General features: G+C 66.4%; 92 protein-coding genes, 2 tRNA genes and 1 pseudogene (2 of these 95 cut by a window edge). 53 read left to right on the forward strand and 42 right to left on the reverse strand.

Features of this window, described 5'->3' with window-relative positions; genetic code table 11:
* The 7 genes from hisF to tatC all read left to right on the forward strand — a co-directional run.
* Window positions 1-673, forward strand: the 3' portion of a protein-coding gene (gene hisF, locus NX774_RS20720; protein WP_258824183.1) for an imidazole glycerol phosphate synthase subunit HisF. It extends 89 nt beyond the left edge of the window; 673 of the gene's 762 nt are visible here — the last part of the coding sequence; the start codon falls outside the window, past its left edge; the stop codon is at window positions 671-673.
* A 10-nt stretch (window positions 674-683) separates the two neighbouring features.
* A complete protein-coding gene (hisI, locus tag NX774_RS20725) occupies window positions 684-1,103 on the forward strand; it encodes a phosphoribosyl-AMP cyclohydrolase (RefSeq protein WP_258824184.1) in 420 nt (139 codons plus the stop codon).
* Window position 1,104: 1 nt separating this feature from the next.
* Entirely contained in the window at window positions 1,105-1,443 is a 339-nt protein-coding gene (locus NX774_RS20730) for a phosphoribosyl-ATP diphosphatase (protein WP_258824185.1), read from the forward strand.
* A gap of 129 nt (window positions 1,444-1,572) precedes the next feature.
* Window positions 1,573-1,947 carry a histidine triad nucleotide-binding protein gene (locus tag NX774_RS20735; protein WP_258824186.1) on the forward strand — a complete coding sequence of 125 codons (375 nt, stop codon included), beginning with the start codon at window positions 1,573-1,575 and terminating at the stop codon, window positions 1,945-1,947.
* A gap of 84 nt (window positions 1,948-2,031) precedes the next feature.
* Window positions 2,032-2,277: a Sec-independent protein translocase subunit TatA gene (gene tatA, locus NX774_RS20740; protein ID WP_258824187.1), complete on the forward strand. Its 246-nt coding sequence runs from the start codon at window positions 2,032-2,034 to the stop codon at window positions 2,275-2,277.
* Between the two features lie 16 nt (window positions 2,278-2,293).
* Window positions 2,294-2,785 carry a Sec-independent protein translocase protein TatB gene (gene tatB / locus NX774_RS20745; RefSeq protein WP_258824188.1) on the forward strand — a complete coding sequence of 164 codons (492 nt, stop codon included), beginning with the start codon at window positions 2,294-2,296 and terminating at the stop codon, window positions 2,783-2,785.
* A complete protein-coding gene (tatC, locus tag NX774_RS20750) occupies window positions 2,786-3,541 on the forward strand; it encodes a twin-arginine translocase subunit TatC (RefSeq protein ID WP_258824189.1) in 756 nt (251 codons plus the stop codon). It abuts the gene before it with no gap.
* Window positions 3,542-3,595: 54 nt separating this feature from the next.
* Here tatC and NX774_RS20755 read toward each other — a convergent pair whose 3' ends face one another.
* From NX774_RS20755 to NX774_RS20770, 4 genes are all read right to left on the reverse strand, one after another.
* On the reverse strand, window positions 3,596-4,393 hold the full coding sequence (locus NX774_RS20755; protein WP_258824190.1) for a CsgG/HfaB family protein: 798 nt from the start codon (window positions 4,391-4,393) through the stop codon (window positions 3,596-3,598).
* A gap of 210 nt (window positions 4,394-4,603) precedes the next feature.
* Complete coding sequence (locus NX774_RS20760; protein ID WP_258824191.1) at window positions 4,604-6,511, reverse strand: DUF885 domain-containing protein; 1,908 nt, start codon at window positions 6,509-6,511, stop codon at window positions 4,604-4,606.
* 104 nt (window positions 6,512-6,615) lie between these two features.
* Window positions 6,616-10,740 carry a DEAD/DEAH box helicase gene (locus NX774_RS20765; protein WP_258824192.1) on the reverse strand — a complete coding sequence of 1,375 codons (4,125 nt, stop codon included), beginning with the start codon at window positions 10,738-10,740 and terminating at the stop codon, window positions 6,616-6,618.
* Window positions 10,737-12,668, reverse strand: a complete 1,932-nt coding sequence (locus tag NX774_RS20770) for a dipeptidyl-peptidase 5 (protein WP_258824193.1) — start codon at window positions 12,666-12,668, stop codon at window positions 10,737-10,739. The genes NX774_RS20765 and NX774_RS20770 overlap by 4 nt, the downstream gene beginning before the upstream one ends.
* Window positions 12,669-12,763: 95 nt before the next feature.
* Here NX774_RS20770 and hemE point away from each other — a divergent pair, with 95 nt between their 5' ends.
* From hemE to NX774_RS20785, 3 genes are all read left to right on the forward strand, one after another.
* On the forward strand, window positions 12,764-13,846 hold the full coding sequence (gene hemE, locus NX774_RS20775) for a uroporphyrinogen decarboxylase (protein WP_258824194.1): 1,083 nt from the start codon (window positions 12,764-12,766) through the stop codon (window positions 13,844-13,846).
* Window positions 13,847-14,377: 531 nt separating this feature from the next.
* Window positions 14,378-16,399: a primosomal protein N' gene (locus NX774_RS20780; RefSeq protein ID WP_258824195.1), complete on the forward strand. Its 2,022-nt coding sequence runs from the start codon at window positions 14,378-14,380 to the stop codon at window positions 16,397-16,399.
* A gap of 63 nt (window positions 16,400-16,462) precedes the next feature.
* Window positions 16,463-17,902 carry a dihydrolipoyl dehydrogenase gene (locus NX774_RS20785; protein ID WP_258824196.1) on the forward strand — a complete coding sequence of 480 codons (1,440 nt, stop codon included), beginning with the start codon at window positions 16,463-16,465 and terminating at the stop codon, window positions 17,900-17,902.
* A 123-nt stretch (window positions 17,903-18,025) separates the two neighbouring features.
* Here the strand turns inward: NX774_RS20785 and NX774_RS20790 are convergent, their stop codons facing one another.
* Complete coding sequence (locus tag NX774_RS20790) at window positions 18,026-18,511, reverse strand: SRPBCC family protein (protein WP_258824197.1); 486 nt, start codon at window positions 18,509-18,511, stop codon at window positions 18,026-18,028.
* A 200-nt stretch (window positions 18,512-18,711) separates the two neighbouring features.
* Here NX774_RS20790 and NX774_RS20795 point away from each other — a divergent pair, with 200 nt between their 5' ends.
* Window positions 18,712-19,557 (forward strand): hypothetical protein, encoded by an 846-nt coding sequence (locus NX774_RS20795; RefSeq protein WP_258824198.1) that lies wholly within the window; start codon window positions 18,712-18,714, stop codon window positions 19,555-19,557.
* 9 nt (window positions 19,558-19,566) lie between these two features.
* On the opposite strand, the gene modC is transcribed toward NX774_RS20795, so the two are convergent.
* Genes modC through modA form a run of 3 tightly spaced genes read right to left on the reverse strand, consistent with a single transcriptional unit; the run spans window position 19,567 to window position 22,064 of the window.
* A complete protein-coding gene (gene modC, locus NX774_RS20800; RefSeq protein WP_258824199.1) occupies window positions 19,567-20,643 on the reverse strand; it encodes a molybdenum ABC transporter ATP-binding protein in 1,077 nt (358 codons plus the stop codon).
* Complete coding sequence (gene modB / locus NX774_RS20805; RefSeq protein ID WP_258824200.1) at window positions 20,640-21,323, reverse strand: molybdate ABC transporter permease subunit; 684 nt, start codon at window positions 21,321-21,323, stop codon at window positions 20,640-20,642. Before modB ends, modC begins: the two co-directional genes overlap by 4 nt.
* Window positions 21,324-22,064, reverse strand: coding sequence for a molybdate ABC transporter substrate-binding protein (gene modA, locus NX774_RS20810; protein WP_258824201.1), 741 nt, complete (start codon window positions 22,062-22,064; stop codon window positions 21,324-21,326).
* Between the two features lie 114 nt (window positions 22,065-22,178).
* Here modA and NX774_RS20815 point away from each other — a divergent pair, with 114 nt between their 5' ends.
* The 3 genes from NX774_RS20815 to NX774_RS20825 all read left to right on the forward strand — a co-directional run bounded on the left by NX774_RS20815 (window position 22,179) and on the right by NX774_RS20825 (window position 26,849).
* Complete coding sequence (locus NX774_RS20815; RefSeq protein ID WP_258824202.1) at window positions 22,179-24,251, forward strand: UvrD-helicase domain-containing protein; 2,073 nt, start codon at window positions 22,179-22,181, stop codon at window positions 24,249-24,251.
* A gap of 189 nt (window positions 24,252-24,440) precedes the next feature.
* Window positions 24,441-26,600, forward strand: coding sequence for a DUF4214 domain-containing protein (locus NX774_RS20820; protein WP_258824203.1), 2,160 nt, complete (start codon window positions 24,441-24,443; stop codon window positions 26,598-26,600).
* Between the two features lie 45 nt (window positions 26,601-26,645).
* A complete protein-coding gene (locus tag NX774_RS20825) occupies window positions 26,646-26,849 on the forward strand; it encodes a SlyX family protein (RefSeq protein WP_258824204.1) in 204 nt (67 codons plus the stop codon).
* On the opposite strand, the gene NX774_RS20830 is transcribed toward NX774_RS20825, so the two are convergent.
* Both NX774_RS20830 and NX774_RS20835 read right to left on the reverse strand, forming a co-directional pair.
* Complete coding sequence (locus NX774_RS20830) at window positions 26,824-28,125, reverse strand: FAD-dependent oxidoreductase (protein WP_258824205.1); 1,302 nt, start codon at window positions 28,123-28,125, stop codon at window positions 26,824-26,826. The two genes, NX774_RS20825 and NX774_RS20830, sit on opposite strands and share 26 nt — an antisense overlap.
* Window positions 28,126-28,157: 32 nt before the next feature.
* The gene (locus tag NX774_RS20835) at window positions 28,158-29,168 is read right to left on the reverse strand and encodes a MerR family transcriptional regulator (RefSeq protein WP_258824206.1); all 1,011 of its coding nucleotides are present in this window, start codon (window positions 29,166-29,168) and stop codon (window positions 28,158-28,160) included.
* Between the two features lie 140 nt (window positions 29,169-29,308).
* Between NX774_RS20835 and NX774_RS20840 the strand changes: the two genes are divergently transcribed.
* From NX774_RS20840 to NX774_RS20855, 4 genes are all read left to right on the forward strand, one after another.
* A complete protein-coding gene (locus NX774_RS20840) occupies window positions 29,309-31,243 on the forward strand; it encodes an FG-GAP-like repeat-containing protein (protein ID WP_258824207.1) in 1,935 nt (644 codons plus the stop codon).
* Between the two features lie 6 nt (window positions 31,244-31,249).
* Complete coding sequence (locus NX774_RS20845; protein ID WP_258824208.1) at window positions 31,250-31,639, forward strand: hypothetical protein; 390 nt, start codon at window positions 31,250-31,252, stop codon at window positions 31,637-31,639.
* 143 nt (window positions 31,640-31,782) lie between these two features.
* Window positions 31,783-33,918, forward strand: coding sequence for a M3 family metallopeptidase (locus tag NX774_RS20850; protein ID WP_258824209.1), 2,136 nt, complete (start codon window positions 31,783-31,785; stop codon window positions 33,916-33,918).
* A gap of 47 nt (window positions 33,919-33,965) precedes the next feature.
* A complete protein-coding gene (locus NX774_RS20855) occupies window positions 33,966-36,092 on the forward strand; it encodes a M3 family metallopeptidase (protein WP_258824210.1) in 2,127 nt (708 codons plus the stop codon).
* Between the two features lie 55 nt (window positions 36,093-36,147).
* Here the strand turns inward: NX774_RS20855 and NX774_RS20860 are convergent, their stop codons facing one another.
* Complete coding sequence (locus tag NX774_RS20860; protein WP_258824211.1) at window positions 36,148-36,519, reverse strand: hypothetical protein; 372 nt, start codon at window positions 36,517-36,519, stop codon at window positions 36,148-36,150.
* 171 nt (window positions 36,520-36,690) lie between these two features.
* Window positions 36,691-37,497, reverse strand: coding sequence for a hypothetical protein (locus tag NX774_RS20865; protein WP_258824212.1), 807 nt, complete (start codon window positions 37,495-37,497; stop codon window positions 36,691-36,693).
* Window positions 37,498-37,860: 363 nt separating this feature from the next.
* Here NX774_RS20865 and NX774_RS20870 point away from each other — a divergent pair, with 363 nt between their 5' ends.
* Both NX774_RS20870 and NX774_RS20875 read left to right on the forward strand, forming a co-directional pair.
* The gene (locus tag NX774_RS20870) at window positions 37,861-38,142 is read left to right on the forward strand and encodes a DUF4404 family protein (RefSeq protein ID WP_258824213.1); all 282 of its coding nucleotides are present in this window, start codon (window positions 37,861-37,863) and stop codon (window positions 38,140-38,142) included.
* A gap of 83 nt (window positions 38,143-38,225) precedes the next feature.
* Complete coding sequence (locus NX774_RS20875) at window positions 38,226-40,484, forward strand: YgiQ family radical SAM protein (RefSeq protein ID WP_370660462.1); 2,259 nt, start codon at window positions 38,226-38,228, stop codon at window positions 40,482-40,484.
* A gap of 111 nt (window positions 40,485-40,595) precedes the next feature.
* Here NX774_RS20875 and NX774_RS20880 read toward each other — a convergent pair whose 3' ends face one another.
* The 3 genes from NX774_RS20880 to NX774_RS20890 form a co-directional block, all read right to left on the reverse strand.
* Window positions 40,596-41,711, reverse strand: a complete 1,116-nt coding sequence (locus NX774_RS20880; protein WP_258824214.1) for an AI-2E family transporter — start codon at window positions 41,709-41,711, stop codon at window positions 40,596-40,598.
* Window positions 41,708-42,769: an acyltransferase family protein gene (locus NX774_RS20885; RefSeq protein ID WP_258824215.1), complete on the reverse strand. Its 1,062-nt coding sequence runs from the start codon at window positions 42,767-42,769 to the stop codon at window positions 41,708-41,710. The genes NX774_RS20880 and NX774_RS20885 overlap by 4 nt, the downstream gene beginning before the upstream one ends.
* A gap of 70 nt (window positions 42,770-42,839) precedes the next feature.
* Window positions 42,840-43,322 carry a cyclic nucleotide-binding domain-containing protein gene (locus NX774_RS20890; RefSeq protein ID WP_258824216.1) on the reverse strand — a complete coding sequence of 161 codons (483 nt, stop codon included), beginning with the start codon at window positions 43,320-43,322 and terminating at the stop codon, window positions 42,840-42,842.
* Between the two features lie 252 nt (window positions 43,323-43,574).
* On the opposite strand from NX774_RS20890, the gene NX774_RS20895 reads away from it, so the two are divergent.
* Window positions 43,575-44,726, forward strand: coding sequence for a GGDEF domain-containing protein (locus tag NX774_RS20895; RefSeq protein ID WP_258824217.1), 1,152 nt, complete (start codon window positions 43,575-43,577; stop codon window positions 44,724-44,726).
* Between the two features lie 57 nt (window positions 44,727-44,783).
* On the opposite strand, the gene NX774_RS20900 is transcribed toward NX774_RS20895, so the two are convergent.
* Window positions 44,784-44,860 (reverse strand) — tRNA-Asp (locus tag NX774_RS20900).
* A 37-nt stretch (window positions 44,861-44,897) separates the two neighbouring features.
* Window positions 44,898-44,973, reverse strand: a tRNA-Val gene (locus NX774_RS20905).
* A gap of 183 nt (window positions 44,974-45,156) precedes the next feature.
* Here NX774_RS20905 and NX774_RS20910 point away from each other — a divergent pair.
* A complete protein-coding gene (locus NX774_RS20910; RefSeq protein WP_258824218.1) occupies window positions 45,157-46,419 on the forward strand; it encodes a glycerate kinase type-2 family protein in 1,263 nt (420 codons plus the stop codon).
* Between the two features lie 359 nt (window positions 46,420-46,778).
* Entirely contained in the window at window positions 46,779-48,980 is a 2,202-nt protein-coding gene (locus tag NX774_RS20915; RefSeq protein ID WP_258824219.1) for a TonB-dependent receptor, read from the forward strand.
* A gap of 226 nt (window positions 48,981-49,206) precedes the next feature.
* Here the strand turns inward: NX774_RS20915 and NX774_RS20920 are convergent, their stop codons facing one another.
* Entirely contained in the window at window positions 49,207-53,049 is a 3,843-nt protein-coding gene (locus NX774_RS20920; protein ID WP_258824220.1) for a cadherin-like domain-containing protein, read from the reverse strand.
* A 363-nt stretch (window positions 53,050-53,412) separates the two neighbouring features.
* Between NX774_RS20920 and NX774_RS20925 the strand changes: the two genes are divergently transcribed.
* Together NX774_RS20925 and NX774_RS20930 are read left to right on the forward strand one after the other, a co-directional pair.
* Entirely contained in the window at window positions 53,413-55,215 is a 1,803-nt protein-coding gene (locus NX774_RS20925; RefSeq protein ID WP_258824221.1) for a S8 family peptidase, read from the forward strand.
* Window positions 55,216-55,331: 116 nt separating this feature from the next.
* Window positions 55,332-55,838 (forward strand): GNAT family N-acetyltransferase, encoded by a 507-nt coding sequence (locus NX774_RS20930; RefSeq protein WP_258824222.1) that lies wholly within the window; start codon window positions 55,332-55,334, stop codon window positions 55,836-55,838.
* A 30-nt stretch (window positions 55,839-55,868) separates the two neighbouring features.
* On the opposite strand, the gene ccoG is transcribed toward NX774_RS20930, so the two are convergent.
* Both ccoG and NX774_RS20940 read right to left on the reverse strand, forming a co-directional pair.
* Window positions 55,869-57,311 carry a cytochrome c oxidase accessory protein CcoG gene (gene ccoG / locus NX774_RS20935; protein WP_258824223.1) on the reverse strand — a complete coding sequence of 481 codons (1,443 nt, stop codon included), beginning with the start codon at window positions 57,309-57,311 and terminating at the stop codon, window positions 55,869-55,871.
* Window positions 57,312-57,324: 13 nt separating this feature from the next.
* Window positions 57,325-57,465, reverse strand: a complete 141-nt coding sequence (locus NX774_RS20940) for a DUF3149 domain-containing protein (RefSeq protein WP_258824224.1) — start codon at window positions 57,463-57,465, stop codon at window positions 57,325-57,327.
* A 267-nt stretch (window positions 57,466-57,732) separates the two neighbouring features.
* Here NX774_RS20940 and dinB point away from each other — a divergent pair, with 267 nt between their 5' ends.
* The gene (gene dinB / locus NX774_RS20945; RefSeq protein WP_307731386.1) at window positions 57,733-58,830 is read left to right on the forward strand and encodes a DNA polymerase IV; all 1,098 of its coding nucleotides are present in this window, start codon (window positions 57,733-57,735) and stop codon (window positions 58,828-58,830) included.
* Between the two features lie 66 nt (window positions 58,831-58,896).
* On the forward strand, window positions 58,897-59,793 hold the full coding sequence (locus tag NX774_RS20950; protein ID WP_258824225.1) for a recombination-associated protein RdgC: 897 nt from the start codon (window positions 58,897-58,899) through the stop codon (window positions 59,791-59,793).
* 139 nt (window positions 59,794-59,932) lie between these two features.
* Here NX774_RS20950 and NX774_RS20955 read toward each other — a convergent pair whose 3' ends face one another.
* Window positions 59,933-61,525 carry a catalase gene (locus tag NX774_RS20955; RefSeq protein ID WP_258824226.1) on the reverse strand — a complete coding sequence of 531 codons (1,593 nt, stop codon included), beginning with the start codon at window positions 61,523-61,525 and terminating at the stop codon, window positions 59,933-59,935.
* A 78-nt stretch (window positions 61,526-61,603) separates the two neighbouring features.
* On the reverse strand, window positions 61,604-62,089 hold the full coding sequence (locus tag NX774_RS20960) for an asparaginase domain-containing protein (protein WP_258824227.1): 486 nt from the start codon (window positions 62,087-62,089) through the stop codon (window positions 61,604-61,606).
* A 135-nt stretch (window positions 62,090-62,224) separates the two neighbouring features.
* On the opposite strand from NX774_RS20960, the gene NX774_RS20965 reads away from it, so the two are divergent.
* Window positions 62,225-62,980, forward strand: a complete 756-nt coding sequence (locus NX774_RS20965; protein ID WP_258824228.1) for an L-asparaginase — start codon at window positions 62,225-62,227, stop codon at window positions 62,978-62,980.
* A 170-nt stretch (window positions 62,981-63,150) separates the two neighbouring features.
* On the opposite strand, the gene NX774_RS20970 is transcribed toward NX774_RS20965, so the two are convergent.
* Window positions 63,151-64,149, reverse strand: a complete 999-nt coding sequence (locus tag NX774_RS20970) for a D-2-hydroxyacid dehydrogenase family protein (RefSeq protein WP_258824229.1) — start codon at window positions 64,147-64,149, stop codon at window positions 63,151-63,153.
* A 365-nt stretch (window positions 64,150-64,514) separates the two neighbouring features.
* On the opposite strand from NX774_RS20970, the gene NX774_RS20975 reads away from it, so the two are divergent.
* Window positions 64,515-66,380 (forward strand): phosphoenolpyruvate carboxykinase (GTP), encoded by a 1,866-nt coding sequence (locus tag NX774_RS20975; RefSeq protein WP_258824230.1) that lies wholly within the window; start codon window positions 64,515-64,517, stop codon window positions 66,378-66,380.
* A 164-nt stretch (window positions 66,381-66,544) separates the two neighbouring features.
* Here NX774_RS20975 and NX774_RS20980 read toward each other — a convergent pair whose 3' ends face one another.
* On the reverse strand, window positions 66,545-67,927 hold the full coding sequence (locus NX774_RS20980) for a YfcC family protein (RefSeq protein ID WP_258824231.1): 1,383 nt from the start codon (window positions 67,925-67,927) through the stop codon (window positions 66,545-66,547).
* 2 nt (window positions 67,928-67,929) lie between these two features.
* Window positions 67,930-69,048, reverse strand: a complete 1,119-nt coding sequence (locus NX774_RS20985) for a succinylglutamate desuccinylase/aspartoacylase family protein (protein ID WP_258824232.1) — start codon at window positions 69,046-69,048, stop codon at window positions 67,930-67,932.
* A 191-nt stretch (window positions 69,049-69,239) separates the two neighbouring features.
* Between NX774_RS20985 and NX774_RS20990 the strand changes: the two genes are divergently transcribed.
* The 3 genes from NX774_RS20990 to NX774_RS21000 are packed head-to-tail and all read left to right on the forward strand — an operon-like array spanning window position 69,240 to window position 74,238.
* On the forward strand, window positions 69,240-70,208 hold the full coding sequence (locus tag NX774_RS20990; RefSeq protein ID WP_258824233.1) for a MurR/RpiR family transcriptional regulator: 969 nt from the start codon (window positions 69,240-69,242) through the stop codon (window positions 70,206-70,208).
* 24 nt (window positions 70,209-70,232) lie between these two features.
* On the forward strand, window positions 70,233-72,977 hold the full coding sequence (locus NX774_RS20995) for a TonB-dependent receptor (protein WP_258824234.1): 2,745 nt from the start codon (window positions 70,233-70,235) through the stop codon (window positions 72,975-72,977).
* 55 nt (window positions 72,978-73,032) lie between these two features.
* Window positions 73,033-74,238, forward strand: a complete 1,206-nt coding sequence (locus NX774_RS21000) for a cyanophycinase (RefSeq protein ID WP_258824235.1) — start codon at window positions 73,033-73,035, stop codon at window positions 74,236-74,238.
* 15 nt (window positions 74,239-74,253) lie between these two features.
* Here NX774_RS21000 and NX774_RS21005 read toward each other — a convergent pair whose 3' ends face one another.
* The 3 genes from NX774_RS21005 to uvrA all read right to left on the reverse strand — a co-directional run bounded on the left by NX774_RS21005 (window position 74,254) and on the right by uvrA (window position 79,836).
* Entirely contained in the window at window positions 74,254-75,192 is a 939-nt protein-coding gene (locus NX774_RS21005) for a XamI family restriction endonuclease (protein ID WP_258824236.1), read from the reverse strand.
* A gap of 9 nt (window positions 75,193-75,201) precedes the next feature.
* Window positions 75,202-76,839 carry an Eco57I restriction-modification methylase domain-containing protein gene (locus NX774_RS21010; RefSeq protein WP_258824237.1) on the reverse strand — a complete coding sequence of 546 codons (1,638 nt, stop codon included), beginning with the start codon at window positions 76,837-76,839 and terminating at the stop codon, window positions 75,202-75,204.
* Window positions 76,840-76,989: 150 nt separating this feature from the next.
* Window positions 76,990-79,836, reverse strand: a complete 2,847-nt coding sequence (gene uvrA / locus NX774_RS21015; protein WP_258824238.1) for an excinuclease ABC subunit UvrA — start codon at window positions 79,834-79,836, stop codon at window positions 76,990-76,992.
* 457 nt (window positions 79,837-80,293) lie between these two features.
* On the opposite strand from uvrA, the gene NX774_RS21020 reads away from it, so the two are divergent.
* The 6 genes from NX774_RS21020 to NX774_RS21045 all read left to right on the forward strand — a co-directional run bounded on the left by NX774_RS21020 (window position 80,294) and on the right by NX774_RS21045 (window position 85,757).
* The gene (locus tag NX774_RS21020; RefSeq protein ID WP_258824239.1) at window positions 80,294-82,498 is read left to right on the forward strand and encodes a hypothetical protein; all 2,205 of its coding nucleotides are present in this window, start codon (window positions 80,294-80,296) and stop codon (window positions 82,496-82,498) included.
* Between the two features lie 8 nt (window positions 82,499-82,506).
* A complete protein-coding gene (locus NX774_RS21025; RefSeq protein ID WP_258824240.1) occupies window positions 82,507-83,214 on the forward strand; it encodes a class I SAM-dependent methyltransferase in 708 nt (235 codons plus the stop codon).
* A 12-nt stretch (window positions 83,215-83,226) separates the two neighbouring features.
* The gene (locus NX774_RS21030; protein ID WP_258824241.1) at window positions 83,227-83,556 is read left to right on the forward strand and encodes an SMR family transporter; all 330 of its coding nucleotides are present in this window, start codon (window positions 83,227-83,229) and stop codon (window positions 83,554-83,556) included.
* A 13-nt stretch (window positions 83,557-83,569) separates the two neighbouring features.
* A complete protein-coding gene (locus tag NX774_RS21035; RefSeq protein WP_258824242.1) occupies window positions 83,570-84,583 on the forward strand; it encodes a glycosyltransferase family 2 protein in 1,014 nt (337 codons plus the stop codon).
* Window positions 84,584-84,718: 135 nt separating this feature from the next.
* Window positions 84,719-85,219 carry a single-stranded DNA-binding protein gene (gene ssb, locus NX774_RS21040; RefSeq protein ID WP_258824243.1) on the forward strand — a complete coding sequence of 167 codons (501 nt, stop codon included), beginning with the start codon at window positions 84,719-84,721 and terminating at the stop codon, window positions 85,217-85,219.
* Window positions 85,220-85,439: 220 nt separating this feature from the next.
* Entirely contained in the window at window positions 85,440-85,757 is a 318-nt protein-coding gene (locus NX774_RS21045; RefSeq protein ID WP_258824244.1) for a hypothetical protein, read from the forward strand.
* 6 nt (window positions 85,758-85,763) lie between these two features.
* On the opposite strand, the gene NX774_RS21050 is transcribed toward NX774_RS21045, so the two are convergent.
* From NX774_RS21050 to NX774_RS21065, 4 genes are read right to left on the reverse strand one after another with little or no spacing between them, the layout of a single operon-like run.
* Window positions 85,764-86,951, reverse strand: a complete 1,188-nt coding sequence (locus tag NX774_RS21050) for a hypothetical protein (protein ID WP_258824245.1) — start codon at window positions 86,949-86,951, stop codon at window positions 85,764-85,766.
* Window positions 86,948-87,721 (reverse strand): outer membrane lipoprotein-sorting protein, encoded by a 774-nt coding sequence (locus tag NX774_RS21055; protein ID WP_258824246.1) that lies wholly within the window; start codon window positions 87,719-87,721, stop codon window positions 86,948-86,950. The genes NX774_RS21050 and NX774_RS21055 overlap by 4 nt, the downstream gene beginning before the upstream one ends.
* An 11-nt stretch (window positions 87,722-87,732) precedes the next feature.
* Window positions 87,733-89,121, reverse strand: a complete 1,389-nt coding sequence (locus NX774_RS21060) for an ABC transporter permease (RefSeq protein WP_258824247.1) — start codon at window positions 89,119-89,121, stop codon at window positions 87,733-87,735.
* A complete protein-coding gene (locus NX774_RS21065; protein WP_307731387.1) occupies window positions 89,118-89,837 on the reverse strand; it encodes an ABC transporter ATP-binding protein in 720 nt (239 codons plus the stop codon). The genes NX774_RS21060 and NX774_RS21065 overlap by 4 nt, the downstream gene beginning before the upstream one ends.
* A gap of 86 nt (window positions 89,838-89,923) precedes the next feature.
* Here NX774_RS21065 and NX774_RS21070 point away from each other — a divergent pair, with 86 nt between their 5' ends.
* Window positions 89,924-90,859 carry a helix-turn-helix domain-containing protein gene (locus NX774_RS21070; RefSeq protein ID WP_258824249.1) on the forward strand — a complete coding sequence of 312 codons (936 nt, stop codon included), beginning with the start codon at window positions 89,924-89,926 and terminating at the stop codon, window positions 90,857-90,859.
* Window positions 90,860-90,869: 10 nt separating this feature from the next.
* Here NX774_RS21070 and NX774_RS21075 read toward each other — a convergent pair whose 3' ends face one another.
* A complete protein-coding gene (locus NX774_RS21075) occupies window positions 90,870-91,673 on the reverse strand; it encodes an isocitrate lyase/PEP mutase family protein (RefSeq protein ID WP_258824250.1) in 804 nt (267 codons plus the stop codon).
* A gap of 93 nt (window positions 91,674-91,766) precedes the next feature.
* Between NX774_RS21075 and NX774_RS21080 the strand changes: the two genes are divergently transcribed.
* Window positions 91,767-92,666 (forward strand): LysR family transcriptional regulator, encoded by a 900-nt coding sequence (locus NX774_RS21080; RefSeq protein ID WP_258824251.1) that lies wholly within the window; start codon window positions 91,767-91,769, stop codon window positions 92,664-92,666.
* On the opposite strand, the gene NX774_RS21085 is transcribed toward NX774_RS21080, so the two are convergent.
* A complete protein-coding gene (locus tag NX774_RS21085; protein ID WP_258824252.1) occupies window positions 92,663-93,691 on the reverse strand; it encodes a lysozyme inhibitor LprI family protein in 1,029 nt (342 codons plus the stop codon). The two genes, NX774_RS21080 and NX774_RS21085, sit on opposite strands and share 4 nt — an antisense overlap.
* A gap of 334 nt (window positions 93,692-94,025) precedes the next feature.
* Between NX774_RS21085 and NX774_RS21090 the strand changes: the two genes are divergently transcribed.
* Entirely contained in the window at window positions 94,026-95,183 is a 1,158-nt protein-coding gene (locus NX774_RS21090; RefSeq protein WP_258824253.1) for an MFS transporter, read from the forward strand.
* Between the two features lie 47 nt (window positions 95,184-95,230).
* Here NX774_RS21090 and NX774_RS21095 read toward each other — a convergent pair whose 3' ends face one another.
* Window positions 95,231-96,052 (reverse strand): AraC family transcriptional regulator, encoded by an 822-nt coding sequence (locus NX774_RS21095; RefSeq protein ID WP_258824254.1) that lies wholly within the window; start codon window positions 96,050-96,052, stop codon window positions 95,231-95,233.
* A 124-nt stretch (window positions 96,053-96,176) separates the two neighbouring features.
* On the opposite strand from NX774_RS21095, the gene NX774_RS23440 reads away from it, so the two are divergent.
* Window positions 96,177-97,853: a methyl-accepting chemotaxis protein gene (locus NX774_RS23440; RefSeq protein WP_307731389.1), complete on the forward strand. Its 1,677-nt coding sequence runs from the start codon at window positions 96,177-96,179 to the stop codon at window positions 97,851-97,853.
* Here NX774_RS23440 and NX774_RS21110 read toward each other — a convergent pair.
* Window positions 97,850-99,658, reverse strand: coding sequence for a glycoside hydrolase family 2 protein (locus NX774_RS21110; protein ID WP_258824255.1), 1,809 nt, complete (start codon window positions 99,656-99,658; stop codon window positions 97,850-97,852). The two genes, NX774_RS23440 and NX774_RS21110, sit on opposite strands and share 4 nt — an antisense overlap.
* A 112-nt stretch (window positions 99,659-99,770) precedes the next feature.
* Between NX774_RS21110 and NX774_RS21115 the strand changes: the two genes are divergently transcribed.
* From NX774_RS21115 to NX774_RS21125, 3 genes are read left to right on the forward strand one after another with little or no spacing between them, the layout of a single operon-like run.
* Window positions 99,771-100,403: a DUF4254 domain-containing protein gene (locus NX774_RS21115; RefSeq protein ID WP_258824256.1), complete on the forward strand. Its 633-nt coding sequence runs from the start codon at window positions 99,771-99,773 to the stop codon at window positions 100,401-100,403.
* The gene (locus tag NX774_RS21120; RefSeq protein ID WP_258824257.1) at window positions 100,400-101,245 is read left to right on the forward strand and encodes a glycosyltransferase family 2 protein; all 846 of its coding nucleotides are present in this window, start codon (window positions 100,400-100,402) and stop codon (window positions 101,243-101,245) included. Before NX774_RS21115 ends, NX774_RS21120 begins: the two co-directional genes overlap by 4 nt.
* Window positions 101,242-102,420 carry a glycosyltransferase family 9 protein gene (locus tag NX774_RS21125; protein ID WP_258824258.1) on the forward strand — a complete coding sequence of 393 codons (1,179 nt, stop codon included), beginning with the start codon at window positions 101,242-101,244 and terminating at the stop codon, window positions 102,418-102,420. Before NX774_RS21120 ends, NX774_RS21125 begins: the two co-directional genes overlap by 4 nt.
* 267 nt (window positions 102,421-102,687) lie before the next feature.
* On the opposite strand, the gene NX774_RS21130 is transcribed toward NX774_RS21125, so the two are convergent.
* Genes NX774_RS21130 through NX774_RS21145 form a run of 4 tightly spaced genes read right to left on the reverse strand, consistent with a single transcriptional unit; the run spans window position 102,688 to window position 107,808 of the window.
* A complete protein-coding gene (locus NX774_RS21130; protein WP_258824259.1) occupies window positions 102,688-103,740 on the reverse strand; it encodes a glycosyltransferase family 9 protein in 1,053 nt (350 codons plus the stop codon).
* An 11-nt stretch (window positions 103,741-103,751) separates the two neighbouring features.
* Window positions 103,752-104,768, reverse strand: a complete 1,017-nt coding sequence (locus tag NX774_RS21135) for a radical SAM protein (RefSeq protein WP_258824260.1) — start codon at window positions 104,766-104,768, stop codon at window positions 103,752-103,754.
* Between the two features lie 8 nt (window positions 104,769-104,776).
* Complete coding sequence (locus tag NX774_RS21140) at window positions 104,777-106,132, reverse strand: N,N-dimethylformamidase beta subunit family domain-containing protein (RefSeq protein WP_258824261.1); 1,356 nt, start codon at window positions 106,130-106,132, stop codon at window positions 104,777-104,779.
* Entirely contained in the window at window positions 106,129-107,808 is a 1,680-nt protein-coding gene (locus tag NX774_RS21145; RefSeq protein WP_258824262.1) for a carbamoyltransferase family protein, read from the reverse strand. Before NX774_RS21145 ends, NX774_RS21140 begins: the two co-directional genes overlap by 4 nt.
* A gap of 163 nt (window positions 107,809-107,971) precedes the next feature.
* Here NX774_RS21145 and NX774_RS23445 point away from each other — a divergent pair, with 163 nt between their 5' ends.
* Window positions 107,972-108,742 carry a DUF4142 domain-containing protein gene (locus NX774_RS23445; protein ID WP_307731391.1) on the forward strand — a complete coding sequence of 257 codons (771 nt, stop codon included), beginning with the start codon at window positions 107,972-107,974 and terminating at the stop codon, window positions 108,740-108,742.
* Window positions 108,743-108,803: 61 nt separating this feature from the next.
* A complete protein-coding gene (gene nudC, locus NX774_RS21160; RefSeq protein WP_258824263.1) occupies window positions 108,804-109,625 on the forward strand; it encodes an NAD(+) diphosphatase in 822 nt (273 codons plus the stop codon).
* On the opposite strand, the gene NX774_RS21165 is transcribed toward nudC, so the two are convergent.
* On the reverse strand, window positions 109,622-110,506 hold the full coding sequence (locus tag NX774_RS21165; RefSeq protein ID WP_258824264.1) for a hypothetical protein: 885 nt from the start codon (window positions 110,504-110,506) through the stop codon (window positions 109,622-109,624). The genes nudC and NX774_RS21165 overlap by 4 nt on opposite strands.
* A 146-nt stretch (window positions 110,507-110,652) precedes the next feature.
* On the opposite strand from NX774_RS21165, the gene folE reads away from it, so the two are divergent.
* The 3 genes and pseudogenes from folE to NX774_RS21180 all read left to right on the forward strand — a co-directional run bounded on the left by folE (window position 110,653) and on the right by NX774_RS21180 (window position 112,453).
* Window positions 110,653-111,219, forward strand: a complete 567-nt coding sequence (gene folE / locus NX774_RS21170; RefSeq protein ID WP_258824265.1) for a GTP cyclohydrolase I FolE — start codon at window positions 110,653-110,655, stop codon at window positions 111,217-111,219.
* Between the two features lie 69 nt (window positions 111,220-111,288).
* Window positions 111,289-111,564: pseudogene (locus NX774_RS21175) on the forward strand (transposase); the annotation flags it as partial.
* A gap of 280 nt (window positions 111,565-111,844) precedes the next feature.
* A complete protein-coding gene (locus NX774_RS21180; protein WP_258824266.1) occupies window positions 111,845-112,453 on the forward strand; it encodes a phosphatase PAP2 family protein in 609 nt (202 codons plus the stop codon).
* 14 nt (window positions 112,454-112,467) lie between these two features.
* Here NX774_RS21180 and NX774_RS21185 read toward each other — a convergent pair whose 3' ends face one another.
* Entirely contained in the window at window positions 112,468-112,881 is a 414-nt protein-coding gene (locus NX774_RS21185; RefSeq protein WP_258824267.1) for a hypothetical protein, read from the reverse strand.
* 203 nt (window positions 112,882-113,084) lie between these two features.
* Here NX774_RS21185 and NX774_RS21190 point away from each other — a divergent pair, with 203 nt between their 5' ends.
* The 3 genes in view from NX774_RS21190 to NX774_RS21200 are tightly spaced (at most 8 nt apart) and all read left to right on the forward strand, a layout consistent with a single transcriptional unit that may run on beyond the window.
* Window positions 113,085-113,672 (forward strand): 2Fe-2S iron-sulfur cluster-binding protein, encoded by a 588-nt coding sequence (locus NX774_RS21190; protein ID WP_258824268.1) that lies wholly within the window; start codon window positions 113,085-113,087, stop codon window positions 113,670-113,672.
* 8 nt (window positions 113,673-113,680) lie between these two features.
* A complete protein-coding gene (locus tag NX774_RS21195; protein WP_258824269.1) occupies window positions 113,681-114,664 on the forward strand; it encodes an FAD binding domain-containing protein in 984 nt (327 codons plus the stop codon).
* On the forward strand, window positions 114,661-115,343 hold the start of the coding sequence (locus NX774_RS21200) for a xanthine dehydrogenase family protein molybdopterin-binding subunit (protein WP_258824270.1). It continues 1,528 nt past the right edge of the window; the window shows 683 of its 2,211 coding nt (coding positions 1-683); it begins with the start codon at window positions 114,661-114,663; the stop codon falls past the right edge of the window. The genes NX774_RS21195 and NX774_RS21200 overlap by 4 nt, the downstream gene beginning before the upstream one ends.

The raw sequence follows: 115,343 nt of genomic DNA on the forward strand, positions 1-115,343 counted from the left end.
CGACCCGGTCGAGATCGCGCGCCGCTACGACGAGCAGGGCGCGGACGAAATCACCTTCCTCGACATTACCGCGTCTTCCGACGGCCGCGACCTGATCCTGCCGATCATCGAAGCGGTGGCATCGACCGTGTTCATCCCGCTTACCGTGGGCGGCGGCGTGCGCAAGGTCGAGGACGTGCGGCGCCTGCTCAACGCCGGCGCCGACAAGGTATCCATGAACACCTCGGCGGTGCAGAACCCGCAGCTGGTGTTCGACGCCTCGCAAAAGCACGGCGCCCAGTGCATCGTGGTGGCGATCGACGCCAAGCAGGTTGCGCCCGGCAAGTGGGAAGTGTTCACGCACGGCGGACGCAACCCGACGGGCCTGGACGCCGTGGAGTGGGCGCGCAAGATGGAAGAGCTGGGCGCGGGTGAACTGCTGCTCACCAGCATGGACCGCGACGGCACCCGCTCCGGTTTCGACCTGGGCCTGACGCGCGCCGTGTCCGACGCGGTCGGCATTCCCGTGATCGCTTCCGGCGGCGTGGGCGGCCTTGCCGACCTGGCCGACGGCATCACCAAGGGCCACGCCGACGCGGTGCTGGCCGCCAGCATCTTCCACTACGGGCAGCACACGGTGGGCGAGGCCAAGCGCTTCATGCGCGAGCGCGGCATCCCGGTGCGGCTGGACTGAAGGAACAACGATGGCACCGACAACCGCGGCGGCGAACGCCAAGTGGCTCAAGAAGATCAAGTGGGACGAGCACGGCCTGGTGCCGGTGATCGCCCAGGAAGCGGCGACTGGCGACGTGGTCATGTTCGCCTGGATGAACCGCGACGCGCTCGCCAAAACGGTGGAGCTGGGCGAGGCGGTGTACTGGAGCCGCTCGCGCAAGAAGCTGTGGCACAAGGGCGAGGAGTCCGGCCATGTGCAGAAGGTGCTCGAGATTCGCCTGGACTGCGACGACGACGTGGTGCTGCTCAAAATCGAGCAAGCCGGCGGCATCGCCTGCCATACCGGGCGCCATTCGTGCTTCTTCCAGAAGTTCGAGGGCGACGACTGGCACACCGTGGAGCCAGTGCTGCGCGATCCGGAAATGATTTATACCAACCCGAAGAAATAACATGAGCACAACCCTGGCGCGCATTGCGCAGGTGATCGAATCGCGCAAGATCGAGAACGGCGGCGATCCGGCCAAGTCGTATGTGGCCAAGCTGTTCGCCAAGGGCGACGACGCCATCCTCAAGAAGATTGGCGAGGAAGCCACCGAGACCGTGATGGCGGCCAAGGACGCGCGCGTGTCTGGCGACGCGTCCAAGGTGCTGTACGAATGCGCCGACCTCTGGTTCCACTCGATGGTGATGCTGGCCAACTTTGGCCTGACGCCGCAGCAGGTGCTGGACGAGCTGGCCCGGCGCGAAGGGCTGTCGGGCCTTGAAGAAAAAGCAGCGCGCAAGGAATGACGAAACATTAAACAACGTCATTCCCGCGCAGGCGGGAATCCATGCTGAGTTTGCGACCAAGTTGGCGCTTCCATACCGCACACTCAGCATGGGTCCCCGCCTTCGCGGGGACGACGCACGGAGGACAACATGGACAACTGCATCTTCTGCAAGATCGCCGCAAAACAAATTCCCTCCACCACCGTCTATGAGGACGACGACCTGCTCGCCTTCAAGGACATCAACCCGGCCGCCCCGGTGCACCTGCTGGTGATCCCAAAACAACACATCGCCACGTTGTCTGATTGCAATGACAGCCACGCCGCGCTGCTGGGCAAGATGCTGGCGCTGGCCCCGAAACTGGCCGCCGAGCACGGTATTGCAGTGCAGCAGGATGCCGACGGCAAGCTCAGCGGCGGTTTCAAGACCCTGATCAACAGCGGCCCGAACGGCGGCCAGGAGGTCTACCACCTGCACCTGCACGTCTACGGCGGCCCGCGTCCGTGGCGCGGACTCGGAACTTAACCCTGGTTCTGTCCACGGCAGCAGCGCATCGCTTATACTGTCGGTTGGTTCTTGGGCGGGATGCGCCCTTGCAAGGAGAAAACAATGGGTTCGTTAAGTATTGGCCACTGGCTGATCGTGCTGGTGGTGGTAGTGCTGATCTTCGGCACCAAGAAGCTGGGTAACGTCGGTTCCGACCTGGGCAAGGCGGTCAAGGGCTTCAAGGACGGCATGAAGAACGACGAGGAAAAGCAGCCGGCTGCCAGCCAGCAGGCCCAGCCGCAGCCGCCGCAGCAGGTAGCTGACCAGACGACCATCGACGTGGAAACGCGCGAAAAGACTCGTCACTGATACCTGACCGCGTTCCATGATCGATCTCGGTCTTTCCAAGCTCGCGCTGATTGGCGTGGTGGCGCTGGTGGTGATCGGCCCTGAAAAGCTGCCCAAGGTGGCGCGCATGGCCGGCACCTTGTACGGTCGCGCCCAGCGTTACCTGAACGAGGTCAAATCCGAAGTCAGCCGCGAAATCGAGCTGGAGGAGTTGCGCAACCTGCAAAAGGACGTCGAGCAGACCGCGCAGTCGTTCAAGGAAGAGGTTGAGAAAAGCGTCTCCAGCAGCATCGGCGAGGTCGAATCGGCCTGGCGTGGCGACGTTCCGGCGGCCCCGCCGGCGCCCTCGGCCACCGTCACCGACCTCGAGCGCAAGGCGCGCGACTTCCGCCGCAAGAAGCTGGTTCGCAGCTCCGCCATTCCGGCCTGGTACAAGAGCCGCAACGGCGTGCGTGGCCGGGTGATGTCGGGCGCCGCGCGCGTGCGCAAGTACCGCCCCGCCGCCAAATCCAACAGATCGTTTTTCTAGATGACCGACCAAGCCTCGGGCGAAGAGTCCTTCATTTCCCACCTGATCGAGCTGCGTGACCGCCTGGTCAAGGCGATGATCGGCGTTGCCCTCGTCTGCCTGGTGCTGCTCCTGTGGCCGGGGCCGGCGCAAATCTATGACTTTTTGGCCACGCCGATGATCGAGTCGCTGCCGGTCGGGTCCAAGATGATCGCCACCGGCGTGGTGGCGCCTTTTTTTGTGCCGTTCAAGCTCACGCTGCTGCTGGGCCTGATCATCGCGCTGCCGTGGGTGTTCTACCAGATCTGGGCGTTCGTCGCGCCGGGCCTGTACGCGCACGAAAAGCGGCTGGTACTGCCGCTGGTGATCTCGTCGTCGCTGCTGTTCGTGCTCGGCGTGGCGTTCTGCTACGTGTTCGTGTTCAAGCGCGTGTTCCACTTCATCAGCGAGTTCGCGCCCACCTCGATCGCCGTCACGCCGGACGTGGACAACTACCTCGACTTCGTCATGTCCATGTGCCTGGCCTTCGGCGCCACGTTCGAGGTGCCGGTGGTGGTGGTGATCCTGGTGCGCATGGGCATCGTCAGCCTGCAGAAGCTGCGTTCGATCCGCCCTTACGTGGTGGTCGGCGCCTTCGTGGTCGCGGCCATCGTCACGCCGCCGGACATCGTCAGCCAGCTGTCGCTGGCCATTCCGATGTGCCTGCTGTACGAGCTGGGTATGCTGGTCGCCCCGATTTTCGTGCGCGCCACGCGCTCGCCGGAAGAGACCGCCTGAGCACCGTAGGGTGGGCGGGTTTCCCGCCCACGCGTTCAACCGCCGTATGCAGGCTCAGTTCGTCTTGAGCATCCCACCATTGCCCAGCCCCCCGGCCACCGACTGCGCCCGGTAATTGCGCACGGCGCGCACCATCTGGTTGTACGAATCCATGAACGATGCCGCCAGCACCTTGCCCTGCGGCGTGTTCGAAAATCCGTTCGCGCCCGCCAGGCCCCGGTCGAAGAAGGTGCCCATCATCCCGATGTCCCAGTTGCGGGCGCTGCCCTCGGCGGCCGCCAGCTGGATGCCGGAGCGGTTATCGACCAGCAACAGCATGGTCGAGGCCTCGTTCGACTTCATCGACCCCGTCAGCAGCGAGGCCACCGAACCGATGCGCCCGCCCAACAGGCCGCCGACGCCACCGGTATTTTTCTGGCTGAAGGTGATCGACGGCGTCATCGTGTAGTCGGCCGCGACCATCTGCCCCTTGCCAAAGTTGCTGGTGCGGCGCAGTTCGCCGCCCTGCATCAGGGCGCGCTCGGTCTGCATGTTGGCCATCGCCTGGCCACGCTCGACGATCACGAAGCAGTTCGATTGCTGGACGATCATGCGCAGCAGCGGCACCGTGCTGCGCAGCCGGTAGTCGGCCGACATCTGCTGCAGCCAGGGCTGGCTGGCCTCTTCCACGATCGACATCGTGCCCAAGGATTGCGGACAGTGCTCGAGCTGGCTGTTGACGTTTTCGCCAGTCGCGCCTGCCGCCGCACCGGTGGCGACGGTCTTCGCGCCCGACGAGCCGATCGACGGGGTGGTGGCGCAGGCGGCCAGCAGCATGGGAAGGAACAAGCAGGCGATCCGGGGCGGCTTCATGAGATACCTTTCGGAAATGTTGGCGGGGGACTTTGGCTATCGTATCCACCAGAAAACATTTCCTGCTTGTTCGGACGCAAGCTGCTGCCTTGAGGCAAGCCGAGAACCGTCGTCCCGACGAGAGTCGGGACCCATGCTGAGTAAAACGGGGCAGCAGCGCGTGCCAGCTCAGCAAGGGTCCCGTCGTGCGACGGGACGACGGCGGTGGGGCTATTGTTGCTGCATCAGCTCGCCGATCACGCGCACCGGCGCGTTGCCGTAGCTGAGGAACTGCTCGTTGAACTGGCGCAGGTCGAAGCGTTCGCCCAGCGCCTGCTTGCGTTTCTCGCGCAGTTCCATGATGTCGCTGTAGCCGCTGAAGTAGCTGGTCAGCTGCACCGACGACAGCTGCACCCGGCGCCACTTCTCCTCGGCTTCCTGGCGCGTCTGGAAGGCCTGGCGCACCAGCAGGTCCAGCGCCTGCTCCTGCGTCATGCCCAGCACGTGCACGCTGTAGTCGAGGATGGTGTTGGTCACGCTGCGCAGGTTCCACTTGCACCACATGAGCCACATCTCCGGCGCATTGTCGCCATAGCCGGCGTCGAGCATCAGGCGCTCGCCGTACACCGCCCAGCCCTCGATCATGGCGCCGTTACCGAACAGCGACTTGACCAGCGACGGCGAGCGGTTCGCGTACACCAGCTGCGCGTAGTGGCCCGGAATCGCCTCGTGCATGTTCAGGATTTGCAGCATCCAGTCGTTGTACTCGCGCAGGCTGCTCTCGGCCTGGGCCGCGCTCATGCCGTCCATCGGCGTGACGTTGTACCAGGTCTTGTCACGCGGGCGATACGGCCCCGGCGCATCGATGCTGGCGCCAGCCACGCCACGCTGGTAGATCGGCGTTTCGCGCACTTCCAGCGGCTTCTTCGGGTCCAGCGCGAGCAGGTTGTGCGAGGTCACCCACTCCTGCAGCTGCGGGATCTGGCGGCGGATCTCGGGGAAGAAGTTCTCGCGCGTGGTGTGGTGCTCGGACAGCTTGTCGATCACCATACCGATCTTCTTGATGCGATCCTCGGGCTTGGCCGTGCTGCCCATGGTTTTGGTCCACAGCTGGTCGGCCAGCGTGTCCATGCGCGCCAGGAGCTCGTCGCGCGCGGCCAGCGCCTTGCGGTAGGTCTGCTCGGCGGTGGACGACGACTGGATCTCGAGCGCGAACTTCTGCTCATACAGCTGCTTGCCGATCCTGAACGAGCGCGCGTGCTGCATCTGCTGCTGCGACTTGTCCAGGTCCGCCAGGTACTCCACCCACGCCAGCAGCGCGCTGCCCGCGTTGGCCACGCGCTGCGCGAAGATCGCCTTTTCCTGCGGCGTGAGGCTGGTGTCGTCCTGCGCCGCCTTGCCCAGGTCGGCCAGCACCACCAGCGTGCCCGGCGCCTGCGACAGCGCCAGCAGCGTGTGCTCGTGGGTCGGGTTGACGATCGACGACTGCGCTGCGCGATAGTAGTCGGGCACGCGCGCCAGGCGCTTCAAGATCGTGCGCAGCCGCTGCGGCTTGGCCGCGTACTCGGTGTTCATGATCAGGTCGAGCGATTGGGCCACGTTGTACTGCGCCGGGTTCCACTCGAACTCCTTGAACGTGGCCAGGCGCCAGCGGTCGTTCTCCAGCTTGTTGATCAGGAGCGCCTGGTCGGTGCGCTGCTTGGCCGACAGCCGCTCCGATTTCAACGCGCGCAGCTTCTCCAGCCATTCTTCGGTAAAGGCCAGGCGCTTGGCGCGCGTCTCGCGGTCGGGAATGGTCACGCGTGCGGCGGTGTCGAACTTGCCCACTTCGATCGCGCCCTCGGGGTCGATGCGCCACAGCGCGGTCAGGAACTGCATGGACAGGTTGTCGAACTGCCGGTCGGGCCAGCGTTCGGCTGCCGGCTGCACTGCGGCGGCTTTCGCCGGTGCTGCCTTGGGGGCGCTCTCTTTCACCACGCTCGCTTTCGCGGCGGCGTGCTTCGTCGATTTGCCGGACGCCTTGGCTTTGACGACCTTCGCTGGTTTGGCCTTGCCTGCCTTGCCATGCTTGGCGGCGCTCGCTGGCGCCAGCGCAAAGGTGGACAGCAGCACTGCCACGGCGATCTTCGTTTTCATCATCTCTGCGGCCTTGTAGTTACGCGCGGAGCCCAGAACTGCCGGGTCCGCAAAAACCGCATGATCACATGGAACGCGCCGCCGCGCCAGCACCGGGGCCGGCCAGGTCAGCGTGCCAGGCCCTGGCCAAGCATCGCCAGCATGTCCTGCGGCGACATGCGCGCTGCCGCGTCGGTCCCTTCCAGCAGGCTGTCGGCCAGCTCGCGTTTGTGCTGGTGCAGTTCGACGATGCCTTCCTCGATCGTGCCGCGCGCGACCAGCCGGTAGATGGTGACGGGACGCTGCTGGCCCATGCGGTGCGCGCGGTCCGAGGCCTGGTCTTCGACCGCGGGGTTCCACCACGGGTCCATGTGGATCACATAATCGGCCGCGGTGAGGTTGATGCCCACGCCGCCGGCTTTCAAACTGATCAGGAACACGTCGCCATCGCCGGCCTGGAATGCGTCCACGCGCCGCTTGCGCTCCTGCATGGGCGTTGCGCCATCGAGGTACTGGTACGCGATGCCGCGCTCGTCCAGGTGCTTGCGGATCAGCGACAGGTGATCGACGAACTGGCTGAACACCAGCACCTTGTGATGGTTCTCGAGCAGGTCGTCGAGCAGGTGCGCGAATGCGGCCAGCTTGCTGCTGGCGATGCCAAGGCCGGGCGCGGCCAGCTCCGGATTGCAGCAGGCACGGCGCAGCTTCATCATCTCGGCCAGGATCGCGATCGCCTTCTGGCTTTGCGGCGCTTCAAGCGAAGCCAGCTTGTCCAGCGCCTCGCGCCGCAGCGATTCGTACAGCGCCCGCTCCTGCTCCGACAGCTCGACCGGCAGCACGATCTCGGTGCGCGGCGGCAGCTCGGCCAAGACCTGTGCCTTGGTGCGGCGCAGGATGAACGGCTGGGTCAGGCGCCGCAGGCGCGCGCGGGCGCTGCTTTCGGCCCGCTTATCCTGTGCTTTTTCGATGGGGCCGGCAAAGCGCAGCTGGAACTGGTCGGCCGTGCCCAGCAGGCCGGGGTTGATGAACCTGAACAGGTTCCACAGCTCGCCCAGGTGGTTTTCCAGCGGCGTGCCGGTGGCGACCATGCGAAAGTCACCCTGCAGCGCCATCACCGCTTTCGAGCGCTGCGTGTTCGCATTCTTGATGGCCTGTGCTTCGTCCAGCACGATGGTGTGCCAGTGCTTGTTCGCAAACAGCGGCGCTTCCAGCTGCAGCAGGCCGTAGCTGGCCACGATCAGGTCGAATGGGCCGGCGTCCTCCAGCATCGGCGCGCGCTCGCCCGGGCCGAACAGCTTCACGTTCAGCGTGGGCGCAAAGCGCGCCGCTTCGGCGATCCAGTTGGTGCACACCGAGGTGGGCGCAACCACCAGTACCGGGCCCTCCGGCGCGCGCGACAGGATCAGGGCCAGCGCCTGCAGCGTCTTGCCAAGTCCCATGTCGTCGGCCAGGCACGCGCCCACGCCCCAGTGCGCCAGCCGGGCGAGCCAGTTGAAGCCGTCGAGCTGGTAGTCGCGCAGCTCGGCCTGCAGCGTGCCCGGCAGCCTGGGCACGAAGGTCTCGATCTCCTGCATGCGCGACAGGTGCTCGCGCCATGCCTTGTCGGTCTTGACGCTGCCAGCCTCGCGCGCCAGTTCTTCCAGCGCAAAGCTGGCCAGCGCATGCACGCGCACGCCGTCGCCTTTCAGTTCGCCAAAGCCGGCCAGGTCCATCAGGCGCCGGTGCAGCTCGGCCGACAACGCCACGAACTCGTTCTCGCCCAAAGCGACAAAGCGGCCGTCGCCTTCGCGCAGGCGCTTGAGCAGGGCACGCAGGTCCAGCACCTTGTTCTCGTCCACCACCAGGCTGCCCTCGGCCGCGAACCAGTCCTTGTCGCGCTTGATGTTGATGCGCACCGACTTGGCCTCGACCCGCTTGCTGACCTTGAACGACTGGCCGTCCGGCCACGCCACCACGACCTTGCCGGCGTCCAGCTCCTGCAGCTCGGCCAGCAGTTCCAGGCAGCGCAGCGGCTGGGCCAGCAGCCATTCTCCGTGTTCGAATTCGGCATGTTCGAGCGCGTGGCAGCTGCCGACCAGCGCGCGTTCGGCGTCGCGCTCGCCGTTCAGGTCGCGCCGCGCTTCCAGGCGCACGCCGGATACGTCGGCGATCACGCTTTCGGCGCCTTCGCCCGGCCGGTAGTAGGGGCCGGCGTCGGGCAGCGGGCGCACCAGCACCTGCATGCGCAGGCCCTGCTGGTAGGGCAGCAGGTGCACGTGCAGGCGTGCGTCGGCCTCCACCTGTTCAATGTCCGCCGCGCTGCTGCCGATGTCGGACTGCACCGTCACGATGGACGACACCGCGCCGATGGCTTTCAGCACCTGCCGTTCGGCTTCCAGCGGCACCACCAGGCCATCGCCGACGATGGCTGCGATGCGCCGGTGCTCTTCCTTGATGCGCACGATGCGCAGGCGCGTGGGCGTCTCGCGCGTGATGACGACCTCGCCGCGCTGCTCGCGCAGCGGCGGCTGCAGCGTGATCGTGACCTTGCCGTGCCCGGCCTTGACCAGGAGCTCCGGTTCGCCCGGCAGCAGCTCCACCCGCGTGCCCGGCGCGTCCATCCAGAACAGCAGCGGGTGGCCGGCCAGCGCGGCCAGCGCCTTGTCCAGGTCGAACTCGTAGCGCACGCCGCTGCCGTAGTAGCGGTAACCGCCGATGGCGCTGGCTGCCTGCATGTCCTGCGCGGTCAAAAAGTCGAGCGTGGCCGCCTCTTCGACCAGGCGCTTCAGGCCCAGGGCGCGCCCGCGTGTCCAGTTGCCCTGTGCGTCGCGCTTCTGCTCGCGCGGTTCGATGTCGCGCACGCCCAGGTGTGAGTCGTAGGCGATCAGCCACACCAGCCGCGATTCCTGCTCCGCCGGGGCGGCCGGGGTCTCGGCCTGCAGGCTGATGAGCGCGTTGAGCTGGCGTTCCCACGGCTGCTCGCGCTCGAACCACAGCGCCATATCCGAAAAGCGGTGCCGCTGGCGCAGCTCGATCGCCTCGCGCTCGCGGCCCACCGCGCCAAGGCCGCCCAGCACCGATGCCAGTTGCGCCGCAACGAAGTCGAAGCCCGCCTGCCGCGCCAGTTCGATGTTCTGTTCGGCCTGCGCCCGTCGCTCGGCGGACAGCGGCACGCCAAGCCAGAAATGCAGCAGGGCGCGGAACATGAACGGCTGCAGCGCGCTTTCCCAGTTGCGCGAGGCGAGCACCTCGGCGTCGACCATGCCGCCGCGGATCTGGCGCAGCATCGACAGCTGCTGGTACACCGCCGTGTCGTGGCTTTGCACCGCGCGCGTGGCTGTGTCGAGGTAGGCGTCCAGCGCCTTCTGGTGTTTGGCCGCGCCGCTCCTCATCATGGCCGTCGCGTACAGGTGGCCGCCGATGCCTTCGAAGATGGCCTTGCGCTTGCCGGTCTCGCGGCGCAGCGCCTTGAGCGCCTTGTCCAGCGTGTCCAGCGCGGGGTCGAGCTCGTCGCGCAGCAGGAGTAGCAGGCCGCGAAAGAGCAGGTCGGCCGAATCGTCCAGGTCGTGCAGCAGGGCTTCCATCTCCGTGAGGCGAGCGCACAGCAGCAGCTGCTCGGCCAGCGCCACCCGCAGCGCCATGGAGGCGCCGCCCTGCGCCACGTAGTCGATGGCATGCTCGCGGATGGCCGGTGCGGCGGCCGGTTCGCGCTGGACGTTCTTGACGAGGACGGCCAGCACGTCGTCGCGCAGGACCGGGTTGATGCGGTCGAGCAGCGCCGGTTCGAACGGCCGGGCGCAGATCTCCACCAGCGGGTGCAGGTAGGCGGCCTCATGGCAGCGCAGGCACGCGGCCAGCAGCGGACCCACGATCTTTGGCCCCTCGCCGCCGACCAGCGCCAGGCGTAGCAAGGCCAGCCCTTGCCGGTAACTGCGCAGCATCGGCGTGCCCTGCCAGTCCAGCCGCAGCGGCATCATCTGGGCGTACACCTCGCGGAACTCGTCCAGCCTGCGCTCCCTGAGCACCTGTTCGATCGCCGGCCAGGTCGCGTCCGGCGCCGCGACCACGCCGCGGCCCGTCACCATGGTTGCAAGGCCCAGTTCCTGCAGCCGCGCCAGGTCCGCGGCAAGGTCTTCTTCCGAGGCGAAGGCGTCAAGCGAAGTGATGTGGCTGAACAGGCGGCTCCTGCCCATCGGCTCGCCGGACAGGGCGAGCAAGGCAAGGATGTTTTTCTGCCGCGCGCTGCAGGCCTCGAACGCCTCCCTTGTGCTCATGCAGCCAGGTTCTCGATCGCCACCGGCGCCAGGCCCTGCGGGATGGGAATGCCGAAGATGCGCAGGTAGAAGTACAGCTCGGCCTCGAGCGTGCGCACGATGCTGTCGGCCTTGCGGAAACCGTGTCCCTCGCCTTCGAGCGTGATGTACGCCACCGGCACGCCGCGTGTGCGCAGCGCCTGCACCATCACCTCCGACTGCTGCGGCGGCACCACCTTGTCGTCCAGGCCCTGGAAGAAGATCATCGGGCGCTTGAGCTTGTCGGTGTGGTGGATCGGCGAACGTTCGGCGTACACCGCATCGGCCCGTGCTTTGGGCGCGATCAGGTACTCGTTGTAGTGCGACTCGAACTTGTGCGAGTCCGCGTCCAGCCCCGCCAGGTCGGACACGCCGTAGTAGCTGGCGCCGGCCTTGAACACGTCGTGGAAGGTAAGCGCGCACAGCGTCGTGAGCCCGCCCGCGCTGCCGCCGCGAATGACCAGCCGTTCGCGGTCCACCAGTTGCTGGTCGGCCAGGTAACGCGCGCCGGCCACGCAATCCTCCACATCGATCACACCCCACTGGCCCTGCAGCGCATCGCGATAGGCACGGCCAAAGCCGGTGCTGCCGCCGTAGTTCACGTCCAGCACCGCGATGCCGCGGCTGGTCCAGAACTGGGTGGCCAGTTTCAGGGTGCTGGTGGCCATGCCGGTCGGGCCGCCGTGCCCGATCACGATCAGCGGCGGCCGTTCGCCGGCGGCCGGTTCAAAGTCGGCATTGGCCGGCGGGTAGAAGAATGCGTGCGCGGTGCGGCCGTTCGCGCTGGGGTAGCTGATGGTGCGCGGCACCGACAGGTAGCCTGCATCGGGCACGTTGGCGATGGAGCGCGCCAGCACCTCGCGCTTGCCGCCGGCAAGGTCGATGCGCGCAAGTTCCAGCGCAATGGTCGGCGCGCCGCCCAGGATCGCCAGCGTATCGCCGCAGACGCGCAGTTCGCGGATCTCCTGGTAGGGATTGTCGATCGGGGTCAGCTGGCCATTGGCCAGGCGCGCCAGCTTGCTCACGCCCTGTTCGATATAGGTGCAGATGATTTCGGACGCGGAGCGAAAGCCGTACATCGCGCCGCCGAAGGTCCAGTGCGGGCCGCCGAATTCGGCTTCGCGCGGGCACAGCGCGGCCACCACGCCATCGTCGAAGCGGTACAGGTTCCACCAGCCGGTGCGGTCCGACACGAAGTGCAGCACGCCGGACGGCGACCACTCCGGCTGGCAGATCGACTCGCTTGGTCCGCCCGCAACCAGCCGCCCGTTGAGCAGGCTGCCGTCGCCCGCGATGTCGGCCACCCACAGCTCGGTGCCCTGCCACGGCATGCGCGGGTGGTCCCAGCACAGCCAGGCCAGCTGCCGCCCGTCGGGCGAGATGCGCGGCGCGGCGTAGAAATCGTTGCCGTCCACGAGCACGGTCTCGCGGCCGTCAAAGCCGATCGCACAGATCGTATTGACCGGATAGGCGTGCCCGGGCGAGTGATCCTCGCGCACGCCGACCAGGCGCTTGCGGGCCGCGTCGGCCACGAAGTCGGCGTAGCGCAGCGTGCCGCCGGCGCAGATCGGTGCCGGCTCGCCGTCCTCGCCGATGCGGTACAGGCAGCTGTCGGCGTAATGCGAGAACCACACGCCACCGCCGGCGACGGCAAACGCGCCGCCGCCGTATTCGTGCACGCGGGTGCGCACGTTGAAGGGCGCGGGCGTGACCTCTTCCACGGTGCCTGCGCGCTGGCGCAGCAGCGTGTTGCGGCCGCCTTCGCTGGCGCGGCCCGCCAGCCAGTACACGTCGGCGCCGTCGAGCATGACCTGCGACAGTGGCGCGGCGCCGGCGGCAACGACATGGGCGGTGATCGGGGAACTCCAGGTGCCGCACGGCGCGGCCTGTTTGCGGTTCGGGGCGGTCATGGGAAGGGGCGAAATCGGTTGGCTGGAACTGCATTATAAGTGCGCGTCCGGGGATGCGATAATAGCTGCTTTCCCCACGCCTTTTATTGTCTGCCATGCCACAATTCGCCCCGCTCAAGAACGACACCTTCCTGCGCGCCCTGCTGCGCCAGCCGACCGACTACACCCCGGTGTGGCTGATGCGGCAGGCCGGGCGCTACCTGCCGGAGTACCGCGCAACGCGGGCCAAGGCCGGGTCGTTCATGGGGCTGGCCACCAATCCCGACTATGCCACCGAGGTGACGCTGCAGCCGATCGACCGCTATCCGCTGGATGCGGCGATCCTGTTCTCGGACATCCTGACCGTGCCCGATGCGATGGGCCTGGGCCTGTACTTCGCCGAGGGCGAAGGTCCCAAGTTCGAGCGCTCGGTGCGCACCGAAGAACAGGTGAACGCGCTCGCGGTGCCGGACATGGCCTCGCTCGACTACGTGTTCAAGGCCGTCACCCAGATCCGCACCGAACTGAATGGCCGCGTGCCGCTGATCGGCTTTTCCGGCAGCCCGTGGACGCTGGCCTGCTACATGGTCGAAGGCGGCGGCTCGCGCGAATTCCACACCATTAAAAAGATGCTGTATTCGCGCCCGGACCTGATGCACCGCGTCCTCGACATCAACGCCCAGGCCGTGGCCACTTACCTGAACGCCCAGATCGACGCCGGCGCGCAGGCCGTGATGATCTTCGACTCGTGGGGCGGGGCGCTGGCCGACGGGGCCTACCAGGAGTTCTCGCTGCGCTACATGCAGCAGGTGGTCAGCCAGCTGCAGCGCGAGAAGGACGGCGTGCGCATTCCGGCGATCGTGTTCACCAAGGGCGGCGGCCTGTGGCTGGACGAGATGGCGGGCATCGGCGCCGACGCGCTGGGGCTGGACTGGACCGTCAACCTGGGCCGCGCGCGCGCGCTGGTCGGCGACCGCGTCGCCCTGCAGGGCAACCTGGACCCCGCGATCCTGTTCGCGCAGCCGGAGCAGATCCGTGCCGAAGTGGAGCGCTCGCTCACCGCCTACGGCACCCCTTCGGCCGGGCACGGGCACGTGTTCAACCTGGGCCACGGCATTTCGCAGTTCACGCCGCCGGAGTCGGTGAGCGCCATGGTCGAGGCGGTCCACGACGTCAGCCGGCGCCAGCGCGCGGCCTGAACCGGCCTCATGTTCACAGTGTGAAACTCACACTTGTTCACACGTTGCACAAATGCAAGAAAAGTTGCTGTGGAAATGTCCAGTGATCGTTGGGTGCTGTAAGCGATTGAATCTGCAAGGGTTTTTTGTTTTAGAGGTTTTCCTCTAGCCAGATTTGCTTGCGGCATCCTCGGATCCGAAGAAGTTTTCGGTGTTTTGTTCACAAAGTTATCAACAGGGGCTTGTCGATTCGACCAAAAAGTCCTTCGTTTACCGGGGTTTACAGCGAAACTTGAAGTGTTGGATGAGCTTTCTGCTGCGTTGCGATATATTTTATGCACTGCCCGGGCTCACTTATGCACAACGATTGGGCGGCAAGCAGCAAATCGTGAGCCTGGCGCGGGGATGATGCCAACTCATTGATAACAAAGGAAAAATCGCTCTAGAATTTGCACGCGAGCAAATCCAATCTTGAGCTAACGTAAACTTCATCGCGGGTCAAGCCCCCATTGTCCACAAAGTTTTCCACAACCACCGCCAGCAAGGCCTAGATTGTCCTACTGCATCCTACAAGTCGCCCTGGATACGCCGCTCGACAGCTGGTTCGACTACCGCTGGCCATGCGCTCCCGGCGAGGAGCCGCAGGTCGGCCAGCTGGCACTGGTGGACTTCGGACGGCGCGAGGCGGTGGGCCTGATCGTCGCGGTCAAGCGCGAATCCGACGTGCCGCCCGAAAAACTGAAGGACGCGATCGCCGTGCGCACCCAGCTGGCGCCGCTGTCGCCAACCTGGCTGGCGCTGGCGCAGTTCGCCGCAGACTACTACCAGCGCCCGCTGGGCGAGGTGGCCTTGCCCGGCCTGCCCAAGAACCTGCGCGTGGGCACCACGGTGCCGCTCGACCGCGCCATCAAGAAGCTGGCGAAGCAGGAAGCCGTGCACGACCCCGCGCCCGCCGGCATGCCGGTGCTGAACCCGGCCCAGCAGCTTGCGGCCGATGCCATCGGCAGCGCCCAGGGCTTCGCGCCGATGCTGCTGTATGGCGTCACCGGCAGCGGCAAGACCGAGGTGTACCTGCAGGCCTGCGCCCAGGTGCTGGCGCGCGAACCCGACGCGCAGATCCTGGTCATGGTCCCCGAGATCAACCTCACGCCCCAGCTCGAAGGGAACATCCGCGCGCGTTTTCCGGGCGTGATGGTCGCCACGCTGCACAGCAGCCTGGCCGAAGGCGAGCGCATGCTGCACTGGCTCGCCGCGCACGAGGGCAGGGCGCGCATCGTGCTCGGCACGCGCCTTGCGATCCTGGCTTCGCTCCCCAGGCTCAGGCTCATCGTCATCGACGAAGAGCACGACCCGTCGTACAAGCAGCAGGAAGGGCTGCGCTATTCGGCGCGCGACCTTGCGGTGTGGCGCGCGCACCAGCTGGGCATCCCGATCGTGCTGGGCTCGGCCACGCCGTCGCTGGAGACCTGGCACCACGCGCAGTCGGGCCGCTACCGCAAGCTGGAGCTGCGCGAGCGCGCCGTCAAGGACGCGGTGCTGCCGCGCGTGCGCCTGGTGGACACCGAGCGTGACCGCCCGCGCGAGGGCCTTTCCAGCCAGCTGGTGGCGGCGCTGCGCCAGCGCATGGAGCGCGGCGAGCAGTCGCTGCTGTTCCTGAACCGGCGCGGCTACGCGCCCGTGATCACCTGCGAAGCCTGCGGCTGGATCAGCAACTGCACGCGCTGCAGCTCGTTCATGGTGCTGCACAAGCCCGAGCACCGGCTGCGCTGCCACCACTGCAGCCTGGAGCTGCGCATCCCGCGCGCCTGCCCGGACTGCGGAAACGTGGACCTGCAACCGCTCGGGCGCGGCACCCAGCGCGTGGAGGAAGGCCTGCAGGCCATGTTCCCGGAGGCGCGCATCCTGCGCATCGACGCCGACTCCACGCGCCGCAAGGGCAGCGCCCAGGCCGCGTTCGACAGCGTGCACCGCGGCGAGGTGGATATCCTGGTCGGCACGCAGATGGTCGCCAAGGGCCACGACTTCAAGAAGCTCACGCTGGTCGGCGTGCTCAATCCCGACACCGCGCTGTTCTCGCAGGACTACCGCGCCAGCGAGCGCCTGTTCGCGCAGCTGATGCAGGTGGCCGGCCGCGCCGGGCGCGCCGGCCGTGGCGAGGGCGCCAGCGAATCGGAAGTGCTGATCCAGACCCGCTACGCGACCGATCCCTTGTACGCGGCCGTGGTCAACCACGACTATGAGCGTTTCGCCGGGTCGCTGCTGGCCGAACGCAAGCAGGCGGCGCTGCCGCCCTTCATGTACCAGGCGCTGCTGCGCGCCGAAGCCCGCCAGCTGGCCGACGCCATCGGCTTCCTGGAATCGGCACGCGAACTGCTGGTGAGTGAAGCGGTCTTCATCAACGACCCGATCCCCATGACGATGACGCGCGTGCACAACATGGAGCGCGCCCAGCTGCTCGTGGAATCGAGCTCGCGCCCTGCGCTGCAGGCTTTTCTCAAGGCATGGATGGCCGACCTGCGCGCGATGAAGACGCGCGTGCGCTGGTCGCTCGAGGTCGATCCCCTCGATATCTGACCCTCTCCGGCAAGCCTGCGGAAAATGGCGTATCTTGGCCTTCGAGCAGAACGGGAGAACAACATGAACAAACTGAGCGTGGACGTGGCCGTGATCGGCTCCGGCACCGCGGGCCTGTCCGCCTACCGTGCCGCCAAGGCGCAGGGCGCAAGCACGGTGATGATCGAGAGCGGACCTTACGGCACCACCTGCGCGCGCGTGGGCTGCATGCCGAGCAAGCTGCTGATTGCGGCCAGCGAAGCGGCGCACATGCTGCAGGCCGCCAGCGGCTTTGGCGTGCATGCGGGCGAGCCCCGCATCGACGGCCGCGCCGTGATGGAGCGTGTGCGGCGCGAGCGCGACCGCTTCGTCGGCTTTGTGCTCGACAGCGTGGAGCACATGCCGGCCGAGGACAAGCTGCGTGGCCACGCGCGCTTCACCGGGCCCAACACGCTGGTGGTCGACGACCACACCGAGGTCGCTTGCCGCCGCGTCGTGATCGCGACCGGCTCCACCCCGGTGCGCCTGCCCCAGCTCGAAGGCGTCGGCCCCGGCATCATCACCAGCGACGACGTGTTCTACTGGGATGACCTGCCGGCCTCGGTGGCGGTGATCGGCAGCGGCGTGATCGGACTGGAACTGGGCCAGGCGCTGGCGCGGCTGGGCGTGCGCGTGGCCGTGTTTGCGCGCGGCGAGCGGGTGGCGCAGCTGACCGATCCGGCCGTGGTGCAGGCCGCCGCACGCGTCCTGCGCGAGGAAATCGACCTGCGCTTTCAAACCGAGGTGGTGGGCGCGGTACAGGACGGCGAGCAGGTGGCGCTGACGGTGCGCCACGCATCGGGCACGCAAACGACCGAGCGCTTCCAGTACGTGCTGATGGCCAGCGGCCGCACGCCCAACGTGCACGGCATCGGCCTGGAACACACGGGCCTGGCCCGCGGCACCGACGGCATTCCCGTGTTCGACCCGCTGACGATGCAGTGCGGCGCCAGCCATGTCTTCATTGCCGGCGACGCCAACAACGAGCGCCCGGTTCTGCCCGAGGCCGCCGACCACGGCAAGATCGCCGGCGACAACGCCGGCCGCTACCCGGACGTGCGTCCCGGCCTGCGGCGCACGCCGCTGGTCATCGCCTTCACCGAACCGAACATCGCTACGCTGGGCGCCAGCTGGCGCGCGCTGTCGGCGCCGGGCAAGCCCAAGTTCGCGGTGGGCCAGGTCTCGTTCGAGAACCAGGGCCGCAGCCGCGTCATGCTGCAAAACCGGGGGTTACTGCGAGTGTACGGCGAATACGGCACCGGCCGTTTTCTGGGGGCGGAAATGGCGGCGCCGCGCGGCGAGCACCTGGCGCACCTGCTGGCCTGGGCCTGCCAGTCGCGCATGACAGTGGGGCAGATGCTGGAGATGCCGTTCTACCACCCGGTGATCGAGGAAGGCGTACGCACGGCGTTGCGCGACCTGGCCGCGAACATCGAGCGCGGCGCCAGCGAGACCGACGCCGCCGACTCGGAACCGGGAACGTAACACGTAGGGTGGGCAGGTTCTCCTGCCCACGCGTTCAAGCAGCACATGCGGGCCGGGGCGAGCCGACGGGCTCATCCGGCTGGGTCTGAACGCGTGGGCAGGAAACCTGCCCACCCTACCGGGTCAGTTCAGCAAGCTGGTGTCCAGCTTCCCTTCCGCCGCCAGCTGGCGCACGATGCGCACCGTATCGAGGTCCGACTCCTGGTAGGCCGACTTCTTGAATTCGTCGTACATCTTGCTCACGTCGTCGCGCGCCTCGCCGAGCCCGTCGTCGTAACGGAAGCGCACGAACAGCACGCCTTCGGATGGCGCCTCGATCGTCATGCTCAGCGTGGACGCGGCGATCTCGCCCTGCGCCGGCACCTCCACCCGCACCTCTTGCAGCGGCGTGAGCAGCACGCGGTCGCGGATTTCCAGCTCGCCGTAGCGCAGGCGGCGCGCAAAGCTGCCCGCCTCGCGTTCGCTGATCGTGCATTCGTCCAGGTGCGGCACGAACATCTTGGGGGACTCGGCGCGCAGCACCAGCCCGCGCCACAGCTGCTCACGGGTGATGGTGTCGATCAGCGGATTGAGCGGATCGTTGATTACGATGAGGTGTTCAAATTTCATGGGGCAGGTCTCGCATGGCCGCCGCTGTGGCGGCGAAGAGACGATGGTAACCCATGGCACCGTCCCCGTGCCAGCGCGCCTGTAACACTTTTTTACAGTTAAAAACATTCCTTGCATAGCAAGTCACCGCCGCAACTGCCACACTCTGGGTGTCTAGGTCTCTTCCGTTGTCTAAGATGCAAATACAACGAGTCGTTCCCATGCTGCAAAGCGTGGCGCAGGTACGCAACTGGGTGGTTACGCATATTCCGCTGACCGCTTCGCTGGTTGGGTATGACCTGTTCCTCAAGCTTGGCAACGACATTGCCGCCGGCCTGCCGCTCGACGTGGACAGGATTGCCGCCGGCTTGCCGCATGCGCGCGAAGAGGTGCTGGCGCACCTGGAGCTGATGGCGCAGGCCCGGCTCGTCGGTTTTGGCGAACTGGGCGAGGTCTGCCCCACTCCCGATTTCCTGGCACTGCTGGACGAGTACGGCCGCACCTTCGACAGCCTGTTCATCGTGCGCGAAGACCTGCGCGGCCAGCAGCTGCTCATCGCCTCAGCCGACCCGCAGCTGGGCGCGTTCGGCCGCCTGCTGTACGACCGCATCTACGATCTTGGCTGGCTGTACCTGCACAATTTCGGCAGCGTGTGCTTCCTGATGGCCTCGCTGGTGCACCGTATCGCCGCCGCCCATGGCCACCAGGCCCGCATCGTGAGCTGTTATGCCGAAGTGGTGCAGGAGCGCGGCAATTACCTGCTCGGCGCGCCCGGCTACGCCAAACCGGGGCAGGTCGAGGGCCATGCGGCGTGCGTGATCGACGAGCGTGTGCTTGTCGATTTTGGTCTGGGCAACGCGCGCAAGGGATACCGCCGCGACTTCCCCTGGGGCGTCGTGTGCGACTACCGCCGCGACGGCGCCGCGATCGGCACGGCGCAGGTGGCCTCGCGCGAGACCATCACCTGGAAGGACGACTGGCAGTCGCCGGCCGCCCAGTCCGAACTGGCGCGCTACGCGCCGCACATCGAAGACCTGTTCGGCCAATACGCGGCGCGTTTTCTCTGACGCGCAGCGTCAGTTGAGCAGGGCCACGCCCTTCACCTGTGCCCAGACCTGCATGCCGGGGACGATGCCCAGCTCGCGGCGCGAACGCTCGGTAATGCGCGCCAGCAGCGGGGCCGAGCCGATGCGCATCTGCACCAGCGCGTGGCCCGGCGTGTCGGTGGCGGCGGTCGCGGTCACCAGCGCCGGCAGCACGTTGACGATGCTGGTCGCGCGCGGACGCTCCAGCGCCAGGCTGACGTCGCGCGCGTGGATGCGGCAGCGCAGGCGGCTGCCCAGCGCTTCGCGGCGGCGGGCCACGTACAGGCTGCCGCCGTCGAAGGTGAGGCGCGACAGCTCGTCTTCCTCGTGCGCGGCGAGCACCGTCTCGAACACCACGCCGGCGTCGTCGCCGAAAGCGCCCGGCAGGTCGGTGCGGGCCAGCGTCTCGGTCAGCGTGCCGCTGGCCACTACCCGCCCGGCCTGCAGCAGCACGATGTGGTCGGCCAGGCGCGCCACCTCGTCCGCCGAATGGCTCACGTAGATGATCGGGATCGACAGCGCATCGTGCATGCGTTCCAGGTAGGGCAGGATCTCGCGCTTGCGCTGCTGGTCCAGCGACGCCAGCGGTTCGTCCATCAGCAGCAGCCGCGGCGAGGCCAGCAGCGCCCTGGCGATCGCCGCGCGTTGCCGTTCGCCGCCGGACAGGTGCTGCGGGCGCCGCGCCAGGAGCTCGCTCAGCCCGAACAGCCCGGCCACCTGGGCCAGGTCGACGCGGCGTTCGCGCGCCGGCACCCGCTTCTGGCCGAACTCCAGGTTGGCGCGCACGGACAGGTGCGGGAACAGGCTCGCTTCCTGGAACACGTACCCGAGCGCGCGGCAATGCGGCGGCACGAACACGCCGCGCGCCTCGTCCTGCCAGGTCTCGTCGTCGAACGCGACGAAGCCGCCTGGCGCGCGCTCGAGCCCGGCGATGGCGCGCAGCACGGTCGTCTTGCCGGCGCCCGAGTGGCCGAACAGCGCCGTCACGCCCTGTCCCGGCAAGGCCAGATCGACCGCCAGCGAAAAGCCGTCGCGTTCGATGTTAAGCCGGGCGCGAATCGTGCTCATCGCGCGCCGCCCACCTGGTTTTTCGCGTTGAACGCGTACAGCGCCAGCAGCACCGCAAAGCTGAAGGCGAGCATGCCGGCGGCCAGCCAATGCGCTTGTGCGTACTCCATCGCTTCCACATGGTCGTAGATCTGCACCGACACCACGCGGGTCTTGCCCGGGATGTTCCCGCCGATCATGAGCACCATGCCGAACTCGCCGACCGTGTGCGCAAAGCCGAGGATGGCGGCGGTGAAAAAGCCGGGACGCGCGAGCGGCACCGCCACCGACCAGAACGTATCCCAGGGACTGGCGCGCAAGGTGGCTGCCACTTCCAGCGGCCGTTCGCCGATGGCCTCGAATGCGTTCTGCAAGGGCTGGACCACGAACGGCATCGAATAGAACAGCGAGCCCACCACCAGCCCGGCAAAGGTGAACGGCAGCACGCCCAGCCCGAGCGACTCGGTCAGGCGTCCCACGGGTCCGCTGGGGCCGAGGGCGAGCAGGAGATAGAAGCCGAGCACGGTCGGCGGCAGCACCAGCGGCAGGGCGACCACCGCGCCCACCACGCCTTTCATGCGCGAGCGCGTGCGCGCCAGCCACCACGCAATCGGCGTGCCCAGCACCAGCAGCAGCACCGTGACGACGGACGCGAGCTTGAGCGTCAGCCAGATGGGGGCGGGGTCGGCCAGCACCTGCATTCAGTCGTAGCCGAACGATGCGATGATCGCGCGCACCTTGTCCGACTTCAGGTAGGCGGCCAGCGCCTTCGCGGCCGGGTTGGCCTGGCCTTTGGCGAGTACCACCGCATCCTGGCGGATCGGCGCATGCAGCCGCGGCGGGACGATCCATCCCGATCCCGCCGTCAGTTTGCCGTCGCGGTACACCTGGGAGAGTGCGACGAAGCCGAGCTCGGCGTTGCCGGTGGCGACGAACTGGTGCGCCTGCGCGATGTTTTCGCCCTGCACCAGCCGTGGCTGCACGGTGTCGAACAGCCCCAGCCGCTGGAGCGTGGCCACCGCCGCCGCGCCGTACGGGGCGGTTTTGGGATTGGCGATCGCCAGGTGCCGGAAGTTGCCGGACGCGAGCACGCGGCCCTCGGCGTCAACCAGGCCCGTGCGCGCCGACCACAGCACCAGCTTGCCGATGGCGTAGGTGAAGCGCGTGCCGGGCACGGCAAGGTGCTCGCGCTCCAGCCGCGCCGGGGTTTCTTCGTCGGCCGCGAGCAGCAGCTCAAACGGCGCGCCGTTGCTGACCTGCGCGTAAAAGGTGCCGGTCGCGCCGAATGCCAGCACGGCCTTGTGTCCGGTGTCGCGCGCGAATTCGGCGGCGATTTTCTGCATCGGCGCGGTGAAATTGGAGGCGACCGCCACCTGTACCTCGCCGCACCAGGCAAGCGGCGCCACCGCCAGGGCAGCGAGCAGGCACACCAGTCGTTTCATCGCAGTCTCTCCATTGCCAAAAGCGCCAATCTGCCGAGTATACCTCCTGTCCACTTTGGCGCGACGGCAAAAGCTTCGTTACAATCCCCTGCTGTCCCCGTCAAATTGTTTCCCATGTCCAACGCACCAAAATTCGGCCTGAACGGTCCGCAGAGCGAAGCCGTGCTCTATCTCGACGGCCCCTGCCTGGTGCTGGCCGGCGCCGGCTCGGGCAAGACGCGCGTGATCACGCAGAAGATCGTGTACATGGTCGAGCACTGCGGCTACGACCCGCGCAACATTGCCGCGCTCACCTTCACCAACAAGGCCGCGCTGGAAATGCAGGAGCGGGTGGCCAAGCTGCTCAAGCAGCCCAAGCAGGCCAAGCAGCTGACGGTGTCGACCTTCCACTCGCTGGGCGTGAAGATCCTGCGCCAGGAGGCGGCCGGCGTGGGGCTCAAGGACCGCTTCTCGATCATGGACAGCGACGACTGCTACACCGTCGTGTCCGACCTGGCCGTGACCACGGACAAGCAGGAAATCCGCCGCATCCAGAACGCGATCAGCCTGTGGAAGAACGGCCTGGTCGATCCGGAAGACGCCATCAGGAACGCGCGCGACGAGGACGAGGCGATGTCGGCCCGCGTGTACCGCAGCTACGTGGCCACGCTGCAGGCCTACCAGGCGGTGGACTTCGACGACCTGATCCGGCTGCCGGTGGAGCTGTTTCGCAACAACGAATCGATCCGCGACCGCTGGCAGCGCCGCCTGCGCTACCTGCTCATGGACGAGTACCAGGACACCAACACCTGCCAGTACGAGCTGGTCAAGCTGATGGTCACGGGCCTGGGCAAGAAGCCCATGTTCACCGCCGTGGGCGATGACGACCAGGCCATCTACGCCTGGCGCGGCGCCTCTGTGGAGAACCTGAAGACGCTGCAGACCGATTTTCCGGACCTGCGGGTCATCAAGCTCGAGCAGAACTACCGGTCCACCACGCGCATTTTGCAGGCGGCCAACGCGGTCATCTCGAACAACCCCAAGCTGTTCGAAAAATCGCTGTGGTCCGAGCACGGCCTGGGCGAGCCGATCAAGGTGCTGGCGATGCAGAACGACGAGCAGGAAGCCGACCAGGTGGCGATGATGATTTCGTCCGAACGCTTCCAGCGCAAGAACAAGTGGTCGGACTACGCGATCCTGTACCGCGGCAACCACCAGGCGCGCGTGATCGAGCAGGCGCTGCGCAAGGAGCGCATCCCGTACACGATCTCGGGCGGCCAGAGCTTCTTCGACAAGGCCGAGATCAAGGACATCATCGCCTACCTGCGCCTGATCGCCAACGAAGGCGACGACCCCGCTTTCATCCGTGCCATCACCACGCCCAAGCGCGGCGTGGGCATGGCCACGCTCGAGGCGCTGGGCGAATTCTCGCTGCAGTGGAATTGCTCGCTGTTCGAGGCGGCGATGAAGGGCGGCATCGAAGCCAAGCTGGCCGACCGCCAGCTGATCCCGCTGCGCCAGTTCTGCAACTTCATCATCGCGCTGGAATCGCGCGCCAGCCGGCCGGGCCCGTCCGGTAGCGGCGAGAACGCTGCGGCAGTGCTCGACGACATGATGAAAGAGATCAACTACGAGCACTACCTGTACGAGAATTTCGACGACCGCGCCGCCGAAAGCAAATGGCAAAACGTGCTCGAGTTCACCAACTGGCTCAAGGAGCGCGGCATGGGCGGGCGCGACCGCAGCGGCGAGGAAAAGAACCTGCTCGAGCTGACCCAGATGGTGGCGTTGATGTCGATGCTCGAAGGCCAGGACGAGGAGCCGGACGCGGTGCGCATGTCCACCCTGCACGCATCCAAGGGCCTGGAGTACCCGCACGTGTACCTGGTCGGCTGCGAGGAGGGCATCCTGCCGCACAAGGGCGACCCGGACGATTCGGTCGAGTTCATCGCCGCGCGCATCCAGGAGGAGCGGCGGCTGATGTACGTGGGCATCACGCGCGCCCAGCGCACGCTGCATATCACCTGGTGCAAGAAGCGCAAGCGCGCGGGCGAGCTGGTGCACTGCGACGTATCGCGCTTCATCAAGGAGATGGCGCTCGACGTCGGCGATGCGCCGCCCAAGGAGCACGAAGTACTCAGCCCGAAGGAGCGCCTGGCCAACCTGAAGGCGCTGCTCAACACCCCGAAAGTACCCACGCCCGAGTGATCAAACGGGCGAAGTGTCGGTTAGGAAACGCACATATGCCCCGGATGTTGCGTGTTCACCATGGCTAATTTGCAAGACCCGCGCACGATTGAAACTCTTATTTGACTTCGTGACGTGCAAGAAATACTTTCCCACGAGTGACATCGTCACGGAAAGAATTCCTGTCGCCATCGAACGAAGATCATAAGAATGCCAACCGTCAACGACCTCAACACCCCGCTGTCCGGCTACAACTACATCGACGCGCTGCTCGACCAAGGGCCGGACTGGAACTTCCTGACCCCTGCCGGCAACACGCTGCTGTACACCTTCTCGGTCACCGCCGGCAACGAGGACGGCAGGAGCGGCCAGCAAGCCTTCAGCGCCGCGCAGCAGGGCTGGGTGCGCTATGCCCTGGCCGAGCTGCAAAAGATCACCGGCATCACGTTCACGGAAACGGCCAGTGGCGACGCGCAACTGCACTTCTGCAATATCGACATCACCGACAACTCGTACACGACCGGCCTGTGCAGCTGGCACAGCACCTATGGCCCCGACGCCACCGGCGAGCTGAAGTACGACGCAACGGCCTACATCTATCTCGACAACAACGAGTTCTATGCGCAGAACCGCGACCTGACCCCGGGCCTGCCCGGCTACCAGACCCTGCTGCACGAGCTGGGCCATGCGCTCGGGCTCAAGCATCCCTTCCTGCAGCCCGACGACCCGCCCGGCACCATCGTCCTGCCGGACTCGCAGGACAACACGGCCAACACGCTGATGGCGTACACCGAGGCCGGTGGCACCTACCAGCACTACAACCAGTACGACATCGCGGCGCTGAACTGGCTGTACGGCGGCGACGGCCTGCGCGGGGCGCTGGGCATCAATTCGACCACCGGCGCGCGCTACATCACCGGCACCAACGGCAACGATGTACTGACCGGCACGCCCTATGACGACACGCTGGAAGGCGATGGCGGCAACGACCAGATCAACGGCGGCGACGGCACCGACACCGTGGTGTTCAAAGGCAGCCGCAGCGACTACCGGATCTCGCAGCTGGAGAGCGGCGCGCTGGTGGTCGCCGGCTCGGCCTACGAGGGCACCGACACCCTGACCTCGGTCGAATACCTCAAGTTCCTGGGCGACAACAGCGTGCAGCGCGCCCAGGTTGCGGCCGACACCACGCCGCCGGCGGCGCCGACGCTGAGCGTGGCCAAGAACGCCAATGGCTATGCGCTGGGCAGCACGCCGCTGGTGACCGGCATGGCCGAGCCAAACTCGACCATCAACCTGTATTACGCAGGCAACGTGGTCGGTACCGCCAAGGTGGACGCCAACGGCCTGTGGAGCGTGACCACGGCGCCATTCCCCGATGGCCTGAACCTGTGGGCCTACGCCACTGCCACCGATACCGCGGGAAACGTCTCGCTGCACAGCGATACCATCTACTTCAACATTGACGGCCACGCGCCCGACATGCCAACCGGCGGCATCTTCCTCGACCCCGGCAGCAACCGGCCGACTTTCGTGGGCAGCGGCGAGTCCGGGACCATCATCCAGCTGGTGCGCGTGACCGACGGGACCGAGGTGGCGCGCACCACCGTCGGCGCCGATGGCAGCTGGTACATCAACAATGCCGGCCCGCTGCCCAACGGCGACTTCACCTTGGCCGTGGTGTCGGTGGACGCCGCGGACAACGCCACCAGTTCGGCAAACCGCGTGACGTTCTCGATCAACAGTGCGCTCAACGTGAACGGTGACGCCGGCGCCAACACCTTCAAGCCCGGCGCTGGCGACAATGCCATCGACGGCAACGCGGGCCTGGACACCGCCGTGTACGCCGCACCGCGCGCCAACTTTATCGTCAAGAAGGAAGTGTGGGGCTATTCCGTGACCGACAACGTCGGCAACGGCGGGCACGACACGCTCATCAACGTCGAGCGCGTCCAGTTCAGCGACGGCAAGTGGCTGGCGCTGGACATCGACGGCGCCGCCGGCAAGGTGTACCGCATGTACCAGGCCGCGTTCGACCGCACCCCGGACGCCGGCGGCTACGCCTACTGGCTCAACGCCATGGACCACGGCTACACGCTGAACCAGGTATCCGGCCTGGTGCTGGCCAACAAGGAAGCGGTGGACCTGTACATGAAGGACCCGTCGGACGAGTACTTCGTCACCCAGCTCTACCACCACGTCCTGCACCGCGAGCCCGAGGGCGCGGGCTACCAGTGGTGGCTCGACAACGTGCACAAGGCCTCGCGCGCGGAAGTGCTGGCCATGTTCAGCGAAAGCCCGGAGAACCAGGCCCAGGTCATCGGCACGATCCAGAACGGCATCGACTACACGCCCTGGACCGGGGCTTGACGCGCCGGCTGGCATAATGCGCACTTTGCAGCCAGGAAGAGCACCGTGGATCACGAAGACCGCTTTGTCGATATCGAAATCAAGCTCGCGCACCAGGAAGACCTGGTCGAGACGCTGAACCAGACCATTTACCAGCAAGGCCGCCGCATCGACCAGCTCGAGGCGATGCTGGCCAAGCTGGCCGACCACGTGCGCAACCTGCAGGAAGCCGGGCAGCAGCCGGTCAACGAGCGGCCGCCCCACTACTGAGGTGCTGGCCCAGGCGCTTGCCCAGGCATAGCAGGGTGAGCGTGGGCGGCAGGCCCCACGGGTCCGGGATCACCGAGGCGTCGCACACGTACAGGCCGGCGGTGGCCGTGCGCAGGTCGCTGTCCACACCGTGCCCGATACGCACGCTGCCGCCCGGGTGCGCGGCGAAGTGCCAGGTCTTGAAGATGCCGCGCGCGCCGGCCTGGCGCAGGATGTCGCCCGCCAGCGCAATGCCGCGTGCGAAGCGCTCGCGCTCAGGCTCCCCCAGCCGCTTGCTGACCCAGCGCGGGCCGACCGCGCCGCCGATCTCGTCGCGGATCTTGACCATCATGCTCAAGGTGCGGCGGTGCGAAAACAGCCGGTCCAGCCGGCCCACCTGGGCCGCGAACGCCTGGTACATCGGGCGCGGCAGGGTCAGGTCGGCCAGCGATATGCCCTCGTCGTGCAGCACCATCCCGGCCGCCATCGGCACTTCGGCGCCGCCGTCGATGTCGTCCACCATGCCCATCACCGCCACCACCGGATCGCTGAAGAACGGCGCGCGGCGCGGGCCCAGCCCGGAGCGGTGCAAAATGCGCGGGCTGCCCACGCCGCCGCCCGAGAGCACCACCAGCGGCGCCCTGATCGTGCGCGGCCGGCCGCCGATGGTGGCTTCGACCCCGGCCGCACGGCCGCCCTCGACCAGCACCCGCTGTACCTGCGCGCGGTCCGCCACCTGCGCCCCGTGCGCGCAGGCCTCGTCCAGCAGGTCGCGCGCCGTCCACTTGGCGCCGAACGGGCAGCCGTACACGCAGCGCCAGCAGCCGCTGCGGCAGCTTTGCGGGCGGATCATCTTGTCCAGCTTGCGCCAGGGGAGCGAGAGCGACTGCGCGGCCTGCATCATGCGCGTGGCCATGGGACCGACCAGGTTGTCCGGCAGCGGCGCCATCGGCAGTTCGGCGGACAGTTCGGCCAGCGCGCTCGCCAGGTCGATGCCGTGGGCCGCGAACATGGCCGCGGGCGGCGGCGCGGCGGTGGCGAAGTTGATCGCCGAACTGCCGCCCGCCGTGATCCCGCTGACCATCAGCGAGGCGTCGCTGTGGAAGAACGCGCCGCGTCCCGGCACGGCCGCGATGGCGGCCATCTGCGCCAGCGTGCCGGCAAGCGGCGCCGCGCTGCCCTGCTCCAGGACCAGCACGCGCAGGCCACGCCGCGCCAGCTCGCGCGCGGTGCTGGCGCCACCGGGGCCGCTGCCGGCGACGATCACGTCATAGGATTCGCGCAAGGTGATAGGCATGGCGCGCATCCTATCACGCAAGCCGCCAGCGATCAGGGCGCGGCGTCGGCCGCCTGCAGCCAGGCCACCATCGCGTCGCTCATGCCCACGCCCATCCGCAGCAGCGGCTCGGAGCCGATCGCCTTGCGGAACAGGGGCACGGTCGCGGGGTCGCTGCCGACCATGTCGACGAACAGCTCGGCCTTCTGCCGCGCCAGCTCGCGTGACGCGCTCGCGCGCGCCGACGGATCGGCCTGCATCTGCGCCCTGATCCGGTCGAACAGCGCGGGCCACTCGTGGCCGCGGCTGGCGTGGTGGCGGCGCATCTGCGCGATCACGGCAGGGGGCAGGTATTTGCCATAGAGCTCCAGGCGCAATGCGCCGATCGCATCGATGATCCAGGCGCGCAGCTCCACCGAAATGCCGGTCTCCTGCTGCGCCTGCGGTTCGTTGGTCAGCATGTGGTCGAGCTTGCGGGCCAGGTCCTGGTTGCCGCCGGTGTCGCGGTCGAGGATCTCCAGCCAGCGCCGCGCCACCTGCGTGGCCTGGGCGCTGTCCGGCGCGATCCCGCGCGCCATCAGCGCGCGCACCTGGCTGACGAGTGCCTGCCAGTCCAGCTTCGACTCCTTGGCCTGGACGAGCCGCAGTTGCTGCAGCTCGGCTTGCGAAAAGTATTTGTCGTACATGGTCATCTGCTCCAGAGTGGTTAGCCAGGTGGACAGCTCGGGAGCCTCGCCGCGGGCCAGTTGCGCACGCACGCGCAGCAGCTGGTCGCGCATGCTGGTGGCTTCGTCGATCTGGCGATCGAGGCAGGCCAGCTGGCGCTCGATGACCGCCAGCGGCGAGGCATCCGGACTGTCCAGGTAAGCCCCGATGTCGGCCAGCGCCATGCCGAATTTGCGCAGCGCCTGGATCTGCTGCAGGCGCGCCACGTCGTCACGGTCGTACAGCCGGTAGCCGGCATCGGAACGCGCGGAAGGCCGCAGCAGCCCGATGCTGTCGTAGTGATGGAGCGTGCGCACCGTCAGGCCCGCGCGCTCGGCCAGCTCACCCACTTTCAGCATCGAACTCCTCCTTTCTTCCACGGTGAACCCAGTCTGATGCCTCACGTTGCGTGAGGGTCAAGCATTATGACTTGCGTAAACACATCGGTGATGCAATATTGCAAGCTTCGTTCAATATCTGTTGATCCGGAGAGGGCGTGATGATCCAGAAAGTCGAAGACTACTACACCGTCGTGCGCAGCTCGGTCCCGGCGCCGACGAAGAGCGCGTCGCAGGCGATTCCGGAAGTGGTGGATGCCAATCACGACGGGATCGGCGACATGCTGGTGTTTGGTGCCTACTATCCGTTCAACGGCACCAATCCGTCGCCCCAGGCCGCTACGTTGTTGCTTGGCAAGGGTGACGGCACCTACGTCCCGGCCCCGGACTTGCTGCCGGCCGGTTTCGGCACGGTGCACGCACGCGAAGTCGTGCAGGGCGACTTCAACGAGGACGGCGTGGCCGACCTGTTCATCGCCGATCATGGCTACGACGCGCCACCGTTCCCGGGCGCGCAGAACCACTTGCTGCTGGGCAAGGCCAGCGGCGGCTATGTGGATGCGACCGCCAACCTGCCGCAGCTTTCGGACTTCACGCACAGCGCCGCCGCCGGCGACATCAACGGTGACGGGCACCTGGACCTATTCGTGGGAAACGTGGGCAGTGGGCCCGATTCCTATTTCCTGCTCGGCGACGGCAAGGGCAACTTCACCCGCACGAACGCGGGACTGCCGCTGGACGCGGGCGGCCTGCTCAGCCAGGGTGCACAAAAATTCAAGTTCACCGCCTCCCTGCTGACCGACCTGAACGGGGACGGCCGGCCCGAGCTGGTGCTTGGCAATGACGGCACCACCTTCATTCCCGAGCATCGCTCGCTGGTGTTCTGGAACACCGGGCAGGGCTACGGCGCCAACAATGTCTCCTACCTTCCGCAAGGCTACTTCGGCGATGCCCGCCTGGTGCACGACATCGCTGCCATGGATATTGACGGCGATGGCGACAACGACCTGCTGCTGCTCAGTTCCGAGACGATCCCGAGCGACGCTTATGCCGACGGCTGGGCGCTCGACGTGGTCCGCAACGACAAGGCCAGCTTCGTGGCCGACACGCTCGGCCACTTCGCCGCCGCCGACAGCCATGAGGGCCTGCCGAACGAGAACAGCAAAATCGGCGCGAGCGAATTCATCCGGCTGATGGACGTGAACGGTGACGGCACCAGGGACGTGGTCATCACCCAGTTCATGAACAACCAGCCAAGCGCCAACACGCCGGTGGTCTGGACCAATGACGGTTTTGGCCACTTCGAGGTAGCGCTGCGCGCCGGCCAGCTCAATACGCTCATGAACGACCAGTGGTTCGTCGGCGTGTTCAACGTGCCGGTGATGACGGCCAAGGGCCTGAGCTTCACCTCCACCAACGTCAACGCCGGCACCCTGTACGAATCTACCGCGCTGGCCAGCCAGATGCTGCCGCCGGCCGCCCGCATCACCGCCACCTCCGGCAACGACAGGATCATGCAGAACAAGGCCGACAACGTGATCGACGGCGGCGCCGGCCTGGACAAGGTCGTGTACGGGAAGGCCGCGTCCTCGTACAGCATCAGCGTGGCCAACGGAACGGTGACGGTGCGCGACACGACCGGCGCGGACGGCGTGGACTCGCTGTCCAACGTCGAGCGCCTGCTGTTCGCCGACAAGGAGGTGGCGTTCGACGTTGACGGCACCGCCGGCCAGTGCTACCGCGTGTATCAGGCCGCATTCGGCCGCACGCCGGACCCGGGCGGGCTCGGTTTCTGGATCTCGGCAATGGACAAGGGCACATCGCTGGCCAACGTGGCGGCCGGCTTTGCGGCCTCCCCGGAATTCCGGGACGTGTATGGCGCCAACCCGACCGGCACGCAGATCGTGCAGAAGTTCTACCAGAACGTGCTGCACCGCGACGGCGCGCCCGTCGAAGTGGCCTACTGGGCCGATGTGCTTGACCGCAAGCTCGCCACCGTGGCCGAGGTGCTGGTGGGCTTCAGCGAAAGCCATGAGAACCAGACCGCCCTGGTGGGCGTAATGTCGGCCGGCTTCGGGTACACGCCTTACCCTTGAGCGTCGATGGAACTGTTCCTGGAACAGCTGCTTCAGATCGTCCTTGAATTCGTCGTGGAAGTGTTCGGCGAGGTGCTGGCCGAATTCGGCCTGCGCTGCACCACCGAGGCGTTCAAGCGCGAGCCCACGCCGTGGCTGGCGGCAATCGGCTACGTCATCCTGGGCGCGCTGGCGGGCCTCGTCAGTGTCTTCCTCGTGCCGCCGCTGCTCGCCGGGATGCACCTGCGCCTGGCCAACCTGGCGCTGACCCCGGTATTTGCCGGCGCCGTCATGGTCCTGATCGGCGCGTGGCGGCGCCGCCGCGAGCAGGTCGTCGTCCGGCTCGACAGCTTCGCCTACGGCTACCTGTTCGCGCTGTCGATGGCGCTGGTGCGCTTCTGGCTGGCCAAGCCGTAAAGCTGTTGCTATCCGGTGTCCTTACGTACTGACATGCATACCTTTTCCTTGTGACGACTGAGCAATAAGCCTGCTATGATCTTGCGCGCATACGCCTGCCGGGTTCGCTTGGCAGCATGACAACCGTGTTCGCGAAAGACTCCATGAACCGTCCACAACTGCTCATCGTTGCAGCCAGCCTCGCGCTCGCGCATGCAGCGGTCGCCGCCCCTGTCGCAGCCGGTCCCGCGCTCGACGCCTCCAACCCCTTCGCCAAGCCCAGCGCCCTGCCGCTGCACTACCCGGCCTTTGACAAGATCAAGGACGAGCACTTCATGCCCGCGTTCGAAGCCGGCATGCGCGAGCAGCTGCGCGAAGTGGCCGGCATTGCGGCGAACAAGCGGGCGCCCAGCTTTGACAACACGATCGTCGCGCTGGAGCGCTCGGGCCAGCTGCTCACGCGCGTGGGCACCACGTTCTCGAACCTGCAGACGGCCAACACCAACGACAAGCTGGACGAGATCGACCGCGAAATCCAGCCCAGGCTGGCCGCGCACCACGACGCCATCTACCTGAACGACAAGCTGTGGGCGCGCGTCAAGGCGCTGTACGACAAGCGCGCCAGCCTGGGGCTGGACGCCGAATCGCTGCACCTGCTCGAGCGCTACCACCGCGACTTCGTGCGCGCCGGCGCCAATCTTGCGCCCGCGGACAAGGAAAAGCTGAAGGCCTACAACGGCGAGATCGCCGCGTTGCAGTCCAGGTTCTCGCAGAACACGCTCAAGGAAGCCAACGCATCGGCGGTGGTGGTGGACACGCGCGCCGAGCTCGATGGCTTGTCCAACGCGCAGGTCGATGCCGCCGCCGCGGAAGCGAAGAAGCGCGGCCTGGATGGCAAGTTCGTGCTCGTCCTCGGCAACACCACCGGCCAGGCGGCGCTTGCCGAACTGACCAACCGCAGCGTGCGCGAGCGACTGCTGGCGGCATCGCTGGCACGCGGCAGCCGCGGCGGCGAATTCGACAACCGCGAGCTGGTGCTGCGCCTGGTGAAGCTGCGCGCCGAAAAGGCAGCGCTGCTCGGCTACCCGAATTTCGCGGCCTACTCGGTCGAAACCGAAACGGCAAAGAATCCCGAGGCGATCAACAAGCTGCTGGCCGACGTGATCAAGCCGGCAGAAGCCAACGCGCACGGCGAGGCGGCCGAAATCCAGAAAGTGATCGACGCCGAACACGGCGGCTTCCAGGCCGGCCCGCAGGACTGGTCCTACTACACCGACAAGGTGCGATCGCAGAAATTTGCGTTCGACGAAAGCCAGCTCAAGCCCTATTTCGAGCTGAACAACGTCGTACTGAACGGCGTGTTCTACGCGGCCAACAAGGAGTTCGGCATCAGCTTCAAGGAGCGCCACGACCTGCCCGTGTACGACCCGGACGTGCGCACGTTCGACGTGTTCGACGCCGACGGCAAGCAGCTGGCGATCTTCATCATGGACTACTACGCGCGCCCGAACAAACAGGGTGGCGCGTGGGAGAACGAGTACGTCTCGCAGTCCAAACTGCTGGGCACCTACCCGGTGGTCGCGAACCACCTGAACATACCGAAGCCGCCCGCTGGCCAGCCCACCCTGCTGACCTTCGACGAAGTGACCACCGCCTTCCACGAGTTCGGCCACGCGCTGCACAGTATGTTCTCGAACGTGAAGTACCCGACCTTCGCCGGCGCCAACACCGCGCGCGACTTCGTCGAGTACCCGTCACAGCAGAACGAAATGTGGGCCACCTGGCCCGAAGTGCTGGCCCACTACGCCAAGCATTACCAGACCGGGGCCGTGATGCCGAAGGACCTGCTCGACAAGGTGCTGGCGACCAAGACCTTCAACATGGGCTTCATCACCACCGAGTACACGGCGGCGGCGATCCTGGACCAGCGCTGGCACCAGCTCGCGCCCAGCCAGATCCCGGCCGACGTGCCGGCCTTCGAGGCGCAGGCATTGAAGAACGCCGGCGCCGACTACGCCCTGGTGCCGCCGCGCTACCGCACGACCTATTTCTCGCACAGCTTCTCGCTGGGTTACTCGGCCGGCTACTACGCCTACCTGTGGAGCGAAAAGCTGGCCGCCGATACCTCGGCATGGTTCAAGGAAAACGGCGGCCTGCTGCGCAAGAACGGCGACTACTACCGCAAGATGGTACTGTCGCGCGGCTCTTCGCAGGACGAGCTGGAGACCTACCACAACTTCCGCGGCCGCGATGCGGACATCAAGCCGCTGCTGCTGCGCCGCGGCCTGGCCACTGAATGACCGGATGATCCCGATCGCCCTTTGACAACAACACTCCACAAGAGACAATGAACCGCAACCACATCCTCATCGCCGCCGTCGCCATGGCCGCCGCCCAATTCGCCCACGCCGAACCGGCCTCGATGCTGCCCGCGTCGAACCCGTTCGCCAGGGAGAGCACCCTGCCGTTCAAGTATCCGGCGTTCGACAAGATCAAGAACGAGGACTACGAACCGGCCTTCATGGAAGGCATGCGCGTGCAGGCCGCTGAAATCGAGGCGATCGCCAACAACAAGGCCGCGCCCACGTTCGATAACACCGTCGTGGCGATGGAGCGTTCGGGCCGGCTGCTGAACCGGGTGCAGTCCGTGTTCTTCAACCTGGCCGGCTGCAACACCAACGAGGAGATGCAGAAGCTGGACAAGAAGCTGGCGCCGATGCTGGCTGCGCACAGCGACGCGATCCGCCTGAACAGCAAGCTGTACCAGCGCATCGACACCCTGTACGCCAAGCGCGACAAGCTGCACCTGGACGCCGAGTCCAAGTACCTGCTGGAGCGCTACCACACCGACTTCGTGCGCGCCGGCGCCCAGCTGTCGGATGCCGACAAGGCGAAGCTGAAGGCCTACAACGCCGAGATCGCGGGCCTGCAGACCCAGTTCAGCCAGAACGTGCTGAAGGAAGCCAACGCCTCGGCGCTGGTGGTGAACACCCGCGAGGAGCTGGCCGGCATGTCGGACAAGGCGATCGACGCCGCCGCTGCCGAGGCGAAGAAGCGCGGCATGGACGGCAAGTTCGTGGTCCCGGTTGTGAACACCACCCAGCAGGCCCCGCTGGCCGTGCTGACCAACCGCGCCACGCGCGAGAAGCTGCTGTCGCTGTCGCTGGCGCGCGGCAGCCACGGCGGCGAATTCGACAACCGCGAGTTGGTGCTCAAGCTGGCCAAGGCACGCGCCGAGCGCGCCAAGCTGCTGGGCTACCCGAGCCACGCCGCCTACATGCTGGAAGACCAGACCGCGAAGAACACCGACGCCGTCAACAAGCTGCTGGCCGAATTCGCCAAGCCGGCGGTGCGCAACGCGAAAAAGGAAGCGGCCGAAATCCAGAAGGTCATCGATGCCGAGAAGGGTGGTTTCGAAGCGACCGCATACGACTGGGACTTCTACACCGACAAGGTGCGCCAGGCCAAATACTCGTTCGACCAGAACCAGCTGCGCCCCTACTTCGAGTACAACACGGTGCTGCTCAACGGCGTGTTCTTCGCCGCGAACAAGGAATACGGCTTGACCTTCAAGGAGCGCCACGACCTGCCGGTGTATAACCCGGACGTGCGCGTGTTCGACGTGTTCGACGCCGACGGCAAGCAGCTCGCGATCTTCCTGCACGACCCGTATGCGCGCTCGAACAAGCGTGGCGGCGCGTGGATGAACGCCTACGTCAACCAGAGCAAGCTGCTGGGCAACCAGCCGGTGATCGCCAACCACCTGAACATCCCCAAGCCGGCAGCGGGCGAGCCGACCCTGCTGACCTACGACGAAGTGCGCACCATGTTCCACGAGTTCGGCCACGCGCTGCACGGCATGTTCTCGAACGTGAAGTACCCGCGCTTTGCCGGCACTCGCGTGCCGCGTGACGTCGGCGAATTCCCGTCGCAGGTCAACGAGATGTGGATGGCCTGGCCGGAAGTGCTGGCCAACTACGCCAAGCACTACCAGACCGGCGCGCCGATGCCCAAGGAACTGCTGGATAAGGTGACCGCGTCGCAGAAGTTCAACGAAGGCTACCGCACCACCGAGTACCTGGCCGCGTCGATGCTGGACCAGAGCTGGCACCAGCTGACGGCCGACCAGATTCCGACCGACGTGCTGGGCTTTGAAGCGAACGCGCTGCACCAGTGGGGCGTGGACTTCCCGCTGGTCCCGCCGCGCTACCGCACCACCTACTTCTCGCACGTGTTCTCGGGCGGCTACTCGTCGGGCTACTACGGCTACCTGTGGGCCGAGAAGCTGGACGCCGACACCGTCGAGTGGTTCAAGGAGAACGGGGGCCTCTTGCGCAAGAACGGCGACCGCTTCCGCAAGATGCTGCTCTCGCGCGGCGGCTCGGCCGACGTGATGGAGATGTACCGTTCGTTCCGCGGCCGCGATCCGGTCATCCAGCCGCTGCTGGAGCGTCGTGGCCTGACTGGCGAGTAATCGCCGCCTGCGTCACCAAAGCCCGCCCGCGCAAGCCGGCGGGCTTTTTCGTTAGTCAGCAGCTAGCTCCGGAATGGGATTCACCGTTGCGGAGGTTGAAGCCCATGAAGCATTTGTATCCGTCGCTTGGGCGAAATGAACACCAGACGTCACCCTTGCGTCGGAGCCGTTCGCCTCGCTCAGTCGTGCACGTCACGTCTTTTTCATCGGGGTAAAGCGACTCGAAAATTTCCCTCGCGGGTTCGCCAGTCACTGCGATTGCGATTTTGCGATCGCTTTTTGTTGGTGCTGCGCGCTCGCCCGGCTCGCCGGAGTAAATGAGATACGAGGCGTTGAGATTCTTGTACTTGCCGGACCAGACGCCAGCCGTTGCCGCAAAAGCCAAGACGAGTGCACCGGCGCAAAGGAGAAGCATGAGTTTCTTCATCAGAGCCACATTGTGAAAGTGATTGTAGTGATGGATCTTCGAACATACAGGATCAGTTTACTTGTCGGTTGTTGAGCGCATGAAACGTCGTAGTATGTCCAGCCAGACCAGTCGGACTGTTTGTCCACAACCTTACACTGTCTGCCTGATTCAGTGGCGTGAGGCCATCCGCTAGTCGAATCTTAGAGTGCGGCTATACTCGTGGAAAAGCTCCACGCTCGTCGAGTGTTCTAAAAAAACTTCATCAAAGCCCATCGTGTTACGCAAGTACGTTTCGATGTTCTTAACGTCCGAATGCGAGGTCTTGTAAACCGTGCCATATGCCTGGCCCGACGGCAGTAACCCAGTTCGACTTGCCCCGCACATGAGTTCCATATTGAGCGGATGGAACGCAAATCCTAAAAACACAGTTCTCGACGCGCTAGCTACACACTTGTGCATGGCGATCGAAGTCGGGCTGGCCGGGTCCATACCTTCCGTGAAGGTCTTTATCCCTTTCGCCAGCGCGAGTAGCTTTGTCTCGTCTGGATCGCGCCCAAATTCGATAACACTTTCCGCGTCATCGTGACGAGCCAACGGAAGTCCTCCGACAGTTCCGTAAGGATGATATATCTCTAATGATTTGACCAACTCCGCGGCCTCGTCGTCTCTCATGCGGAAATATGTTCGGAAGGCGTGAAAGAAGAAATGCTCAATGCAGCGGTCGTAGTTGAAGACGACAAAAGCGAGTTGGGTAAGACGCTTCTTAATTGTCTCGCGGCTGCAATTTTCCCCAATAAACCGCATCAGCGCGGCGAGCCAAGTATTTTCCACCCTGCCAAGATCAATTTTCTTTGCGAGGCTCCCGTCATACCTGAGCTTGCTGCTCGATTCAGCCAGCAGAATCGCCCGCACGATTGCCAATTTACCGCAGAGCTCGATAGCTTTATCGCCATTATGACTATGAAGGTAGTTATCTATTGAGATAGCCACAGGCATTGACTCTGCGATAGATCGTGACGCTGCTATATACGCATCTGCTTCCGGACCGGTGAGGCGATTCCGCGTGCTCCACAATTTTATTGCGTTAAGAATGCAGTCGTCGCCCGCGACTCGTTCCCAGTGTTCGAACCTATATCCGAGGAGCTCTCGTATTCTGGTCTTCAACGCGTCGCCGACAGGCAAATCAAATTCCGCACTTGCCCCAGCCCCAACTACGAACAATGTCTTCGGCATTTTGAATTCTTGTCAATATTTACGGCTAACATTATGCGCGTTTGCTGCGCTCGGTGCAAAGTTAGTCGCCCGCGGTTTGTATGATTGGCATAGAATTGTGAAAGACGAATCCTTGGTGAGATCAATATGTCGCAGAGTAACGAAGAAACCCTGAAAGCCCACCTGAAGGCACTGCACCGCAGCCTGAACGAAACCGGCAAGCCGGACGACGAGCTCGAAATGCTGCTGCGCCAGCTCGACGGCGACATCCAGCGCCTGCTCGAGAAGCAAGCCGACGACCCCGACCGCAACACCTACGGGCTGGCATCGCGCGCCCAGGAGCTTACGGCCCGCTTCGCGGTCAAGCACCCGCACCTGGAACCGACCCTGCAGGAACTGGGACGCATCCTGGCCACGATGGGCATCTGAATAACCACAAGTTATTGATAACTAAGCCGTTTTCCGGGTGACGGGGAGGCCCGGAAAGCGGATTTCCGGTAAAATGCCGGCCAATGAGCTCCCCACCCAATCTTTTCGCGTCCGTTCCCAAGCGGTCCAGCCGCGCGCCCGCCGCCCCGTTCCTGCCGATGACCCGTGTAGAGATGGACAAGCTCGGCTGGGACCAGTGCGACGTCATCATCGTCACCGGCGACGCCTACATCGACCATCCCAGCTTTGGCATGGCGCTGATCGGCCGCCTGCTGGAAGCGCAGGGCTACCGCGTCGGCATCATCAGCCAGCCCGACTGGCATTCGGCCGAGGCGTTCCGCGCGCTCGGCAAGCCGCGCCTGTACTACGGCATCACGGCCGGGAACATGGACTCGATGATCAACCGCTACACGGCCGACCGCAAGATCCGGTCGGAGGATGCGTACACGGCAAACGCGGAGCCCAACAAGCGTCCAGACCGCGCGCTGACCGTGTACGCCCAGCGTGCGCGCGAAGCCTATCCCGACGTGCCGATCGTGGTCGGCTCGATCGAGGCGTCGCTGCGCCGCATCGCGCATTTCGACTACTGGTCCGACAAGGTGCGGCGCTCGGTGCTGCCGGACTCGAAGGCCGACCTGCTCCTGTTCGGTAACGCCGAGCGCGCGCTGGTGGCGCTGACGCACCGCCTTGCCGCCGGCGAGAACATCAAGGACATCCGCGACCTGCGCGGCACCGCCTTCATGGTGCCGCTGGGCTGGTTGCCGGGCGACGACTGGACCGTGCAGGCCTCCGCCGGCGTGGACGTGCCTGGTCGCGTGGACCCGATCCCCAGCCCGTATCAGGAGATCCCGCAGGACCGCTCGTGCGCGACCGACGAGAAGGCCGCCGAGCCCGAGGTCAAGCCGATCAAGATCATGAGCCGCGAGGAACGCCTGGCGGCGGCGAAGGAAAAGCACAACAAGACCGTGATGCGCTTGCCGTCGTACGAGGTGGTGAAGGACGATCCGGTCATGTACGCGCACGCCTCGCGCGTGCTGCACCTGGAATCGAACCCCGGCAACGCGCGCGCGCTGGTGCAGGCGCACGGTGAACGCGATGTGTGGATCAACCCGCCGCCGCTGCCGCTGGCGATGGACGAGATGGACGGCGTGTACGACCTGCCGTACGCACGCGGCCCGCACCCGAGCTACGGCAACGCGCGCATCCCCGCGTGGGAGATGATCCGCTTCTCGATCAACATCATGCGCGGCTGCTTTGGCGGCTGCACCTTCTGCTCGATCACGGAGCACGAGGGCCGCATCATCCAGAGCCGTTCGGAGCCGTCGATCCTGCGCGAGGTCGAGCACGTGCGCGACAAGACGAAGGGCTTCACCGGCACGATCTCGGACCTCGGCGGACCCACCGCCAACATGTATCGCCTGTCGTGCAAGGACAAGAAGATCGAAGAGACTTGCCGCCGCCTGTCGTGCGTGTACCCGACCATCTGCACCAACATGGGCACGGACCACAGCAAGCTGATCTCGCTGTACCGCAAGGCGCGCGCCATCCCCGGCATCAAGAAGATCCAGATCTCGTCGGGCCTGCGCTACGACCTGGCGGTGCGCTCGCCGGAATACGTGAAGGAGCTGGTCACGCACCACGTCGGCGGCCTGCTCAAGATCGCGCCCGAGCACACCGAGCAGAACACCCTGTCGAAGATGATGAAGCCGGGGATCGGCGCCTACGACGAGTTCAAGGCCATGTTCGAGCGCTTCTCGAAGGAGGCGGGCAAGAAGCAGTACCTGATCCCGTACTTCATCGCGGCGCACCCGGGCTGCACCGACGAGGACATGCTGAACCTGGCGCTGTGGCTGAAGAAGAACAACTTCAAGCTGGACCAGGTGCAGACCTTCACGCCCACGCCGATGGCGATGGCGACCACGATGTACCACACGCGCAAGAACCCGCTGCACAAGGTGGACGCGGATTCCGAGATCGTCGAGACCGCCAGGAGCGGCAAGATCCGGCGCGTGCACAAGGCCTTCTTGCGTTACCAGGATCCGGAGAACTGGCCACTGTTGCGCGAGGCGCTGGCCAAGATGGGGCGCTCGGACCTGATCGGCTATGGCGAAAAGCACCTGATCCCGCCGACGCAGCCGAAGGACGAGCGCGCGATGCCGGCAGGCGCCGAGCGGCCGCGCGCGCCCGCGCAGGGCAAGGGATGCGCCGAACGGCCGGAGCCGGCGCCGCGCCAGCGCAAGGGCGAGCGGGTGTCCGTGAGCGTGGCGCCGCCGCCGTCCGCCGCGGTGCGGCCGTCGATTCTCTCGACGATCAAGGCCAAGCCGAAGACTAGCCGCAAATAAGCTGTTGTTGGAGGCGTGGGCAGGAAACCTGCCCACCCTACCGCCGTACCGCTATTTGTAGGGTGGGCGGGTTTCCCGCCCACGCGTCCAACTTCCAGCTGCGGTCCTCGGTCAAACAACCAGGTCCGCACTCGCCTGCTTGGCGCGCAGCGCCAGCGCATTACGATGCCGCGCCCGCAGCCGCGGATTGGTCAGCAGCCGCGCCAGCGTCTCCCCCACCAGCATCACCACACCCAGCAGCGGCAGCACCAGCATCAGCCCCACCACGCCCGCCACCGCGCCGCCCACGAAGATCATCAGCACCGTCACGAGCGGGTGGATGCGCAGGCTGCGCCCGAGCGTGAGCGGCATGAACACGAAGTCGTCCAGCAGCCGCACCAGCACGAACACCACGATCGCGCCATAGGCCATGGCCGGGTTGCCCGGCGCGTCGGTCGAGGTCACCACCACCACCAGCGCGCAGCCGGCGATCGAGCCGACGTACGGCACCCATGCCAGCAGCGCCGAGATCAGCCCGAGCAGCAGCGGCGAGGACACGCCGATGATCCACAACCCGAGCGCAAGCACCGCCGTGTCGAGCACCGTCAGGCGCAGCAGGCCGGAAAAATAGCGGCGCGCGGTCTGGTCCACCTGGTGCATCAGGAACAGCGTTTTTTCGAAGTAGGCGTTGGGCACGCCGCGCGCGAGGAATTTCTTGAAACGCACGCCGTCGCGCAGGAAGAAAAAGGTGAGGAAGGGCGCGAGCAGCAGCGAAGGCAACCAGCCGGCGGCGGCCAGCAGGAACGCGCCCAGGTGCTGCTGCGGGAAGTCGTTGGTGAGGGCGCGGATCGAGCGGTTGAGTATGCCGCGCAGGTGCGTGCCCCGCAGGACCGGGAATTTGGCTTCGACCGCCGAGATCGTGGAGCGCACGAAGGAGAGCCCGCCGTCCACGTAGCGCCCGATCGCCGCCTGCCACGCGTCGCCCGGCCCGGCCCACGAGAACACCCCGGCCAGCGCCAGTGCCACCAGCGTGAAGAAGACGCTGCACACGAGCAGGGCCGAGACGTTGCGGCTGACGCCCGCGCGCACGAGGCGGCGCATCGGGTCGAGCAGCATGTAGTACATCACACCGCCGACGATGAAGGGCAGGACCAGCCACAAGGTGTGCTGCAGCACCACCAGCAGCAGGCTGGTGGTGGCAACGATGCCGGCCCAGGCGACCGGCCCGGCGCGTTCTTCAGGCTTCATGTGACTCTCTCATCCGGCACCGTACGCTCTCCCAACTCCAGGCTCCTTCTCTTCGTGCGTTTTCCAAACATGAGCCTCGCGGCAGCGGGGCTCGCGGCAATGCGGCGGCCGATCAGCCAGCACGCGGCGGTGATGATGCATCCCGACGCAATCGACACCAGCGCAGCGGCAGCGGCATCGCGCGGGGGCGACAGGTACTGCTTCGACAACTGCTCTGCGAGGATGAAACCGTACATCGACACCACGTAGATGTACAGCGTATCCCGTCCGGCGGCAGCCACGACATGGCGCGCGCGCCCGGGAAGAAGACGCCAGGCGCCATGGAAAACGCACAGGGCGAATAGCGAGACGATGACGCCGGCGGCATAGCGCAGCGCGATGTTCGGAAGGTTGGCCGCGGTCAGCGCCATCTTCGAGACGTAGATGTAGGTCGCGTCGTGCCACAGCGCGAAGCAAGCGACGCTGGCCAGCCCCGTCAACGCAGCCAGCACCGCGAGCCCGGCCGGCGATGGCGCACGCAGCTTGGCCAGCGCCGCCGCATGCCCCAGCACGAAGAACGGGAAGGTGTATTTGAAGAGGTGGGCAATCGCGATGTCCGGCACCGCCAGCAGCGCCGCGAACATCAGGACGATGGCGCCAGCCCAGTAGCGGCCGCATGCGCGTGCCACCGCGACCAGCACCAGCGATCCGAACAAGGCCCACAGGAACCAGAGCCGTCCAAGGAATTCCCGCAACAGCACGGTTTTCGACAGCACGGGGCCGCCATGCAGGGCCAGCAGCGCCAGGTACAGCGCGCCCCAGGCCAGCACCGGCGTGAGGTAGCTCGATGCCTTGCCGCGCGCCAGCACAAGCGGACCGGTGGACACCAGGCCAGGGGTCGAGACGTAGCCGCTGATGGCCATGAACAGCGGCATGTGGAACATGTAGATGGCCTTGAAGAGGGGATCGTTCCAGAAGCCGGATTCCTGGTAGGTGACGTACTGGATGCTGTGGCCGATCACCACCAGCAGGATGAGCATGCCTTTCGAAAAATCGAGGTATTCACTGCGTCCTGCCATGTTCTTATCCGGATTGAACGACGGAACTCATCATACAAGCAAGCGAACTGGTCCCGTCGCGCGCGTCGTCCTAGGGCGTCTCGACCAGCTCGGGCGGCCCCTTCCACTCGCCCAGGCGTTGCGCCATCTGCCGCGCCAGCGCCAGCGAAATCTTGTAGCCGATGACGGCGTCGGTCTCCATCAGCGACAGGAAATCGGCGCGGAAGAACACGGCCAGCTCGCTGTCCTCGGTCGCGCGCGCCTGGGCGTTACGCGGCGCATCGTTGAGCAGCGCCAGTTCGCCGAAAAAGTTGCCCGGGCCGAGATCGGCCACATGCTGCCGCTCGCCCCCGCTACCGCGGTGGATGGCCACCCGGCCGTTCATCACCAGGTACAGCGCCTGTCCTTCGTCGCCCTCGTCGAACACGATCTCGCCCGGCAGGTAGCGGCGCTCGTGCATCAGGCCATCGACGATCTTGAGCTCGAGCGGCTTGAGGGAGCCGAACAGGGCCGAGTTCTTCAGTCGCAGCAAGCGCGGCGACATGGGCGGCGATTTCAGCAATCCGAGTATCACGGGGGCTCCGCGTTGCAAAAGGGGAAGTGTTGTCAATTATGCTGCATCGGACGCCCTCGTGTATGCCCCGGGCGAAGATTTTGAACTACGGAGTTTCCCGATCCCCCCGGCGGAGGGGGGAAATCGCCTGTTTAACAAAATTGTGCAACAGCAATTGTCAAAACCGAGTAAGATAAATTCCCTATGGAAACAGCTGTTATCTGTTTGGCATGATGCTCGGCAAGTGGCGGGCGGATGGCAGAAGGAATTACCGTGGTAGATATTCGTACAATCATTTTAGCGCTGGGCATCGGCAACGTCGGATTCGCGCTGCTCATGGCCGGCTACATCCGGGGCAGTACGTCACAGGACGGGCTGGCCCTGTGGATGTGGTCGCGCCTGATGCTTGGGGTGACCCAGTTCATCGGCTGGCTGGTGCCCGGCCCCTTGGGCGATTCGCTGCAGGCCATTGGCTGCGTGGCGGGCGTTGCAATGGAAGTGGCCGCCTATTGCATCTACTTCGAATGCGGACGCTGGCGCCGTGCCGTCGGCCCGGCCACGGTACTTGCGCTGCTGGTGATGCTGTTCATGAGCATCCATCGCGCCACGTACGTGCAGCTGCTCGGGCTGGCCTGCGTGATCTCGGCCATGTACGCCGCGGCAATGGCTATCGTGCTGTTGCGGCCGCGTTCGCGCAAGCGTTCGCTGTTGCAAAAGATCATGGGCGGCAGCGATGCGCTCTTTGCCGTGGCGATGGCCGCCGGTGGCTGGGCGGGCTTGAGCGATCCCTCGCAAGTGCTGGGTGCCAATGGCCTGCACACGCTGGCCGGGCTGGCGGCGTACCTGATGATGATCGTGAACGGCGCCGGCTTCCTGCTGCTGTGCAAGCAGAAGGCAGACGACCAGATGACGCTGCTGGCCACCACCGATTTCCTGACCGGCCTGGCCAACCGCCGCGCCTTCTTCCAGCAGGCCGAAGGCGCGCGCCAGCTGGCGCTGCGGCTGCGTAAGCCGATCGCGCTGCTGATGCTCGACATCGACCACTTCAAGCAACTCAACGACCGCTTCGGCCACGCCACCGGGGACGAGGCGCTGGTGCTGTTTGCCGACACCGCGCGCGCCACGCTGCGCGAGCACGACATCATGGGCCGGCTGGGCGGCGAGGAGTTCGCGCTGGCGCTGCCAGGCACCGACCTGCCGGGCGGGGTGCTGGCGGCCGAGCGCCTGCGCCAGGCCGTGATCGACGCGCCGCTGTGCGCCGCCGGCACGCCGCACCGGATGACGGTGAGCATTGGCGTGGTGCTGGTCGAGCCGAACGAGGCGCTGACGGCGGCGTTGGCCCGCGCCGACCAGGCGCTGTACGCGGCCAAGAGCGGCGGGCGCAACCGGGTGGAGGTGGGACCGCCGGTGCTCAAGCGAGCCTGAAAAAGGCGGGCGGAAAAAGAGAAAGGGCCTGGTGCGTAACCAGGCCCTTTCGGATGTTGGCGGAGCGGACGGGACTCGAACCCGCGACCCCCGGCGTGACAGGCCGGTATTCTAACCAACTGAACTACCGCTCCGTTTTTACTGATCGGTACATCGATCCTTGATGACATCTGGTGGGCGCTGAGAGGCTCGAACTCCCGACCTAAGCCTTGTAAGGGCTCCGCTCTACCAACTGAGCTAAGCGCCCGCTCACGTTCTTCGATGTCATCGACGTTTGTCATCACGTCCGACGAAGAGGCCGAATCATAGCCTATCCTTTGAAAAGCGCGCAAGGGTTTTTCGAAAAAATCGTCGCCTGCAACGCTGCCCTACGCGGGAGCGTGGCTTTTTGTGCCAATATCAAGTTCCAGATACCGCCCACGCCATGACCATGCCTGCTCCACGCCAACTTTTGCTCGACCTGTTCCAGCGCGCCGTCTCCGCCGTCGATCCGCTCGAACTCGTCGCAAGCCACCTGCCGCCGCCGCCCAAGGGGCGCACCGTGGTCATCGGCGCGGGCAAGGCAGCGGCGCGCATGGCGCAGGGCGTCGAGCGCCACTGGCAGGGCGCGCTGTCCGGGTTGGTGGTCACGCGCTACGGCCACGGCGCGCCCACCGAACACATCGAGGTGCTGGAAGCGGGTCACCCGGTGCCCGACGCGGCCAGCGCCAAAGCGGCCGAGCGCATGCTGGCGCAGGTTGCCGGCCTTACCGCGGACGACCTGGTGATCTGCCTGATCTCGGGCGGCGGCTCGGCCTTGCTGTCGATGCCGGCGCCCGGCATCACGGCAGACGAAAAACGCGCGCTCAACCAGCAGCTGCTGAAAAGCGGCGCGCCGATCGGCGAGATGAACTGCGTGCGCCGGCATCTTTCGGCGATCAAGGGCGGACGGCTGGCGCTGGCCTGCGCGCCGGCGCGCGTGGTCACGCTGGTGGTGTCCGACGTGCCGGGCGACGATCCGGCCGTGGTGGCGTCCGGTCCCACGGTCCCCGATGGCAGCACCGCGCAGGACGCGCTGGCGATCCTGCACAAGTACGGCATCGCCGTCTCCGACCAGGCGCTGCGCGTGCTGCAGGATCCGGCACTGGCCGCGCCGCAGCCGGGCGATCCTCGCCTGGCCGGCAACAGCGTCAGCGTGATCGCCACCGCCCAGCAGGCGCTGGACGCAGCAGCGGCGGCCGCGCGCGAGGCCGGCTACACGCCGCTGGTGCTCTCTTCCAGCATGGAGGGCGAGGCGCGCGAGGTCGGCATCGTCCACGCGGGCATTGCGCGCCAGGTGGTCGAGCATGGCCAGCCCTTGGCCGCGCCTTGCGTGATCATCTCCGGCGGCGAAACCAGCGTGACCGTGCGCGGCAACGGGCGCGGCGGGCGCAACGTCGAATTTTTGCTGGCGCTGGCGGTCGCGCTGGACGGCCTGCCCCGTGTGCACGCCATCGCCTGCGACACCGACGGCATCGACGGCACCGAGGACAATGCGGGCGCCGTCATTGGCCCCGACACGCTGGCGCGCGCGGCCGGCTGCGGCCTCGATCCGCATGCGATCCTGGCCAACAACGATGCCTACAGCCTGTTCGCGCGGCTGTCCGACCTGGTCGTGACCGGCCCCACCCGCACCAACGTCAACGATTTCCGCGCGATTCTCATCGAACCGTAGGGTGGGCAGCTTGTCTGCCCACGCGTTCAGCCGGTCCCGGATCAGCCTGACGACTGGCATCCGTCCATTGGACGCGTGGGCAGAAATCTGCCCACCCTACGCACCTCCCACTGCAAGGATCTGCCGGCAAACTGTTGCGAAAAGCACTTTTCTGGCCGGTTTTTCTTGCCCTGTGACATACACATCCCCCAAAATGTCGGGCTTATAAAGCCGGCAACCTTAAAACATCGCTAAGAAATGGCGGTTGCCGGGGCGGCGTGCAGCCGTCCGCGCGGTCGCTCGACGCCGCGCCGGGAAAAAAAGAGAAGTGTGGGAGACACCGTCCGCATCACCTTTTTCACAAAACCAGGGGAAACTCCATGATCAAGTTGTCCAGGATGCACCAGCGCGTACTGCTGGCGGTGGCTGCCGCCATGCCGGTAGGCGCGGCTGTCGCCCAAACCACCGCCGCACCGGAACTGCAGCAGGTCACCGTGACCGCGCAGCGCCGCACCGAGAACATCAAGGAAGTGCCGGTGTCCGTCACCGCCATCAAGGGCGAGAAGCTCGACGTGCTGGTGTCCGGCGGCGACGACATCCGCCTGCTGGCCGGCAAGGTGCCGAGCCTGAACGTCGAATCGTCCAACGGCCGTACCTTCCCGCGCTTCTACATCCGCGGCTACGGCAACACCGACTTCTCGAACTTCGCTTCGCAGCCGGTCTCGCTGGTGGTGGACGAGGTGGTGCAGGAAAACCCGATGCTCAAGGGCTTCCCGATCTTCGACGTGGCCGCGGTTGAAGTGCTGGCCGGCCCGCAGGGCACCCTGTTCGGCCGTAACACCCCGGCCGGCGTGGTCAAGTTCGAATCCGAGAAGCCGCACCTGAAGAAGCTCGAGGGCTACTACAACCTGTCGTACGGCACCCGCGGCACCGCCAACGTCGAGGGCGCGGTCAACGTGCCGCTGTCGGACAAATGGGCCATGCGCGTATCGACCCTGCGCCAGCACCGCGACAACTACGTGGACAATTACGCCGACGTGGCCAAGACCCAGAAGACCGGCGAGCTCGATGGCTACAACGAACACGCCGAGCGCGTGCAGTTCCTGTACACCCCGAACGCCTCGTTCAGCGCCCTGCTGAACCTGCACCAGCGCGCCACCACCGGCAGCGCGCGCCTGTTCCGCGCCAACCTGATCAAGAAGGGCACCAACGACTTCGCCGACGGCGTGGACCTGGGCAGCCTGGTCAGCAACGGCCGCAACTTCCAGCACCTGGACACCAACGGCAGCAACCTGCGCCTGACCTGGGACCTGGGCCCGGTCAAGCTGTACTCGATCACCGGCTACGAGCACGTCGGCGACTACTTCAGCCGCGGCGACATCGACGGCGGCACCCCGGCCGGCCCGGGCTTCATCCCGTTCCAGGTCGAGACCGGCGGCTTCGTGCATGGCCTGCGCCAGTACACCCAGGAGTTCCGTGTCGAGTCCAAGCAGGTCGGCCCGATGAGCTGGCAGGCCGGCACCTACTACTTCAACGAAGACGGCAAGGTCGGCACCAACAACTACAGCAGCGTGACCTGGGGCCAGACCTCCCACCTGGAAAGCCACCAGAAGAACACCGCATGGGCGGCCTTCGCTTCGGTGAACTACGCGCTGACCGATGACTTCACCGTGCGTGGCGGCGTGCGCTACACCGACGACAAGAAGCACTTCAACACCGTCGCCGCGGAAAACGTGGTGCAGGTGGGCCCGTCGTTCGTGGACGAGAGCAAGAGCAAAGTCAACTGGGACCTGTCGGGTACCTACAAGCTCAATCGCGACGTGAACCTGTACGCCCGCGTGGCGACCGGCTTCCGCGCCCCGAGTATCGCCGCCGCCAATTCGTCGGTGCCGATCACCGTGGCCGACGCCGAGACCATCACCTCGATCGAAGGCGGCATCAAGGCCGACCTGTTCGACCGCCGTGCACGCGCCACGTTCTCGGTGTTCGACTACGACGTGAAGAACCAGCAGCTGACCGTGGTGGGCGGTAACTCCAACGTCACCAAGCTGATCAACGCTGCCAAGAGCCGTGGCCGCGGCGTCGAATTCGACTTCGAGGGTAACATTGCGACCGGCCTGAAGGTCACTGCCGGCGGCAGCTACAACTTCACCGAGATCCGCGACCCGAGCCTGTCGGTCAACAAGTGCGCGCAGTGCACCGTGCTGGACCCGATCAACGGCGCCGGCCGCGTGGTCATCGACGGCAACCCGCTGCCGCAGGCACCGAAGTGGATGCTCAACGCCACCGCGCGCTATGGCATCCCGATGGGCGACGGCGAGTTCTTCGTGTTCACCGACTGGGCGTACCGCAGCAAGATCAACTTCTTCCTGTACGAAGCTGCCGAGTTCTCGGGCAAGCCGCTGACCGAAGGCGGCCTGCGCGTCGGCTACACCTGGGATGCCGGCAAGTACGAGGTCGCAGCCTTCGGCCGCAACATCCTCGACCAGCGCTGCATCACCGGTGCCATCGACTTCAACAACCTGACCGGCTTCACCAACGAGCCGCGTGTCTGGGGCGTGCAGTTCAAGGGCAATTTCTGAGCCTGGTAGCCGCATGAATGAAAAGGCCGCGAGTCAAATCGCGGCCTTTTTTGTTCGCGTTATTACCTAAACCATTTATATCGTTACCCTTCGCACGTCATCCCGGCGAAGGCCGGGATCCATGGACCGTTTGATCAGTCGCATCGTTGACCGAGCCGCGGGCCAGCACGCTCAGCATGGGTCCCCGCCAAGGCGGACGGCGAGTCCGGGGACGACGGGCTAACGCTTAGAACACGCCGCCACCACCATCGGCAGCCAGCAGCCAGTTGCCGCGTACGTGGTGGTCCGCGGTCAGGAAGCCCTGGCCCACCAGCGTCGCAACGCTCCAGTCGGACAGCAGCACCGTGTTGCCTCCCAGTGCGCCGCCCGTGATCGCCACCGCGTCCATGCTGCCGTTGCCATCCAGGTCCACGTCGGCGAAGCTGAAGCCGTCCACCACGTGCGTCTGCTTGATGAAGGCGGAAACGTCGGCCGCGCTGTCCGTGCCGGCATAGCCGACCACGATCGTGTCCACCTGCGGTTTGAAGTCCAGCACCTTGTCCTTGCCCGAATCGGCCGTGATGACGAAGGTGTCCGGGCCTTCGCCGCCGGTGAGCGTGTCGAAGCCTGCGCCGCCGACCAGGATGTCGGTGCCGTTATCGCCGAACAGGAAGTCCGCGCCGGCGCCGCCGAACAGCACGTCCTTGCCGTTGCCGCCGTGGAGCGAGTCCGAGCCGTCCAGGCCGATCGCCACGTCGTCGCCGTTGCCGCCGTTGTACACGGTGTCATGGCCGGCGGTGTCGGTGAAGGTGCCCGACTTGTTGCTGCCGTTGACGACCTGGTTGTCGCCAGCTTCATTCACCGTGATGCTGACGGTGACCGGCGCGCTGCGCCCGCCGTGGCCGTCGTCGGCGGTGTAGGTGAAGCTGTCCACCACCGATTTGCCGGCGGCGAGCAGGTCGAACGCGTCGGCGTCGGCCAGGTAGCGCACCTGGCCGTGGTCCACCACCAGGGTCGCGCCCAGTGCCGAGTGGGCGTCGGCCAGCACGATCGACAGCGCGTCGCCGTCCACGTCGCTGTCGTTGCCCAGCACGTTGATGGTCACCTCGGCGTCTTCCGCCACGCTGGCGCTGTCGTTGGCCGCCACCGGCGCATCGTTGACCGAGGCGATGGCCAGCCGTACCTGGGTGACCGACGAGGCGCCACCGAAGGCGTCGCTGGCGACGTAGGTGAAGCTGTCGGCGCCGTTGTAGTTGGCGTCGGCGTGGTATTCGAACGAGCCGTCCGCGCGCAGCGCCAGCGTGCCGTGCGCCGGGCCGTTGACCAGTGCCACGCTCATCGCGTCGCCGTTGATGTCGCTGTCGTTTGCCAGCACGCCGTGCAGCGCGTCGATCAGCAGGCCCACGTCCTCGTCGGTGCCGTAGCTGGTGTCGGCAACGGTGGTGGGCGCATGGTTGATCAGCAGGCGCGAGAGCACCGGGTCGTGGTCGGTCGGGCTGGTGTCGTAGGGTAGGTTGGTATTCACGTGCACGTCGTCGAACTGCGCACTGGCGTACAGGTTGGTCGAGACCAGCAGGTGGTCGATCTGCTCGTTGTTGCCCTCGAAGGTGCTGGTGTAGCGGTCGGTTGCCTCCAGCTTCCAGATCAGGTTGGTCAGCCCGCCGGTTTCGAGCTGGGTCAGCGAGGTTTCGAACTGCAGGCCGTTGAAGTCGCCGCCGACGACCACGTTGGCGTCCGGCTTGGTTGCGAGGACCTGCTGCACGAAGTCGCGCACCGCTGTGGTCTGGTCGGTGCGGCGCGCGTCGCCCGAGATGTACGGCGGCTGGTCCACGCCATACAGCTCGTCGCTGCCCAGGCGCGAGTAGTTGTGGATGCTGACGAAGGTGACTTCCTCGCCGTGGAACATGAAGTCCGCCACCAGCGGCTTGCGGCTGTTGGCGAACGAGTCGCCATTGGCCGGGGTGGTATCGGACAGCAGGTGCACCGAGCCGGCCACGTAGCTGACGTGCTCCGGGTTATACAGGATCACGTTGCGGATGTTGCCGTTGGCCTGGCCGCCGGTCGAGTTCTCGCTGGTCGGGTCCACCGACACCCAGGCGTAGTGCGGGCCGCCGGCAGCGACGATGGCGTCGATCAGCTTGGCCACGGTGACGTCGGCCGACAGCACGCCGGTACCGGTGCCGTTGCTGTCCTGGACTTCCTCGACACCGAGGATGTCCGGCGAGCCGAGGCTCACGGCCACGTCATAGCCGAGCGCGTCGAACTTCCACTGCGCGTCGTTCGGGTCCATGTTGGCCATGTTGTAGGCGCCCACCGTCAGGTGGCCGGTGTCGCCCTTGAGCGCGGTGGTCTCGCTGCTGATGGCAAGGTGCGACTGCACGGTCGGGGTAGCGATCGGGATCAGTTCGTAGTTGCCGTTGTAGTAGGACATGACGCCGGTGACGTCGCCCAGCAGGTCGCCGGTCTCGAACGAGGCCGTGTCCGCGCCCGCCGCGATGCCGCCGTTGCCGTAGATTTCGATGCGCTCCGGGTTGACGTCGGTGGCGCCGTGGGTGATGCCGCCGCGGTCGTTCATGCCGGTCGCGTGCGCGCCCAGGTCGGTCACCACATAGGTCGCCTGCTGGTAGGTGTCGTCGATCACCTGCACGTTCTTGGCGGTGACCAGCATGCCTTCGATCGATTCATAGAAGTCGATGCCGTCGTGGCTCGGGTTGAACACGCCGAAGTTGTCGCTGTCGATCACCTCCGTGGGCGGCAGCCGGCCGCCATCGCCGATGACCGTGGGCGCAACCGTGTTGCCGCTGCTGAGCACCGAGATCTCCTGCACGTTCGATACTTCCGTGATGGTCAGGTTGTTGGTGCTCTTGCCCTTGAATTCGGTGACGGTGCCGTACACCTGGACCAGGTCGCCGGTGTGGACCGAGCTGCCGGGCGCGTACACGAACAGCGCGTCCGAGGTGGCGTCGTTACCGTCGCCCTGCTGGTCCTGGATCCAGAACCCGCCGGCGGTGGCGCTGGGGTCGATCGCGGTGACCACGCCGCGCGTGATCACGAGCGCGCCTTCCATCGGCGAGCGGTGGCCTGCGCCCTGGATTTCGTAGGTGTGGGTGAGCGCGGCGACCGTGGAAAAGTCGATCGGGTTGCTGCCGGTGCCGCCGTACGCATTGCCGGCCTTGTCGAGCACCGCGCCGGCGTCCACGCTCACGTGGTAGGTGGTGCCGATGTTCAGCGCGCTGGTCGGATTGATGACCAGCTGCTGGCCGCTGACGCTGACCTGGCTGGCGTCGGCCACATCGATCACGCGCACGTCGGCTGCGCCGTCGCTGATGGTGATCTTGCCGCTGCCCAGCGTGACCAGCTCATTGAAGTTCAGGACCAGGTCGGCGTTGGGGCCGACGCCGATCGCACCGTCCAGCGGGCTGGTGGAGGCCAGCTCCGGCGGGGAGGTGTCGGGCGCCATCGCCTTGCTGGTTACCTTCAGGTTGTCCACGCCGATCCATTCGTCGGCGCCGAACGCGTCGGCCGTCAGCACCCGGATCTCGACCTGCGACTGGTTGTTCACCGCCGCCGGCAGATCAAGTTCAAGATGGGTGACCAGGTTGGCCAGCGAGGGGCCGGTCGAGGCGTCGGCCACGTAGCCGCCAGGGACGTTGGTCCAGGCGCCGCTGTCGCCCACGCGGTACTGCACCACGATCTGCTGGACCGCGTTGTCGCCGCTGCCGTCGATGTCGCGCAGGTCCACCGAGAAGTGCAGGTCCTGGCGGCTCGAAGCGTCCAGGTACAGCACCAGGTTCGGCGCCTGCGCCGTGCCCGAGCCCTGCAGCGCGACGGTGGGGTCGGCCAGTTTGGAAAATTCGGTGACGCCGCCCGTGGTGTAGGTGTTCGGGTTCGCCTGGTCGGGGTTCACGTTGACCACCGTGCTGTCGCCGGTCACCAGGCGCGCATCCTTGCCGCTCGATGCCAGGCCGTCGCCGCGGTAGCCCATGATGGACGGGACGCCGCTCCAGTCATTGGCGGTGGTGATCAGGCTACTGTTGCTCCAGTCCTGGAAAAAATCGGAGTCCGACAGCTTGTAGAAAGTCTTCGACATGCAGTTTTCCCTCTGAGTGAAAAGCGCGGCGCGCGGTGGACGGACTGCCGTTGGCCGGTCTCTTGTCCGTTTGGTAAGGCGTTAATTGTGCAATAAGTCTGGTGACGCACAATAATATTTTTTTGGAAACGAATGCGCATAGTTATGCATATATAGTTACCGAAAAACAACTGATGGCAAACGGAAAGATTTTGTCGCGTTTACATGACGGACGTGTGAATCCCGGCGGGCGAAGTTATTGTTCAGTTACTTCGGGAAAATTTTATGTTGCAATCGCCCCGAATCCACCTTGAGTTGCCCGCGTGCAAGCGGATTCAGCTGTAGGCTTTCCGCTGTTTTCTGTACGTAACAGCGAGGAGTCTCATGAACCGGTTTCATCCGTCATTGTTGAAGTTTTGCGCGGCCGCCGTGATCGGCACCGGCTTGCTGGCCGGCCTGGCCCACGCGCAGCAGCCTGCGCCCGCGCACAGCGTGCCCTTCGTCGCCCAGACTGACCGGCTGATCGTCAAGTACAAGGATTCCGTTGCCAGCGGCAAGGGGCCGGCCCAGGCTGCGCCGATCAGCGCCGCGCGGCGCGCCATCCTGGACCGCGCGGGCCAGCAGTTCGGCCTGTCGATGAAGCTGCTGCACACGATCGGCACCGGCGCCCACGTGGTGCAACTGGACCGCAAGCTGCCGCTCGAGGATGTCACCAGGCTGGCGGCCGAGCTGGCGCAGCGTGACCCGAGCGTGGAATACGCCGAGCCGGACCGCATCCTGACCGCGCAGTTCACCCCGAACGACCCGCAGTACACCAACCAGTGGGACTTGTATGAAGCTACCGCCGGCATGCGCTTGCCGGCGGCGTGGGACAAGTCGACCGGCGCCGGCATCAACGTGGCCGTGATCGACACCGGCTACCGTCCGCACGCCGACCTGCAGGGCCAGATCCTGCCCGGCTACGACTTCATCACCAGCAGCACCATTGCCAACGACGGCACCGGCCGCGACGGCGATGCGAGCGACCCGGGCGACTGGACCGTGGCCGGCGAGTGCGGCAGCGGCGTGCCGGCCCAGGACCAGAATTCGAGCTGGCACGGCACCCACGTGGCCGGCACCATCGCGGCGCTGACCAACAACGGCGTGGGCGTGGCGGGCGTGGCCTACGGCGCCAAGATCGTGCCTGCGCGCGTGCTCGGCAAATGCGGCGGCTACACCTCGGACATCGCCGACGCCATCATCTGGACCTCGGGCGGCGCAGTCGCCAACGTGCCGGCCAACGCCAACAAGGCGCGCGTGCTCAACCTGTCGCTGGGCGGCAGCGGCACCTGCGACAGCACCACGCAGAACGCGATCAACAGCGCGCGCTCGCGCGGGTCGGTGGTGGTGGTCGCGGCCGGCAACTCGAACACCAACGTCAGCAACGCGACGCCCGCCAACTGCCAGGGCGTGATCGCGGTGGCGGCGGTGGGACGCAGCGGCGGCAAGGCCTCGTATTCGAATTACGGCACGCTGGTGGACGTGGCAGCGCCGGGCGGGGACTCGGGCGCAGGCATCCTGTCCACGCTGAACTCGGGCACGCGCGCGCCGGCATCGGACAGCTACGCCTACTACATGGGCACCTCGATGGCCACGCCGCACGTGGCGGGCGTCGTCGCGCTGATGCTGTCGAAGAATCCGGGCCTCACGCCGGATGACGTCGAGGCCAAGCTCAAGTCGACCGCGCGCGCCTTCCCGGCCGCGTGCTCGGGCTGCGGCGCCGGCATCGTCGATGCATCGGCCGCGGTGACGGCGGCCATCGGCTCGACCACCACCACCTCGCCGACGCAGAACGAAGTGGAGCCGAACAACACGCTGTCGAGCGCGAACGCGGTGAGCACCAGCGGCACCACGGTGAACGGCACCATGGGTTCGAGCACGGACGACGACTATTTCGTGGTCCAGCTCCCGGCTGGTAAGACGCTGAGCGCAACGCTGACGATGGGGACCAGCACCGCGGACTATGACCTGTACCTGTACAACAGCGCGGGCACGCTGCTGGCAAGCAGCACCAATGGCGCCGGCTCGACCGACGCGATCGCGCGCGCCAACACGGGCACGACCACGGCGGCCTTCTACCTGCGCGTGCATTACTACGGCGGCGCCACCGGCTCCACCGGCAAGTACACGCTCAAGCTGAGCTGGTAAGCACCGGCATGGCAAATGAAAGCGCGGCTTGTTGGCCGCGCTTTTTTTTCGGCTGCGCGCCCACGCGTTCAACTCACGCATGGACAGAAGCGCCCAGCTTACGTAAGCTGATCCGCATGGACCCATACATCATCCGACCGCTCGAACCACACGACTGGCCAGCCTGGCGCGACATGCGCCTGCGCTCCCTGGCCGATTCGCCCGATGCCTTCGGCAGTACGCTCGCCGAAGAACAGCCGCGTCCCGCCGACGTTTGGGCCGCGCGCCTGGCTGCGGCGGCCGTATCCGGACGCGATCGGCCGCTCGTGGCCGAGGTGGACGGCGCCGCGGTCGGCCTGCTGTGGGCCAAGGTCGATGCCGCCGACGAGTCGGTGGTGAACCTGTTCCAGGTGTGGGTAGCGCCCGAAGGCCGTGGCCGCGGCGTGGGTGCCTCGCTGCTGCGCGAGGCGATCCACTGGGCGCGCTCGACTGGTGCCGGCGCCGTGCAATTGGGCGTCACCCAGGGCGACACCCCGGCCCAGCGGCTGTATGCGCGCGCCGGCTTCCGGCCGGTTGGCGCGCCCGAACCGCTTCGTCCGGGCTCACCGCTGCTGTCGCAGGCCATGCGCTTGGCCCTGCGCTAGCCGTTGCGGGTTGCGCCGGACCTGCCCGCCCTAGCGCGGCGGTATGAGGAACACCGCCTTTTCGCTCACTGCGATCGACGCGTCGCGCGTATCGCGCACCTTGAATACGATGCGCTGCGATTTGTCCGCATTTGGCGGCGCCTGCCACTGCACGCGCACCGGCACTGCCCGCGTCGTGGTCGAGGGCACGGCGATCAGCGGCTCCGAGGCGAGCGCCATCCCCGCCGGGCCTTCGACCAGCACCGTGTAGGTGTGGTCCCGCTCATCGGTGTTCATGACCTGCAGGCGGTACACGTTCTCGACTGCTTCGTTCTCCATGATGCGCGGCATGCCGCGGTCACGCAGCACGTCCACCTTGAGCGGCGTGCGCAAGGCCAGCGACAGGCCGGCCGCCGCCGCAACCGACAGCAGGATTGCGGCGTAGACCAGCACGCGCGGGCGCAGCACCCGGGACCTTGCCTGTTTCGGCGTCCAGCCCGCGGCCAGCGCATTTTGCGTGGTGTAGCGCACGAGGCCCTTGGGGTAGCCCATTTTCGCCATCACGTCGTTGCACACGTCGATGCAGCCGGCGCAGCCGATGCACTCGTACTGCAGGCCCTTGCGAATGTCGATGCCGGTCGGGCAGACCTGCACGCACAGCCCGCAGTCGATGCAGTCGCCCAGGCCCGCAGCCTTCGGGTCGACCTTCCTGCCACGCGCACCGCGCGGGTCGCCGCGCTTGGCGTCGTAAGTGATGATGAGGGTGTCCTTGTCGAACATCGCGCTCTGGAAGCGCGCGTAGGGGCACATGTACTTGCACACCTGCTCGCGCATGTAGCCGGCGTTGCCCCAGGTCGCAAAGCTGTAGAACAGGACCCAGAAGGTCTCCCACGGCCCCAGCGTCAGGCTGGCCACTTCGCGTGCCAGCGTGTGGATCGGCGTGAAGTACCCGACAAAGGTAAAGCCGGTGGCCAGTGCCATGGCGATCCACGCGGCCTGCTTGGCCGACTTGATGCCCAGCTTGCGCAGCCCCCAGGGCGACTGGTCCAGCCGCATGCGGGCCGCGCGCTCGCCTTCGATCTTGCGCTCGACCCACATGAACATTTCGGTGTACACCGTCTGGGGGCAGGCATAGCCGCAGAACAGCCGGCCGCCAACGGCGGTGAACAGGAACAGGGACAGCGCGGACAGCATCAGCAGGATCGCCAGGTAGATGAAATCCTGCGGCCACAGCACCACGCCAAAGATGTAGAACTTTCGGTGCACCAGGTCGAACAGCACTGCCTGGCGACCGTTCCATGTCAGCCACGGCGCCCCGTAGAACAGGAGCTGGGTGAGCCAGACCATGGCCCAGCGCCAACTGGCGAACCAGCCGGTGGGCGCGCGCGGGTAGATCTTCTGGCCTGACGCGTACAGCTCCACGACCTTCTCTCCGGAACCGCCAGCCTGGGCCAGCGGTGCGGCCTGGAGTCCAGGCTTGTCTTGCACGTCCATGCCGTCCCTTCCGTTATTTATTCTTGGTGCTGGCCGGCGCGTTGCGCGAGCTGAAGATGCGGATGAAGTACACGGCCATCGCGAGCATGAGCGCGAAGAAGGCGACGGTGAGCAGGCCGAAGTCCGAACTGAAGAGCAGGTGCAGTGCTTGCATGATGATTCCCTTCCTTGGATGAAGTGTGTCAGCGGCGTGGAATACCCACGTCACCATCATGGAGTTGCAACAAGCGTGCCCGGTAGCGCACGTGTCCAAGTGGTTGAAAAACCAGAAGTCGCGCCCGGCAGCGCGACTGCCAATACTGCCAGCGCTGCCATGGCATGACAGTGTGGCAGTGGTGCCCTGTCGATCACGGCCGACGCTTGCGCGAATGCCCGTTTCGGTGAATACTGTATAAATTTACAGTAGAGCTGCTTCGCGCCATTGAACGCCCCGGTCCGCAAAATCATCCACTGCGATTGCGACTGCTTTTACGCATCCGTCGAAATGCGCGACGACCCATCGTTGCGCGGGCGCCCGCTCGCGGTGGGCGGACGGCCGGATCAGCGCGGCGTCATCGCCACCTGCAATTACGAGGCGCGCGCTTTCGGCATCCATTCGGCCATGGCGACTGCCCAGGCCATGAAGCTGTGCCCGCACCTGCTGGTGCTGCCACCAAGCATGGAGAAGTACCGCGTGGCGTCGCGCCAGATCATGGACATCTACCGCACCTACACCGACCTGGTGGAACCGCTGTCGTTGGACGAAGCCTATCTCGACGTGACCGACTCCCCGCACTGCAAGGGCAGCGCGACGCTGATCGCGCAGGAGATCCGCCAGCGGATCTTCGATACCGTCGGCATCACCGCGTCGGCTGGTGTGGCGCCCAACAAGTTCGTCGCCAAGATCGCGAGCGACTGGAACAAGCCGGACGGGCTGTTCCTGGTGCGGCCCGACGAGGTGGACGCCTTTGTGGCGGCGCTGCCGGTCAAGAAGCTGTTCGGCGTTGGCAAGGTGACCGCGGCCAAGCTCAACAAGCTCGGCGTCCAGACCTGCGCCGACCTGCGCGGCTGGACCGAGCAGGAGCTGCAGCACCACTTCGGCAGTTTTGGCCTGCGCCTGTTCGACCTGTGCCGCGGCATCGACCACCGCGAGGTGAGCAATGCGCGCGAGCGCAAGTCGATCAGCACCGAGGAGACCTACACGCCCGACGTGCCTGACCTGCCCGCGTGCCTGGCGCTGCTGCCGGACCTGTTCGAGCAGTTGCTGGGCCGGATTAAGCGCGCCGGCGCCGAAAAGCAAATCAACAAGCTGTTTGTGAAGATCAAGTTTGCCGACTTCCAGCAGACCACGGTGGAGTGCGTGGGCAGCGCGCCGCACATCCCCACCTATGCTCGCCTGATGGAGACCGGCTGGCAGCGCGCAAGCCGCCCGGTGCGCCTGCTCGGCGTGGGCGTGCGGCTCGGCGAAACCGACAAGGTCGAGCAGTTGCGGCTGTTTGACGATGAAGCAAGCTTGAAAATTGGGCTGACCGGACTGTGAAATTGCGGCTCGGCAGCGTGTAGAATATCGTTCCTCTGAAAAACTGAGACACCGGAAATACAACTTATGTGGTTCAAGAATCTCCAGATTTACCGCCTGCCCGCGCCGTGGGCTTTTTCTCCTGAACAGTTGGAAGCGGCCCTGAAGCCACAAAGTTTTGTTCCAGCGAGCAGCAACGAGCTGCTGCGCCAGGGCTGGGATTCGCCGCGCGGCAACGGCAATCTGGTGCACGTGGTCAACAAGCAAATGCTGATGGTGCTCGGCACCGAGAAGAAGCTGCTGCCGGGCTCGGTGATCAACCAGGTCGCCAAGGCCAAGGCTGCCGAGCTGGAAGAGCAGCAGGGCTTCCCTCCGGGTAAAAAGGCGATGAAGGAACTGAAAGAGCGCGTGGCCGACGAGCTGCTGCCGCGCGCCTTCTCCATCCGCAGCAACGTGTGGGTGTGGATCGACCCGGTCAACGGCTGGCTGGTGGTGGATGCCGCGAGCCCGAGCAAGGCCGACGACGTGATCAAGCTGCTGCTCAAGGCCGTGGACAAGATGCCGCTCGAATCGCTGCGCGTGCAGCGTTCGCCGGTGGCGGTGATGACCGGCTGGCTGGAGGCGGACGAGGCACCGTACGGCTTCACCATCGACCAGGACACCGAACTGCGCGCCACTGGCGAGAGCAAGGCTGCGGTGCGCTACGTGAAGCACACGCTGGAGCCGGATGACATCCGCCGCCACATCGCCGCCGGCAAGCAGTGCACGCGCCTGGCGATGACCTGGAACGACCGCATTTCGTTCGTGCTGACCGAGTCGCTGGCGATCAAGGGCGTCAAGCCGCTGGACGTGATCAAGGAAGGCGAGGCCGTCACCTACAGCGACGACGAGCGCTTTGACAACGACATCGCCCTGATGACCGGCGAGCTGGCCAAGCTGCTGGCCGACGTGGTCGAGGCGTTGGGCGGCGAGGCGAAGGCGTAATTCGCCTGACGCAGGTGCTTCCGGTAGGGTGGGCAGGTCCTCCTGCCCACGCGTTCAACAAACGTTTGACAGACGCGCGGCCCGTTGGGCGCTCCTTGAACGCGTGGGCAGGAAACCTGCCCACCCTACGTGTTACCGGTCACTTCACCGCTGCCACTTCCTCGCTGGTCGCCGGCTCCTCGGCCTGTCCGCTACCTTCCCGCGCCTGATGCGGCGCCGGCTTGCCTTCCATCGGCGGCAGCGCCTTCGCTCTTTCCAGGTCGATGCCGGCCCGCTCGGCCACGCGCCGGCCATAGTCCTCGTCGCAGTGCCACAGGTGCCACACCATGCGCAGCTGGATCGGCTCCGGGCACTGCTTCAAATCCCCGCCGATGTTGGCCACCAGGTCTTCCCGTTCCCAATCCTCGAACGTGCGATAGCGCTCGCCTGCCTGCTTGTAGTCGTCCTGCGTGCGCGAAGTCTGGTAGCGCCCCAGCTGCCCCTCGACGTGCGGACGGTACTCGTGCTCGGGCCTGTCCGCTTCCTTGTAGCCGCCCATCAGGCTCGGCTCGTAGTTGATATGCTTGTCCTCGCCCTGCCCGTCCACGTAGTAGGCCATCTGCCCGTCGCGCTGGTTGGTGTGCGCCCTGGCCGCGTCCTGCGGCTGGTTGATCGGCAGCTGCAGGTAGTTGGCGCCCACGCGGTAGCGCTGCGTGTCCGAGTACGACAGCGTGCGCCCCTGCAGCATCTTGTCGTCCGAGAAGTCGATACCGTCCACCAGCACGCCGGTGCCAAAGGCCGATTGCTCGGTCTCGGCGAACACGTTGTCGGGGTTCTTGTCGAGCACCATGCGACCCACCGGCAGCAGCGGAAACTGGTCCTCGGGCCAGCGCTTGGTGTCGTCGAGCGGGTCGAAGTCCAGCTCGGGATGCTCGCCGTCCGCCATGATCTGCACGCAGAACTCCCACTCGGGATAGTTGCCGCCCTTGATGGCGTTGTACAGGTCGCGCGTGGCGTGGCTCGTGTCGTGTGCCTGGATCTCGGCCGCCTGCTGCGCGGTCAGGTTGCGTACGCCCTGCCTGGGCACCCAGTGGAACTTGACTAGGTGCGCCACGCCCTGGTCGTTCACCAGCTTGTAGGTGTTCACGCCCGAGCCTTCCATCTCGCGGTAGTTGGCCGGAATGCCCCACGGGCTCTTGACCCAGGTAAGCATGTGCAGCGCTTCCGGCGTGTTGCTGATGAAGTCGTAGAAGCGCCAGGCTTCCTGCTGGTTGGTGACCGGGTCGGGCTTGAACGCGTGGATCATGTCCGGGAACTTGATCGCGTCACGGATGAAGAAGATCTTCAGGTTGTTGCCGACCAGGTCCCAGTTGCCCTCGACGGTCTTGAGCTTGACCGCAAAGCCGCGCGGGTCGCGTGCGGTTTCGGGTGAATCCTTGCCGCCGATGACAGTGGAAAAGCGCACGAACACCGGCGTTTGCACGCCCGTCTGGTTGAGCACCTTGGCACGAGTGTACTTGCTGGCCGGCTCGTTGCCGATCTTACCGTACGCTTCGAAATAGCCGTGCGCGCCGGTGCCGCGCGCATGCACCACGCGTTCGGGCACGCGCTCGCGGTCGAAATGGGTGATCTTTTCGATGAACTGGTAGTTTTCGAGCGTCGCCGGGCCGCGCTCGCCCACCGAGCGCAGCGACTGGTTGTCGCGGACGGGATGACCCTGACGTGTCGTCAGCGTCGGGCGCTGGTCTGCCATCGTGCTCTCCTCTCCCTGGGTTGAGAGCGGAGTATAGGAAACCAGTGGAAAGGGCAGCGCCACGCTGCCCTGTCGCAATTACAGCGGCTCGAACACGCCGGCGGCGCGGTTCTTGGTCACGTTATTCCAGGTGAACACCTTGCCGTTCATCGCCACGTACACGCCGGCCGGCAGGGTCTGGGCCACGCCCACCGCCACACCGAGGTTGAACAGCGCGTCCGAGTTGGCGATCTCGTAGGGGATCATGGCGCCGGTGAGCACGATGGTTTTGTCCAGTGTGGCCGCACCCAGCACCTGCGCGGTCTCGCGCATGGTATCGGTGCCGTGCACGATCACGATCGCCTTCTCCGTTGCCGCTTGGCACGATGCCAGCACGCGCTGGCGGTCGGCGTCCTGCATGTCGAGCGAGTCGAGCAGGGGCAGCACTTCCAGTGCCACCGGAATCGTCATGCGGGTGCGGCTGATGACTTGCGGCAAGTGGCTGTCCGCGAAGCCCAGGCTGCCGTTCAGTTCGTTGTAGTGCTTGTCGAAAGTGCCGCCGGTGGCGATGAGGCGCAAAGTCATGATCGTTTATAAACTCGGTGAAAAAAAGGTGGCTAATGATAGCTGCAAACGACGTGTATCCACATGTGTCTGCGCTAGAATCCTCCCGGTCCGATGAGTACACTCGTCGCTTTTTCCAGAACACCGACTTAACTTATGAAAGCCGTTGCCCCAGGAACCGTCATCTTCCACCGTCACCGAGGCTATGGCGTGATCGTGCACGTCAACCTGTTGACGGGCTGGATCTCGGCCCGCTTCGGCAACGAGTCGCGCACGCTCGACCTGAACCTGTCGAGCGACGAAGTCCAGCACGCGGACGGCGAACCGATCCTGTTCCGCCGCATGCCGCCCGACCGCATGCCACACGCGCGCCTGATGGCCATGGTGCGCGAGCTGCACAAGGCCGGCTACCAAAAGCTGTACCTCTATTCGTGGCCCAAGCCGTCCGGCCTGCACTGGCGCTGGCACTTGTTCACGGGCAAGCGCGACTGGATGCAGCGGCCGTGGCGCGAGGGCTGGTATGGCTCGGGCGCCGAGTACAACAACAACCCGGTGATGGGCTGGGGCGATTCGCCCGGCGCTTCCACCGACGAGCTGATCCACGCGCTGGCGAAATTCGACCCGCAAGGGCTGGCGCAGGCGCTGGGCAAGGACGAAGACCACACCGCGTGGTTCGCGGATGTGTGCGACCTGCTGCTGCCGGGCTACATGTACAGCCTGGACATGCAGCGTGCCACCGCCGGTGGTTTGCGCGACATGCCGGCAGTGCCGGTGGTGCCCGTGCGCGCGGGCCTGCCGCATTACAGCGGCCCGTCGATCAGCTGGCCGCCGGGCTGGGCCGGGCTCTGGACGCGTACGCATGCGATGCCGACGCGCCGCATCAACCTGACCGGCGAGCCCGAGCTGCGCTGAGCTAGCAGGTTTTCTGCCACCAGCTTAAAGACCGTCATCCCGGCGGAGGCCGGGATCCATGCTGAGAGGGAACGAAACGCGGCTTGTGCGCAATTTTCGACCGTGCACAGGGTCTATGGATCCCGGCCTTCGCCGGGAGTCATTTCCGGCAGTGCCGGGAATGACGGTTTTCAGGTTCGAGATGTTGTCAACGCTTCAGGGTTGAGGATGTTCGTTGGCGTGCCATTGGCGAAATTGACCACATTCTCGAACGCCGCCCTGAAGTACAGCTCGTAGCTCTCCTTCTCCACATACCCCAGGTGCGGCGTGGCCAGCACGGTCGGCATGCGCAGCAGCTCGGCATCGGCCGGCAGCGGCTCGTCGGTGAACACATCCAGTGCCGCCCAGCCGGGCCGGCCGCGCCGCAGGGCAGCTTCCAGCGCGCCTTGCGCGACCAGCTCGGCGCGGCTGGTGTTGACGAACAGCGCATCCGGTTTCATGCGCGCCAGGTCGTCGGCGGTGACGATGCCGCGCGTGGCGTCTGCCAGCCGCAGGTGCAGCGTCAGCACGTCGGCCTGCTCGAAGAAGGACTCGCGGCTGCCGGCGGCCTCGTGGCCGTCGGCCTCCGCCGCGGCGCGGCTCTGCTCGCTACCCCACACCAGCACGCGCATCCCGAACGCCTTAGCGTAGCCTGCCACCATCTTGCCGATCTTGCCGTAACTCCAGATCGCCAGCGTGCGCCCCTTGAGCACCCGCCCCAGCCCGTTCAGTTGCGGGTTGATCGAGGCGGTTTGCCACAGACCGTCTTTCAGGTTGTTTGCATAGGGCACGATCCGGCGGCTGGCGGCCATGATGAGCGCCCAGGTCAGTTCGGCCGGCGCCACCGGCGAGCCCACGCCCTCGGCGATCGCGATCCCGCGTTCGGTGGCGGCGGCCACGTCCACATGGCCGCTCACCTTGCCGGTCTGGGAAATGAGCTTCAGGTTGGGCAGCTTGCCCAGCAGCGCGCGCGGAAAGGCGGTGCGCTCGCGAATGAGCACCAGCGCATCGAACGGCGCCAGCCGGATCGCCAGCTGGCCCGCGCCGCGCGCCGAGCTGGTGAACACTTTGACCTCGTGGCCGTCCAACAGGCCAAAGCAGTCCAGGCTCCGGACCGCGTCCTGGTAGTCGTCGAGAATTGCAATTTTCATAGCTAATAGCTGAAATTAGGCAAGATTTCGTAAAAGATTAACACGCTCAAGTGAAAACCAAATAGCACACTACATTACTCAACAATTATTCCTACATTTTTGTCGTGCTGAGCTTGAATCCAGACACATGGGGTGTACAATCGCCTGAAAAGTTAAAGCTTTGACACGGTTCACCCGCACGCCGGCCTTGAACAGATAAAAATACAACAAGGCCAATGATATGACCGCCGTACCCACCGAACCCATCCGCGTGAATGGATTCAATAGTGCCAGCGAGAAGCTCGCCTGGCGCGGCCCAAGGGGCACACGACGATCCTGACGTTCCGGGACAACATAAGAATTCTTAATTGGCATTGGAGGCACCTATGAACCAGCCCGTGATGGGCGGCGTCGCTGCACTGGACGTCCCCGATTACATCAAGCATCAAAAGCTCATCAACTGGGTGGCGGAAATCGCCGCCCTGACCAAGCCCGACAGCATCTACTGGTGCGACGGCTCGACCGAGGAATACGACCGCCTGTGCGCGCAAATGGTCGACGCCGGCACGATGAAAAAGCTCAACCCGGAAAAGCGCCCGAACTCGTACCTGGCCTGCTCCGACCCCAGCGACGTGGCGCGCGTGGAAGACCGCACCTTCATCTGCTCCGCCACCCGCGAGCAGGCCGGCCCCACCAACAACTGGATGGACCCGGCCGAGATGCGCCGCACCCTGCACGGCCTGTTCGACGGCTGCATGGCCGGCCGCACGCTGTACGTGATCCCGTTCTCGATGGGCCCGCTGGGCTCGCCGATCGCCCACATCGGCGTCGAGCTGTCCGACTCGCCCTACGTGGCGGTCAACATGAAGATCATGACCCGCATGGGCCGCGCCGTGTACGACGTGCTGGGCGATTCCGGCGAGTTCGTGCCCTGCGTGCACAGCGTCGGCATGCCGCTTGCAGCCGGCCAGCAAGACGTGAAATGGCCGTGCAACGCCACCAAGTACATCGTCCATTATCCGGAAACGCGCGAGATCTGGTCGTTTGGCTCCGGCTACGGCGGCAACGCGCTCCTGGGCAAGAAGTGTTTCGCGCTGCGTATCGCATCGAACATGGGCTACCAGGAAGCGCAGGAAGGCGGCACCGGCTGGCTGGCCGAGCACATGCTGATCCTGGGCGTGGAGTCGCCGCAGGGCGAGAAGAACTACGTCGCGGCCGCGTTCCCGTCGGCTTGCGGCAAGACCAACTTCGCCATGCTGATCCCGCCCTCGGGGTTCGAAGGCTGGAAGGTCACCACCATCGGTGACGACATTGCGTGGATCAAGCCGGGCCAGGACGGCCGCCTGTACGCGATCAACCCGGAAGCCGGCTACTTTGGCGTGGCCCCGGGCACCAACGAAAAGACCAACCGCAACTGCATGGAGTCGCTGCGCCGCGACGTCATCTTCACCAACGTGGCGCTGACCGACGACGGCGACGTCTGGTGGGAAGGCATGACCAAGACCCCGCCGGCGCACCTGATCGACTGGCAGGGCAAGGACTGGACCCCGGCGTCCGGCACCAAGGCCGCGCATCCGAACGCGCGCTTCACCGTGGCCGCGACCCAGAACCCGGTGATCGACCCGGCGTGGGACGACCCGGCCGGCGTGCCGATTTCGGCCTTCATCTTCGGTGGCCGCCGCTCGACCACCGTGCCGCTGGTGACCGAGGCGCGCGACTGGACCGAGGGCGTGTACATGGCTGCTACCATGGGCTCGGAAACCACCGCGGCTGCCGCCGGCCAGATGGGCGTGGTGCGCCGCGACCCGTACGCAATGTTGCCGTTCATCGGCTACAACATGAGCGAATACTTCCAGCACTGGCTCGATCTCGGCCGCAAGGTGGCGGAGAAGAACCCGGCCGCGCTGCCGAAGATCTTCTGCGTGAACTGGTTCCGCACGGACGAGCAGGGCAACTTCGTGTGGCCGGGCTACGGCGACAACATGCGCGTGCTGAAGTGGATCCTGGACCGCACCAAGGGCCAGGCCGGCGGTGTCGAGCACATGTTCGGCACCACCCCGGCCTACGCCGACCTGACTTGGGACGGCGTGGTGTTCACCGAGGAGCAGTTCGTGCAGATCACCTCGATCGACGAGGACGCATGGCGCGAAGAGCTCAAGCTGCACACCGAGCTGTTCGAAAAGCTCTCCTACCGCCTGCCGCAGGAGCTGGTGGCGACCAAGGAAAAGCTCGAGAAGCACCTGGCCAAGTAAGCCGGGCTTCGCATGCAAAGGAAGGGCAGCGTCTGGTGGCGCTGCCCTTTTTTCGTAGGGTGGGCGGGTTTCCCGCCCACGCGTTCAACGCACGCTTGCGTTGCCTGTGCGCGTGCTCTGTTTGAACGCGTGGGCAGAATCTGCCCACCCTACCGGACGTGACCTCAATTCCACTCCATCAGGCAGGGCGGCACCAGGAGCGCAAGGGCCAGCACCAGGTAGATCAGCTGCAGCGGGATCATCCACCTGGCCCAGGTCAGCCACGGGATGCGCGCCAGTGCCAGCACGCCGACCGTGATGCCCGAGGTGGGAATCATCGGCGTGGACAGCTCGCCGAGCTGGAACGCCAGGATGGCGGTCTGGCGCGTCACGCCTACCAGGTCGGCCAGCGGCGCCATGATCGGCATGGTCAGCGCCGCCTGCCCGCTGCCCGAGTGGATGAAGAAGTTGATCACCGACTGGATCAGGAACATCTTCTGGGCCGCGAACACCGGATGGACGGACTGCACCAGCGGCATCAGCGCGTGCAGCATGGTGTCGATGATCTGCGCATCGCGTGCGATGATCATGGTGCCGCGCGCCAGAGCGATCACCAGCGCGGTGGGCGCCAGGTCCTTTACGCCTTGCATGAAGGCCCCCACCCAGCTGTCGGTCCCCAGGCGGGCGATCAGCCCCGCCACGATCGCCATCGCCAGGAACAGGGCGGCGATCTCCTCGATGAACCAGTCGAAGCGCACCACCCCCACCACCATCGCGCACAAGGTCAGCGCAAAGACCGACAGCACCGCGGCGTGGCGCCCGGAGATGCGGTCGTCGCCCACGGCCGGCGGCTGTTCCTTGCGCCGGGCCTGGTCCAGCACGAAGGTTGGGCTGAGGGCCGGGTTGTGCTTGACCCGCGCCGCATACCACATCAAAAAGGCGATGGTGACCGCGGTGGCTACCGCCCACACCACCAGCCGGTACAGGGTGCCCGAGAACACCGGCACGCCCGCGATGCCCTGCGCGATCCCCACATTGAACGGGTTGAGGAAGGCTGCCGCGAACCCGACCTGCGAGCCGAGGAAGGGGATCGAGACCCCCACGACCGAGTCGTAGCCGAGCGCCAGCGCGAGCGGCACGAAGACCAGCACGAACGGGATCACCTCCTCGTTCATGCCAAAGGTGGCACCGCCGAGCGAGAACATGGTGACGAACACCGGGATGATCGCCGCGCGCACCGCCGGCGAATGCTGGTGCGCGCGCACGATCGAGCGGATCAGGGTGTCGATCGCGTCGGTGCGCTGCAGCACCGCGAACGCGCCGCCGACGACCAGCACGAAGCCGATGATCAGGGCCGCTTCCACAAAGCCCTTGATGGGCGCCTTCAGCAGCGCCACCAGCCCCTGCGGGTTGCTGGCCACGTAGTGGAACGAGGCGGGATCGACGAGCTGCTTGCCGCCCACAAGATGGGTGTCGTATTTGCCGCCGGGGACAAACCAGGTCGCCAGCGCGATCAGTGCCAGGATTGCGAACAGCAGCACAAAGGTGTTGGGCAGTCGCAGGCGCATGGCTATTGGCTCAGCAAGGATCCGGAGCGGAAGGCGGCGGCGCCGGCGATTTTACAGATGTGCATGCCGCGCAGCAGGTGGCGGTGCGCGGTGCTGGCGAACAGCAGCCCGTCGTGGCCGGCGCGCACGGTGGCGGTAACCCCGGTCACCGGGTTGACGACATCGGCCACTGCTTCGCCCGCGCTGACCCGCTCGCCCAGCCGCTTGAGCATCACCAGCAGCCCCGATTGCGGCGCGCGCAGCGGCTCCACGCCTTCCAGCGGGGTCGGCGCGCACAGCGGGTCCGGCAGCGGCAGCAGCGGAATGTCGAGCACGCCCTCGCGCGCCAGGAATTGCAGCAGCGCGGTCGCGTCCTGCTCGGCCAGGTCGTAGCGCACATCCATCTCGCCGCGCAGTTCGACCGTGATGGCGGCGCATGCGGGCGGTATCGGCGTGGCCGGCCCGAAGTGCGCCGCCAGGTCCCACCACAGCCGGCTGCAGGCTTCGTCGAACGGGTCGCCCCCGGAGGCGTCCGACAGCAGCAGGGCGCGCGCGCCGAGCAGCGCGGCCAGCGGCTTGACCTGGGCGGCCAGCGCGCTGCCGGCATACAGGTGCAGCACCGCCTCGTTATCGCAGTGCAGGTCGAGCACGATGTCGGCGTCGATCGCCATCCCCAGCAGCGTCTTCTTCAGCACCTCGGTGTGGTCGGCCGGCTCCCAGTGCGCGATGGCTGCGCGTGCCTCGGCCCGGATCGCGGCCACGTTGGCCGCACTGTCGCTTCCAAGCCGGCGGGCCAGCGCCGACTTCAGGCCCTCGACCAGGTAGGGGAAGGAGCGGTTGAAGTTGGTCCCGGTGGACAGGTCGAAGCGCCCGAACGGCGTGCCCTGCACCACCTGCGACAGGCCGACCGGATTGGCGGCCGGCACGAGGATGACTTCGCCGCGCACGCGCCCCTGCGCGTCCAGCCGCTCCAGCTCGCGGCGCAGGAACTGGGCCACCAGCATCGCCGGAATTTCGTCTGCATGTAGCGCAGCCTGGATATAGACCTTCTTGCCCGCGCCCGGACTGCCGTAGTGGAGCGAGGTGAGCTGGTAGGTGGCGACGCTCTGCTCGGTCGCGATCGGGTGCGTCTGGGTATGCATGCGCAAATCTCCTGGCTTCGTGGTCCGGCTACCCGGCCGATTATGTATGATTTTTTACACACCGTAAATCACTGAAAAAAATCTTTCAAAATCTTGTTGAGTTTGCGGTGAATCCTGGTTTAGAGTTGGCAATGTTTAGATATTTACATCACAGATAAACAAGTAAAAAAACCGTCATCCGGAACCGCGCAATGCCCCATCCCGCCCCGCCCAGCACCTCGCCCGACGTCGGCTTTGCCGAGTCTTCGCTCGGCCAGTCCCTGCTGCAAGTGCTGGCCGAAGGTTCGGCCTCCAACCGCGCCATCGCCGACTACGTCCTGCGCAACCAGGTGCGCGTCACCGCACTCGGTATCGAGGAGCTGGCCGAAGCCTGCGAAGTGTCCACCGCCACCATCAGCCGCTTTGCGCGTGACCTCGGTTTCAAGAACTACGCCGCGATGCGCGGCGCGGTGGCCGAAACGCTGCAGTCGGTGCTGCAGCCGGTCGAAAAACTGCGCAGCACCATCGCGCGGCGCGCGCAAGCCGCCTCGCCCGCGCTGGAAAGCCTCGGCTACGCCGAGGCGGCCCTCACCGCCACCAGCCGTTCGCTGGCCGGCGCCGACGTGGACCGCATCGCCGCTGCCCTGACCAAAGCGCGCACCGTGTACGTGCTCGGCTTCGGCCTGTCCTCGTTCATGGCCGGCACGCTCGCCATGCACCTGCAGCCGTTCTGCCAGCACGTGGTGGAAGTGGCCGCCAGCGGCGGCACCGAGGTCGCCGCCAGCCACCTGGCCACCATCGGCCGCAAGGACGTGCTGGTGGTGATCTCGCTGCCGCGCTACACGCTCGACGTGGTGCCGCTGACGCGCTTTGCGCGCGACGCCGGCGCCACCATCGTTTCGATCACCGATTCGCCCGCGTCCCCGCTCGCCGAGCTCGGGCACCACGTGCTCTATGCGCACAGTACGCACCCGGTGCTGCCCAGCAGCTCCACAGCGGTGCTGGCCCTGATCGAGGCGCTGGTGGTGTCGCTGATGACCTCCAACAAAGCCAACGTCGCCAAGGCCGCCCGCCATACCGAGGCAATCGCCGCCTACCTCTACGGTGAACACCAGATTCGTACCAGCAGCACGCATAAAAAAGAAGGCGTCCGCAGGCGCCGCACTGTGAAGCAGTCCTGAGTCACCACCAAGAGGGAGCATTGCATGAGCAAGAACTATTCGAGAAGCGTGCGGCCGACCGTCCTGGCATCGGCGGTCGTGGCCGCATTGAGCCTGATCGCGCAGCAGGCGCACGCGCAAGAGGAAGAACAGAAGATCGCGCGCGTCGAGATCACCGGCTCGTCGATCAAGCGCATCGACAGCGAGACCGCGCTGCCGGTCCAGCGGATCACGCGCGAGGACATCGAGAAGATGGGCGCGACCACCGCCGCCGAACTGGTGCGCAACATCAGCGCCAACACCGCGCCGCTGACGGACGGCCCCAGCATCTCGGACGGCACCTCGGGCCAGCGCGGCCTGAACGCGGCCAACATGCGCGGCATCGGCGCGTCCTCGACCCTGGTGCTGCTGAACGGCCGCCGCCTGGCCAACTTCGCGGCGCCGGGCGACAACGCCGGCGTTGACCTGAACAACATCCCGGCCGGCGCGATCCAGCGCGTCGAGGTGCTCAAGGATGGCGCCTCGGCGATCTACGGCACCGACGCGATCGGCGGCGTCATCAACTTCATCACCCGCAAGGACTATACCGGCGTTGACCTGGCCGCATCGGCCGCCGGCACCCAGCACGGCGGCGCCGGCAAGCGCACCGCCAGCATCAGCGCCGGCACCGGCGACCTGGCGCGCGACCGCTTCAACGTATTCGGCGTGCTGGACGTGCAGCAGCTGGACGCGCTGCGCTCCGGCCAGCGCAGCTTCATCGCCGAGCGCCCGCTCGCCACCACCTTGCCGGCCCAGATGTCGAGCAATACCTACCCGGCCAACATCGACATGTCGACCGCGCAGCGCAAGGCGCTGATTGCCGCCGGCGTGCTGCCTGCCGGAGCGACCGCGAACCGGATCAACCCGAGTTCGCCCGATTGCAACCCGCCCGCGACCGTGTATGCCGCCAAGGGCCCGGGCGGGGCGCTGGGCTGCAGCTACGACTACATGGAAGACACCGAGATCTATCCGGACTCGCGCAAGGTGGGCTTCATCGGCCGCGCCACCTTCCAGCTGGACGCGGACAACCAGCTGTTCGCGGAGCTGGTGCAGTCCGAAGCGAAGACCCGCTACGTGCTCTCGCCCAACCCGACGCGGGTGCGCAACTTCCCGGTCAGCCTGCTGCCCGAGAAGTACCGCACGGTGCTGTCGGCGCCAGGGCTGCCCACCACCGTCAGCGGCCTGCGCTACCGGATGACCGAGGCCGGCAACCGCAGCAACGAAGTAACCAGCACCGGCCAGCGCCTGGTGCTGGGCGCCACCGGCACCCTGTCCGGCTGGGACTACGACGCGGCCCTGTCGCGCGCCGAGAACCGCGCCACCGACAAGTACGTGAACGGCTACTTCCTGTTCGATAAATTCGACGCCGGCATCCGTTCGGGTGTCATCAATCCGTTCGGCCCGTCGTCGCAGGCCGGCAAGGACCTGTTCGCCGCGATCCGCGTCAACGACGAGGCGCGCAAGGCCAAGGGCGTGTCGACCTCGATCGACGGCAAGATGTCGCGCTCCTTGATGGCGCTGGAAGGCGGCGACCTAGCGCTCGCGATCGGCGGCGAGCTGCGTCGCGAGAGCCAGAAGTTCACCCCGTCCGAGCTGCTCAAGTCGAACAACCTCGGTGGCGACCGCGACAGCACGCTGCCGGTCGGCACCCTGCTCGACGTGGAGACCGCCGACGCCAGCCGCAACGTGCGCTCCGTGTTCACCGAGGTGAACGCGCCGTTCACCAAGGAGCTGGAGATGCAGTTCGCGCTGCGTTACGACAGCTACAGCGAAGTGGGCAGCACCACCAATCCCAAGCTCGGCCTGCGCTGGCAGCCGCACAAGGCGCTGCTGGTGCGCGCCTCGGCCGGCACCGGCTTTCGCGCGCCGTCGTTGTCGGACCTGAAGCGCCCGACCATCTATGGCACCGCGGCCGGCTTCCTGACCGACCCGCAGTGCGTCAAGCAGGAAGGCAGCATCGACCTGTGCACCGACCAGTGGCCGGTCGAGCGCCGCTCGAACCCCAACCTCAAGCCGGAGAAGTCGCAGCAGTTCACGCTGGGCGCGGTGTTCGAGCTGGGCAAGCGCACCAACGTATCGGTCGATTACTGGAACATCCAGAAGAAGGACGTGATCAGCACCCTGGGCGAGCAGGTGATTACCGAGAACCCGGCGGCCTACAACGGCAAGTACATCCAGCGCGACAGCGACGGCTTCATCTCCAACATCCTGCTGATGAAGGAGAACCAGGGCCGGCTGAAGACCTCGGGCATCGACCTGGGCGGCGAATGGCGCAGCGAGCGCGGCGCCTGGGGCCGGTTCGGCGTGAACCTGTCCGGCACCTGGGTGCTGAAGTACGACCGCCAGTTCGGCCCGCAGGAGCCGTACCGCAGCAACCTGGGCGTATTCCTGAACGACCAGGTGATCCAGAAGTGGCGCCACCGCGTCAATTTCGAGTGGGACAGCGGGCCGTTCAGCCTGACCCTGGCGAACCAGTACTCGAGCGGCTACACCGACCAGAACACCACCTACGACCCGTACACCGACCAGCTGCTGGCGCCCAACCGCGTGAAGGCTTACTCGCTGTGGGACCTGACCGGTAGCTGGGCGATCACCAGGCAGCTCAAGCTGCGCGCCGGCGTGCTCAACCTGGCGGACACCAATCCGCCGTTCTCGAACCAGGCCTACTTCTTCCTGGCCGGGTACGACCCGAGCTACACCGACCCGCGCGGCCGCAGCGGCTTCGTCAGCCTGAACTACTCGTTCAAGTAACAGGCACTTGCAAGCGGGTCCGGCGACGGGCCCGCTTTTTCGTTGCGGAGGTACGATGTTCAAGAGACTGTGCACGGCGCTGCTGCTGGCGCTGGCCTGCGCCAGCGCGCTGGCGGCCGAAGCGCCGAAAGGATCGCTGGTCATCATCGGCGGCGGACTGCGCGCCGACAATGCCCAGGTGTGGCAGAAGATCGTCGAGCTGGCCGGCGGCAAGGGCGCGCTCATCGCCGTGTTCCCGTCCGCCGCGCAGCACCCCGAGCAGTCGGGACGCAGCGCCGCGGAGCGCCTGAATCGCTACGGTGCGCGCGCCTTCGCGGTGCCGGTGGCGCCGCTGCTGGCCGGCACCGACGCGCGCAAAGCGGCCGACGATCCGTCCCTGGCCCAGGCCGTGCGCGATGCCGGCGGGGCCTACTTCGTGGGCGGCGACCAGGCGCGCATCACCGGCGCGCTGCGGCGTGCCGACGGCAGCAACACGGCGGTGCTGGACGCGCTGTGGTCGATGTACCGGCGCGGCGGCGTCATCGCGGGCACCAGCGCAGGCGCGGCCATCATGAGCAGCACCATGTTCCTCGATCCGCCGCCGATCCTGCCGATGCTCAAGCAGGGCATGGTCAAGGATGGCAAGGACGTGGCGCCGGGCCTTGGCTTCATCGGCGACGACGTGTTCGTGGACCAGCACCTGCTGATCCGCGGGCGCTTTGCGCGCATGCTGCCGGTGATGCTGGCCAAGCGCTACACGCTGGGCCTGGGAATCGACGAGAACACCGCAGCAGTCGTCGGCCCCACGCGCGACGTGACCGTGCTTGGCTACCGCGGCGCCATCGTGATCGACCTGGCGCAGGCCAGCACCGACCGCACGCAGCCGCAGTTCAACCTCTCCAACGCCCGCATCAGCTACCTGGACAGCGGCGACCGCTTCAACCTTGCCAGCCGCGCCTACACACCTGGGCCGGACAAGGCGCGTGCCGCGCTCGCCGTGCCCGAGCATCGCGGCCCGGTGTTCTTCCCCGACATCCTGGGCAACACGGCGGTGGTGAACCTGCTGGAGAAGCTGGCCGACAGCGACCAGCAGCAGGCCATCGGGCTGGCCTTCGACGGGCCGCGCAGCGTGGCGCCGGAGCAGGGTTTCGAGTTCAGCTTCACGCGCAGGCCGGACGGCGAGTACGCGTCGCAGCGCGGCGAGGGCTGGTCGATATTCGACGTGAGGATGGACGTGCGGCCGGTGCGCATGAACCAGCCGCTGTACTCCACCGCGCCGTAAGGCCGGGCAGCCGGTTCAGGCGTTTTCCTTCGTGATGAACTCGCGCAGGTCCTCGAGCCGATGCGCCCAGAAAATCAGCAGCGGCGTGTCCTGGGCGTTGCTCACATAACGCGGGTTGAATACGCCGCGCAGCACCGCCCCGGTCATGACCTGGTTGCCGAACTGGCTGCGCCAATTTTCCGCATCCTTCACCACTTCCTTGTTCAAACGCTTGCGGCTGTTGATCCCCGAGTTGGAGCTCTTACATTCCAGCACCAGGCGTTTTCGATTTCTCAGGCCGATGACGCAATCGCCGTTGTCGTGGCCCAGCGTGGCATTGGTCATGTAGAAGCCGGCTTGCGGCAGGTCTTCGGCTGATTCAATCGGCTCGCGCGGCGTTGGAACCCGCTGATAGTCCAGCGCCTTGAGCAAGTCCTCAACCGCGCTTTCGAGATCCTTCTTTTCCTCGCTGCGCCGGTTGGCCTGGACGCGTTGCGCCGTCATTGCCACGGCGGTCGCGATCACCGCCGTCCTTCTCTGTTCCGGCGTTGCTGTTTGGTCCTCGAGAATCCAGGAGAACCGCTTGGGGTCCAGGGTCTGGTGAAGGAGGAATTGCAGTTGCTCGGCCAGTTCGCGGCTGCTGCGGATGGCTTTTCGCGAGACGCGCCCGGACAACAAAGTCCTCAGGTCGTCTTCCGAGACCGGCGGCGCGGTCAGATAGCGCAGCGCCGTGAACAACATGGGGTTGCCGACAATGGAGCCAAGCAGCTCCTGGTCAACGGGACGGCGAAGCAGTTCGGGTAGCCGGTCAATCAGCGACGCGGCGGCCGTCTCCGCGCTGGTGAATTCGGAGACGTAGTCCTCGAGCGACTCGTCCAGCCGCCGAATGCGGAAGAGGCGCGTCGCTTCCGTGCAATCTGCCAGAATGTCTTCGTCGCTCCAGATGCGACCGTTCCTGGATAGTTGAATCACCACCGGCGTTGCTCACCCCCCGAAAAATTCTGCGTTCGGAATCCGGAGTCGCATGATCTCCGATGGCTCGAACTTGGTCAGTCCGCCGGCGTACACGCGCCCGGACTCCTTGCTGACATTCTTGTTGAGCCAATCGACCAATGCTACCAAATGTTCCTCGGTAAGGGGAGCTTTCGGGTATAAGCCATGGGCCACATTGATCAAGCGCGCGCCGGCGGCATTGATGGCAAAGACGGGCGGCCTCCTGCCCATGTAGGTGACCACAATACTGGGCGCCACCGCCTGCATGTTCACGCGCCACCAAGGCGTGCGGTGTTCGGCGATATAACCCTTGTCTGCCTGTTGGGAACGCGCCCAGCGCAGGAACTCTTTAACCGGACCCAATTCACCGGACGGGAGCCCATCGAGCGAAGCGGGCAAATCCACCACCCGCCGCAGCGAACCCAAATCGTCGATGCGATTATCGGTGGCGCCGACAATATCGGCCGCATCGGTGATGGATGGGACCAGGAATTTTTCCGGCAGGCCGAACCGGTTTTCCTTCGTGACCCAGACCTTGTTCTTGCCGGTCACCTGGCCACGGCGCACCTTGAAAAAGTCACCCAGTTCTGGCCAGTCAGCCTTCACGGTGCGCGGCGTGGTGCGAACGAAACCGGACCACTTGCTTTCGCCTTTCGCCGCGCTCTTCGGTGTCGCCTTGCCGGCGCCGAGAAGCGCCAGTTCTTCCACACTGTCGATTGCCTTGAATTCGATGTCCTCGCTGTCAGAACCAGGCGCAAAGCAGGTAATGCATGCCGAAACGAGTGCATCCTCGAATACGCGTACCGTGGGCGAGACGACAAAAACAGCTTTGCCGCCCAGGCCATTCGTCAACAAATCCCGCATCGACTGGCCGTAGTTCACATCGAGCCATTCCGAGGCGGTGATGAACACGCCAAGGTCGCCCGGGCGCGCCAGGTCGAGCACCTTTAAAAAGAAGTGCAGGTGGAGTCCCGCCAGCTTGCTCGCCGCGTGGCCGAGCGACTTCAGGCGGTCGCTATACCAGTTCTTCCAATCGGCGGCGATGTCATGGTGGCGTACGTAAGGCGGGTTACCGATGAAAACGGTTCTGCCATCGATTTGAGGGAGCTCGAGCGCGCGAAAGTCCTGGATGCGAATCTCGATGCGATCCTGCAGGCCCAGGACGCAGGCATTGGCCCGCAATAAAAGAGCAACCGCCGGGTCAAGTTCAACCGCTATCCCGCGCGCGTTGGGATTGCGCCGCAAGCCGGCAATCACATAGCGCCCGGTTCCCGCACCAGGATCGACGATACGGCAGATGTCCCCTTGCGATTCGGCCCATTGAAACATGCCGGTGACCGCCGCGACCGGGGTAAAGGTCTGGCCACTGCTGCGCCTGAATTCAGGCGACAGGATATGGGAATAGGCCGAGCCCAGCGGGTCGGTGCCGCTTTCGATCGCGTTTCGGACGGATGCGACCAGTTTGGGTGACACCTCGGTCCGGTGCTCGTCCACCACGGCGGTTTCCAGCGCCGTCAAACGCTCGCCGCCGGTGAGCGCAAACGCAACGGAAACCAGGCTCCTGATGTTCAGCAGGTCGCCAAGATCCAGGTGCCCCTGGGCACTGTCATTGCTGCGTTCGTTGTTCATATCGACGAGTGTTTCCAGCCGCTGAGTGGAAAGCAGCCGGCGCAGCGCAATGGCACCGGCATTCAGGCAAAGGCTCGCGCATTATACTGTAATTTTGTACAGTAATAATGCGCAGCCTCGTTGCGTTAGCGCATCATAATTTCGAAACGCTTAGCGAAGCAACGGCTTGAGGTATTTGCCCGTCACGCTGGCCTTGTTGGCGGCCACGTCCTCCGGCGTGCCCGAAGCGACGATGGTGCCGCCGCCCGCGCCGCCTTCCGGCCCCAGGTCCACGATCCAGTCCGCGGTCTTGATCACGTCCAGGTTGTGCTCGATGATGACCAGCGTGTTGCCCTGGTCGCGCAGGCGATGGATCACCTTGAGCAGCAGGTCGATGTCGGCGAAGTGCAGGCCGGTGGTCGGCTCGTCCAGGATGTACAGGGTGCGGCCGGTGTCGCGCTTACTGAGCTCCAGCGACAGCTTCACGCGCTGCGCCTCGCCGCCCGACAGCGTGGTCGCGCTCTGCCCCAGTTTGATGTAGCCAAGGCCCACGTCCAGCAGCGTGTGCAGCTTGCGCGCGATGACCGGCACCGGCTTGAAGAATTCGTGCGCGTCCTCCACCGTCATGTCCAGCACTTCGGTGATGTTCTTGCCCTTGTACTGCACTTCCAGCGTCTCGCGGTTGTAGCGCTTGCCGTGGCAGACGTCGCACGGCACGTACACGTCCGGCAGGAAGTGCATCTCGACCTTGATCACGCCGTCGCCCTGGCAGGCCTCGCAGCGGCCGCCCTTGACGTTGAACGAGAAGCGGCCCGCCGAGTAGCCGCGTTCCTTCGCGGTCGGCACGGTGGCGAACAGGTCGCGGATCGGCGTGAACACGCCGGTGTAGGTGGCCGGGTTCGAGCGCGGCGTGCGGCCGATCGGCGCCTGGTCCACCGAGATCACCTTGTCGAAGTGCTCAAGGCCGTGGATCGCGTCGTGCGGCGCCGGCTCCGCCTGCGAGCCGTACAGGTGGCGCGACAGCGCCGGGTACAGCGTGTCGTTCACCAGCGTCGATTTGCCCGAGCCCGACACGCCGGTCACGCAGGTGAGCAGGCCCACCGGCAGCGTGAGCGACACGTTCTTCAGGTTGTTACCGGTGGCGCCGGTGATCACCAGCTGGCGGTTCGGATCGGCCTTGGTGCGCTTCTTCGGCACCTCGATCTTCTTCGCGCCCGACAGGTAAGCCGCGGTCAGCGACTTCTTGTTCTTCATGATCTCCTTGAGCGAGCCTTCGGCGATCACCTCGCCGCCGTGCACGCCCGCGCCCGGACCCATGTCCACGATGTAGTCGGCGGTGCGGATCGCGTCCTCGTCGTGCTCCACCACCAGCACGCTGTTGCCGATGTCGCGCAGGTGCTTGAGGGTGGCGATCAGGCGGTCGTTGTCGCGCTGGTGCAGGCCGATCGACGGCTCGTCCAGCACGTACATCACGCCGGTCAGGCCAGAGCCGATCTGCGAGGCCAGGCGGATGCGCTGCGCCTCGCCGCCCGAGAGCGTGTCGGCGCTGCGGTCCAGCGACAGGTAGTCCAGGCCCACGTTATTCAGGAACTTCAGGCGCGAGACGATTTCCTTGATCACGCGCTCGGCGATGTCCTTCTTGGCGCCCGTCAGGTTCAGCTTGTCGAAGTACTCGAGGCAGTCGCGCAGCGGCTTGTCCGACACCTCGTAGATCGCGCGCTGCTGCTCGCCGGCGCCGATCTTTACGTAGCGCGCTTCCGTGCGCAGGCGCGCGCCGCCGCACGACGGGCACTCTTTTTCGTTGATGTACTTGGCCAGCTCCTCCTTCACCGCCATCGAGTCGGTCTCGCGGTAGCGGCGCTGCAGGTTGTTGACCACGCCCTCGAAGGTGTGCTCGCGGATCACGGTGCGGCCACGCTCGTTCACGTAGGCGAACGGGATCGCGGTCTTCCCGGAGCCGTACATGATCACGTCCTGCGCCTGTTTGGGCAGCTGCTCGAACGGCTTGTCGATGTCGAATTCGTAGTGCGCCGCCAGGCTTTGCAGCATCTGGAAGTAGAACTGGTTGCGCCGGTCCCAGCCCTTCACCGCGCCCGAGGCGAGCGACAGGTTGGGGAAGGCGACGATGCGCTTGGGGTCGAAGAACTCGATGTGGCCCAGGCCATCGCATTCCTGGCAGGCGCCCATCGGGTTATTGAAGGAGAACAGGCGCGGTTCCAGTTCCTGCAGCGAGTAGCCGCAGACGTTGCACGCGAATTTGTTCGAGAAGATGTGCTCCTTCGCGCTGTCCATCTCGAGCGCGATCGCGCGCCCGTCCGCCAGCCGCAGCGCGGTCTCGAAGCTTTCGGCCAGGCGCTGCTTGATCTCCGGGTTCACCTTCACGCGGTCGATCACCACGTCGATCGTGTGCTTCTCGGTCTTCTTCAGCTTGGGCAGGTCGTCCACTTCGTAGATGCGCGCGTCGTTCACGCCGCTCTGGATGCGAAAACGCACGAAGCCCTGCGCCTGCATGTCCATGAACAGGTCGCTGTGCTCGCCCTTGCGGTTGGCCACCACGGGCGCCAGGATCATCAGCTTGGTCCCCTCCGGCATGGCCAGGACGGCGTCGACCATCTGCGAGACGGTCTGCGCGGCCAGCGGCTCTTCCGGATGGTCCGGGCAGTAGGGCGTGCCCACGCGCGCGTACAGCAGGCGCAGGTAGTCGTGGATCTCGGTGACCGTGCCCACCGTCGAGCGCGGGTTGTGGCTGGTGGCCTTCTGCTCGATCGAGATCGCGGGCGACAGGCCTTCGATCAGGTCGACGTCCGGCTTTTCCATCAGTTGCAGGAACTGGCGCGCGTAGGCCGACAGCGACTCGACGTAGCGGCGCTGGCCTTCGGCGTACAGGGTGTCGAACGCGAGCGAGGACTTGCCCGAGCCGGACAGGCCGGTGATCACGATCAGCTTGTTACGCGGCAGATCGAGGTTGATGTTCTTGAGGTTGTGCGTGCGTGCGCCGCGGATGCGAATTTCTTCCATTAATCTTCTTAGCTGGCTTTCGAATTAATGTGGGGCCGGCGCACGCAAGGCAAACGGTGAGCGGGCCAACGGGGAGAACCCATAACTATAGCTGGTTTTTTTCTCGCCCGTAATTTGCGGTCCCGGTCGGAAGGCCAGCGATTGCAACCCTGCAATGCACTCTTGCAAATACCGGCGAGAGCAGGCGGGCAGGGAAAGCTGCAGATGGTGCGCTTCAAGTATTTTCCAATGACAAATCCACCAGAACGCGCAAATAAAGTTGCTCGTGGGCGAGGCTGAAACAGGGCTTGCCGCCCGGTTGACGCACCTCCAACTCTGCCTTTTTTGCTTGCGTATCATGCGACGCCAGCCGATGCATGTTTGGCTACGTCCGGGCGTCGCCCTGCGCGCTAGCGGCCATTGCATCAATCCATCCACGAGGGATTGCCGTGTCTTCCAGTGTCATGCCAAGCCATCCATGAACCGCCGCCTTCCCACTGCAAGCAAAGCGCTCCTGTACGTCGCCCAGGTGGCAGTTGTGGCCGCCATTGCGTACAACGTGCTGCACCTGCGCTCGTACGACCTGCGGGTTCCCTTCGAATACCAGGGCGATTCGATGGTCATTCTCATGTACATCAAAGGGATGCTGCTCAACGGGTGGACGTTCATCATTCCACAGCTGTCTGCGCCCTTCGAGCTGAACGCAGCCGCCTTCCCGATCATGACCAATGCCGACTGGCTCATCATGAAGGCGATCTCGCTCTTCACCTCGGAGCCGGGGCTGGTTCTCAACGGTTTCTGGCTGCTCACGCTGGCCCTGTCCGCGGCCAGCTCGACGCTCGCGCTGCGGCTGCTGGGCCTGGGCCGCGTGTATGCCTTTGCCGCCGGCATCCTGTACGCGTTCCTGCCATTCGCCTTGCTGCGCAACGTCGCGCACGTGAACCTGGTGTACTACCTCGTTCCGCTGCTTGCGCTGCTCGCCGTCCACATTGCAGGCGGGCTGGCGAACCAGAACGACAAGCTGATCAGGCGCGTGGCCTATGCCGCGTGTATCGCCCAAGGGTTTGACTACGTCTACTACAGTTTTTTCGCGGTGCTGCTCTTTGCGTTTGCGGGCGTGGTTGGCTACGTGGGCACGCGCTCGCGCCGCGTTCTCGCCGTCGCCGCCACTGCGATGGCACTGGTGATTGGCGCCACGTCGATCAACCTGTCTCCAAGCCTGTACAGCTGGTACAGCGCAGGCAAGCCGCCCGAAATGAACTACAAGAAGCCGGCCGAGGCGGAGATCTACGGGGCCAAGATTCGCAGGATGATCGTGCCGAATCCGCATAACCCGGTCCGTTTCCTGGCCCAGTGGGCGCGCCGGGACCAGGCCAGCGCCTTCCCCAATGAAAACGAAAACACCATGGCGCGCCTGGGCCTGGCCGCGTCGGCCGGCTTCGTCCTGCTGCTGCTGGTCTCCCTGCGCGTGCTGCGCCTGCCGAATGACGAATCCGGTGCGATGCTGGCAAGCCTTGCGCCATTGTCCCTGTTCACCCTGCTGTTCGTCACTGCGGGGGGCGCCGGCGCGGTGTTCAACCTGTTCTTTTTTTCCGACATCCGGGCGTACAACCGCTTCTCGGTCTTCCTGGCATTCTTCGCGCTCGCCGGCCTTGGCTTCGTGTTGCGGGCATGGCCGCGTGGCCGCCTGGGCAAGAGGATCGCCTACCCGTGTGTCGCCGTGTTCGTGGTGCTCGGCTTGTACGACCAACTGCTCGACTGCAACCTGCCCGAGCGCGCAGTGGCGGATACCAACCAGTACCGGGCCGACCGCGATATCGCTGCCCACCTGCAGGCGCTTTACCCGGCAGGCGCCAGCATTCTCCAGCTGCCGCTCACCGGCTTTCCGCCGGGGTACCTGCAGGACCGCATGCTGTCGTACGACCACCTGCGCCCGTTCTTGTGGAGCGGGGAAAACATGCGATGGAGCTGGCCGTCGTTCTCGCAGCGCCACCGCGCGTGGCAGGATCGCCTTGCCGGCACCGCGCCGCCAGCGATGGTGGATGCGGCGGTGTATTCGAACTTCGATGCCATCCTGGTCGACCGGTACGCCTACAAGGACGATGCAAGGCAACTGGTGTCGGCGCTGGAAGCGGCTGGCGCGGTCCGAAAATTCGACCATTCCCGGTACGTGGTGCTTGACCTGGGCGCGGCAGGCGACCGGCTGCTGGCCAAGGTGGGGGCGCCCGAGTTCGCGCGACAACGCGCGCAGTGGCTGAACCCGGCCATCCGGGTTGCCTGGGGGCCGGGCTTTTACGACGCGGAGACGAGTGCCGAGGGCGTGCACTTCCGATGGTCGTCGCGCCGCAGCAGCCTTACCCTGGTTAACGAATCGCCGCTCACGAAGAAACTCCGGGTCGATTTCGACGTCGCCTCGCAAGCAGCCGGCACGGTCCAGGTTGAAAGTGGAACGCGGCGTTGGCACATCGATTCGCGTAGCGACCCCAGCCATGCCTCGCTCGAGTTGTCCATTCCGCCCGCCGCGCAGCACACCCTGTCATTCCAGGGCGAGGTGGCGCGTGTGGTGGCGCCGGGCGACCCGCGCGAGCTCTACTTCAATGTCGAGAATTTCGGCTACGCCGAGCTTGTCGAGGAGGCGCCCGACAAGGCCGTTGTTGCCGACACCCGGGGGCGGCAGCAATGAGACGCGAAGTGACAACCCGCATCCGCTTTGTGCTGGATGAGCTGGTTCCGCCGCTGGTGCGCGACAGCCGCTGGTTCATGTGGCCGTTCTTCGTGCTCGCCTACGGAACACTCTCGGTCAGGCATTTTATGGAGTTCAAATCCAGGGCCTATTCCATGACGGCAGAGGAATACCGTCGCTTTTACGCTTCGCTGGGCAAATCGATCTCGCGACGTCGCAACACCGACCTGAACGAAGCTTCCGTCAGGTTCATCCTCGACAAGCTTCCTGCGGACACCGGCGCGAGCTTGCTCGATGTCGGGGCCGGCAATGGCTATCTGCTGGGCCGTCTGGCGCAAGCCCGTCCGTGGCGACGTATCGCGGGTGCAGACGTCGTCGTCAACAAGGACGCGGCCAGCCGCTTCCAGATTTACCCGGGCATGCTGCCCGCGCTGCCGTTTGCGGAAAACGAGTTCGATGTCGTCACCTGCACGCATGTCATCGAACACCTGCTCGATGTCGAGGCGTCGGTGAAGGAATTGTTGCGCATAACCAGGCGCCGGCTGTTCGTCGTGGTGCCGCGCCAGCGCTACTTCTACTACACGCTGGACGAGCACCTGAACTTCTATCCGCGCATCGAGCCGCTGCTCAGGTTGTTCCAACCCTACCCCGTCATCTGCACTGTGCAGGATGGCGACTGGGCGCTGATGGTCGATGTTGGCGGCGATGCGGGCTGACGCGTGCGCAACATGCTCCCCCTGGTCCTCGTGGCGTGCGCGCTCGCTACCGTGCTGACGATGTCGCATGCACTCCTGCGCGCCTCGTCCAGCCACCCGCCTTTCGAGCTGGGCTGGGTGCTGCGGGTGGGCAGCGCGCTGCTGCTGTACGCCGCCGTGTTTTTTGCCTACTCCATCATCCTCAAATACTTCGACCTGTCGGTGCTGTATCCGACTTACACATCGCTGTCGATACTCGGGGTCTTCCTCGTCGGCGTGCTCTATTTTGGCGAGCAATTCACCATGGCCAAGCTGGCTGGCATGGTTGCGATCATCCTTGGCGTGGGCCTGATGGCCTCATGAAGCGGAAGGTGCCATGAAGAAGACAATCTCGGTGGTCGTTCCATGCTTTAACGAAAGCGGCAGCCTGTGCCATTTCGTCGATCGGTTCCGCCCGCTGCTGTCCAGGCACCCCGGCTATGCGTTCGAACTGGTCTTTGTCAACGACGGCAGCACGGACGATACCTTCGCCCACATCCGCGCGCTGGCCGCGGCCGAGAGCTGGGTCAAGGGCATCAACCTGACCAGGAACTTCGGCAAGGAGGCAGCGTTGACTGCCGGGCTGGACTACGCGCACAGCGATGCGGTCGTGTTCATGGATGCCGACCTGCAGCATCCTCCCGAGGTCGTCAGCGATTTCATTGCGCGGTGGGAACAGGGCCATGACGTCGTGGTCGGGCACAGGGTGTCGCGCGAGACCGATTCGCGGGCCTACCGAATGCTTGCCAACGTCTTCTACCGCATCAGCAACCGCATTTCCGACGTCAAGCTGTCGGAACACGAAGGCGACTTCAGGCTGATCGACCGAAAGGTGGCGGACAAGTTGCGGCAATTGCGGGAAAACCGCCGTTTCATGAAAGGCCTGTTCGCCTGGGTGGGCTACGAACCCGTGTTCGTGGAGTATGAAGTGGGGCGGCGTTTCAACGGAGTGTCTTCCTTCAACACATGGCGGTCGTGGAATTTCGCGCTCGAGGGAATCACCAGTTTCAGTACGGTGCCGCTGCGGATCTGGAGTTACCTGGGCGGTCTGGTGCTGCTCATCGGCCTTGGCTATTTGCTCGTGATTGTCCTCCAGGCGATCCTGTACGGCGTCGTCACGCCTGGCTACGTGACCCTGCTGGCGGCGGTGGTGGGCTTTAGCGGGGTGCTGATGATCGGCATCGGCATTCTGGGCGAATACATCGGCCGGATCTACATGGAAGTGAAGCAGCGCCCGACCTATCTGGTGAAGGAAATGGTCAGCAATCCGCTGGAAACGGCGCAGGCGGCCGAGCCCGCGCAGCCGGGAAACAGCTCCGCGACCGCCTGGGGTGCGCCGGCGGACGGATGAGGGTAGAATGCGCGCGCAAAAAGTTAGGCGGCGGCCGGCAGAGCAGGCATAATAGCGAGTCGCAGCGAACACACAACCACCCTGATGCTTAGTCAAGTGCAGAGTCAGGGTTCACTTAACTGAAGGAGACAAGCAATGGCATCCGTGAACAAGGTCATTATCGTCGGCAACCTGGGCCGCGACCCCGAAATCCGCTACATGCCGAGCGGCGACGCGATCGCAAACATCGCGGTGGCAACCTCGTACCGCTCGAAGGACCGCAACACCGGCGAGCAGAAAGAGCTGACCGAATGGCACCGCATCTCCTTCTTCGGCCGCCTGGCCGAGATCGTGGGCCAGTACCTGAAAAAGGGCTCGTCGGTCTACGTCGAGGGCCGCCTGCAGACGCGCAAATACACTGACAAGGACGGCATCGAGCGCTACGCGACCGACATCATCGCCGAGAACATGCAAATGCTGGGTGGCCGCCAGGGCATGGGCGGCGGCGCCGACATGGGCATGGACGACGGCGGCTACGACGCCCCGCCGCAACGCCAGCCGCAGCGCCAGGCGCCGCCGGCCCCGGCCCCGGCAGCTCGCCCGGCCCCGCGCCCGGCGCCGAACTTCTCGGACATGGACGACGACATTCCGTTCTAAAACCAACCTTGTTGTTTTATTGTTGGTAGAGGCGCGCGTTTCCTTATGGAACGCGCGCTTTTTCTTTACTCACACTTGATCTCGTGCTTTAGTCGAGTTGTTGTTCAAATACTATTTTGCGGGAATAGCGGCCAGTTGCACTGCATAGATCTGTCGCGCGCGCCTTGGGGGTATCGAACTGATGACGCCACAGCGGAAACTCCGCGTCGGGAACGCTCTCATGATCGTAGGCACAATGCCGCTCGTACTCGGCCTCATCTGGATCGTCAGCGTTATTTTTTACGCACAGACGCACAAAGGCCAGATGGGAGGATCCGACGCATTTCTCATGATTGGCGTCCTGTTCATCACGTATAGCTTTGCTTTTCTGGTGGGTGGCGGCAGCGCGCTATGGTCGGCTCTCGTAGCCAGAGGCAATCCTGATGCTCGCACGCGCGCTTCAACCTTGGTGCGGCGCTTCGTTTGCATCTTGCTCGGTGCACCGTTGGCCGGGTATTTCGGGCTCAACCTTTTCTCGTTTTTGCTCTCATTACGTTAGCCCCACTCAGAAGTAGCTGCGCAGCGTCGCCTGCCACCCGTTGGTCGCGGACAGCGCCCCGTAATTGCTCAGCGCCTCGCCGCGATGCCGCTGCCACTGCAGCGCGTAGTCGAACCGCCCGGCGTGGTAGCGCGCCTCCAGCCACAGGCGGCGGCTCGGGTCGATCAGATCGACGTTGTGCATGGCCGACAGGTCGAGCCGGGGAACGAACGCGTCCTGCCAGCGCGCGTGGAAGAACAGCTCGCGCCGGGTCGGCAGCACCTGCAGCGCCTGCGCCTGCTTGCGGTACAGCCCGTACAGCGGCAGCGGGCCGTGCCTCACCATGTCCCACGCCGCGTCGTCCGCGCCGCGGCCATCGTGGTGATACTCGGCGGTGACCGAGAGCCGGTTTGGCGCCGTGTAGGTCAGGCCGGCGGAGGCCTGGTTGCGCCAGCGCCGCTCCTGCGGCCCGGTGCCAGCGCTTGCCGCCAGTTGCGACACGCTGCGCCCGCCAGACCACTCGACAAAGGCGACCGTCGCGTCGCCGAGCAGGCTCGTGACATTCAAGCCGAACTGCGCCGGCTGCGAACCTTCCCGGTAAGCGAGCACCTGCGGCGCCAGCACGCCAATCTTCTGGCTTGCCGCGAGCAGCATCCGGGCCGGATGCGCCACACCTACGCCATCCTGCGCCGGCGCCCACACGGCGGTGAACGAACCGCTGTCCCACACCTTCTGCCCGCGCAGCATCGTGCTGCCCTGGCGGTTCTCCTTCAGGCTGGCCGGGTCGATCGACACCACCGAACGCACCGCCGCGCGGCCAAAATAATCGGTGGGGTTGTAGCCGAGCGCGACCCCGTTGCGCAGGTTGATGCGACCGGCGTCCAGCATCGTTCCTGCATCCGGACGCCAGCTGGCGAAGGCATCCTTGAGCGTGTTGATGGCGTGCCGGCCCGGCCAGTTGACGTCGAACCGGTCGGCGAACGAAATGGACCACTGCGCGGACACCGCGTGCTCGTACTGCAGGTCGAGCGACAGGCGCCGGCTGGCGCCGCTGCCCGCGCCTGCCTCGACGAAGCTGCGCCAGTCACTGGCGGCTGGCGTGACCACCGGCGCCTGGTCCGCCAATGCGAGTGCGGCGACGTCCAGGTCCTGGGCCGCTGTCGCCAGTGGCGCCAGCAGGCAGCCGGCGAGCAGGGCGTCGCGCAGCGCGCTCATTCTGGTTTAAAGCGCGGCAGGTAGTCGCGCTGGAGCCAGGCTTCGGGCACGTCGCGCTTGACCCAGTCCGAGAAGCGCAGCACAGTCACCCAGTCCGGCTCGAGCCCGTCGATGATCACGGTCTCGGTCGGGCGCTCGGTGCCGAACACCTTCTGGTAGCGCCGATAGTAGGCAGTCTTGAGCAGCTTGCCGCTCTCCGCGTAAAAGCGGGCCTTGACCGGCCGCGCGCTGCCCTTCTCGACCCACATCTCGATGCGGTGGTACGACGCGTCCGGCGTGGATGGCGCAAGATTGAGACGGTAGCAGCTGCGCTTGACGCGTTCGCCATCGAGCGCTTCTTCCTCGGCCGCCTCCGTGGCGCGGTAGTCGCGCGCGAAGTTCGTGGTCACCACGTCGCCGTTGGAGGCCTGCCCCAGCAGCCTTTGCTGCGGCGAGAGCCGGATGCTGGCCTTGCTGGCCGGGTCGAAGAACCACAGGTCGCGGCCGTTGTAGAGAATGAGCTTGTTGGCGTCGCGCGCCGGCGCCGTGTAGCGCACCAGGCTGCGGAATTGCCCGCCGTTCGGATCGGCTTTCGAATAGATCGCCAGCACGCTGGTGTCGGTCTGCTTGCCCTGTCGGTATTCGACCAGCGTGTTGGTCAGCCCGAACGGGAAGTCCGGGTTGCGCACCGCGTCGCTGGCGGCCAGGATTTCCTGCGGAGTGCTCGCGGCGTGGGCGGGTGCGAACAGCACGCTGGCCGCTGCCAGCAGGGCTGCAAAAAGTCGTTTCATGTGCGTTCCTTTCATGCGTGGCGCAGGGCGTCGACGATGGCCAGCCGGGCAGCGCGCCGCGCCGGCCACCACGCGGACAGCACGGTCACCGCCAGCATGCCTATAACGCTGCCGGCAAGCAGGCGTGGGCTCTGCCCGATGAGCACCTGCACCAGGTAGGCGTAAGAATAGCCCGGCGGCGTCCAGGTCCAGCCACTGTGGTTGATGGCCTGCGCTACCACCAGGGCGCATGCCACACCCGCAACCGCACCCGCCGCGCCCAGCACCACAGCCTCGCACAGGAACAGCTTGCGGATGCCGGAGCGGCGCAGGCCCATCGCGCGCAGCGTGCCGATTTCGGCGGTGCGCTCGACCACGGCGGTGCTCATCGTGTTCCCGATCGTGAACAGCACGATCACGCCGATCAGGAGCGCAATGAACCCGAACATCGAATCCATGAACTCGTTGGTCTGGCCATAGGTGGGGTTGAGCGTGCCGAAGTCGAGCACTTCCAGGTCTTGTGCGCGCAGCTCGGCAGACAGCAGCGCGGCCAGGCGCTGCCGCGCCGCCTCCAGCTGCGCCGTGTGCTTCAGCTGCACGATGATCGCGGTCACCTGCGGCGCTTCGCTGCCGAATACCAGCCGCTGCGCCTGCGCCAGGTGCATCGCCATGTACACGTCGTCCAGCGCCTTGATGCCCATGTTGTTGGCCTTGATGACGTCCAGGCTGGCCACGTTCGGAGCGCCATGCGCGGTCGCGGCCAGCATCTCGATGCGGTTGGCGCTGGCGACCTTGGCTGCGGGCTGGTCCAGCGATGCCAGCGCGGCGATATCCGAAGGGAGGGCGGCGGCGTGCGCGGCCACGGGAAGTGCTTGCGCCGCGCAGCCGGCTTCGTCCAGCAGGGAGCACAGCTTGAGCTTGCGGGCCACGCCGGTGCCCACCACCACCGCGTCCGGCGCGGCACCGGCCAGCGGCAGCGGCTGCGCGTAGCTGACCAGCTGGTAGTCGTTCCACTGCAGCATGCGGTTGCGGTCCTCGGCGACCAGCCCGGTGGCCATCACGGAACGCGATGCGCCGGTGGCGAACACGCCGGCGATGCCGCCCAGTTGCAGCGTGGGCGTGACCACGGCCAGCATCGGGGCCAGCTGCGGGTCCTGGCGGATCTTGTCGATCAGGTGCTGGTAGCCGGCGATGGCGTAGGCGGTCGGGTTGTCGCCGCCATCGACGAAATAGCCCTTGCGCTGGATTTGCAGGTGGCCGCTGTACTGGACGAAGCCGGTCTGTGTGCCGTACTTGATACTGGAGCTGTATCCGCCGAAGAGCAGGATCGCCACCAGGCCCACCACCATGGCCAGCAGCGTGGTGAACGAGCGGCGCCGGTTGCGCAGCAGGTTGCGCAGTGCGAGCGAGAAGGTGTTCATGCGTTCCATCCTTGAGTGGCGACGATGCGCCCGTCGCGCATCAAAATCAGGTCGTCGGCATGGGCGTGCAGCTGCGGGTCGTGCGACGAAAACACGAAGGACACGCCGCGCTCGCGCTGCATGGCGCGCATCAGCGCGATGATCTCGGCGCCGGTGTGGCTGTCCAGGTTGGCGGTGGGCTCGTCGGCCAGCACGAGCGCCGGGCCGGTCGCGAGTGCGCGCGCAATCGCCACGCGCTGGCGCTGGCCTCCCGACAGTTGCCCCGGGCGGTTGCCCGCGCGGTCCGACAGGCCGACCGCGTCGAGCAGTTCGCGCACGCGCTCGCGGCGGCGCGCGGTCGGCACCTTGGCCAGCACCAGCGGATATTCGATGTTCTCGTACGCGCTCAAGACCGGCAGCAGGTTAAAGCTCTGGAAGATGAAGCCGATGTGGCGCGCGCGGAAGTCGGACAACTCGTCGTCGCCCATCGCGTTCACCTGCCGGCCCGCGACCACGATCTCGCCGCGGTCGGGCACGTCGATGCAGCCGATGAGGTTTAGCAGGGTGGTCTTGCCGCTGCCGGATGGCCCCGACAACACGGTGAACGCCCCCTGGCGGATGTCGACGCTGATGTCGGACAGGGCCGGCACCTCGACCGAATCGAGGCGGTAAGTCTTTCCAATGTTTCGCAAACTGACCGGATGCACTGCGATCTCCTGAAAACTGAACCCAGCCATCGTAGCGATGCGATTGTGGCAAGTCTTGAACTTTTGCGACATTTACTTTTTAGCAAATATCGTTCCGGATTGCTTATACTGGGCGGATGCACAAGGTCGATGAATCCTCGCTGGGCTTTGCTGCGCCGGCGTTGTCCGCCGCGCGTTGCGAGATGTGGCTGCCGCGCGCCTCGCTGTCCACGCTCGTGCGTGCCGTGATGAGCCGCGACACGCGCGCGGTGGCGCTGGGCAGCGAACAGCGCTACAACCACCTGCCTGCCACGCCGCTGTGTTCGATCATCTGGTACTTCTCGGGCGAGGCCGAGCTGCTCGAACCCGGCTATCCCGCCGATGCCGCCAGCCCGCGCGCGCCGCTGCCCGACAGGGTCATGTTCACCGGCCCGTTCAGCCGGCCGACCGTCAGCTGGAACCCGGGGCCGGTACACGTGATGGCGCTGCTGCTGCAATCGGACGCGCTGGCGCACCTGCTCGGGATCGATCCCGGCGCCTACGTCAACCGTGTGGTTCCGGCCGCCGAGGTGTTCGATGGCGAATGGATGGCGATGTGCGCGGCGGTGCAGGCGGCGCCGGACGACGACGCGCGCGTGGCGCTGGTCGAGCAGTTCCTCGACCCGCTGTGGCAGCGGCGCCGGCCGGAGAGCTGGCTGCCGGCGCGCGCGTACGCCGACTGGACGCGCAACCTGATGATGCGGGCCGCGAACTCGGGCCTGGGACGGAGCCTGCGCCAGGTCGAGCGCCGCATCAAGCACTGGGCCGGCCTGCCGCTGCGCGAGCTGCACGGGATCAGCCGCGCCGAGCGTGTGTTCTTCGACGCGGTGGTGGCCGAGCGTTCGGGTCGGCCCAACTGGAGCGAGCTGGCCGACGGCGCCGGCTATTCGGACCAGTCGCACCTGTGCCGCCAGACGGTGCGCATCACCGGTTTTCCGCCCGAGGAGCTGCGGCGCCGCACCTTCGAGGACGAGTCGTTCTGGGCCTACCGCCTGTGGGGCATGAGCGAACAGCCGCTGCGCCGCCCCGAATGAACGCGGCGGATCAGAACAAGCCGTTGACCTGGGCGTAGGGTGCGGCCCCTTCGATCAGTGGCTGCGAGCAGCCATCGGCAAGAAAGCCGCTCGCCAGCTCGGCGGTGCGCGCCCACAGCTGCTGCGGCAGCCATGAACCGGCGCTGACGCGGCGCACGCCCAGCGCACCCAGTTCGCCCACCGGCGGCAGGCCCGGCCACGCGATGACGTTCAGGCGCAGGCGCGTGCCGGCGGCGATGGCGCGGATCTCCTCGCGATCGACAACGCCCAACACGAACAGGCCGTCCGCGCCCGCGCTGGCGTAGCGCCGCGCGCGATCGAGCGTCTCTTCCACCCGTACCTGCGGTTCGACCAGGCCGCGCGCGTACACGTCGGTGCGCACGTTGATGTACAGCCGCACGCCAAGCCGGTCCGCCACCGCGCGCGCCTGCTCGATCTTTTGGCACAGCAGGTCCGGCGGTCCGGCGCCGTCCTGGATGTTGATGCCGACCGCGCCGGCGGCGATGAAGCGCGCCACGTGCCCGCCCACCTGGCGCGGGTCGTCCGCGTAGCCGCCTTCGATGTCCACCGACAGCGGCACCGTGAGCACGCGCGCGATGCGCTCGACGGCAGCGATGTGCTGCTCGAGCGGCAGCACATCGCCATCGCGGTAGCCGAGCGACCAGGCCACGCCCGCGCTGGTGGTGGCAATCGCTTGCGCGCCCAGGTGTTCGACCAGGCGCGCGCTGCTGGCGTCCCAGGCGTTGGGCAGGCGCAGCGGCTCGGGCTGGCCGTGCAGGTGGTGGAAGGCGAGGGCGTGCTGTGCGTTGTCCATGTGTTCCTCCTGTAAAGAGAAGCACATGTTAATAATCCCGATTTGCATTGATAATAGCTTGGAAAGCAAGACATTCATTCACAGGAGGACCGAATGCAGGAGCCATCGCTGGCGCTGGTGCGCGCCTTCGTCACCGTGGCCAGGCACCAGAGCTTTGCCAGGGCGGCGCGCGAGCTGGGGATGACGCCGTCGTCGGTGAGCCGGCTGGTCAAGCAGCTCGAGGCGGCGCTGGGCATCGTGCTCATCAACCGCACCACGCGCGCGATGTCGCTCACCGAGGCCGGGCAGCGCTACTACGCCGACTGCGCGGCCGGTTTCGAACAGCTGCGCGGGGCCTGGGAGCGGCTGCGCGACGAACACGAGCTGCCGCAGGGGATGCTGCGCCTGTCGGTGCCGCTGGTGTTCGGACGCACCCACGTGGTGCCGCACCTGTCCGGGTTCATGCGCGCCTACCCGCAGATCGAGATCGACCTGATTCAAACCGACCGCTATGTCGATATCGTCGGCGAAGGCGTGACGCTGGCGATCCGCATCGGCCGCCTCGAGGACTCGACCCTGGTCGCCAAGAAGCTGCTGCCGAACCGGCGCATTCTGGTGGCCGCGCCCGCGTACCTGCAGCGGCATGGCGAACCGGCGAGCGTGGACGATCTGGCTCGGCACGATTGCCTGGTCTCGACCGCAAGCCACGACGGCGAGGCCTGGCGCCTGGTTGGCCCGGAGGGGGAGCGGCTGGTGCGCCCGCGTCCGCGTGCGCGGGCCGACAACGGCGACGCGGTACGCCAGCTGGCGGTGGATGGGCATGGCATCGCCTTCCACTCGGCGGTGACGATGGCGCCGTCGATCCGCGCCGGGGAGCTGGTGCAGGTGCTGCCTGCGTGGTCCGGGCGCGAGACCGGCGTGTACGCGGTCTATCCGGCGCGCGCGCTGGGGCCCGTTGCGCGCAGCTTCCTTGCGTACCTGATGGCGCGCTGGGCCGAGGATGGCACTGCCTAGCGGCCTTCGGCCGCCGCTTCCAGCTCGTCCAGCTGGCGGATGCGGCGGCTGGTGAGCAGCGCGCGCCAGCCGGAGGCCGGCACGTCCGGGTACTTGATCGAGCCGAACAGCTCCATCGCGTCGCGGTAGGCGAGCCAGGCACGCTGGGTCTTCTCGACCCCTGACTTGCGGATCGAGCCGAGGTAGGAGTCCGGGCCCGGCACGGCCTGCATGAACTGCTGGTACAACTGGTTCATCTTGTCGTCCAGCGCCTTGTATTCGCCCTCGCTAAAGCGTGGCGTCTTCCCGCGCTGGAATTCGGACAGGTCCTCGTTGAAGCGGTCCAGCTCCGCGCTCAGGGCCTCGGCGCGCAGGCGCGCGCGGGCCAGGCTGCCCTGGTCGGTCTCGTAGTCGCCGCGATGCTCGGCAAAGTGCTGCATCGCCTCGCGCACCATGTCCAGCCCGACGCGTTCCTTCGGCGTCCACGCGCGCGTGAGCGCGGCCAGGTCGTCGTTGCGCAGGCGGTCGCCCTGGCGCTCGCGCGCGGCGGCGCAGAAGTCGCGCAGGGCCGGGCCGGCGTCGTCGCACTGGTCGAACACGGTGCGCGTGTCGCGCCGCTTCAGGCGCGCGAGCCGGTTGCGCAGCTCGGACGGCGTGGATGGCATGGCGCACGCGTACTTCATCGCCAGCCCCAGGTTGGGCGCCACGCCCGAGCCGTTCGCATACAACATCATCAGCACCGCGCTGTCGCCGGTGCGAAAGGCGCATTCGCGCACCTTGTCCCAGTCGGCGTCGCCGGGCCGGTGCATCGCGCGGGTGTCGTAGTACAGCGCGGCGGCGTCGCAGCGCGCCGGTCCGCCTGCACGCGCCAGGTCGCCCGGCGGCGGGCGCAGGTAGCGCACCTGCTGGCATTGCAGGCCGGGTTCGGTGGCGGCGCCCTTGTGCGTCGCCGCAGGATGGTTCGCGGCCCAGGCATCAGCCGCGAGCAGCGCCGCGGGGACCATCGCCAGGCGCAGCACGCGCAGCAGGGTTGAAGTCGTGGCCATCGCCCACCTCCTCATTTGCTTCTCGAATGCAGTTAGTTTCCGAACGGAAGATTCAAACCTAAACCAGGCCGGTCCTGGCTGAGGTGACGTGGCGCAATTTCTCCGCATGTTGTGTGTTCAAAATCAAGTGCTGCAAGCTTCGCAATGCACGCAAATTTTTTTCCGCTAGGCAAAGCAGACGGCGGAAAAACTCTTTAAAATTCCTCTCGTAAATTATTCCTGACGCCAACCACTTCGGTTGGCGTTTCGCATTTTTAGGCCCTGTTAGCAGTTCTTTACTGAAAGAAGTTGAACGTCCTGCCTCGCAGGCCCGCCCAACCGACCACCCGGAACAATGCAAACTCCTGTCTCCACCCAACGCTTTTCGCTTACCCAAGTACAAGTCCAAAGTTTCGCCCTGCCCCTGCTGTTCGCCCTGTTCGGGCTGATCATGGGATCGTGGGCGGGCCGCATCCCGGCGCTGGCCGCCGGCGTGCACGTGTCGCACGCCGCGCTGTCGATGGTGCTGCTGTGCGGCGGCCTGGGCGCCGTCGTGTCCTACCCGATTTCGTCCTGGCTGATGGGCAACTACGGCGCCCGCAAGACGCTGCTGGTGTCGGGCCTGGCGCTGCTGGCCGACCTGGTTTCGATCGGCATGGCGCCGACCGTGCCGCGCCTGATGCTGGCGGTACTGATGCTCGGCATTACCGCCTCGACCTTCGACGTGGCCGTCAACTCGGCCGCCACGCGGCGCGAAAAGCAGACCGGCAAGTCGGAACTGTCCCGGCTGCACGGCCTGGGCTGCGCCGGCGGCCTGGCGGGCGCGACCCTGGGCAGCCTGATGGCGAGCCTGCACATTGCCCCGGCCACCCACTTCGTCATGCTGGCCGGTCCCCTGGCCCTGGTGCTGTGGGGCGCCTGCCAGATGCTGGACATCGACGATGCCGCCGAACACGTCGAAAAGAAGAAATTCGCGCTGCCGCGCGGCCCGCTGGCGCTGCTTGGCGCGATCGGTTTCCTCGGCTCGATGGCCGAAGGCAGTATTGCCGACTGGAGCGGCGTGTTCCTGCGCGAACACTTCCACGCCACCGACGGCCTGGCCCCGCTGGCCCTGTCGTCGTTCTCGGTGATGATGCTCGCCTCGCGCATGTTCGGTGACCGCCTGAAGGCGCGCTATGGCGCCAAGCCGCTGGTCAGCGGCGGTGCGATGCTCGGCGCGGCCGGCCTGTTCTTCGCCGTGCTCTCGCCCAACGCGTTCTGCGCGCTGTTTGGCTTTGCCGTGGCCGGCCTGGGCCTGTCGCTGGTGTTTCCGTTCGTGTTCTCGGCCGCCGGCGCGCAGGGGCCGATGGCGCTGGCCGGCGTGGCCAGCATGGCCTACACCGGCAGCCTGATGGGGCCGCCTGCGATCGGCGCCATCGCCCAGGGCCTGGGCATGCAGGCCGCGATTGCGTGGATCGGCGCGCTGGCGCTGGCCATCGCCTGGGTTGCCAACCGGGCGCGCCTGCTCAAGTAAGCGCGACTGATCTGGCTGCAGCGGCGCCTTCGGGCGCCGCAGTGCGTTTACGCCCGCGCCGCGTGCAGCCACTGGCGCGGCGATACTCCGACAGAAGCCGTGAAGGCGCGCGTGAAGGCGGCCGGGCTGGCGTAACCGGCCTCGGCGCTCGCGGTTTTGACCGGCATGCCGCGCAGCAGCAGGTGTTGCGCGAGCGTGATGCGCCAGCGGGTCAGGTACTCGCCAGGCGGCAAGCCCACCACGTTGCGGAAGTGCTCGGTGAAACGCGCGCGCGACATGCAGGCCACCCTGGCCAGCCCTTCGAGCTGCCACGGCTCGTGCGCGCGGGTGTGGATCGCCTCCAGCGCCAGGGCAAGCTGGCGGTCCGCCAGGCCAGCGAGCAGGCCGACCGGCAACTGGCCGCTCTCGAACTGGTGGCGCATCACCTGGATCATCAGCACGTCGCACAGGCGGTCCAGGATCACGTCGCGGCCCTGGCTCTGGTTCGCTTCGGCAAACAGCAGGAACAGCGTCTGGCGCAGGGTGCCGCCCTCGCGCAGCGGCAGGCAGATGCAGTCGGGCAGCATCCGGGCGAGCAGGTTGCGGGCGCCGTCCTCGAACGCGATGGTGGCGCACAGCAAGGCCGCCGTGTGACCGTTCGGCACCGCCAGCCGGTGGCTGCTGCCGCGCGGGTAAAGTACCATTGCCGGCTCGTCCACCCGGAAGCTGGCGCCGTCGGGGCTGGAGAAATCGACAGGGCCGGCACGCACCAGGTGCAGGTGGCCCACCTTGCCGTCCTGGACGAAATCGGTCGCGTCGCAGAAGCTTCCATTGAAAAACACGCGCGCGTTGAACGAATAGCGGCCGACCAGCGATGAGATTTTGTCCATGTGCACTTTGCGACTGTTGAGCATTATTTCTGGATGATCTGCAAAGTTTCCAGATAGCAATCTCTACAGAGGGCACTGACAATACAGCATTTTTCAGATGACTGTATAACAGGAGCACCAAAGCATGAGACATACCAGCATCAAGCACGTGATCTTGGCGACCGTCACCTTGCTGGTGGTGATGATGGTCGCGGTCGGCGCGGTCGGCTTGGGCATGACCAACCATGCGGTCGGTTTGCTGGAGGGCGTGTCGCTGCGCGATGCGCGCCAGCAGGCCATGATCGGCAACATCATGCTGCGCGCCGAAGTGAACCGCAGCCAGATCCTGCAGGCACTACAGCACCACCCGGACACCAAGTACGCCAGCCTGCACGACCATCCGCTGGCCGTGCATTTCGCGGCGATCGACGCGAATACCGCCGAGCTGCGCAAGGCCTGGGACGGGTTCGCCGCATCGCTGCAGACGGCGCAGGGCAAGGCCGGCGCTCGCGCATGGTACGCGGACAGCGCTGGGCTGGGGATCGACAGCGTGGCCGCCGCCGAGGCGGCGTTGCAGCGCGGCGACTGGGACGGCGCCGAACACATCCTGATTACGAAGATCAATCCCGGCTACAAGAACGGCCAGCAGGCCTACCAGCGCCTGCAGCAGTTGCTGGCCGAGCGCGGCCGCGCCAACAGCGCCCAGGCGCACAAGGACATTGCGGAGCAAGACCTGTGGATGGCGGCGCTGATCGTGCTCGGCGGGCTGCTCGGCTGCGGCGCCGCGGTGTTCTTGCTGCGTAGCATTTTCCGTCCGCTCAACGAGGCGGTGGCGGCGGCGCGGCGGGTGGCCCAGGGCGATCTGTCGGGCACGATTGCGCCAGGTTCGCATAACGAGTTCGGCCAGTTGCTGGCCGCACTGGCGGAGATGAACGCGGCACTCGCCCGCATCGTCGGCGAAGTACGCGAAGGCACTAACGCCATTGCATCCGGTTCAACTCAGATCGCGGCTGGCAACATGGACTTGTCGGCGCGCACCGAGCAGCAGGCCAGCGCGCTGGAGGAGACCGCCGCCTCGGTCGAGCAGCTCACCTCCACCGTCCGCCAGAACGCCGACAACGCGCGCCAGGCCAATGCGCTGGCGGCCACCGCATCGGGCGTGGCCGAGCGCGGCGGCGCGGTGGTGGCCGAGGTAGTGGGCACGATGGGCGCGATCAACGACTCGGCGCGCAGGATCGTGGACATCATTTCCGTGATCGACGGCATTGCGTTCCAGACCAACATCCTTGCGCTGAACGCGGCGGTCGAGGCGGCACGCGCGGGTGAGCAGGGGCGCGGGTTTGCCGTGGTTGCGGCCGAGGTGCGCAACCTGGCCCAGCGCGCGGCCAGCGCGGCTGGCGAAATCAAGGGCCTGATCACCGATTCGGTGGCCAAGGTCGACAGCGGCACCAAACTGGTGGACGAAGCCGGCGCCACGATGAAGGAGATCGTGGCCAGCATCCGCCAGGTGGCCGACATCATGGCCGAGATCAGCGCGGCCAGCATGGAGCAGACTTCGGGCATCGAACAAATCCACCAGGCGGTCGGCCAGCTGGACGAGGCCACCCAGCGCAACGCCGGCCTGGTCGAGGAGGCGGCCGGCGCGGCGCAGTCGCTGCAGGACCGCGCCGCGGCGCTGGCCCGCCTCGTTGCCCGGTTCCGGCTCGACGCGTCGGCGCAACGCCCGGCGCCGGCGCGCGCACAGCCAGCGCGCACCGCGGCACGGTTCGGCCAGCCGCGCCTTGCCGTGCAGGGCGCCGCCAGCGACCCGCAGGCGTATTAGGCGGTGGGCCACAGGCGGCGGTGCAGCGCAAGCACCGCGTCGGGGTCGATCTTCGGTTCGCGCAGCGCGGTCAGCAGGCCGTTGCGCTCGTGCTCGATGTCGGCCAGCTGGGTGTAGCACACCCCGGCCAGGAACGGCAGCGTGGCCAGGCCTTCCATCAGCACCCGGTAGCGCTCGGCCAGCTCGCCATCGCTGCGCACCACCCCGTAGGCGTCGTACAGCCGGTCGCGCCGTTCGGGCGCCACCTCGGACGCTTCCATCAGGTAGCCGCCCACTTCCGACAGAACGATCGGCTGGCCGCGGTAGCGCGCGCCGTCGAGGAACAGCGAGGTGTCGCGTGACCAGCCCTTGTCGGGCGGGCGCCCGGTGCGCAGCGTGTCGGTGTAGCGTGCCAGCAGCTTGTCGACGGGGTAGGTGTAGTCGTGGATGGTGCAGACGTCGGTCAGGTCGGTGTGGTGCCAGCCGTCGTTGTCGATCACCGGGCGCGTGGCATCGAGCATGCGGGTGCGGCCGACCATCTGTTCCAGGTAGGAGTGCTGCTCGGGATGCATCGTTAGCTCGGGAAAGCCGAGGTTTTCCACCAGCGGCACCCAGGCGATGATCGACGGGTGGTTCAGGTCGCGCAGGATCGCGCGCAGCCATTCGATCAGCAGCCTTTCCTCGGCCTTGGTGGACCAGCCGCGCGCGTTGGGCATTTCCTCCCACACCATCAGGCCCATGCGGTCGCACCAGTAGAGCCAGCGCTCGCATTCGATCTTCTGGTGCTTGCGCACGCCGTTGAAGCCGAAGCGCTTGATCCAGCCGATGTCGGCGCGCAGCGCGGCGTCGGACGGGGCGGCCAGCAGCGTGTCGGGCCAGTAGCCCTGGTCGAGCACCATCAGCAAAAAGATGCGCTCGCCGTTCAGGTGGAAATAGCCGTCGCGCAGTTCGATCTTGCGCAGCCCGGTGTAGGACTCCACGCTGTCGAGCAGCGTGCCCTGGTGGTACAGGCGCACGCGCAGCCGGTACAGGTGCGGGTTGGAGGGTGTCCACGGCTGCGGCGAGGCGATGCGCGTGGACAGCACGATGTGGGCGGCGTGGGTGCCGGCGCGGGTGCGCGCGATCAGGTGGTCGGACTCGATGCCGTCGAACACGTCGAGCTCGGCTTCCCAGGCGCCGAACGGCGCGTGCAGGTTGGCCTGCACGGCCAGCATGCCGTCGGGCTGGGCCGACAGGATGCGCAGGTGGTCGATGCGCACCGCCGGCACCGGCTCGAGCCAGACGCTTTGCCAGATGCCGCTGGTGCACCAGTAATAGATGCGCACCGGTTTGCCCGAGGCGGACTGCTTGCCGCGCGGCTGGTAGGGATCCTGCCGGTCCTCGACCCGTACCGTGACGCGGTTGGGGCCGGGCCGCAGGTAGGGCGCAATGTTGAAGTAGAACGGCACGTGCCCGCCCCGGTTGCGCCCGGCCATGCGGCCGTTGACCCAGACCTCGGCCGCGTAGTCGACGGCGCCGAAGTGCAGCAGCAGCTCGCCGAAGGTCCAGCCGGCGGGCACCTCGAAACTGCGGCTGTACCACATGATTTCGTGCACCTCGCGCGTGCCGACGCCCGAGGTGCCGGACTGGTACGGGAACGGCACCCGGATGCGGCGCGCCAGCGGGCGGCCGTCGTACCAGCCTTCGTCCAGGCCGCGGTCCTGGTCGTCGAACGCGAACTCCCACCAGCCGTCCAGGCTGGCCCAGCCGGCGCGCACCAGCTGCGGGCGGGGATAGGGGAAGGCGGTGTCGGGCAGGTCCATTGGCACGATGGTAGGGCGCGTCACGGCCAGGTGTTTGCGCTGCGCCAAATGCGCCGGGGCCGTTGCGCAGAACTTCAGGCGGCTCAGCCTTCTCCAACGTGGGCGTTGAAACCGCCAAACTGAAGGGAGGGCGCAGATGCAAGGCATGCTCGATGCGTGGGCGATCGTGCGGTTCCACGACCGCGAACTGGCGCGTGCCGGCTGGCCGGCGCCGCTGCCGCCCGGCCTGCCCGGCGCCTGGCACTGGATCGGTGCCAACCACCGTTGCAACTGCCTGCTGTGGCGTGAGGAAGATCGCGCGCGCCGGCGCAACGTGCCGGCCAGCGACATCGCCGCGAGCAAGCGCCTGATCGACCAGCACAACCAGGAGCGCAACGACGCGGTCGAGGCGATCGACGAGGCGATCCTGGCCGAGCTGGCGCACGTGCGGCTGCGGCCCGGCGCGCGCCTGTCCAGCGAAACGGCGGGCGCCATGGTGGACCGGCTGTCGATCCTCGCCCTCAAGATCCACCACATGCGGCTGCAGGCCGAGCGCGTGCAGGCCGGCGCCGCCCATGTGCAAGCCTGCGGCGCCAAGCTCGAGCAGTTGCTCGCACAGCGGCGCGACCTGGCCGGCTGCCTGGACCGGCTGCTTGGCGAGGCGCGTGCCGGCGACACCTATTTCAAGGTCTACCGCCAGTTCAAGATGTACAACGATCCGGCCCTCAACCCCTACCTGTACGCGCAAGCAGCCGGGCAGGACGCGGCGGCCGGGAAGGCGGCGCCGTGAAGCCGCTGCCGGTGGATGTGCTCATCCCCACGCGCAACCGGCCGGCGGCGCTGGCCGTCACCCTTGCCGCACTGGGCGCGCAGTCCGGCGGGCCGCTGCGCATCGTCGTGTCCGACCAGTCCGATGGCGCGAGCGTGTATGACGACGCTCAGGTCACGGCCGTGCTGCGCTACCTGGTGGCGCGTGGCCATCCGGTGGAAGCGCTGCGCCACCTGCCGCGGCGCGGCATGGCCGAACAGCGCGCCTTCCTGCTGGCGCAGGCGCAGGCACCCTGTTGCCTGTTCCTGGACGACGACGTGATCCTGGAACCCGACCTGGTGGAGCGGCTGTACCGTTCGCTTGTCGCCCAGGGCTGCGGTTTTGTCGGCAGCGCGCTGCACGGGCTTAGCTACCTGGGGCAGGTGCGGCCGTGGCAGGAACACATTGCGTTCTGGGACGGCCCGGTGCTGCCCGAGGTGGTGCGGCCGGGCGGGCGGGCGTGGGCGCGGCACCACCTGCACAGCGCCGCCAACCTGTTTCACGTGCAGGGGCGGCTGGGCCTGACGCGCGACTCCGAGCGCCACTACCGGGTCGCGTGGATCGGCGGTTGCGTGCTGTTTGATACCGCCAGGCTGCGCGAGTGCGGCGGTTTTGACTTCTGGCGCGCGCTGCCGCCCGAGCATTGCGGCGAGGACGTGGTGGCCCAGCTGCGCGTGATGGAGCGCTACGGCGGATGCGGGCTGATCCCGTCTGGCGCCTACCACATGGAATTGCCGACCACGGTGGACACGCGCGAGGTCGATGCGCCGCAGGTGCTGCTTGGCGGGGACGACACGGCTTGCGGGCAGGACCGGACGGTATGAGCAGCAGGCGAGCACAAGCCAGCACGCGCGGCACGTCCCGTGCATCTGGCAGCGTTGCCGGGGCCGCAGTGGCGGGGCCGGCACAGGTACAGGCGCAGGCGCAGGTTCGCGACAGGCTCGACAACGTGAACAAGATCGCAGTGCTGGTGCCGCATTCGGTCGGCGACTTCGTGTTCACCTTGCCGGCACTGCACGCGCTGCGCCTGGCCTATCCGCAAGCCGAGCTGGCGCTGGTCGGCCAGCCCTGGCAATGCGCACTCCTGCATGGGCGGCCCGGGCCGGTGGACAAGGTGGTGCTGATGCCGCCGTATCCGGGCGTGGGCCTGGCCGCGGACGACCCGTGCGGCGACAGCGCGGCTGCGGCCTTCCTTGAGCAGACCCAGGCCGCGCGCATCGACCTGGCTGTACAGCTGTTTGGCGGTGGACGCTATTCCAATCCGTTCGTCCAGCGTTTCGGCGCCCGGCTCGCGGTCGGCCACCGGGCCGACGATGCGCCGCCGCTGGATCGCTGGGTGCGGTACGCGGTGCCGAACAACCGCAGGCTTGCCCTGCTCGAAGTGGCGGCACTGGCGGGCGCGCCGCCGCCGCCCTTGGGCGATGAATTCGCCGTCACCGAGGCCGACCGCGCCGAGGCGGCCAAGGTATTCCGGGTCTGCGCGGGGCGTCCGCTCGCCGTCCTGCAGCCGGGCTCCACCGATCCGCGGCGTTGCTGGCCGGCGGAATCGTTTGCCGCGGTGGGCACCGCGCTGGCGAAGGCCGGCGCGGCGGTCGCCGTCAACGGCACGGCCAGCGAGGCTGCCGTGGTCCGCGCGGTGATTGATGCAATGCCGTGGCCGGCAATCGACCTGACCGGCCGGCTGTCACTTGCCGGCCTGTGCGGCTTGCTGGACGGCGCGGCGCTGATGGTATCCAACGATACCGGCCCGCTGCACCTGGCGCTGGCGATCGGCACACCGAGCGTGGGCATCTTCTGGTTCACCAACCTCATCGATGGCACGCCGCTGCGCCAGCATTTGCTGCGCTCGGCGCTGTCGCTGCGCCTGCACTGCCCCGTGTGCGGCGCAGAGAACGTGCGCTTCCGCTGCCCGCACGATCCGAGCTTCGTGTCGGACGTGCCGGTGGAACAGGTGACGGAACTCGCAGTGTCGCTGCTGCGCAGTGTCACTAAGCAGTAGGCGTGCTGGCCGCTGGCCCAGGCGCGGTCGTCCCCGCGCAGGCGGGGACCCATGCGGCGCCACCACAGCCGTGCAAGCCGCACGGCCGCGCACTCAGCATGGGTCCCCGCCTTCGCGGGGACGACGGTCTTGAGGCGCGGGGTGATTTTGGTGTCGCTTGAATCCACGTTCCCCCGCGCCCGGCTGCACCGCGGCCCGCTGGCCATGCCGGTCCGGCCCCTGACCCTGCGTCCGGTGCTGCCCTGGCGATCCGCCGCCAAGCTGCCGTCACCAGTATGGCCACATTCCTGTGGCGCGCTCGGTGTCGGGTTCGGCGCCGGAGAGCAAGGCGCGCGCGTGCTGCAGCACGGTGGCCGCCCGTTGCGCGCCGGGGTCCCAGATGCAGCGATGGTTGTGCCGGTCCAGCGGCGCCCAGCGCGCGATGTCGGCCTTGCTGAAGATGACGACACTCTTGAGCTTGAGCCCGGCGGCAAGGTGGGAGACGCCGGTGTCGTTGCACACGAGTAGACGGGCGCCGTGCATCAGGTGGGCCATGGCGCCGATCGAGATGGGCGCGGCAGCGTTGACCGCGTGGTTGCGCATGTGCGCCGCCACTTGCCCGGCCAGCGCGGCCTCGGCGGCCGATCCGGTCAGCACCACGTCCACGCCAAATTCATCGGCCAGGTGGTCGGCCACCTCGGCGAACCGCTCCGGCGGCCAGCACTTGTCGCGATAGCGCGCACCGGGATGCACACAGATGTAGCTGCCGGGCTCAAGCCCTTCGGCAACGCCGCTGTCCTGCAGTTCGCGCTCGTCTTTCGGGGACAGGGGAAACTCGAGGTGCTTGCCAACCGGGTGTGCGCCGATTTTCTCCACCAGCGACAACACCCGCTCGGGTTCGGTGCCGGTTTCGGGGTAGGGCAGCAGCACGGTGCTGTCGGTGCACACCGGGTCGCCCCGCGTGTAGCCCGCCATCGCCTGCGCGCCAAAGCCGGCCACGATCTCGTTGGTGATGTCGCCACTGCCGTGCATCTGGATGGCCAGGCTGCTGTCGCGCGCGCACATTTCGGCGTAGAAGGCCGTCTGGTCGTGTTGCCGAGCCGGTTGTTCGGGCAGCAGCGGATGGCCGGGGAAGGGGATGAACTCGTCGATGTAGCGGCTGAAGCGCTCGGCAAACTGGCTGGCCCATGGCAGGCCCACCAGCGTGATGTGGGCGTCGGTGAGCGCGCTGCGCAATGCACGCAGCGCCGGTACCGCGCACAGCATGTCGCCCAGCTGCAGCGCGCGGAACACGACGACGGATCGCACTTCGAGCCGGTGCAGCAGTGGTCGGCGGTTCACAGTTTCCTCCATCAGAAGGTTCCCCGGTAAATGGCGCAGCCGGCGCACACCTGCGGCGGCTCGGGCGACGACAAGCGCGCGCGAAACTCCGCATAGCGCTCGCCGGCCCAGACCGCGGCCACGCCTTGCCGGGCCATGTCGCCCATCGATATCCGGTCCGGCGTTGCCACCATGCAGCACGGCATGGCCTTGCCGTCGTAGCTGATGTAGGCTCCGCGCCATGGCCAGTCGCAGCGCGCCGGCCCCGGCACCTGCGGCGCGTGCGGGCGCGGCGCCAGGCGCGGCAGGCGCAGCTCCAGCCCAAGTGCCGCCGCGGTCGCACGCGTTTCGTCGAACACGGCTTCTGCATGCGCGCGGTCCGCGTTGCCCAGCAGTTCGGCGTCGATGAACGCGCGCATCGGCAGGTAGCGTTCGGGCAGCGTGTCCTCGCTGAAGTCGTGGCACAGCTGCTGGACCGCCAGGCTGTCCACGCCCAGTTCCGCCGCCAGGCGCGCCAGGGCGGGCAGGCCGTCGAGCGTGCTGCGCATCAGCACGGCGATGAGTACGATGCGGGGCTGGCCGCCGCCCGTGGCGCACCGGGCGGCCAGCACGCGCCGCAGGTTGCGCAGCACCAGCGGCAGCCGCGCGCCCACGCGCACCCAGGCGTACGCGCGCGGGTCGGCCGAGTCGATCGACACGTGCAGGGTGTCCAGCCCGCTGTGCACGCAGCGTTGCGCCTGTTCGTCGGTCATCACCGTCATGTTGGTGTTGGTCGAGACGCGGATGCCCCGTGCCGCCGCCAGGCTGACCATGTCGAAGAAGCGCGGGTGCATCAGCGGCTCGCCCAGCCCTTGCAGGTGCAGCTCGGCCAGTGCCGGGAACTGGTCGAGCAGTGCGCGGAAGGTGTCCTCGGCCATGAAGGCGGGCGGTCCGGCCTGGCCGTCGGCACGGAACTGGACCGGGCACATGCGGCAACGCAGGTTGCACTGGCCAACCGGCTCGATCTGCACGAAGCGCGGCAGCGGCGGGTGGATGCTCGGCTCGTCCATGGCATTGCTCACAATCGCAGCATCCGGTCGAGCACGTTGCGGGTGATGCGCTCGACCCGCTGGTCGCGCCCGCTGTCGAGCACCTGCGCCCAGTCGGTGGTGCCGGCCGCAAACACCATGCCGGGCCGCGTGAACACACCCATCGCGGCCGCGTGCACGCCCTCGCCGGCGCCATGGCGCGTGCGTGGTGGCAGCTCCTGCCAGCGCGCGTCGAGCGGGCAGGCGGCCAGCAGCTGGTAATCGGCCGGGGTGCCTTCCTCGTCGCGCCAGGCCGACAGGGTCGCAATGCCGGTGTCGCGATCGAAGCTGTCCAGCGGCACGCCGTCGCATTCGTAGCCGGCCAGCGGCGGCCAGGTGTGCTGGCCGAATGCCTCGCCGCGCTCAAGGCCGGTGCCCTCGAACACCCAGTGCCCCGGTTGCTGGACGATGTAGCCGGCGGTGCTGCGCGCGCCATCCCACCATCCGCCGCCGTGGCGGTAACTGGCGCCGGACAAGGCATCCTCGGGACGGCCCGCGCCGCCCTGTGGCCACCAGTGGTCGCGCGCGCCGCGCGGCCCGCCCTGGTGGCAGACCATGGCCGTGCCGCCGTCCACCAGGTGAATCCGCCACCAGCACACGTTCGCGGCGAAGCATGCGAGGTTGCCGCCGCGCCGCGTGAAGTCCTCGACCGCGTCGCGCATCGGTTCGCTCCAGTACTCGTCATGCCCGGCCGAGACCAGCAACCGGTAGCGGTACAGCAGCTCGGGATCGTCGTGCAGGTCGAGGTCGGTGCAGCACTCGGGCGCGTAGCCCTTGCGCGCCAGCCAGCGCAGGAAGCGCGCGTCCCAGTGCGCGAAGGTCTGGCGCGGCGAGCTGGCGTCGTAGTGGTCGGGCGCACACCAGACCGTGCCGCCGATGCCGCCCCCCGGCCGCTGCAGCGAGACCCGTGCCCCCGGCGGATCGGCCGAACGGGGCGGGTCGAGGTAATAGCAGGCGCCGCCGGTGCAGTTGTAGGCGTGGTAGGTTGCCAGCGGCAGCTTGTACAGCATACCGCCCTGGCGCATTCCGCGCACGACGAACAGCGCGGCCGCAGAGTCCAGCGCCAGGTCGAGCGGCTTGCCACCGGGCTCTTGCAAATGGGCGATGTAGACCCCGGACGGCCAGTCCTTCGGCACCGTGAACGCGTAGGGCGGCCAGCCCCAGTCCTCGGCCGCGCCGCGCTCGGGCGCGCGCTCGCCGGGCAGCCATGCGCTTTGCCACAGCAGTTGCAAGCCGTCGCCCCACCGATAAAAGCCGACGCAAAAGCGCGGGCTGTCGGTGGCGACGTGCAGCACCAGCCGCTCGCCCGGCAGGACGCTGGCGCGGCCCGGGTAGCCGCGTATCATTCGGGCAGCTCCGGCTCGATGCGCTTGCGCAGCAAGAACGGTGGCATCGCCAGCGCGTGCAGCGGCATGCGCCGGAACGAGGTGATGGCATCCAGCGCCGTCTCGACGATCGGTTCGTCCTTGCCGTTGAATGAGGTGTTGAGCAGCACCGGGATGCCGGTGCGCGCATGAAAGCCTGCCAGTAGCGAGCGCAGCAAGGGATCGTCCTGCGGGCCCACGGTCTGCAGGCGCGCGGTGCCGTCCACATGGGTGATCGCCGGCACCAGCGACGCCAGCGCCGGGCGCACGGGCGCTGCGAACTGCATGAAGCGGCACGGCCCAGCCAGCTCGAAAAAGTCGGCCGCATGCTCTTCCAGCACCATGGGCGCGAGCGGGCGGAACCACTCTCGCTGCTTGACGCGTGCATTGATCCAGTCGCGCATGTAGCCGTGGCGCGGATTGCCCAGGATGCTGCGGTGCCCGAGCGCGCGCGGCCCGAATTCGCTCCTGCCCTGGAACAGCCCGACCACCTTGCTGGCGCACAGCAGGTCGAGCATGCGCTCGCACAGCGCGCCGCGCCCGCGCAGGCGCTCGACGATCAGGTCGGGCGCATCGGACACCGCCGCCTCGATGGCCGACAGCGCGGGCTCCGGGCCGAGGTAGTCGCTGGTCCAGCGGAACTCGCATTGCGCGCCCGCCAGTTCGGCCAGGCCGTACATGGCGCAGCCAAGGGCGGTGCCGGCATCGCTGGGCGCCGGCGGAATGAACACCTGCCGGAACGGCGTCTCGCGCAGCAGCCGCTCGTTGGCCGAGCAGTTCAGGCCGGTTCCGCCGGCAAAGCACAGGTGCTCGGATCCGGTGGCCGCGTGCAGCCAGCGCGCCACCTGCAGCAGCGCCTCCTCGAACGCGTGCTGGCCGGCGGCGGCCAGGTTGGCGCAATCGGAAAAGCGCACCCCGGGCGAGCCGTAACGAAAGCGCTTGCGCTCGCCCAGCAGCGCGCGCCACGCGGCGGGCACGCTGACCTGGCCGCCGTCCACGTCCAGCGGCGGCAGCGAAAACGCAGACCGGTTGCCGTGCGGCGCCAGCCCCATCACCTTGCCCTCGTTGCCCTCGCCCGGGAACATGGTTTGGGTGAGCATGAAGTAGAACATGCCCAGCCCCGCCAGCCGGTGCTCGTCGCGGTCCCACACCTGCTTGCCGATGCAGTCGATGCGTTCGCGGCTGGCGCGGTAGAACGACGACACCTCGCGCCAGTCGCCCGGCACGGCCGCCGCACCGCTCCAGTGCTCGGTCAGCTCGGACACGGGGCTGCCCTGGCCGTCCACCACCATCACCGCCGCCTCGTGGAATGGCGACGGATGGAACACGCTGTACAGGTGCGCCAGGTGGTGCGAGATGCGCACGCGCCGGCAGCCGGGCGCAAGGCGCAGGGTCTGCTGCAGCTCGGCCTCGTACTCGGGCAGGCGCGCCACCTCTTCGTCGGATGAAAAGCATTCGACCAGCACGTCGATGGGCCGGTCGAGCCCGGGCAGGCGTTCGCGGTAGATGTTGCGCAGGTCGCCCGGCCGGCCCCAGTGGTGCTTGCGGCGCGTGAGCCGCTCTTTCTGGATGGCCCAGATGAGCGTGGACCCGTGCAGCAGGCAGGCGCTCGCATCTTGTGTGCGGTTCAGTCCCAGCACCACGGGGCCATCGTTCATCTTGTTCTCCTGGTTGGTTGGCGCAAGCGGTGAAGCGGTCCAGCCCCCCTTTGAGCAGGATGAGTTCAAATTAGTTCGTGGCGAGCGCATGCAAAAGCGCGAAACCTGTGCGCCGCAACGAGGTCAGACCTGTTTTTCCAGACCATTGCCAAGGGAGGGCATCATGGCGCGCGTCAATCCGATCCAGATCCAGAAGTACCTGAAGGGCGTCGACTACCCGGCTTCAAAAGCAACGCTGCTCGATACGGCCAGGCGCGAGGGCGCGGACGAGAACGTGTGCGCCTCGCTGGAGCAGCTGCCGGACGAACAGTTCCAGACCCCGGCCGACGTCAGCCAGGCTTTCGGCCGCCTGCCCGACGAGGCGCCCGGCGCGCCCGCAGCGGGCCGCGAGGCTGCTGGCCGCAAGGAGGAATCCCGGGCCGGCGGCAAGGAGGCCGGCAGGGAGCACGGTGCGCACAAGGAAGCCGCCCCGGCGCGCCGCGAAGGCGGCCAGCGCTACACCGGCGGCAACGAGTTCCTGATCGAGGCGATGCAGGATTCCATGGCGGAGATACAGGTTTGCGAGATCGCGATCGAAAAGTCGGAGAACGCGGACGTGAAGAAGTTCGCCCAGGCCATGATCGACGAGCACGGCCGCATGGGCCGCGAGTTGGAAAAGCTGGCCGCCGACAAGGGCCTGGAGGTGCCGCGCCAGGTCCGGCCCGAGCAGGAGCTGACGGTGGACGAGCTGTCCAGCCTGTCCGGGCGCGATTTCGAGCAGCGCTGGATCCAGTACAACATCGACGTGCACGAGCGCGACACCAAGGTGTTCCGCCATTACGCGCAGGATGAGCCCGACCGCGACATCGCCACGTTGGCCAAGAAGCACGGCGACGCGCTGGGCAAGCACCTGAAGGCCGCGCACGACCTGGGCAAGAAGCTGGCAAAACCGTGAGCCCGGCGGGCGCGGCGCGAAAACGGTATCATCGGAGCATCTTGTTCCAACGACACCAATAATGCTGCAAACGCCCGCCACCTTCACGCCCCTCCTGGTCCGGCAGGAGCATGACGATCCGTTGAATTTCCTGTTCCATGGCAACAGGCTGCTGGTGCGCGAGCACGACCTGGCCCTCCCTGACCAGGACGTGCTGCGTGCCCTCGAGCTCGACCCGCGCCGGATGCAGCCGGTCGGCTTGCTCGACCGCCGCTATGCCCAGGCCGGCTGGCTCGACAACGAAACGGTCCCGGCCGGCTACGCCCTGCAACCGCTGCGCGGCCTGATGTTCGGCAGCATGGACGAGACCCTGGTCGGCGTGGCCGCGCGCGCGGCCCAGGTTGCCGAGTGGGCGCGCACCCACCGCTTCTGCGGCGCCTGCGGCGGCAGCACCGAACAGGCCACGGGTGAGCGCTGCTTCAAGTGCCCCGCGTGCGGCCACATGGCCTATCCGCGCATCTCGCCAGCGATGATGGTGCTGATCCGCAAGGGCGATTCTGTGCTGCTCGCCATGCACGTCCAGTCACCGGCCAAGCGCTTTGTGCCGCTGGCCGGGTTCCTGGAAGCCGGGGAATCGATCGAGGAAGCCGTGCACCGCGAGGTGTTCGAGGAGGTCGGCCTGCGCGTGCAGAACCTGCGCTATTTCGGCAGCCAGTCCTGGCCCTTCCCGCACTCGCTGATGATTGCCTTCACCGCCGATTATCTGGACGGCGAGATCCGCGTGGACCCGAACGAGATCAGCGAGGCGCGCTGGTTCGGGCCGCACGACGAGTGGCCGGAACGCGTGCCGCACATCTCGATTTCGAGCGTGCTGGTGGACGCGCACCGGCCCACGGGCCGCTAGCTCGCCGCGGCGACGGCGGCCGTGGTGCCCGCTGCCGCCTGGCGCCGCTCGCGCGCCACTTCTTCCGGCTTGCTGCCGGTGGCGCGCATCTGCACCGCGCGCTGCAGGATGTCGAACCAGAAGGGCGCCCCGAACAGCGTGGTTGCGGCCGTCATCAGCCAGCCCGCCACCTGCAGCAGGAAGGCGTTGTCCAGGTGCGGCGGGAAGCTGGTCCAGCCGATCGGCAGCGCCATGAAGGCCTGCACCGTGGCCTGGTCGAGCGCGCCCGGCGCACCGTTGATGCCGGCGGACAGTACCGGATGCTGCCAGAGGGTACGGAACAGGTGGATGCTGTCCACGTTGAAAAAGATCGCGACCAGCAGCGAGATCAGGAACGAGATCAGCAGTTGCTGGCGCTTGTAGGCCCCCGACACGCGCTCCATCGCATTGTCGAACCAGCTCGCCACCAGCGCCTGGAACTGCTCCAGCCCCGCCGCCCGCTTGTACAGCCCCTGCAACACGCGCCTGACCTGCGGATCGGGAATCTGCTCGATCGCGCTGCCCAGTGCCTCGTAGGTGGCCGGCCCGTTTTGCGCGATCGTGTCCACCAGCGCAATGGCGAAGTGGGCAGGCTCGATGTAGGATGGCTTGGACTTGAGGTCGTGTTCGTCGGTCGCGGCGCCGTCGCCATGCGGATTGACCAGCGGGTGGCCGTACACGGCCTGCGCCAGCTGGGTGAAGCTGGGGTCGTTGAGCATGCTCTTGATGCCCGCCAGCAGGGTGTTGGCGCGCAACCGGAAGATCGAGGCCAGCGCTTCCTGAATGGTGGTGACGATCAGCGCGACGGTGCCGAAGCAGAAAGTTAAGCCGATGGCAACTTCGAGGACTGTGCTGCCTAGCATGGGTGTTCTCCTCAGGAAAGGTACCCGGTAACGCTAGCCCGTTTCTGCAAATGACGAGTTCGGCTGGATCAAAGAATCGGGCCTCTCCGGTCGATTCCGCGCATTTTCTATATACTCTCGGCAATCGCAGAAAATCAGGGTTGACCATGTCTGACAAAGAAGCCTTCACCGAAAACGACTGGCGGCGCCTGCTCGCCAGCTTCGGCGAAGATCCAAACCGTCCCGGCCTGCACGAGACGCCGGCACGCGTTGCCAAAGCCTGGAAGCACTGGACCTCCGGCTACGACCAGGACCCGGTCGAGATCCTCAAGGCGTTCGAGGACGGCGCCGAGGAATACAACGAACTGATCGTGGTGCGCGGCATCCCGGTCTACAGCCACTGCGAACACCACCTGGCGCCGTTCTTCGGCAAGGCCACGGTCGGCTACCTGCCCAACGGCAAGATCGTCGGCCTGTCCAAGCTGACCCGGCTGGTCGATGTGTTCGCCAAGCGCCTGCAAGTGCAGGAGCGCATGACCATCCAGATCGCCAACGCCCTGATGGAAGCGCTGGAGCCCAAGGCGGTGGGCGTGGTCGTCAAGTGCCGCCACATGTGCATGGAAAGCCGCGGCATCCGCACCCCGGGCGAGGAAACCATCACTTCCGCCATGCTGGGCGAACTGCAGCCGAACCTGGCGCTGCGTACCGAATTCCTGGCACTGGCCCGCGACTGATCCATTTCGAGCGGGGTTCGGGAACCTGTTCCAGATCGGGCGTCTCCAAGTGATTTTGGGGCGACCGACATGGCCAGGCCAGAATTCCCGAGCGACATCTCGCGCGAGCAGTTCGAGCACATCCGAGACATGCTGGAAGCGGCGCGGCGCAAGACGCGCCCGCGCAAGCACGACCTGTACGACGTCTTTTGCGCCGTGCTGTATTTCCTCGATTCCGGCGCGGCGTGGCGCAGCATGCCGCCCGAGTTCCCGCCCTGGCGCACGGTGCACGAATACTTCACCCAATGGACCATGCTGCGCGACGGCGACAAGACCCTGCTCGAGCAGGCCCTGGAGCGGATCGGCCGCACGAAGGAAATTGACCGCCTGCACAAGCTGCTCGGCCCGCGCTAGGTAGGGTGGGCAGGTCTCCTGCCCACGCGTCCAAACTCCGTGTGACAGCCCGGTAAGGCAGACCCTCGAGCCCACGCCGCGTGTCCAACCGCGCGGGCTCGAGAGCCCGCCCTACGCCAATTCACCCGTCCTGTAACACTCTGTTGCGATTTCGCGTGGCAAGCCTTGTCCAGCTTGCGTTAAGCTAGTCCCATCTATTGTCATTTCGATATCAAAGCGGACGGCGGCCATCATGCTCGAACACCTCAACCTCTACCTGTTCTCCCTCTTCAACGCACAGGCCGGCCTGCACGGCTGGCCCCTGTCCGCCGCCCTGTTTGCCGCCGAACGGCTGATCCTGCTGGTGCCCCTGATGCTGCTGCTGCTGTGGATCGGCGGCGACAGCCTGCAGCGCCAGGCCGCTGTGCGCGCCGCCCTCGCCACCGCCGGCGCGCTGGCGGCCAACGCCGTCATCGGCCTGCTCTGGTTCCACCCGCGCCCGTTCGTCGCCGGCGTCGGGCACACCTTCATGCACCACGCGCCGGACAGCTCGTTCCCCAGCGACCACGCGACCATCATGTTCACCGTCTCGCTGGTGCTTGCCTTCAGCCAGTCCGTCAACGCGCGCCGCATCGGCGCCTGGCTGTTGCCGGTGTCAATCGTGGTGGCGTGGTCGCGCGTCTTCCTCGGCGTGCACTATCCGGCTGATATGATCGGCGCCCTGTTCGTCGCCCTTGGCATGCTGGCGCTGGTCAACACGCGGGCTCCGGCCGCGCTGTGCACCACCCTGGTGCCGGCCATGGAAACCGTGTACCGCCGGGTGCTGGCCGCGCCCATCGCCCGCGGCTGGTTGCGTCCGTAAGCAGTCCTTGCGGCTCAGCGCATCGCCATCGTCGTCGAACCCGCTTCCACGAACACCAGCTTGTCCGCCAGCAGCCGGAACGCGCCAAGCGGCGTGCCGCCTGCGGCCGCCGGCGTGGCAAGCTGGCCGCAGCGGCTGGTTTCCACGCGCAGCAGCCGATCGCCCGCCTGCACGGTGAAAATCCCGTTCCCGTTGGCATACAGCGCGACATCGAGCCGTTCCGACGGAACCTTTCCTAACGAAAAGCGCCGCTGGCATTCCGGCAGGTTGGACGCAATCACGTCCAGGTTCACGTCCTTGCTCCAGAAATAGTCCTGCTGCGCGTGCACCACCAGGGCGCGGTCGGTGCCGGCCACCAGATAGCCGGCCGCGCCATCGACGCAGGCGGACAGCAGCAGTGGTGCAAGGAGGACGAGTGCGTTGCGCATGACGGGCTCGCTTGGTTGGACATGTCCAGTATAGAACTCTTCACTGGCAAGCCGCACACGCAACGGGTGTCAGCCGGGCTCCCCGGATTTTCGATTTGCGCGATGATTAGCCGGCTCGCATGGGCAGCCGGTCCCGGCACGGGAACCGCCTGCCCCGCCCCCGGTCAGACACGTTCCGCGCACTTCCTTGAAAGACCACCGCCATGCCTGAAGACCAACTGAACCAGCGCGCCGTCCACGAGCCGCTCGCCGCCGCGCCCCACGTGCCGCCGCAGAAAGTCACGCTGCGCATCAACGGCGCGCTGCACGACCTGATGATCGAGCCGCGCGTCGCCTTGCTCGACGCGCTGCGCGAGGTGCTGGAGCTGACCGGCACCAAGAAGGGCTGCGACCGCGGCCAGTGCGGCGCCTGCACCGTGCTGGTGGACGGCCAGCGCATCAACGCCTGCCTGACGCTCGCGATCATGCAGGAGGGGCGCGACATCGTCACGGTCGAGGGGCTGGGCGAGTTCGGCGTGCCGCATCCGGTGCAGCAGGCGTTCATGGACTGCGACGGCTTCCAGTGCGGCTACTGCACCCCGGGCCAGGTCTGCTCGGCGGTGGCGCTGCTGGGCGAAGTGGCCCGCGGCGACGCAAGTCGCCTCACGCAAGGGGACGCGCTTCTTGCGGGCGAACTGACCGACGACGAAATCCGCGAGCGCATGAGCGGCAACCTGTGCCGCTGCGGCGCCTATCCCAACATCGTTTCCGCGATCCGCGGCGTGGTCGAACGCGGCGCGCCCGGAGCCTAGGGCAGGCCATGCAGTCGATCTCGTACGAACGCGCGCGCGACGTGCCGCACGCGCTGCAGCTCGGGCGCGACCCCGGCGCCAGGTTCATTGGCGGCGGCACCAACCTGCTCGACCTGTACAAAAGCGGAATCGAACGGCCGCTGCGGCTGGTTGACGTGAGCCGCCTCGACCTGTCGGGCATCGGCGAGTTGCCCGACGGCGCCCTGCGCATCGGCGCCACCGCCACCAACACGGCCGCGGCCAACCACCCGCTGGTGCGCCAGCGTTACCGCTTGCTGTCCGACGCGCTGCTCAGCGGCGCTTCGGCCCAGCTGCGCAACATGGCCACCGTGGGCGGCAACCTGCTCCAGCGCACCCGCTGCTACTACTTCACCGATCCCGCGCTCGGGCCCTGCAACAAGCGTACGCCCGGCGCCGGCTGCGCCGCGCTCGATGGCTTCAACCGCATCCATGCAATCCTCGGCGCCAGCGTGCACTGCATCGCGGTCAACCCGTCCGACATGGCGGTGGCGCTGGTCGCGCTCGATGCGGTGGTGCGCGTCGCGCAGCCCGGCGGCGAGCGAACCGTGCCCGTGCTCGACTTCCATCGCCTGCCGGACGAGCGCCCGCAGGACGACACCGTCATCGCGCCGGGGGAACTGATCACGGCAATCGACCTGCCGCCGCCGCGTTTCACGAACACCCACTACCTCAAGGTGCGCGACCGCGCGAGCTATGCGTTTGCGCTGGTCTCGGTGGCCGCAGCCGTGGACCTGGACGGCGGCGTGGTGCGCGACGCGCGGGTGGTGCTGGGCGGTGTGGCGCACAAGCCCTGGCGCGCCTTCGCCGCCGAGGACGCGCTGCGCGGCCAGCCGCTCGCGGCGCCGGTGCTGGAGCGCGCCAGCGAAGCCGCGGTCGAGAACGCACGCCCGCTGGCCCACAACGGCTTCAAGGTCGAACTGGCGCGGCGCGCCATCGAGCGTGCGCTGCGCACCGCAGGAGGCGTGGCATGAGCATCCTCGGCAAGCCCATCAACCGCACCGACGGCTGGGCCAAAGTAAGCGGCGCCGCGCGCTACTCGGCCGAGCACACACTGCCCGGCATGGCGCATGCCGTGCTGGTGACGAGCACCATCCCCCGCGGGCGCGTGCTGCGCATCGACGCCGGCAGCGCCGAACAGGTGCCCGGCCTGCTGCTCGTGATGACCCACGAGAACGCGCCACGCCTGCCTGACGAGACAAAGTCGGGCAAGGTCCAGCCGCCCATCGGCCGTGTGCTCTCGCTGCTGCAGGACGACCAGGTCCACTACAACAACCAGCCGATCGGCGTGGTGGTGGCGGACACGCTCGAGCACGCGCGCGAGGCGGCGGCCCGCCTGTCGGTGGAATACGAAACGGCGCCCGCGGTACTCGACTTCGACGAAGCGAAGGAGCACACGCACCCGCCCGACAAGGTGCTTGGCGAGCCTGCCGACAGCGCGCGCGGTAACCTGCAGGCCGGGCTGCTGGCGGGCAGCGCGCGGCTGGACGAGGTGTACACCACCCCGTATGAGACGCACAACCCGATCGAGCCGCACGCCACCGTCGCCGCATGGGCCGGCGCTCACCTCACGCTGTACGACTCGACCCAGTACATCAAGGGCGTGCAGCGCATCGTGGCCCAAACGCTGGGCATCGAACCCGAGCAGGTGAC

Origin of the sequence: Massilia agilis, from assembly GCF_024756255.1 — a bacterium.
GTDB classification, from domain to species: Bacteria; Pseudomonadota; Gammaproteobacteria; order Burkholderiales; family Burkholderiaceae_D; genus Telluria; species Telluria agilis.

Coding starts and splice junctions, on each gene's coding strand:
- hisI (WP_258824184.1), top strand. CDS start 684: ATGGCACCGACAACCGCGGCGGCGAACGCCAAGTGGCTCAAGAAGATC.
- NX774_RS20730 (WP_258824185.1), top strand. CDS start 1,105: ATGAGCACAACCCTGGCGCGCATTGCGCAGGTGATCGAATCGCGCAAG.
- NX774_RS20735 (WP_258824186.1), top strand. CDS start 1,573: ATGGACAACTGCATCTTCTGCAAGATCGCCGCAAAACAAATTCCCTCC.
- tatA (WP_258824187.1), top strand. CDS start 2,032: ATGGGTTCGTTAAGTATTGGCCACTGGCTGATCGTGCTGGTGGTGGTA.
- tatB (WP_258824188.1), top strand. CDS start 2,294: ATGATCGATCTCGGTCTTTCCAAGCTCGCGCTGATTGGCGTGGTGGCG.
- tatC (WP_258824189.1), top strand. CDS start 2,786: ATGACCGACCAAGCCTCGGGCGAAGAGTCCTTCATTTCCCACCTGATC.
- NX774_RS20755 (WP_258824190.1), bottom strand. CDS start 4,393: ATGAAGCCGCCCCGGATCGCCTGCTTGTTCCTTCCCATGCTGCTGGCC.
- NX774_RS20760 (WP_258824191.1), bottom strand. CDS start 6,511: ATGATGAAAACGAAGATCGCCGTGGCAGTGCTGCTGTCCACCTTTGCG.
- NX774_RS20765 (WP_258824192.1), bottom strand. CDS start 10,740: ATGAGCACAAGGGAGGCGTTCGAGGCCTGCAGCGCGCGGCAGAAAAAC.
- NX774_RS20770 (WP_258824193.1), bottom strand. CDS start 12,668: ATGACCGCCCCGAACCGCAAACAGGCCGCGCCGTGCGGCACCTGGAGT.
- hemE (WP_258824194.1), top strand. CDS start 12,764: ATGCCACAATTCGCCCCGCTCAAGAACGACACCTTCCTGCGCGCCCTG.
- NX774_RS20785 (WP_258824196.1), top strand. CDS start 16,463: ATGAACAAACTGAGCGTGGACGTGGCCGTGATCGGCTCCGGCACCGCG.
- NX774_RS20790 (WP_258824197.1), bottom strand. CDS start 18,511: ATGAAATTTGAACACCTCATCGTAATCAACGATCCGCTCAATCCGCTG.
- NX774_RS20795 (WP_258824198.1), top strand. CDS start 18,712: ATGCTGCAAAGCGTGGCGCAGGTACGCAACTGGGTGGTTACGCATATT.
- modC (WP_258824199.1), bottom strand. CDS start 20,643: ATGAGCACGATTCGCGCCCGGCTTAACATCGAACGCGACGGCTTTTCG.
- modB (WP_258824200.1), bottom strand. CDS start 21,323: ATGCAGGTGCTGGCCGACCCCGCCCCCATCTGGCTGACGCTCAAGCTC.
- modA (WP_258824201.1), bottom strand. CDS start 22,064: ATGAAACGACTGGTGTGCCTGCTCGCTGCCCTGGCGGTGGCGCCGCTT.
- NX774_RS20815 (WP_258824202.1), top strand. CDS start 22,179: ATGTCCAACGCACCAAAATTCGGCCTGAACGGTCCGCAGAGCGAAGCC.
- NX774_RS20820 (WP_258824203.1), top strand. CDS start 24,441: ATGCCAACCGTCAACGACCTCAACACCCCGCTGTCCGGCTACAACTAC.
- NX774_RS20830 (WP_258824205.1), bottom strand. CDS start 28,125: ATGCCTATCACCTTGCGCGAATCCTATGACGTGATCGTCGCCGGCAGC.
- NX774_RS20835 (WP_258824206.1), bottom strand. CDS start 29,168: ATGCTGAAAGTGGGTGAGCTGGCCGAGCGCGCGGGCCTGACGGTGCGC.
- NX774_RS20840 (WP_258824207.1), top strand. CDS start 29,309: ATGATCCAGAAAGTCGAAGACTACTACACCGTCGTGCGCAGCTCGGTC.
- NX774_RS20845 (WP_258824208.1), top strand. CDS start 31,250: ATGGAACTGTTCCTGGAACAGCTGCTTCAGATCGTCCTTGAATTCGTC.
- NX774_RS20850 (WP_258824209.1), top strand. CDS start 31,783: ATGAACCGTCCACAACTGCTCATCGTTGCAGCCAGCCTCGCGCTCGCG.
- NX774_RS20855 (WP_258824210.1), top strand. CDS start 33,966: ATGAACCGCAACCACATCCTCATCGCCGCCGTCGCCATGGCCGCCGCC.
- NX774_RS20860 (WP_258824211.1), bottom strand. CDS start 36,519: ATGAAGAAACTCATGCTTCTCCTTTGCGCCGGTGCACTCGTCTTGGCT.
- NX774_RS20865 (WP_258824212.1), bottom strand. CDS start 37,497: ATGCCTGTGGCTATCTCAATAGATAACTACCTTCATAGTCATAATGGC.
- NX774_RS20870 (WP_258824213.1), top strand. CDS start 37,861: ATGTCGCAGAGTAACGAAGAAACCCTGAAAGCCCACCTGAAGGCACTG.
- NX774_RS20875 (WP_370660462.1), top strand. CDS start 38,226: ATGAGCTCCCCACCCAATCTTTTCGCGTCCGTTCCCAAGCGGTCCAGC.
- NX774_RS20880 (WP_258824214.1), bottom strand. CDS start 41,711: ATGAAGCCTGAAGAACGCGCCGGGCCGGTCGCCTGGGCCGGCATCGTT.
- NX774_RS20885 (WP_258824215.1), bottom strand. CDS start 42,769: ATGGCAGGACGCAGTGAATACCTCGATTTTTCGAAAGGCATGCTCATC.
- NX774_RS20910 (WP_258824218.1), top strand. CDS start 45,157: ATGCCTGCTCCACGCCAACTTTTGCTCGACCTGTTCCAGCGCGCCGTC.
- NX774_RS20915 (WP_258824219.1), top strand. CDS start 46,779: ATGATCAAGTTGTCCAGGATGCACCAGCGCGTACTGCTGGCGGTGGCT.
- NX774_RS20920 (WP_258824220.1), bottom strand. CDS start 53,049: ATGTCGAAGACTTTCTACAAGCTGTCGGACTCCGATTTTTTCCAGGAC.
- NX774_RS20925 (WP_258824221.1), top strand. CDS start 53,413: ATGAACCGGTTTCATCCGTCATTGTTGAAGTTTTGCGCGGCCGCCGTG.
- NX774_RS20930 (WP_258824222.1), top strand. CDS start 55,332: ATGGACCCATACATCATCCGACCGCTCGAACCACACGACTGGCCAGCC.
- ccoG (WP_258824223.1), bottom strand. CDS start 57,311: ATGGACGTGCAAGACAAGCCTGGACTCCAGGCCGCACCGCTGGCCCAG.
- NX774_RS20940 (WP_258824224.1), bottom strand. CDS start 57,465: ATGCAAGCACTGCACCTGCTCTTCAGTTCGGACTTCGGCCTGCTCACC.
- NX774_RS20950 (WP_258824225.1), top strand. CDS start 58,897: ATGTGGTTCAAGAATCTCCAGATTTACCGCCTGCCCGCGCCGTGGGCT.
- NX774_RS20955 (WP_258824226.1), bottom strand. CDS start 61,525: ATGGCAGACCAGCGCCCGACGCTGACGACACGTCAGGGTCATCCCGTC.
- NX774_RS20960 (WP_258824227.1), bottom strand. CDS start 62,089: ATGACTTTGCGCCTCATCGCCACCGGCGGCACTTTCGACAAGCACTAC.
- NX774_RS20965 (WP_258824228.1), top strand. CDS start 62,225: ATGAAAGCCGTTGCCCCAGGAACCGTCATCTTCCACCGTCACCGAGGC.
- NX774_RS20970 (WP_258824229.1), bottom strand. CDS start 64,149: ATGAAAATTGCAATTCTCGACGACTACCAGGACGCGGTCCGGAGCCTG.
- NX774_RS20975 (WP_258824230.1), top strand. CDS start 64,515: ATGAACCAGCCCGTGATGGGCGGCGTCGCTGCACTGGACGTCCCCGAT.
- NX774_RS20980 (WP_258824231.1), bottom strand. CDS start 67,927: ATGCGCCTGCGACTGCCCAACACCTTTGTGCTGCTGTTCGCAATCCTG.
- NX774_RS20985 (WP_258824232.1), bottom strand. CDS start 69,048: ATGCATACCCAGACGCACCCGATCGCGACCGAGCAGAGCGTCGCCACC.
- NX774_RS20990 (WP_258824233.1), top strand. CDS start 69,240: ATGCCCCATCCCGCCCCGCCCAGCACCTCGCCCGACGTCGGCTTTGCC.
- NX774_RS20995 (WP_258824234.1), top strand. CDS start 70,233: ATGAGCAAGAACTATTCGAGAAGCGTGCGGCCGACCGTCCTGGCATCG.
- NX774_RS21000 (WP_258824235.1), top strand. CDS start 73,033: ATGTTCAAGAGACTGTGCACGGCGCTGCTGCTGGCGCTGGCCTGCGCC.
- NX774_RS21010 (WP_258824237.1), bottom strand. CDS start 76,839: ATGAACAACGAACGCAGCAATGACAGTGCCCAGGGGCACCTGGATCTT.
- uvrA (WP_258824238.1), bottom strand. CDS start 79,836: ATGGAAGAAATTCGCATCCGCGGCGCACGCACGCACAACCTCAAGAAC.
- NX774_RS21020 (WP_258824239.1), top strand. CDS start 80,294: ATGAACCGCCGCCTTCCCACTGCAAGCAAAGCGCTCCTGTACGTCGCC.
- NX774_RS21030 (WP_258824241.1), top strand. CDS start 83,227: ATGCTCCCCCTGGTCCTCGTGGCGTGCGCGCTCGCTACCGTGCTGACG.
- NX774_RS21035 (WP_258824242.1), top strand. CDS start 83,570: ATGAAGAAGACAATCTCGGTGGTCGTTCCATGCTTTAACGAAAGCGGC.
- ssb (WP_258824243.1), top strand. CDS start 84,719: ATGGCATCCGTGAACAAGGTCATTATCGTCGGCAACCTGGGCCGCGAC.
- NX774_RS21045 (WP_258824244.1), top strand. CDS start 85,440: ATGATCGTAGGCACAATGCCGCTCGTACTCGGCCTCATCTGGATCGTC.
- NX774_RS21050 (WP_258824245.1), bottom strand. CDS start 86,951: ATGAGCGCGCTGCGCGACGCCCTGCTCGCCGGCTGCCTGCTGGCGCCA.
- NX774_RS21055 (WP_258824246.1), bottom strand. CDS start 87,721: ATGAAACGACTTTTTGCAGCCCTGCTGGCAGCGGCCAGCGTGCTGTTC.
- NX774_RS21060 (WP_258824247.1), bottom strand. CDS start 89,121: ATGAACACCTTCTCGCTCGCACTGCGCAACCTGCTGCGCAACCGGCGC.
- NX774_RS21065 (WP_307731387.1), bottom strand. CDS start 89,837: ATGGCTGGGTTCAGTTTTCAGGAGATCGCAGTGCATCCGGTCAGTTTG.
- NX774_RS21070 (WP_258824249.1), top strand. CDS start 89,924: ATGCACAAGGTCGATGAATCCTCGCTGGGCTTTGCTGCGCCGGCGTTG.
- NX774_RS21075 (WP_258824250.1), bottom strand. CDS start 91,673: ATGGACAACGCACAGCACGCCCTCGCCTTCCACCACCTGCACGGCCAG.
- NX774_RS21080 (WP_258824251.1), top strand. CDS start 91,767: ATGCAGGAGCCATCGCTGGCGCTGGTGCGCGCCTTCGTCACCGTGGCC.
- NX774_RS21085 (WP_258824252.1), bottom strand. CDS start 93,691: ATGGCCACGACTTCAACCCTGCTGCGCGTGCTGCGCCTGGCGATGGTC.
- NX774_RS21090 (WP_258824253.1), top strand. CDS start 94,026: ATGCAAACTCCTGTCTCCACCCAACGCTTTTCGCTTACCCAAGTACAA.
- NX774_RS21095 (WP_258824254.1), bottom strand. CDS start 96,052: ATGGACAAAATCTCATCGCTGGTCGGCCGCTATTCGTTCAACGCGCGC.
- NX774_RS23440 (WP_307731389.1), top strand. CDS start 96,177: ATGAGACATACCAGCATCAAGCACGTGATCTTGGCGACCGTCACCTTG.
- NX774_RS21115 (WP_258824256.1), top strand. CDS start 99,771: ATGCAAGGCATGCTCGATGCGTGGGCGATCGTGCGGTTCCACGACCGC.
- NX774_RS21125 (WP_258824258.1), top strand. CDS start 101,242: ATGAGCAGCAGGCGAGCACAAGCCAGCACGCGCGGCACGTCCCGTGCA.
- NX774_RS21135 (WP_258824260.1), bottom strand. CDS start 104,768: ATGGACGAGCCGAGCATCCACCCGCCGCTGCCGCGCTTCGTGCAGATC.
- NX774_RS21140 (WP_258824261.1), bottom strand. CDS start 106,132: ATGATACGCGGCTACCCGGGCCGCGCCAGCGTCCTGCCGGGCGAGCGG.
- NX774_RS21145 (WP_258824262.1), bottom strand. CDS start 107,808: ATGAACGATGGCCCCGTGGTGCTGGGACTGAACCGCACACAAGATGCG.
- NX774_RS23445 (WP_307731391.1), top strand. CDS start 107,972: ATGGCGCGCGTCAATCCGATCCAGATCCAGAAGTACCTGAAGGGCGTC.
- nudC (WP_258824263.1), top strand. CDS start 108,804: ATGCTGCAAACGCCCGCCACCTTCACGCCCCTCCTGGTCCGGCAGGAG.
- NX774_RS21165 (WP_258824264.1), bottom strand. CDS start 110,506: ATGCTAGGCAGCACAGTCCTCGAAGTTGCCATCGGCTTAACTTTCTGC.
- folE (WP_258824265.1), top strand. CDS start 110,653: ATGTCTGACAAAGAAGCCTTCACCGAAAACGACTGGCGGCGCCTGCTC.
- NX774_RS21180 (WP_258824266.1), top strand. CDS start 111,845: ATGCTCGAACACCTCAACCTCTACCTGTTCTCCCTCTTCAACGCACAG.
- NX774_RS21185 (WP_258824267.1), bottom strand. CDS start 112,881: ATGCGCAACGCACTCGTCCTCCTTGCACCACTGCTGCTGTCCGCCTGC.
- NX774_RS21190 (WP_258824268.1), top strand. CDS start 113,085: ATGCCTGAAGACCAACTGAACCAGCGCGCCGTCCACGAGCCGCTCGCC.
- NX774_RS21195 (WP_258824269.1), top strand. CDS start 113,681: ATGCAGTCGATCTCGTACGAACGCGCGCGCGACGTGCCGCACGCGCTG.